We start from the raw sequence: 110,469 nt of genomic DNA, 5'->3' as shown, positions 1-110,469 counted from the left end.
CGCGTCGCCCGGCGTCGTAAACCCATACCACTGCGCATCCGTATTCACCCCATTCTCCTGCATCCACCGCATCGTTATACGATTCTGCACATCGCGGTCATAGGAGATGGCCTTCTCACCCCAGTTCTGCCGTATCTCCTGATTCCGGTCACTAGCGTCATAGAAGAACTCAGTCACATCAGTGCCACCGTTCCAGGTCGAGCCAAGGCGTGTGGTGTTGCCGTGGTCATCGTAGACCGGCACTTCCAGGTCTTTGTCGTCGCTGTAAATCAGGCGGTCGGCAAAGTCGTAGCAGTACGTCGTCGTACTGGTCGTACCGTTGAACGTATGACTCATGCTGGTACGGTTGGAGTTTTTGTGGGCGTTGGGATTGTAACTGCCCCAGCAGTTGGTAGGTGCGTCAAAGCCATAGGTGTAGCTATGCGCACCAATGGTTGCAGCGGTCAGGCGGCCGGCCTTGTCGTACGAGTAACTCTTGCTTTGGCCGTGTTCGGTACCGCCGGTAATCTGGCCGGATTGACTGCGGGTCACGCTATCGCTGACAGTGGTGGTGCCGTCGCCAAGCACGTAGTTTTGGCCTGTGGTGCGGCCGAGATCATCGCGCACAATGGCATTCAACTTCATTTGCCCAGCCGTTGGATAGTCAACGCTGCTCAGGCGGCCGAAGCTGTCGTAGTGCGGCACCGCAATCGTAACGTTATCCACCTTCTGCTCGATGAGCTTGTCGTAGTCGTCGTAGACGAAGGTTTCGGTGCCGAGTGTACCAGTGCGCTGCGTTAAGCGGCCTAGGGCATCGTAAGTCGACGTTGCTTCATTGGCCTGCACATCCTTGTAGTACGTAGTGCGGCCCAATAGGTCAGTGTTGGTTTGGATAGTGCCTTCATCATCACCACTCGTCACATGCAGCGGGTTGCCGTTGAGCGCCCAGTTGTTGGTGATAGTGCGGCCGGCCGCGCTGCCCCGTGCCGGCACAATGGTCACCGTGACGCGCCCACGGGTGTCGTACGTGGTACAGGTCCAGTTATCATTGTTGAAGCGCGTCGCGACGATATCGCCGCCCTCGTTGTAGATGGTCTGACTGGTGCGGCTCGTCTTGGGCCCACTGCCATCCGGATCAGTCTCCACCTTGCCCTTCAGGCGTCCCGCCTGCCGGAAGGTTTCAACGACATTCGTCGTGCATGGGTTATCGGCCGTCTCGGTAGCGCCATAGTGCTGGTAGGTCGTTACCGTGCCGCCGGGTAACGTCTTGCTGGTCTGGCGCAGGAAGCCGCTGTTCGGCGCCTCAAACTGGCTGGTGGTCTGGTAGTTCAAACCAGTCGCGTCAAGTGTCGATTTGGTCGCCAGGCCATATTCCGGCTTCGCATATTCAGTCGTCGAGACACTATCCCCAAGCTGCGCATCAAAGGCCTTCTGGCTCGTCGTCAGGTTGTACGCCGGCGTTATGTACTGTGCCACCTCCTTGCTGAAGGTATTGCTGCCTGGAGGCGCAATTTGCAACGAGAAGTCGGCGGTTTCAGTCGCACCCACATGGTAGTAGTCGATGCGGATACGCTTGAGCGCGTTCGCCGTGTTATTGAGCGTATACGCCGTGTGATAGCGGCCCGCGCCGTTGTTCCAGTCGTCAATCACCAGCTTGTCATCAATCCACATCCGCACGCCGTCGTCGGAGTAAATGCGGATCTGGTAGTTGCCCGTCTGCGGCAAACGCATCTTGCCCGTGGCGCGCATCCCCCAGTTGGCACTGTTCAGCGTCGAGACCGGCGGCGTCAGGTTGAACAGCTGGCTCACCTGACCCGGGTTGGCGCCGTTGTTAGTAAGGCCGGTAGCGTTGAGCTTGGGCGCGTTGGTCAGCGTCTTGCTGTTAGGGCCGTAGTCCATGAAGCTGACGGCCGGGCCGGTGATGCCTTCGTCGTAGCCGGTCTGGGTGTGCGGGACTTGCGAGTTGTAGGCCGTCAGTGGTTTGCGGTCGGTGCCAAACCAGGCGGCAGGTGCTGGGCCGTATGAATCAACCGGGCGGTCAGAATCGTCGTAGATGGTCGTGGCTTTCAAGCCAGTCGGGTCGGTACTGGAGAGTACCAGGTCCTTGATCGGATCCCATTCCGTCGTCGTGGTCAGGTTGGAAACGTCAGTCGAGGCAGTAGTACGGAAGGTACTATCGTAATCCACCTTCTGGCTGAAGCCGTTGGGCTCCGGCGCGTTGTTAATGTGCTTGAGCGTCGAACCAACACGATACTCGAAGGTGTGGCCCATGCGGTTGCCGTTCGCCACGGCTGCTGGCTGCGTAATGGTAGCTACGCGGCCCAGGGCGTCATAGGTAACTTCCGTCTTGGCGCTCGGGTCATTGGTGCGGATACCAGCAGCCAGGGCGTCATTGGCAATGCTATCGCGGAAGGCAATGATGCGCCCCAGCGAGTCGTACTGGAAGTCCTCAATCTCGCCGCCAGGCTTCTCCAGACGGGCAACGCGGCCCTGGACATACCAGATGCGCGTCAGGTCACCGTCGGAGGTCTTGACGGCACAGAGCATGTTAGCGGGCGCCTGGCCATCAAAGCCCCATGGCGTAGTGGCGTTACATTGGGTGTCGCCGCTGTAGTGCAGGGTGGCGTAGCGCTGATCAGTCACGCCGTCGACGATCTTGATCAGGCGGGCCGGGCCGCTGCTGACGCTGGCGTACTCGTAGCGCACGGCTGCAGGTTTACGGTCATCAAGCATGGTTGTCGAAGATCGCAAGGTGCCATCAACATTAAAGATGTAGGTGCGGCCATCATCGTCAATCAGCGTGTGCGTGCCGTCGCCGTTGCGGGCCAGGTGGCCGTCCTCGTTGACCGGTGGCTTGTAGCCGCCATCTTTCCAGGTGTATTCATGCGTCTGTCCGGTCGAGTCAGTCAGGACGGCGTTGTTGGAGTTGACGCGCATACGGTCGTAGCCCAGGTCGCCGTCGGGGTCAGCGCTGAGGTTCCAGCCGTCAGACAGTACGTGGGCTTTTGGCGAGAGCCAGGCGCTTTGCACCGTTTGCTCTGGTACTGCACCTTTCACCTTCAGCTGGGCCATGGCGGCACCGGTCGCTTCGTAATATTCCATCTTTATGGGGATCGATTGGCCTGCGGTGAGCGTAATCGATGACGTCGCCCAGTTCATGACTGAAGGCTGTGACACCCATTTATCTACCACCGGTGAGGCTGAGTTATTCACCCAAAGACGCGCGCCGTCATCCGTATATGTACCGAAGGTGTAGTTGCCTGCCACTGGTGCCGTAAAGTACCCCACCCACCGCACCAGGAAGTTATCGGTCTTGCCGCCAGGAATTGGCGAGGTGCCGGTCCAATCAAAGGAGACGATCTTATCGGTGCGAGTCAGGAATTTGCCACTGTCGTCGCTCGGGAACAGGCGATCATTGTCGTAATCATCGTAGTAGTGACCCACCAGGCCGGTAGATTGCGCCACGGCCCGCACGCCGGTCTGCAGCCATTCACGGGGCACCACACGCTCAGTGACCGCGCCCTTGACCTTCAGCTTGACGAAGGCGTTGCCTGCCCCCTCTTTGTACTCCACGCGGAACGGCACAGTCTGCCCGGCCGTCAGGCTGACGCCGGAACCGAAACAGCTGGCACCGCTACAGATGGTAGAGGTGTAAACGTTCTGGTTGTTAACGTAAACGCGCAGGTTATCGTCGTGGTCACCACCAAAGATAAAGGTGCCGGTGGAGGGTGCTGTGAAGTAACCGGTCCAGCGAGCGACGAAGCCGTCATTCTGCAAGCCAGCCGGACTGCCGGCGTTCCAGTTCTGGTCAATCGTGCCGTACACGCCGGTCATGGCCGGGGTGGTCGTTGGAATAACACCAGGGTCGGTCGGGTTGATGTTCCAGAACTCGCCCACCAGGCCGTTGCGCGAGCGCTGCGGCGAGTTGTAATCAAGCGATACGCCCAGCGAACCGCCCAAAGCGCTCATCGAGTGCGTGCTGGTGCTTGTTGCCAGGTTGCCGGTTGCCAGGTCGATGCTGGCCGGCCCGACCGTGTCATACGCCTGCGTACTGTCCTTGCCAGTGCGGAAGTCTACCTTGAAGCTATGTGTCCAATCGGGGCTGGTCACGACATCGCCATCGTACGTAGCGACATTCCAGTAATAAGTTGAGCCATCCTGCAAAATATCATCTGGCACCGTCCAGGTTGAAGCCGTCGACCAGTCGGAGGCCGCAACTATACCGCCGCCGCCCGTCGAGCTGACAGTGAACTTGTAGCGGATCTGCTGGCCGTCGGCGTCGTTGGCTGCCAGCTGGTTGACGCGGAGAGTGGGCTGCACATCCACTACCGTGCCGTTATTGGCCGGGCTGGGGTTTTCCGGGCCCTGGGCCATCGGCGTTGCCATCGGAGGCGGCGTCGTGTAGACCACGGTCAGCTGGATGTCGTTTGGTTCGAGCGCCTTATACGATTCGTACGCGCCTTCCTCGCCCCTGACATACAGTTTCTCGTGCGTCAGGTTGTTGTTCTTCATCCAGTTGACGGTATCAAAAACATTGATGTTACCGTATGTACCAACCGTGCCAAAACTTTCCGCAGAACCGGCACGACCGCAGTTGAAGCCGATGCACTCGGCTGCCTTGACCCAGAAATCACGCGTAGCAGTCGAGCCCCAATAGTATGCACGGTCAGTCATCGGTAGGTACAAGTTGGCCGCAAGGATTGTCTTGCCATGCGCTTGTGTGAACGGCAGATTCAATATGGAGCGCCAGCTCTTCCAGCCGTTGTCATCGATTTGGCCGACATTTGGAAAGCAGGTGGTCGAGCCACAGACGTAGCCATCGCTCTTTACCGACCAGTAATCATTGAAGTTGTTGACGATATTGGTAGTAACGCTCGGGTCAATGACAAGTGGAAAGTCTTCAGCCTGCCGAGCGGCGTACCACGCCTGATCCATCTGCACAGTCAACGTACCGTTATTAAACGACTGCGAGACCGCTTTTTCGCTCGTGATACCCTTCTTATTCACCAACATGCTCAGTGGCGAGAACATGAAGTGCGCAGGGTCGAGGCCCTCGATGGCAAACGCGCCCTCAACGCTAGGATGTGGCAGCAGGCTAGCGCCTTCGACCGTGAATTTAAAATTGTTGGTTAAGTTTTCCTTGTGGATGATGATATTTTCTTTGAGTGATTCGCCGCGCGTCTCATACTCAACATCCACGCCAGGCCAGGCGTTCTTATATGTGACGAGCTGCACGCCATTGCGGTCCGTGCGGGCGAATGGCTTGACGTTCTTGGCGCCGACAGGCTTCAGGGTAAGTGTCTTGCCGCCAATCTTTACTTCAGTGCCATCGGCGAAGGGACGGAAATGGATTGCCGTATTACCGGCTTTGATCTTGTAGGCCTGCGGGTCGGTCAGCTTGGGGGTGTCCTTGCCGACAATGCCCGTAACGGGTTCAATCGGCTTCTTTGAGGCGTAGGCAGTATCACCGAGCGCCTTATCATCAATCGGCTTGAACTTCTTGTCGGTCGGGTCAATGAAGTTCTTTTGCTCTTCAGAGACGACGAGACGCCTTGTGCCATCACCATTGTCGTAGGTCGTGCTGAAGGCCGTGCGCTCACTAGTAAGTTCACCGCCCTCAGGCTCTTGGGTAGGGTCGAGTGCAGCCGGGGTGGCGTCGAGGATGCCGCCCAGGTCGCCACCAGAGACATCCGAGTCTGTTGCTGGCTGCTGCTTAGCTTCAACCTGCTCCATGGCAGCCACACCACTAGTATCAATGACGCCCGAGTCCTTCTTGTCGAAGAGATTCAAGACATCCAGCGCTAATAGACTATTCGGCTCTGCCGCCGTAAACACAAGCAGCCCCGCCATAGCCAGCAGGACTGTTCGTTTCACCAGTTTGTGCTTTGTCCGTTTTACTGACGGCAGACCATAGTTCGCCGATTTTTCCCGCCTTGATACCAAACGCCGCAAAAGATTGCTTCGCATGCCCCACCCTTTTCTGTTAAGCCGTTACCTTAATCATACATGGGCGGCCAGCTGCTACAAGATTGATTAAATAAGGTTTAAGTATCTAGCAAGCGGCACGGTAAAGAGTGGGTAATCTGTCGGCAAAAAAGTAGCAATACCTTAAAGAATAAAAATAGCCTAGCCTCGGGTTATATACTTAACTAACCCGCTACCGTATTTGAAGATCCGGGTCCAAAACTTTCACATCCGTATCGTTATCCAAGCCGTACCATACGACTGCCTTGAAATCTTTTCCGCTTTTTACGGCCACAGAATCTTTCACTACATCTTTGACTGATGTCCAGATATCATCAGCCGATGGGCCTCGTAAACCCAATATTACTTCTTCCTCGGTAAACAAAAGGTCGTCGACGTATGCTCCCTCGGGCATATGTCGCTTGAGTTCCTCCGCCAGGTCGCAGGCGGCTTGCCGCTCAGCCTTCGTGCCAAGCCCATTGTCACCCGTAAACCTTCCGATGATACTGATATGATCTTCGGGAGGAATCTTGGCTTGTTCTTCCTTAGACAGTTTTACTGCCTCCAAGTAACTTTGAACGTCAGGTGCTTTTAGTATGTCCCGTACTTCATCAGACCAGGCAAAGGCGCAATCATCATGGGTCTTCATGTGCTCCAAAATCTGCTGCTTATGCATAAGTATAGACTCGGCGATACACTCACGCATGGAGCCAGGGTCTACCTCCCCATCATAGAACTGTTCGAACCACGTAATACCCTCGGTGCGAAGGTCGTCAACCCATACCGGAGCGCTCGTGATCATATTGGTTCCGCCTTCAGTATGAACCACGTCAGTCACCCACGAACTTGGCACCCTGCCATCAACGACCGTGAACGTATCGGCTACGTATACCATTTGGTCAGTCGTGTCATTGGCCATTCCGCAGCAGAAAAAGGCGGAAGATTCTCTGCTGGGCAGCCTGGGTTTGCGAAACGGCGCAGACCAACCGATACGCTGTTTGGACGTAGGAAACCAATCGATTACCCCGACATCCACTCTGATACCCGTGACGATGTAGAGCTCATCGGGATCAAGCATGTCGCATGCTTCAGAGCCACGGGCCAGCTGCGCTTCGCTAAGTTCTTCACGAGGGATTGGACGTACTAACATATACCTTTATCTTATCTATCTACAAGAGGTCAGTCGATAGCTTCAACCCTGAACGTCACATACTTGTTACGCGAACCATTATAGTCATCAAACTCAGCCGAGTTATCAGAGACCATAATGCGGTAGTCGTATATGCCCGCCGGCATAGTTGCCGCATCACGCGTTACTATCAGCTCGCCTTCTGTCACGGAAAGCATGCGCCACTGCGCACCGGGGCCTGCGTCGGTCAGCGTCTTGACCAGGCCGCCGTTATGGCCGTTGATAAGTTCTATGTCGAAGGTGAAACGGACACTGCCCGAGTTGAGCCGTGCCGCCTGTGGCGAGGTATTGCGGACTGCGAAGTCAGCAGGAGGCGTCACGATGACGGTCATGCTGCCACGGAGCAGCATCTTTTTGCCCTGCACTGACGCACTGACAACCATCGGCACGGTACAGCTACCGACGCTCGCATGCCGCTCGGCTTTGAAACGGTAGGACTTGCTGGTTGCCGTCTGACCGATGGCAGTGCCCAAGACACCTCCGCAGTAGAGGGAATCGCCAAAGTTGGCAGCCTTGCCGTCGGAGAGGCTTACCGTCACGACGCCGCCTGTGCCGCCTTTGGGGACAGGTGCGCTCGAGGGGCTGAAGACGATGCTCGGTATGGCCTGGTTGTTAGCGGCAGCGGGTGCGGGTGCCGCATTGCCAGCTATTGGCTTCGCACCTCGCTGTGCGGTCGATTCGCCTTCTGCTTGGACATTCAGAGCATCAGCTTTGTGCGGTTCATCTGCTTTTGCTGGAGTAATACCTTTGCCGCTCTTGGCTGGCTGGGCGGTGGCTTGCTGTGACTCTACAGACGAAGATGGGGCTATGCCAGAGACATCGGCGGTAGCGATAATAACGATTGCAAGAAAGGCGAGCAATGCTCCTATGCGGTACTTGGCTGCATCAGACAGATTAAAGGCAGTTTTGAGATGGGCTCGTGACATAAAGACTCCTATTACTATAATTATACCAAATTGTAATAGTTTTGTCAATGCTGACAGTTGATCGCTTTATTACAACTTTAAGACTTATCGATACCGCCATGTGCTTGAAGCACCAGCCGAAGCGGTCAGGAAATGATAGCTTAATCGCAGTCATTACCCAAACAAAAGCACGCCCCATCACTGAAGCGTGCTCTTATCGTACCGGTGATTCGTTACCGAATTACCAGCTACGCTGACGGAAGCTGCCACCGTTACCACCGCCATTGCGGTCGTAACCGCCGCCACCGTTAAAATCACGGCGTGGGCGGTCTTCGCGGGGACGAGCTTCGTTGACGACGATGTTGCGGCCGCCGATATCACTGTTGTTCAGTGCTTCGATGGCTTTCTTGGCTTCATCATCGTTGCCCATTTCTACGAAGCCAAAACCGCGTGAGCGGTTGGTCTCGCGGTCAGTCATGACGCGAGCTGAGTCAACGGTACCGTGCGCGCTAAAGAGCTCGCGCAGTTCGTCGTCAGTCGTAGAGAAAGGCAGGCTGCCTACAAAAAGTTTCACTATTGCTATCTACCTATCTAAAAATCTTTCTAAAATACAGTCGACCTACTAACTTTGTCCCGCCTGTTGCCTACTGGAACATGTCGAATTACAAACTAGCCTTGCACGATATATTGTACTCGATGTATACATAATTAGGAAACTTTTCATACGAGTTAATGAAAAAACAATTAATGTACGAAATTTCACAGCACATTTATCTTGCTTATGCTTGCGTAACGGCCTATCTTATTTTACTCTTGCCTTGAGCACCCGTGCTCATCTGTTCAAGCGAACCACTGCACGCCTGGCGGCTGTTTTTTAAACGAACCGACCTACGGAGTGATGTACATGACCGTGACCCTCGATACCGACGTCCTGGACGTCGCCCACAAGGCCCACGCCGATGCCGAACTGGACGAGGCCACCGCCGACCTCAGCCGCGCCAAGGCCGGCCTGCGCGGTGCCTACGCCTCATTCGCCGAGGCCTACCCCACCATCGCCCTCGAGCTGCTGGCACTGGCCGAGCGCCACTGCACCGAGCTCGACGGCGACCTGGCCGGCATCCTGGCCGAGACCCACGACGGCCTCGGCTCGCCAGCCACCGTCAAGCAGCACAACCGGGAGCTCCTCGAGCTGCTGGCCACCGCCGACTCCACCATCAACGTCGACGAGCTGCACGCGGAGTTCTGCCAGGAGGTGGACGCCGCGGCCACCGATGGCGGTTCCGAGACCCTCGCCGTCGCCAGCTGACACTCGCACCCCAGCAAGGAGCACGACCGCACGGCACTACCCTGCACTCGTACTATCGCTTGAACATCTATACCGCCCCGCCAGGCGTGCAGCAGGAATGCTCCGCCCATGCGGGGCATTTCTGCTTTTGTACCTCTGTAATTTGTGCCTTCTAATCTCTATGGATGCCACAAATATAGTTGTATACTTTAATCAAATATTTGTTTAGCGAGGTTTACTTCCACGATTTGTAGCATACGACTATTGTAATAATTTAAAAATATGTTACAGTTGTAATGTACGTACCCTCTGCACTATTGGAGAATCTCGTGGACGAATTGACCCGTCGCCTGCAGAAACGACAGAATCTGGAACTGGCCCGGCATGCCGAGATGGTTCAGTCCGATCGTGAAGCTGCAGCGCGCGCAAGCAAGGCTCGCGCCAACGCCCAGATGTTTATAACCGCCATGCGGCGCCACGGCGTACAGCCCCTTCAGCTAGCCTACGCCGTAGCGACACCTGAGACCAGAGGCATCTTCCGCAGGACCACGACTTACGTTCACCGCGGCGATTTCAGAACACTTCCCTTACACGGATGGTTGATCGCAGCAGCATGGTCCAACGACGAAGAGAGTAGCCCCGGCGCACTCGTTACCACCACAGGAGAGGGTTACGAGTGCCACTCGTCGAGTATGCAGCCAGTACCGGGCAAGTCGCATCTACCGCACCTGTGGGTTAGAGAGGATGCCAGGCCCGGGGACAACTGGCTGATGCCGTTGTATGACCTGGACAATGTCGCCTTCTTGACCGAGCGGCTCATCGCCGGCCACGTGTGACAGCGGCGTCCGAGCGCTCCTGCCGCTCCGATGCTCGCAGGCGCGTACGCTTCAACCGGCACCACATCCAGTGGTGCCGTTCTCTTTTCTTCGACCGACCAAATTCTTAAGTAGAAAAAAGCCCGACAAACCGTCAGGCACTTTTCTTGGTAGCGGGGGTAAGATTTGAACTTACGACCTCGTGGTTATGAGCCACGCGAGCTGACCAGACTGCTCCACCCCGCGATATATGGCGAGTCATGCAAGATTCTTAGCGAACCTGCACGCTCTATCTACTATTAAAGTAGCATATCTTTTCGCCGCAGTCAAAACCTGCCGAGGCGCACCCCGCAGCACCGCTATTTATTCTTGTTGCCAAAGAGGAAGTACAGCCACTGCTCCACGTTGCTGCGATCCTTGAGCGGCGGCTCGGCACTGGTGGGGGTCTCCACGCTAAGGTCGTCGTCGTGGGCCGTATCTTCTATGCCATTGTCCGGCAGGATGATCAGTGTCTCCCCAGGCGACCCCTTGTTCAGCAGTTCCCGGGCCTGCAGGTCCAGGTACTCATCGGTCTTATAATAGAGATTTTCAAACCGCTGCGTCTCCACCTCCAACTCCAGCAGCGCCACCTCCTGCGCCATGCTGTCCAGCCGGATCTGCTCGCGGAAGTTGTCCTGGATAGCCTGGACGGCGCCGGCTACCAGCATGCCCACCAGGGCGATCAGAACCAGCCCGATCAGGCCGCTGAGGCTCAGGCGCTTTTTGATGTGGTCGGTGAGTGAGGCGTGCATGGTGTTAGTTTTTTCGTATGTCGTACAGAGGTACTTATCCCCTCCTATTGTATGCACACCGCTGTTAAATTACAATGTTCTGGTACGCCCGGCAAGACTCAGGCATGGGGCCATAGCTCAGTGGTTAGAGCAGTCGGCTCATAACCGATTGGTCGCTGGTTCAAGTCCAGCTGGCCCCACCATAATTATTCTTTCTCTTGCTTTTTATTATTTTTATTGTATTATACCTACAGTCGTTCGACATCCACCCCGCCCTTCAAGGAGGCAGCGCAGTGCAGCGCATCGTGTTCGACTCGTGGTACATCCCCCTGCTCGTTCTGGGCATGCTCGGCCTGTTCATCAGCGTCTGGCTCGGGTCAAGGCTCACCAAGAAGTACTCGCAGCTCCCCGCCTTCATCGTCTGTCTGGTGGTGGGACTGGTCTGCCTGGGCTTCGTGGGCTGGCGTATCGTGGAGGTCATCAGCTCGGTCGGCGCCGACAACGATCGCGCCCGCACCGAGCTGACGGAGGCCACGCACGACATCTTCCACACCAAGATTGTCGACATGCTGGTCGACCTGGACAGCGACCCGCAACGGGCCGTCGTCGAGGTCGACAGTGAAGGCGGCTTCCCTGGCATGACCGTGCAGGCCGTCCGCAAGCCGGGCGGCCCCTGGGAGGTGTCCTGCACCACCAGCGACGGCCGACAGGTCAACCTCACCCAGGCCGATCCCCTGACGCTGGTGCCGCTGAACATCGGCACCTGTCCGGCGCCTGGCACGGTCAACCCGCCGCTGCCCCAGCAGGCCTCTGGATGGTGGCCCTGGTAGTACGCCCGCCCTTCCCCTCCGCAGTTTGGAGAGGGAAGGGCGGGTTTTTGCATGGGCGCCATTGTATTTTCGCGTGAAATATTGTATAAAAATAAATGTCAAGTCGCTTCAATTGTTCCCCGGAAGGGAGTCCTGCGTGAGTACCATATGGCTCGACCTGGCCGACCGCATCACAACCATGAACGTCTACGCCGTCCTGACTCTTGGCCTGGCGGCCATGGCCTTCTGCTTTATGAGGTGGGGGCCGGATGGGCGTTGGGTGTTTGCCAGCCTGTTCGCCGTGCTGGCGGTGGCGCTCGGCGTCGCCGCCGGCACCACCTGGTACGACATCCAGAGGCAGCAGGCGGACCCGGCCGCGTCCAGCGTCCGCTTGGCAGTGCTGGAATCGGCCGATGAGGCTGGCCTGACCGGCTTTTCCAAGCTCCAGCTGCTGCCCGGCAGTGAACCGCTGGCCGGCAGACTGCATACCCACGACCACCGCAGCTTCGATGCCGAGCGACGCCCTGACGGCAGCTGGGCCATCGGCTGCCGTTCGTCGCGGGATGGCATCGTCGTGCCCTTCGCGGAGGACCCCGGACTGACCGACACCGTCACTCGGGCCGGACACTGCCCCGCGTTCTACTGGGGGCCGATGCACTTCAGCGATTCACCCTGACACCCGCCCGTCCGGCCCATTCCCACTGCGGGGTGGCGCCGGGCGGGCGTTCGCATGTTTGACAAGCCCTCGCCAGATATGCGAACATAAAGCGTTTCCGTTTATCCGCGGAGTCACCAAAAAGGCAAGGAGCACTCATGGAGAGCCTTCTCGACGTTCAGACGTCGGGCTCCTGGATCATGTCCGTCCTGCGCTGGTGCCTTCAGACGCCCCTGGGGCGCTGGTGCGAGCAAGTGTACGTCTCTGAGCGTCGCTGGCAGCGGCTACAGAATGCCCTGCACGACAAGCAGACGCCGCGTGAGAAGATGCTCACCCTGCTCAAGACGTCGGATGACTTCGAGCACGAGGTCCTCGGCTGCCGGCTCATCCACTTCGATGAACCGCGCCTCGACATCTTCCTCGGTGATGATCGCCGGCTCTACATGGTCGGCACCATCGGCCAGCGGCACTTCCCGCTCGTCCGGCGGCATCACATCGAGCAGCTCAGCGACGAGCAGTTCACGAGGGTACTCACGAGCATCGGCAGCGCCTAGGTGACGGGAGGCGGCCGGGACATCCCCGAGCCGCCTCCCGCCTGTAACTACTGCTCCTTATCGAGCGAAAGCGCCATATAGACGCCGTTCGTCCAGCCGAACCCATCCTGCAGCTCGTATTCGCCGCCGCCGCCAAGGTTGTGCGGCTCATACACATTGTATTTTTCAACGAATTTTGATTCGGCATTATAGACGGTATTACAGGCGTCAAGCCAGCGCTCTTTGACCTCGTTTGCCAGCTGGTTCAGGCCATAGTTGCGCAGCCCGGCAATGGCGATGTACTGCAGCGGCGCCCAGCCGTTAGGTGAATCCCATTGCTGCGGCGTGTGGGCCAGGGTGGTAGCCAGGCCGCCGGGCTTAAGGAAATCGGCTTCAAGCTTGTCGGCCACGCGCACGGCCTGGCTGGAACTGGGCATGCGGAAGAACAGCGGAAAGACCCCTGCCAGCGTTTCGGCGTCGGTCTGCTGGCCGGCCACGAAATCGTAGTCATAGTAGTAGCCGCGGGCGTCGTTCCAGCAGTAGCGTTGCAAGGCTTCGGCGCGGGCGGCCGCCTTGCGTTCAAAGCGGCGGGCCAACAAACTCTGCTTGAGGATACCGTACGCGGTAGCGATGGTCTGCTCCAGGCCGTAGAGCAGGCTGTTGAGGTCGACCGGGATGATATCGGTGGTGTGGATGGTCGAGATGTCCTGCGGGTCGCGGAACCAGCGGGATGAGAAATCCCAGCCGCTCTCCGCACCAGCCCGCAGGTCGAGGTAGACCTGGCTGGGGGTGCGGCCTTCGGCGCGCATGGCGGTCTCGACATCTTCTTTGTAGCTTTCCGGGCGCGGTGTCTGCTTCTTGTCGTAATAACGGTTGAGGATGCTGCCGTCCGGCATGCGCACTACGCGGTTGACGGCGTGGGCACCGGCCCGCACATCCTTGATACCCTTCATCCAGAAGCGATATTCGGCCAGCATGTACGGCAGGTACTGCACATACACCCGGCGCCCCTTGGCGGCCGCCAGCAGGCGCACCATCTGGGCAAAGAACGGCGGCTGTGAGCGCGTCAGGAAGTAGGTGCGGTTGGCGGTGGGAATGTAGCCGATCTTGCGGATCATGTAGGCGTAGTTCTTCATCATGTCGTCGATCATCTCGTAGTGACCGCCAGCCGCCAGGCCGATCATGATGAAATAGGTGTCCCAATAGAATTGCTCCAGAAAACGGCCGCCCGGCACCACATAGGGGTACGGCAGCGGCATCAGTGAACCGCGCGGACGGTAGGTTTGGCGCGTCAGCATAGGCCAAAGCTTTTCTATATGCTCTTTGGCGGGACGGTCGGCGGACGCCTGGTAGCTGCCGGCATCAAACGTGTATCCCTTGAAATGCTCCTCGACGAACTTATGCAGGTCGAACCCGGGCTGCAGTTTTGCCTTCCGGTATGACTTGGCGATCTGGCGCAAACGCCGCTCCGAGACCAGGTCGACGAACGTCTTGCCATCGGAATGGATACGCCGGAGCTGGACATCGGAAAACAATTCACCGAGCAGTTCGTCCGGTGCTTTTTCCGCCGGAATCAATCCGGTGATGTTGGTAATGCCAGCTTTAATCTTCTTTTCTAACATGGGCCACCCTGGCTGATCTGGTTATATTTGATAATCAAAAGGTCTGCGGTTGTTGGTTTTATTGGCTGTCGCTCAACTCTACTTATTCCAGCCTAGCAAACAGCCCCACCGTCCCGCAAGCGGTAGAGAGAATAATGCAACAGAGTGGCGGATCAGGGCCCCAAAAAAACAAAAGTTCGGGCTACTCACCCGAAGGCAAACAGCCCGAAACGTTTTGCTTGAAGCGCTGTTTGTTTGCTCTGATTGTAGCACCAACATAAGCACTATTGCAAACATTTTTTATTCAGTTTTCCACAATTACAGGGGTGGCCGTAGGGTCAAAAAAACTTCCCCACCCATGTTGGTACAGTCAGGTAGGGAAGTTTTGAATACAATCTGTGTGCAAAATCTGCGGGAAGTGCTATTTCTTCTTCTTGATAGTGAGGAAGCCGTTGCGTGGGTTCTCGGTTACTTCGTAACCAGCTGGCAGGTCGGTCGGGTCACCCTTGGCGCCTTTTTCGTCCTTGCAGAAAAAGTAGATGGTCTGGCTTTTACCGCCGCGTAGAGTCACATCCTTCTTGTGCAGGTGATACGTTACCCCTTTTGAGTTCGTGTGTGCGTAAGCTGCCGTAGTAGCCATAGTTGGTTTGTCCTCCTTTTACAGGCTTTACGAATCTAACCTTATATCGTCGGTGTTACCTCTGTCAATAGGTTTATGCTACAGAGGTAGGATATTGCGGCGTCAGCAAACAGCAAAAAACGGCTGCAACAGGTTAGGAATCGTGCCGTCGCACCATAAGCACAAAGAACAGCTCAATGCCGAACCTGACCGCGATGATGAACCACAACACCAGCGCCGCCAGCAGGGTCATGCCGGCCGCATCAGGCGACCAACTGGGGCTGATAAAAGAATATTGGTAGCGGTACGGCTGCGGCAGGTCGGCCTGCAACAATGGATCCTGCCCCGATGCGACCTCGCCCACCCGGCTGGAGACACATTGGGCGTAGGCCGGGAACGAGGCCGTCCGGCGCAGCTCATCACGGCAGGCCAGTTCGGCCTCCTGGTATTTGGCATCATTGGTGGAGCCGCTGTGCGTCACTTTGGCGACGGCGGCCTGGTAATCGCGCTGATAGGTCTTCTCGAGGCTGATGCGGTCGAGCTGGGTGTTCATGTGCCGCGAAACATAGCCATGCAGGCGTTTCAGGGCTTTCTGTGTCTCGGCGTCGTTAAGGGCCGCATCGGCCGCTTTGACGTCATTGAAGAGCTTGATGGCTTCGATGCTGTTCGCCCGCAACAAGGCCACGCTGGATACTGTGAAGAAGATGGCGATCAGCGTCAGCTGCCACAGCCGGATACCGCGGATGATGCGTATCCGGTGATGGATATGCCGCCGAACCCCCACCTGTGCTGCATGTCCCTTCATATAGCTTCAGTATACTCCCGTTGTGGCGTACCGTTAATGTGACCGTTTGTAGATGGGGAACCCATGGGCTGCAATCAACAGCGTCATCAGCGCCGCCATGACGTATTGCACCTGGAAGCCGACGACTTCGCTGTTGGTGATGGCGATACAGGCCATGGCGATGAGCAGCAGCATGATACCACCCAACGAGGCAACGATGTCAGAAACAGCCAGGTACGTGACCCTGAACTCCTCGTCCCTGTCGGCCGTGTCGTACAAGCCTTTCATATACGGCATATAGTAGCCGGTCGTCATTACCTCGTTGATGATGTTGAAGGCCACGGCCGCCAGTGGTGTGCCAATCAGGAAACGCACCAGGTGCAGGCTGCTGTTGCCGATGACAGAATAGGCGAGCAGCTGCTTGCCCCGCCGCTTATCAATCAGCGTGCCATAGATCTTGGCGATGATCAGCGAAGCGAAGATGGTGACCGAAGCAATACCACCGATCTGCGCATACACCTCGTCGGAACCACTGGTAAAGACCACCAGCACCAGGAACAGCGGCCAGATGATACTGGAAGCGATGACATCCGCGCCGATACCGACCTGTGACAGCAGCGGCCGTTTGTACTCACGCCACGGGAAGTGGCGCAGATGCACCCGCCGGTGCGTCTCTACCGGCTCCGGCGTAAAGAACAATGGAATCGCCGCCACTACGAACAGGGCGAGGGCCACGATGATAGTGACCTGCGGCCCGAACGCTAGGGCGATAAGACCGCCGATCAGTGGACTGAGCGCCGTACCGATACGGTCCATTATCTGCATAAAGCCGATTTCCTTGCCGGCATGCTCGCCGTGCTTCACTTTGGAGAAGTCGACATTGTAGCTGATGTTGAACAGCGCATTACCAAACGCCTGCGGCACCAGATAGACCAGCAGCATGACACTTCCCAGTTCGGGAATAAGATACAGGGCGATGAACGACGGCAGGAACATGATATTGCTCAGCAGCGTCGCATGCTTGGGGCCGATATAGCCGATGATGTATGCCGCCGGCACACAGCTGAGCGCCCGCACCAGGTAGTAGACCGCAAAGAAGCCCAGGATGAACATGATGGAATAACCATTGCGGAACAGATAGACCGCCACGAAGATGCCGATCATGTTGATGGCGACCGAACGCAGCATGCGCAGCGCGTACAACTCGGCGAGCTCACTGAAACCGATATGACGCCAAAAATGTTGGCGCCACAACAGCCGGTGCAGGATGTGGGTGAATAACGGTTTCATTTGCTTATTGAGGTGTTTGCTCTTGACTGGATGCTATCCCTTAGTATAGCGCATATCCGACAGCCTGAACACAGGGGCGCCGCCGCTTGCCCGCGGCGGCACAGTATCGCATAATGCCCTGTATGAGGATTTACTTTTCTGGCCTGGGCGGCGTCGGTATCGGCCCGTTGGCCGAGATCGCGGCCGATGCCGGCTACCTGGTGGTCGGGTCGGACCTGTCCGAAAGCCCGGTGACACAACAGTTGCGGCAACGCGGCGTCACCGTCCATATCGGCCAGGATGGCAGCGCTCTGCAGGCCGAGCACGACAGCCAGCCGATTGATTGGTTCGTCTATACTTCCGCCCTGCCCGCCGACCACCCCGAACTGGTGCTGGCCGGTACGCTTGGCATCCGCACCAGTAAACGCGATGAGTTGCTGGCCGAAATTATCCGTATCCGCAACCTGCAGCTCATTGCCGTAGCCGGCACCCACGGCAAAACCACCACCACCGCCATGGTCACCTGGCTGTTTCAGCGGTTTGAGCAGCCGGTCAGCTACTCTGTCGGTGCGCCGGTCAGTTTTGGCCCGAGCGGCCTGTTCAATGCGGCCAGCCGGTATTTTGTTTACGAGTGTGATGAGTTCGACCGCAATTTCCTGCACTACCACCCTCGCATCGCCGGCATCGTCTCCGTCGATTACGACCATGTCGACACCTACCCCACGCGTGAAGACTACAAACAGGCCTTCCGCGATTTCATCACCAGATCCGATACTACCTATCTTTGGGAAGCTGATGCCGCTTATTTTGCAGCCGCCGGCCTGCCGGGCGTACGGCCGCTCGGCAAGGATCCGCTGCTGGATGACATACGCCTGCCGGGCGAGCACTACCGCCGCAATGCCATGATCGCCATTTCTATCGTCAACCAGGCAACGGGCATCAGCCTGGAGGCCCTCAAGGCCGCCATCGCCGACTTTCCAGGCTCCAGCCGGCGGTTTGAGCGCTTGGCCGAGAATCTCTACACCGATTACGGCCACCACCCCGTCGAAATCACCGCCGTCATGCAGATGGCCGCCGAATTGAACGAGCATGTCGTCCTGGTGTACCAGCCGCACCAGAACCGCCGCCAGCATGAGCTGCGCGCAGAGTACGCCGACTGCATGATGAAAGCCGAGCGCATCTACTGGCTGCCGACGTATCTGAGCCGGGAGGATCCTGCTCTGCCGGTGCTAAGCCCTGCCGAGTTGATTGCAGGTCTGCAGAACCGTGCCGCCGCCGTGCCGGCCGAGATGGACGACGCACTCTGGCAGGAGATCAGCCAGGCCCGCGCCGCCGGCAAACTGGTGATCGTCATGGGCGCAGGCAACGTTGACGGTTGGGTGCGGCAAAAGGCCGCCGGGCTTACCGCAGGCGCTTAAGCGAGCCGTCGGACAGGAGCGTATAGAGCTGGGACGGGGGCGTGTCGGGGGCGACCGTTCCACCGTCCAGGTAAAAATCAACTGAGTCGCCGAAGTAGGCGTGCGCCTCTTCGATAGTGCGGGCCGGCGGGTGGCCGCCAGGATTGGCGCTCGGCGCCAACAGCGGCCCCGTCACTTCCAGCAGCTCACGCAGCCAGATGGGTGCCGGGATGCGGTATGCCAGCGTGTTGTCAATCAGCGGCAACCAGACTGGTGAACGGCGGGCTGGCAGTGCTACGCTGACCGGACCAGGCCAAAGCTGGCGCAGGGACTGCCGGGTAATGTCTGGCAGCGGGTCATACAGGTGGCCTTCGTCGGCGGCCAGCACGATATACGCCTTGCCTGGCTCGCGCGAGCGGACATCGTGAATGCGGCGCACCGCCTGCTCATCATCGGCCCGTGCGACGATACCATAAATAGTATCGGTCCGAAGGATGCCGATCTGGCCTTTGCGTAGTAACTGGGCAGCCTTCTGCCATTCTTCCTGGGGCAATTTCATATGTGTCCTATTGTAGCCTATCTGTAAATTCACGGTATACTATAAGGAAATGAACGAAACCGTCAACCAGACCATGGATGTTTTAGCTTTGAGCGACATTGCCTCGTGGGTCCTTCGGCATGGCCCGCTTATCCTGACCGTGCTGCTTCTGACCGCCCTGGTCACGCATTTCATCGGCAAACTGATCGAAGTCGCCGTCCGCAATCTCATCCACTCCAGCCGCTTCACCCACCGTGGCATGAACGAGGAAGACCTGACCAAGCGGCAGAACACCCTCATCAGCCTGTTCACCGCCATTGCCCACTCTGTGCTGTGGGTCATCGCTGTGCTGATTATCGTCAAATCCATCTTCAAGGAGCTTGACCTAACGCCGCTACTGGCCAGTGCCAGCGTCATCGGCGTGGTCGTCGGCCTGGGCGCACAATCGGTCATCAAAGATCTGCTGACCGGCATTATTATCATTTCTGAGAATCAGTACCGGGTGGGTGACGTGATCGACATCGATACCGGCTCCGGCGCCTCGGGCACCGTGGAGCGTATTTCCATCCGCTCGACCGTCCTGCGTGACGATGACGGCAATGTCCACTACGTGCCCAACGGCACCATCGCCCATGTCGTCAACAAGACCATGGGCTACAGCCGCGTCAACCTGGACATCAATGTCATGCCCGATACCAACATCGACAAGCTTGCCAAGGTCATCGACGAGACCGGCCAGAAACTAAGTGACAGCGAAGGTTGGAAGGATAAGATTCTTGAGGCGCCGAAGTTCACGACCATCGGTACGTTCAGCGACACTGCGCTTGAGGTAAGCGTTACCGGCAAGACCCTGCCTTCACAACAGTGGTCAGTTGCCGGCGAACTGCGCCGCCGCCTGCTGACGGCGTTCCGCAAGCACGGCATTGAGCTGGCGCCGAAGTAAGCTACTGGTTCTGCTGAAGCAGCGCGCCTTCGTCTGCGCCGCCGATACCGATAGCACTGTCGTCAAGCACCGGTGAATCAAAGCCGCCGATTCTTCGCAGCTCTTCCTGTCGGACCCGTAGTTCGTCAATCTGCTCACGGATGGCCTCCGCCGTGATTGGACTGGTCGTGTCGATCTGCTCCTGGCCGCCTTCGGCCTGTGACGGCCGGAGGTCTTTGCGGATATCGGCGTACTTGGGCTTACTGAGGTCGATACGGGAGAGGTTACTGCGCAGATAGAGCACCATGTTGATGCCGGTAAGGATGACCGCCACACCGATACAGAGACCCAGGGCCAACGGCAACCCCATACGGCGCGTCTTGCGGCTGCCGTGCTCCTCGCGGCCGCCCGGCCGGTCATGCGGCGGGTGATGTATTCTGCCAGGTTCCATATCTTATTGCCCCTCCCCGGTGGGTTCCGGCAGGTTGATGACCGGTGTATAGCGCTGCTCCAACTTTTCCAGCTCGGCGATGTATTCGCTGATCAGCGCGTCACTACGCCTGATGGTCTCGGCCAGGGTGGCACGGTCGATACGGGCTTTGTCGAGCCAGTCGTGCAACAGCTCGGGGTTCGCTTTGCAATCGGAGTGTACGGCGCCATTAAGGTCATCCGAGTAGATGCTGAACTGGCTGCCGAACTGACTGCGGCCAACCAGCTCCTGCAGCTCGGCGGCGATACGGATCAGCTCGGGAGCATCAACGTTATTGCCGGCCACGCGGCTGTTAAAGGCTGAGATATAGGGCAGCAGGTTCTGGTCGTACGCACGTCCGCGGCGGATGCGGTCGGCCGCCTCGTTCTTGATGATGACATCGAGCCGTGTCTTGATGACGTTGCAGCGCTCACGGAGCAGCTGCAGGCGCTCCGGCGTCGGCTCGGCAGCCTGTACAGGCTGCACAAGCGTGACGGCCGTCGTCAGTGCGGCCAGCGCCAACAACAAACCCGCACCCGCGTAGGGCGCACATACCGAGCGCACGACATGCGCCATCCGACTGACCGACTTTTGCATACGGACTATTATGATACTTGGCCGCTCCCTGTCAAACTAATCATGGTACCGTGGCGCTCAACCATGCCCTCGGCCAGGAGCGCAGACAAGGCTGGGTCGAAGCGTTCGCCGGCGGCGGCGTACGTGTCGTTGATTGTCTGGCGCAGCGACTCTTCGGGCATAGCACCGCCAGCCAACTCACGCACGATGGCACCGCGCACCTGCCGCAACGACCCTTCAAAACGGCTTTGCTTCTTATAGTGCCGGCTTTGCGCCAGGTTGCTCGGCCTGGTGGCCTTGAGGTGAGTGCCGTAATCCATCAGGGCCCAATACCATTCGCGCGGATGCGTCTCATCAAGCGTCTGCTCCAGCAGGTGACGGATGGCTGCGTCGGCCACGGCGGATTCATCACTGAGGAAATGGTGGATATAGACAGTGCGTATGTTAGTTTCAATGAAGACGACCGGCCGGTTGTAGGCATAGGCCATGATCGCGCCCGCAGTGTTACTGCCGATACCCGGCAGCGACTGCAGTCCCGCTGAGTCAGTCGGGAACTCGCCGCCATACGCCTCGATGACCATGGCGGCCGCCTGGTGCAGGAAACGCGCCCGGCGGTTATAGCCCAGGCCGACCCAGGCGGCCACGACATCGGCCAGTGGCGCCCCGGCCAAGGCAGTCACATCAGGGAACCGCTGTATAAACTGTTCGTACTTTGGAATGACGCGTGCCACCTGGGTCTGTTGCAGCATGATCTCACTCACCATGATGCGGTACGGATCGGCAGTGTGACGCCAGGGCATATCACGGCGATGTGTCGAGAAATAGCCAGTCACAACCGCTCGGAAATCGGCCACCTCATGGGGCTGAAGGGTTACGGCGGGGGTAGTGATGGTCTTACGCGGAGTCTGCGGCATCTTCTGATTGTAGCAAAGACACAAGCGGCAATGAGAAGTGCGGTTGCGGCAGTAATTGCCGGCGCCGCACCGCCCACCGCAGACTGGTGTCCGTTCGCCAGCAGGGTGAGTACATCCGGTCTGTCGGCGCGGGAGCGGACATGTTGTTTACGGACAGTGCCATCGGGCGGATGAGCCTGTTCGTGCGTAGCTGCGTCTGTGGGTTGCCCGGACAGCACGTGCTCAGACCCGGCGGCAGGCGCCGGCGCCGTCGTTGCAGCAAGGACGGGATGACGCAGGTGCTGCACGCCCTGCAACCGCTCTGCCTGCGACGCATCCGGCCCAGGCATCACATTCGCCACCAGCACGGTCGGGCTGGCAACCGGCACGCCCGCATCTCCTCCCGCGATTATCGGCGTGACCGTCACGGTAAGGCTGCCGGCCGGTACGTCGGTGACGACCAGGGTGCGCTCGGATGTCACGGCCACCAGTTGCCGCTGACCAGTCTGCTGCCGGTCCGCCTCAACCAGATAGCGCACAGCCTCATGCTCGCTATGGCCAGCCGCCCGCCAGGAAAGACTGACAGCGCCAGCCCCATCCGGCTCGGCCCGCACCTCAGCGATTGCCGGCGGCACGGCAACCGGCTCGCCTGCCGGCCTGACGTTGATAGCCAACGCTGCCGTATAGCTGTCATACGCCATCCTCCCCTCGGCAACACCCGCCGCCACCCGCACCCTGGCAAATCCCTGACACTGGCGCGGCCGCTTGAAGCGCAGCGGAGCGGCACCCTCGGCCTCACTGCCGCCACTGATCTCGAACAGGCCGTCGCAGTCCAAATCCCATTCGTAGTACACTCCGCCGGCCTGCCTGGCGGCCCCAATGCGCCCCTCGGACAGATCGGTCGTCTGCAGCCACAGCTGGTCTTTTGTCGTACCGGCCAGCGGCGTAGCCCGGAATTCCGGCCGATGGGCAAAAGTGCCCGCCAGGCGCCAGTAGCAGTACCGTGAACAGCCGTATGTCACATGTCTGCCGCCCAACAGATCACCCAGGGCATCGAGCGCCGGTTGCTCGGTGCCTGCATATGCCCGGGATTCACGGCCGGTCATCGCTCCGAGTCCGTAGCGGAAATCAATGTTCTGCCCGGCATACCGTTTGGCCACCTGGCGCAGCGCCGCGCCATCAGCGAAGTTCTCGTACAGCGGCCGCCCGTCCTGCCAATCATTCCAGCCTGCCGGCTGGCTGTGCGCATGCACCACCACGACCCGCTGGGCATCCGTCCGCCAATCCATCTCTGCCGCCCGCAGCAGACCTTCCAACATGGCTGATTGGCGCAGCGTCACATACTCACGGTGGCCTTCGGCATATCGCGCCACCCTGCCGGCAAAGACGGCTGCATCATCCGTAAAATCACTCAACACTACGGGCGGGACGGCAGGCTCTGCGGCATAGAAGCCGACGGCCGCCACCCGGCTGTCGCAAGCGCCAGCCAACATACTGCGTGCCTCTGCGCCCATGACCTGCTCGGCCAGAAAACCGCTGCTCCGTACCGCTTCGCTCAGTTCGACCGCCAGCACAACATCCTGCCGCGAAGGTGCGCAGCCAGGCAGCGGCACCGTCCCGTCGCTCGCCAGCTGTTGCTGCATACGCCTCCCCGCCTCCCGGCCAGCCAGTGCCACTTCGCGCTCCAGATACCTGCCATGCTCGCCAAAGAACAGCGTCCCGCTGCAGATACCATCCTGATCCCGGCACCAGCTCCCCACCTTTTCCGCCAGCGACGGCGGCACATAGGGCGAGCGCGCCCCCAGGATGCCTCGCACGCTGCTGTCCGCCGAGCCGCGGTACCAACTGCCGGCCGGCCGTGCCTGGGCAGCATCGGCATATGTCAACCGGGGGTCCCCGAACAGCTGCACCGAGAGGATGGCCGCATCATACCGCCGCATCCGTTCATCGCTCAGCGCCTCACCGATGACCTGCGCGCCTTGCGAATACCCCGCCATCACGAACCGCGTGCCGGCACAGATCACCGCCCGGTTTTCTTCGGAGCGCAAAAATTCAAACAATAATTCCTTACCCTCCAGTACGCTCCGCTCGTACTCCCCGATCTTCAGCCACGACACCGAGAACTTCGCCCCGATGGCATTGACCGCCTGCGGCGCCCAGATCCGCGCGTCCTGGTTCAGCCGGACATCAACGCCCGCCGCCGGATAATTACCATATGTACCAGGCATCAAGCGGCCCAATTCCACATACCCCACCTTATCCGTCAGCCCCGTCACCCCCTGTACCGCCTGCCTGAAGCGCTGCTCCTCCATGGCACCGGCCGGCTGCCCGGAACCGCGGGCATATATCACCATGATACTCTTACAGCTTTGCTCGCCGGCCACCGCCGGACGCCCTGTCATGCCCCACCAGGCGATGCACGCACCCGTCATCAGCACCGCCGCCATTCCCTTTATCATCAGTGTCTGTTTCATGCCGGCATGGTAGCAGTCATACTGCTGTTACAAAAAACAACTATTAATTATTAAACGCACCATCCCCGGTACATGCTGCGATTTTTAATGAACCGTCGCCTTTTACACCTCATCAGTATTGCTACAATGAGTCCATGCATTTCGTGATTTCCGACGCCCAGGCCCGCATTGCTGCCGCTCATCTTAGCCGGCATGACACCTGTTTGGCGCCGGTCATCCGCCAGACCGGCCCCTGCACCATCCGTCCGCACACCGATTATTACCACGAGCTCGTCCGCTCCATTATCGGCCAGCAGCTCAGCGTCAAAGCGGCCGCCACCATCACCGACCGCTTCACCGCCATTTTCGCCGGAGCATTTCCGGCGCCACAGGCCATCATCAACTGCCCGGACGACACGCTCCGCGCCGCCGGGCTCAGCCGCTCCAAAGTCGCCTATGTCAAAGATCTGGCCCGGCACGTGCTTGACGGCCGTATCGACTTCGCCGATATCGAACACCGCTCCAACGAACAGATCATCATAGAGCTGACCGCCGTCAAAGGCATCGGCGAGTGGACCGCCCACATGTTCCTGATGTGGGCCATGGGCCGCCTCGATGTGCTTCCTACTGGCGACCTGGGCGTCCGTATGGGCATGCAGAAACTCTATGGTCTGCCCACCATCCCCGCACCTGCCGAGATGATCGTCATCGCCGAACAGCATCACTGGCACCCTTTTGAGTCCGTTGCCAGCTGGTACGTCTGGCAGTATCTTGATAACGCGCCAGGCACTCCCAGAACGTAAGCTTTTTAATTGACTTTTTATAAGATTTGTGATATAATGTAATAGCTCGAAATAGAGCGCTCCATGCACCTCCGATCGAAGAGGATCTCCTCATGAACACCCCGCTTCCGCACGTGCAGCTCGTCCACTACGGCAACCCCTACACACTGTTGGACGACCCCGACCTGCGTACCCTCCTCACCGAGGCCGCCAAGTCCGCCTTGCAGGACCCAGTGCCCCACGGCATCCTGCGGAACTCTCCGCTGGAGCCCCGGGCGCTCGTCCTGCTGGACCCGACCGACCGCTACTCGCGTTCCGAGGACGCCCTGCTGTTGGTCGTCACCACCGGCAACGGCACGCACCACGCCCGGACCATGGCCCACCAGGCCGCCGGTCTGCTGCGCGACTTCGGCGACCTGCAACACCGCTACGCCGGCAACCCGCCGGCCCACCTGATGCCGCACCCGCACGAGAACACCGGTGCCGCAGACATCAACGGTGCCTACGTCGGCTGCCACGGCTTCGGCTACTGCAGCCAGCAGGTGGCCACCGACCTGGGGCACGCCTTCGCACAGCTGCTGGCCAAGACGCACGCCAACCGAACCTCGTACGCCGACCCAGCCACCATCGCCATGCCGTCCTACGCCGCCATCCACGGCGGTGAACAGCCGGCGCGCGTGCCCCGGACGTGGAACTTCCCGATCTGACCCTGCACGGAGCAACCCCGCCCCCGCATCAGCGGTGGGCGGGGCGGTCTCCCAGCTTATAAGCTATCGATTGTAAGTTGAGACATCGCCCCAACCTTTAAGCCACTACGGCCCGAGCCGGTTGATATCCCGCGGGAACAACGTCGCTTCCTTGACGTTGTTCAGCCCGATCAGCTTCTGCGTCAGCCGCTCCAGCCCAAGGCCGAAGCCGCCGTGCGGCGGCATGCCGTAGCGCATGGCCGTCAGCAGTGGTGTGAAGCCAGGATCTTCAGGATCACCACCTGCCAAGTCCTTCAGTTGCTGCACCACCTTCTCATACACGTGCTCGCGCATGCTGCCGGTAGTAATCTCGACGCCGCGGAACAACAGGTCCACGCGGTCAGCGATCTCCGGCGTCTCATCGTTGGCCTTGTGATAGAACTTCATTTCGCTGGCCGGCCATTCGGATACGAAGACAGCTTCCGATCCCAGGTTCTTCTTAGCATACTCACAGATCCAACGCTCCTCATCCGGCCGCAGGTCCTTCTCACCCACAGAGTTCTCACCTGTCGCCTTGGAGTACTTCTCGTGAATCTCAGACATGGCAATGGTCGGAATCTCGGCAGTCAGTACCGGCTTGGTAGCGTTCCAGCGCTTCAGTTCGGTCTCATGGCGTGCCCAGACATCATCGACCACACGGTTCAGCAGCCCGCTCAAGAACTGCTTCAGGTCTTCAAGCGTAATGAAGCCCATTTCACCGTCAACAGAGGTGTATTCGGACATGTGGCGGGTCGTCGCGCTTGGCTCAGCCCGGTACACCGGCGCGATCTCATACGCCCGCTCAAACACACCCACCATCATCTGCTTGTAGAACTGCGGGCTCTGGGCCAGCGTCGCCACCTTACCGAAGTAATCAAGCGTAAAGACCTCGGCGCCGCCTTCGGTCGCCTCGGCCAGCAGCTTGGGCGTGTGCATCTCCGTAAAGCCGTGCTCGTCAAAATGGGCGCGCATGCTCCGGGTAATGGTCGCCTGCACCTCAAAGATTGCCCGCTCCTGCAGGTTGCGCAGACCGATGACGCGGTTATCGAACAAGGTGTCCAGGTTGTCGGGCTTGTGGCCCAGCGGTTTATCAATCTCAATCGGCGGCTCGTCGGTCACCGGCACCAGGACGTCCAGCGTCACATCGTGCAGCTCGGCGCCACCAGGTGCCCGCGGCTCTTCCTTGGCCGTACCGGTTACCGCCAGCACGGTACCCACCTGCAGTCCGCGCAGCTTCTCCACTTCGTCCTTGTCCTTGATGACTACCTGTACCAGCCCGCTGCGGTCGCGCAGGTTGATGAACGTCAGGCCGCCCAGCAGGCGCTTCTTGTGCAGCCAGCCTCTTACGGTAATCTCTTTGCCGACATGTTCAGCCACGGCACTGTTCAAAATTCGTTCCATAGTAAATATCTCCAATGATCACTTTTCAGTATACGGTATGGCCTGGGAGAGGGGTCGTAAGCGAATAAAGCAGCCGGTTTATTCACCGACCCCGTCATTCATATTGGTATCACTTACGAAACATGTCATTGCGATTTACTATACCACATTACACATCTTTGCGCTGCTTGGGTACGTTGTTGTGGCGCGGATTCTTCTCGGCCACCGCCCGCAGATCATGATGCTGGTCGAACTCATCGACGATGCGCCGGCCCAGCAAAGCCTCTATCACGTCCTCCAGACTGAGCAGCCCCACCGTCTCGCGATACTGGTTCACCACGATGAACAGATGGTGATGCGTCCGCAGGAAGGCTGCCAGCGCATGCTCCAGACTATGGTCCTGCCGGATGTAAAAGATATCGTGGCGCGTGGCATCCTGCACTGTCTTGAACTTCGGGTTCAGTGGCACCAGGTCATGCGTGTAAAGCATGCCGGTCATGTGGTCGATATCCTCTCCATAGACCGGGAAACGGCTATGGCCGCTCTTGTGCAGCCGGTCCAGCAGCACCGGCCCCAGCGTGTCGGTCTCGCGGATCGCCTCGATGACCGTCCGCGGCGTCATAACGTCTTCGACCGTCTTGGCACCGAAGGCCAAGCCATGCTTCAGCAGGCTCATCTCGTGCTCGTCCAGTACCGTGGTGGTGGCCAGCCTGTCCAGCAGCTCCTGCTTGGTGTAGACGAACTGGCCTTTGTTCAGCGGCGTTTCGCCGCGCAGACGCTGCAGCACCGGCCGGCAACGCTCGACGATCTCCAGGATTGCCAGCTCATGCTGCGCGTACAGCCGCTCGGCCTGGGCGATGACCCACTTGGAGCGGACAGTCGCCTCAATCTGCAGCAGCACCACGAACATGATCGGAATCGCCCACCAGGGACCGGCCAGCACCACCGTCAGTACGATGACCAGCACGAACAACAGCAATTCCACCAGATATTTCAGCTCACGCAGCTCCGGCAGCAGCTCGTCGCGGCGCCGGGTCTCAATGGCCACTTCGTCGCCCGCCTTGATGCGGCGGTCCAGTTCGTAATCGGAGACACTGCTGCGGTGCAGCCGGACGGCACGCAGTGCAATTAACAGCAGCCATAAGAGAACGTCGACAACCAGCAGCAAGATAGAGATGAACATCGTACCCCGATTGTACCACGGCCGACCCCTGCTGTAATTTTGCGCCGTATCTCATGTCATCCTCAGCCAATTGCGCTATATTAGTACTAGTACTGTTTTATCCGAAAGAGAGGGAGATCTGCATGGACAAATGGAAATGGCTTATTTTTGCCGGGCTTGGCGTACTGACGATCGCGCTGCTGGTCATTACCAAACCACAAACCGCTAAGTTCGAGGGCGATCCTGCCAAGATCGTCGCCGACGACCGCGTCTACGGCAACGCCGACGCCAAAGTCGTCTTCATCGAGTACGCCGACTTTCAGTGCCCCGGCTGCGGCGCCCTGTTCTCGCCGCTGACCCAGGCCAAGGAGCTCTATAAGGATAAGGTCGCCTTCGTCTTCCGCCACCTGCCGCTGACCTCTATCCACCCCAACGCCAAGGCCGCTGCCGCTGCTGCCGAAGCCGCCGGGCAGCAGGGTAAGTTCTGGGAAATGCACGACCTGCTCTTTGGCAATCAGAGTGAGTGGTCCGAGGTATCGGCCGACGCCCGTGGCAGCTTCTTCGAGAAATACGCCAAGCAGCTGAGCCTGGACATTCCCAAGTTTCAGACCGCCGTCGCCAGCAAAGAGGTGGCCGACCGTATCAACCGCGACCTGGGTGCCGCCCAAAAGGCCGGCATCCAGCTCAGCACGCCGACCGTCGTCATCAACGGCAAGACCATCGACAACAGCAGCATGTCTGAAGAGATCAACGGCCAGAATATCTTCACGGCCGCCAAGATCAGCAGCCTGCTCGATGCCAAGCTGAAGGAAGTCGGCGAAACACCGCCGACCCCCGACCCGGCTGCCCAGCCCGCACAGCCGACCGGCGAAGCCAGCCAGTAGGCTGCAGCCTATCAAAAAGACGCTGCAATCACGCAGCGTCTTTTATATATGCGTCAGTTTTTGTAAACTAAAACGCCCGCCCCGGTGCCGTACTCAGGCACCCCAAAGGCGGACGCGACGTGTATAGCCATACATCGCTCAGGCGGTTATATAACTAATGCTCGATATATTCTAACCAAGATGGCGCAACGTCTACCGGTATCCGCTTGCTCCTGGAAGGAACTATGCGGATGGTGATAGGCATAGACTACTCCTCGTTTATTGGTATATGCACCTTGAGGCATGACTCCGTCTTGCCCTGGCGGGCAGTCACGTGGAGCCAGCGTTTTCTACACTCGCAGTTTCGGCTTAGTCCGTGAGCGGACCGTATCGCCTAGTAGAAAAGGCAACCCCAGGAAATGTGTCCTTTGATGACCTTGCAAAAAACACAAAAAGTAGTATAGCAATAAGCTGCTTCCATGTCAAGACCACAACGAAGCGCGAGCGTTTTATCTGCCCGCTTTCATCCCTGTTATGGCGTCGTCATTTAAATGATGCGGCGCCTCCTGGCAAGTGTCAGAAGAATGACCGTCACAATGACCGTGATGCCGATAACCATGAAGTAGCCGCGCAGGTCGCCGGTGCCGCCGTTGGTCTGCATCGGTAGGTCGATGTTCATGCCATACATACCAAAGAAGACGTTCGGCAGCGCGATGGCCACCGTCGCCGCCGTCAGCCATTTCATCGAGCGGTTCAGGTTGTTGCTGGCAATGGTGGAGTAGGCGTCGCGGATACTGGCCACCGTCTTGATGTTGCTGCGGCAGGCCTCGATGGACTGTTCGTTATTGAGCAGCAGGTCCTCGACGATATCCTGGTCCTCATGGAACAGCGGTATGTGACGGCCCAGCAGCAGGCGGCGCAGGATGGCCGTGGTCGGCAGCAGCGCCGAGAGGAACTCGTTAAGCTCGTCCTCGATCATCACGAAGTTGACGAAATCATCATTATTGATATCGTGCTGCTTCAGCTGGACGCGCATGTATTTGATCTGCCGGCCGACGTTATTAATGAAGTTTTCATATTGGTCGGCGATCTGCGCCATGATCTGCAGTACCAGTTTGGTGCGCTGGGTGGTAGCAAAATCAATTTTGCCGTTCACAAAACGCTGCAGACGCGGCAGCGGCTGGGTCGAGATGGTGATGAAGGTGTTAGGCCCGACCACGAACAGCAGTGGCGCCGTGGTTATCTCGATGTCCTCAGTCGTGAAGGCATAGCGCACAAAGATGTAGTTGGTGTCGCCTTCTTTTTCCAGGCGCGGCATCTCATCGGCGTCGAGCGCATCCTTGATGTGGCCGGCATCGAGCTTGAACTCGCGCACCAGCATGTCGATTTCCTGTTCGCTGGGGCCTTCAACGTAGACCCAGGCGCCCGCCTGGTATTCCTGCAGTTCACTGACCTGCTTGGAGCGGAGGTTTTTGTAGAAATATCGGATCATTTTTTTCGCCCCATCCAGGCGGCACGCGTTATACTTAAGCTTAGTATACGCGCACAATAGACATAAGCGCTAGACAAAACGAGAAAATCATCAATGAATAGCCCTAAACTCCGCCTGGTGATGCGCCAGCGCCGCCGTCAGGTAGCCTTGCCTTTTGGCGCACAGCGTTTCCTTTCGGTGCTCGAAGGCGTCGAGGGCGGCTTTGCTGTCGGATCGGGCGTCATCGCCGGCTTGAGTTTTGCCAGCATCACCAATCTGCGCACCCTGGTCATCACCGCCGCCATCAGCATCCTGCTGAACGGCTTCAATGCCGCGGCGCTCAAATACACCAGCGAGCACTACGAGGATGAGCTGGACGGACATGTCAAACAGCACCGCTTCCAGGCCTATTTCATTCCGGCGGCCATCGAGTTCGCCGCCTACTTCCTCATCTGCGGCCTGACGCTGATTCCGCTCGCCATCTTCCCCCACCACCTCGAGGCTGTCATTTGGAACTGCGCCCTGACCTGCATTGTGCTGTTCGCAGCCGGCATGTGGAAAGGCTACTTATTGCACACGCGAAAGCCTCTGCACGACGGCATCGAGCTGGCCCTGCTTGGCCTGCTGATCATCGGCGGCGGTGCCGGTGCCGGCTATCTCCTGAACGCCCTGTGATATACTGGGGATGACACGGGAGGGGTAAAACACAAACATGCACGGCAACGTCTTCGCCGAACTAAGTCTGGTCATCGCGCTGGCGACAGCCATCAGTTTGATTATGCGCTGGTTGAAGCAGCCCCTGCTCGTCGGCTACATCCTCACCGGCATCCTGGCCGGCCCGTCGGTGCTGCATCTGATAGAGAACGGCCCGGCCTTCGAAAGCTTCAGCGAAATCGGCATCGCCCTGCTGCTGTTCATCATCGGCCTCGAGTTGCGCCTGAGCGTTATTAAGACACTGGGCCGCACCGTGGTGCTGACGGCGGCGGCTACCATCGGCGGCATGGCCCTGGTGGGGCTGGTCATCTGTCTGGCCATGGGCTTCACGCTCCCCGCCTCACTGCTGATAGCCACCGCCCTGACCTTCTCATCGACCATCATCATCGTCAAAGTTTTCAACGACCGCAAAGAAAGCAGCCGCCTCTACGCACAGATCGCCATCGGTGTCCTGCTGATCGAAGATATCCTGGCCACCTTCGCCCTTCTGTTTGTCAACTCCGGCGATAGCGGCACCACATTGCTGGCGCCGCTGGCCAGCATCCCGGCCCTCCAGGATACCGAGCGGGAAATCCATAACTTCCTGATCAGCACCGACACCCTGGCTATCTTCAACCTCACCACCAAGGGCATACTGCTGGCACTGCTCCTGTGGCTCGCCAGCAGCAAACTGCTGCCGCGCGTCGCCCACCACATCGCCAAGTCGCAGGAGCTGCTGTTCCTGAGCGCCATCGCCTGGGGCTTCGGCGTGGCGACTATCTTCCAGCTGGCCGGCTTCTCCATCGAAATCGGCGCCCTGTTCGCCGGTATCGCCCTGTCGTCGCTGCCGTACACCCAGGAAATCGGCGCCCGCCTGAAGCCCCTGCGTGATTTCTTCATCGTGCTGTTCTTCGTCGTATTAGGCGAGCGGCTGGAGCTGCACAACCTGCTGGGGGCGCTCGGCCCGGCCCTGATCCTCTCGGCCGCCGTCCTCATCTTCAAGCCGGTGCTGGTCATGGCCGCCCTCGGCCTGATGGGCTACACCCGGCGCACCAGCTTCAAAGCGGCCGTACCGCTGTCGCAGATCAGTGAGTTCTCTATCATCCTGGTGGTGCTGGGGGCTAATGCCGGCATCGTCGGCAATGATGTCGCTGCCGTCATCACACTGGTGGCCGTTATCACCATCGGCGCCTCGGCCTACCTGCTGCAGTACGACAGCCTGCTATACGCCAAGCTGCAAGGCAACCTGCAGCTGTTTGAGCGGCGCGTCATCAAGGAGCACGCCCACCGGCCCAATACGTACCCCCTGGTGCTATTCGGGTACAAGAAAGGCGGTCACGAGTTCCTCAAGGCTTTCCAGAGCATGCACAAGCGCTACGTCATCGTTGATTACAACCCCGAGGTCATCGAAACCCTGGAGCGCCAGCGCCACACCGTGCTTTACGGCGACGCCACCGACACCGAACTGCTGGACGAGCTGAACCTGCCCAAGATCAAGCTGGCCGTCAGCACCATCTCCGACCATGCCACCAACCAGTGGCTGATCAAGCGCCTGCTCAGCCACAACAAAGAAGCTGTCTTCATCTGCACGGCCGAAAATTACAATGACGCCGCCGAGCTCTACCGCCTTGGCGCCACCTATGTCATGATTCCGCACTATATCGGTTCGGAGCGCATCAGCAGCTTCATCAAGCGCAACGGCATGAGCAAGAACCAGTTTGACCGCTACCGCGAAAAGCATCTGCTTTCCATCGGCCGGGCGGCCATCTCCAAAGATAAGTAACCGCCGTTACGCTGCCTGCCTGGCCGCCTCTGCCTTGTCCCTCTGATACGCCCGGCGACGGCGCAGCCGTTCCGCTTCCCGCCGTTCGGCCTTGGCCCGGCCTTCAGCCCGCATTTCCTCCAGTATTGCCAGTAGCGATATGACCTGGCCGCCCAAGGCCTGCTCGCCGCTGCCGCCACCTTCCTTATGGTCGATAATCTTGCCACCCCGTGCTTCCCGCTGGCAAGCCGGGCAGTAGATGCCGCCGTGGGCCGTCCGCTTGGCGTCAACCGTCTTGCCACAGCCTGGCAGCGGGCATTTCACGCATTTCAGGCTATCACTGTGCATGCCCATGGCCTCGGCCTGTTGAGCAGATGATTCATTCGGTGTCGGGCAGTCACCGCTATAGTCGCCGCTGGCCTGCTGCTCGGCCACCGCCTCGTCCTGCAGCGACGTCACCGTCTTGCCGTGCAGCCGGGCATCAATCGCCGCCGCCAGCCGCTGCCGCAGGCCTTCCAGCTGCCGGTTGCGCTGCGACACGTCCCGCACCGTTGCCATGACCCGGCTGATGGCCTGCATGTGCTGGTCGCCAAGGTCCGTATGACCTTGTACATAACTAAGGGCATCTGACTTATTGGCAAAACGGCTACCGGCGAACCATTGGCCACCAAGACGCTTGGTCAGTACGGCATCATAGCTTTCACGTACCAGGCCGGGCAGCCACTCTGCCTCCTCCGGCGTTGCCGTGAATACAAAACGCTGGGCCAGTACCTGCTCAGACGTCTGCCCGTCGGGGATCCGGCCGCCAAAGGCCGCCGCCACCGCCTGCAATCCCTCGTAATCAGATTGGTCAAGCGAGATGGTGGTGCTGTGCACCGTCGTGCCCTCCACGTGGTACAGACGTACCATGGCCCGCATACGCTCGCGGTTATAGCCGCCAAGGCTGGTCGAGCCGTCGCGTACCGCATCGGGCAGCGGCGAGACTACCATCAGGCCATTGCCGTCCAGTTCACCGCGCGCCAACTGCTCCACCATCAGCATCTCCTCCGTTTCCAAGCGGGCGCGCTCGGCTTGGAAGGCGTTCTCGGGGTGGATGGCGGCTTCGGCCTGGGCCGCCTTGTAGCCATTCTCAATCACCGTCACAAACCGGTCGCCCAGTGACGAATAGACGTAGCCGTCCTCGTCCAGTTTAAAATCGATCGTCGTTTCCACCGGCAGGCTGAGCCGCTCGGAAATATCAGTCATCTCCTCAAAGCGGAGATAGTTCTCATAATCAAGTTGTTCGTGGCGGCGGCGCATGGCTGCGGGGCGCAGCGGCCGCTCGGCGGTGTCTGTCTTCATACTTCCTGCTCGGGAATCGCTTGGGCGAGGCACACCGTGTCGGACTTTGACCGTTGCGGCACAGCGCATGACTTTCACATGCTTCCGGTATGCTCTAGCGTTATTTTGTTAAGTATTAGCAGTATATAACGCTATGGGTGGGGTGTATATAGTAAAAAGCACACTAGCTGTAGCGTACACTAGCGCTAGTGCCACTTTTACATATAGACACACTATGTATGACAAGTTATACTTGTAAGTCGTACTAGTCATAAAATCAAAGGAGTAGCCATGCAACCCCACTCCAGCTCCCTCTACGGCGTCGCCACGGTCGGCGCCAAGGGCCAGGTCGTCATTCCGGCCGATGCCCGCGAGCAGATGAATATCAAACCGGGCGATAAGCTGATCGTCTTTGGCAAGCAGACCCCCAATGGTTACGGGATGATCTGCCTCAGCCCCTTGGAGAGCGCCGAGCAGTTCGTGGCCGAGCTGACCAGCCAGATCACCCGCACCAAAGCAGTCATCGATGACGCCCGCGCCAGTGACAACACTCCCGGCAGCGATGATATGCCCGAGGACCACGACTGATATGCTACAAGCCATTCCCCACCGCCAGAAAATCACCGTCCTAATCGCCGTCATGAGCGGCCTGTTCCTGGCGGCACTCGACCAGACCATCATCGGCACCGCCCTGGGCCGCATCGTCGAGGAGTTCAACAGCTTTGAATCGCTCAGCTGGATCGTCACCGCCTACCTGGTCACCAGCACTATCACCGTCCCCATCAGCGGCAAGCTTTCAGACATGTACGGCCGCCGCAACCTGCTGCTGGCCGGCGTGGCTGTCTTTACGCTTGCCTCGTTCCTGGGCGGCATCGCCGGCAACGTCGAAGCCTTGATCGCCGCCCGCGCCCTGCAGGGCGTCGGTGGCGGTATCCTGTTCAGCAGCGCCTTCAGCATCATCGGCGACCTGTTCACGCCCAAGGAGCGTGGCAAGTGGCAGGGTGTCTTTGGTGCGGTCTTCGGCCTGTCCTCCGTGGTCGGCCCGCTGCTGGGCGGCTTCCTGACTGATAACCACGTCGTCTTCGGCCTGACTACCGACTGGCGCTGGACCTTCCTTATCAACGTCCCTATCGGCTTGGCCGTCTTTGCTCTGATCGCCGTCACCTGCCCCAATTTCAAACACGAGACAAAGCACAAGATCGACTTCCTCGGCGCCGGCCTGCTCACTATAGCCCTGACCGCCCTGATCTTTGCCTGCGAGAACGCCGACAACATCTTTGGCAGCTTCCTGGACGCCACCGGCCTGACCGGTACCGCCCTGCGCGTCATCTTCGGTGTCATCGCCGCCATCTTTACCGTCCTCTTCCTGATGGCCGAGCGGCGGGCCGCTTCACCTATTTTGCCGCTCCACCTCTTTCGGCTGCCGGTCTTCAGCCTGACTATGCCTATCGTGCTGCTGTTCGGTGCCGCCTTCATGGGCGCCATCATCTACCTCACCCAGTACCTGCAACAGGTCCTGGGCGCCTCCGCCACCGACTCCGGCCTGATGCTGATGCCGATGATCTTCGCCCTGGCCGGCACCAGCGCCATCACCGGCCGCCTGATGAGCAGCGGCGTGCGTTACAAGCCGCTGTTGATCGGCGGCATCGTACTCTTGCTCTTTGGTATGATTTCCTTCGCCACCCTGACCGCCGACAGCACCTTCTTTGATGTCGCCTGGCGCATGGTACTGGCCGGCATCGGCATCGGCGCCAGCATGCCCACCTTCAACCTGATAGTGCAGAATGAGGCGCAGCAGAAGGACATCGGCGTGGCGACTTCATCAGTGCAGCTCTCGCGCAGCCTGGGCTCGACCGTCGGCACCGCCCTGCTGGGTGGCCTGCTGACCGCCGGCGTGGCCGCCAGCCTGGGCGATATCAACCGCGACGCCTTCGTCACCAGCCTCAAGCAAAACCCGCAGGCCGCCAGCATGCTCGGCGCCGGCGGCACCGTCACGGCCGATACTGCCCTGCAGCTGAACTCACCGGATGTACAGAAGAAGATTGAGGCCGGCATCCGCAGTGGCATCGAGCAGTCAGCGCTGCCCGCCGCCGCCAAGCCCGCCGCCATCGACAAAGCATTGCAGCAGCAAAAGGACTTCTCCCATAAAGTGCGCGAAGCCTTTGCCGCCAGTCTGCAGAAAGTCTTCGTCTGGGCGGCCGTGCTGGTGGCGCTGGCCCTGGCGCTAAGCTTCTTCCTCAAGGAGATTCCGCTGCGCGACCGCGGGACGACTGAGGTGGCGCCGGGTCATTAGCCCTGACGCACAGTCCGATACACGCGCCGGGCAGCACTCCACATCCCCTCATCCCCCTGCGAACGACGGAGGTACCACCACTCAAGGCCCCACAGATAGACTGGGGCCTTATCAATTCTGCAGGCAAAGCCGACATTATACCCGAGCCGCTCAGGATTCATCGAAATCGCCTGCTGCTCCGGCGTCATCCGCGGAATCGGCCGGTCACCCCACGGCTCTGCCTGCAGTTCATGCAGGATGACCGGGCGGCGGGTCACCAGCCTGATGACGTTGGCGCGGAAACGGTGCCACCACCAGGCAAACTTCGTCGCCTCGTACTGGCGGCGCTTATTCATGACCATCGTATACACCGAAAAACCGAAGATATCCGGCCACGGACGCCGCCACGGAAAGCCCCAGTTATCACTGAGCGTCATGATGACCGGGTGCATGGGATCAAGCCTTTTGACGGTGGCCAGCTCCTTGCGCAGCCGGGCGTGGCTGAAGTCTTTGTCCGGGCAATGCCCGAACGAGCGCAACAGCGCCTCATTTTCCAGCTGCCAGCTCTCCAGTGCCGGATGGTCACGGTAGCGCTCTACCACCGTCCGTATAAAGGCGTAAAGGTGCTCATACCACTCCGCTTTATCCAGCTTGTGCGCCCAGTCCGGCATATGGCACTCCGGCCATCGCGGCTGCCGTTTGCCCAGACAGAGGCTGACCCGTGCACCGTACTCTGCCGCCATATCCATCTGCCAATCCAGCTCGGCAAAATCATAGCTGCCGGGCTGCTTCTCATGCTCGTTCCAGTAGCTCATCAGGCGGAGACGGCGCACGCCCAGGTCGCCCAGTATGGCGCGCAGGCAGGCTTTGGGCTCCACCGTAAGCTCGCGGCAATACTTCACAGAAAAGCTGCCGCCCAGGTATGGCGTGGGCGCAAGCAGGTGGCGGCGTCGGGGCATGGCTCTTTCCTTCCCTGTCATTAGGTGATTTTCATCAAGTATACCGACTGTACATGAAATAACTATGAAAAAGACCCCTCTCAGGGTCTTTTTCTATAGCAAGGTACATGGCTTACAGCGAGCGGATCAACCGGTCGATGCGCCGAAAGTGTGAGCTTTTGGCACTGGTAAACTCGTATTCAAGTTCGCGGCGTTTGTTGCGTGACATGGGGTGTGTTTCCTTTTCTTTGTTGGTGTTATGGTATGTTTACGGTTGGTATGGTTTTGTTTTTCTGATCATCAAAACATTTACTATTATACATAAGTTTGTTAATTTGTCAATAAGCTTGTGCTTAAATCATTATAAAACTGCCGCACCACCTCTGTAAAAATCATCACTCAAAAAAGACCACCCTCATATAGAAGGTGGTCTTTTGGCATGGTGTTGATCTTACTTGCGCAGGCGGCGGCCGGCAATGACGGCACCGTAAGCGGCCAGGCTGCTAGCCAGGGCGCCCAGGACGGTCGATTCAGGACCGGTGGAAGGCAGCGTCTGCGGAGTGGCCGGAGCGGCGGGCTTGGCTGGGGTGACTGGAGTGACCGGAGTCACAGGCGTAACGGGTACCGGCGGGACACTTACCTTGACGGTAGCGTTGTCGCAGCCGCGCTGCGGGGCATCATTGACTTCGCTGTCGCCGGTAAAGCAGGCTTTGTTGTCGATCAGGTCGCCATCACGGCTGGATACTACCTTGACAGTGAACTCACGGCTGGTGCGCTCGCCCGGCTTGATGCGGCCCAGGTCGTAGCTGACGCTGCGCTGGGTGCTGTCGCCGATCAGCTCAACACCGGCAGGCAACTGGTCGAAGATCGTCGTGCCGACCATGTCGTTGTGGCCCTGGGCGTTTTCTTCGCCGTCATTGTAGACGGTAATGACATATTTGAGCGTGTCGCCAGGCTTGGCGCTGACAGCTTGGGCTGCGTCGTTCGCATCGACGATCTGGCCGCCGGCAGTAACATTCTGCACTTCTTTGACGATGCCGCCCTTAGGATGCCAGGCCTGGACAGGGGCTGCGATGCTGAAGGCAAGCGCAAGGCTGGTAATACCGACGCCGAAAGTAGTAGTGATACGGTTCATTGTGACTCCTTTGCTTAAGCACAGTCCGCGCCCCATCAAATGACAGGGGTAGTAGCGGGTAACTCTCACTCACTGTGATAATATAATTATAGCAAAAATGCAAGCAAAAGTCAATAGCTATATCATTATTTACAGTTTTGTCTATAGGGTTATGCTTAGCGGCCAGAGCGCTTTTGCCCACTAAAAAACCGGGCCGAAGCCCGGTTCAAAAGCGCCAAGTATACCTTAGTACGACTTATTGACGGATGAGACAACGATATAGCCGATGACATCATGCGTGTCACCTTCGGCCGGCGTCATCAGCGTGCCAGTCACCACCAAGCCCTTGCCATCGCCGTAACTCTCTGGCGAGGCGGCGTTGCGCAGACCGTAGTAGCCATTATTCACCTTGATGCCATAGACACATTCCTGGGTCTGCGGACCGGTCTTGTCCTTCTTTGGCAGGCACTCCAGGCTGCCCGACACCGTGACGATGGCCTTCTGCGGTGCCGGCGTGCTTGCCGAGCCCATCTGAGTGGTGCCAAAGTACAGCGACAGGCCAAGGATAGCCAGGCCGGCAATCACCACGATGGCGAACAGCGTGATGGCCCGTTGCTTGCGCGATACGGCTATCTGCGCCTCGGACGCAGCGCGGCTGGCCTTGGCCGGGGCGCGGCTGGCCTTGGTTACTTTTGTGGTTGGTTTTTTCGCAGGAGATTTTTGATTTTGCTTTGTCATATTGCCACTAGTATGCATGATGCTTATGTTCTTTGTAAAGTTCTTGGCCTAAAAATAAGGCAAAAACAAAGCGCCGGCACCCTATTGTAGGCTACCGGCACCCATTAAGCCTTTTCGCAGCTAGGCTTAATACGCTTCAAGCAAAATTTCATCAGATGTCATGCGCTTGCGTTCGTACTTCTTACGCAGTTTCATACCGCTTACTAAGATCCGTGCATGCTTCGTTCGTGACATATACTCTTCCTGTTTAATTCCCTATTCGTTAGTTAGTTGCGTACCCAAGGCAGATGCTCATAGCTCATGAGTTCGTCGGCGTCGCTGGCGCGGAAGCCGCGTGGCTTCAGAATCCATTTTGCTACCTTGTCACCGAGCCGGTCACGGCTTTTACCTTGCAGAAACGAATGGATTTTTTCATCAATTTGTTCTTGGCTAGGTTGATACATCTTCCCCTCCAGTACTTTAATTGTCGTATCCCTCTATATTGTTAACGCCGTTTGGTGTTCCGTAAGCGTTATCACTATAATACGGTGCCACCTCTTTACGTCGTGTAAATTATTTCACAAAACAATAATTAAAATGTTTATACAATACGGAGTGTTACAATTAAAGTACTGACTATGATAGATTACCTCGACCAACTACTTCCGATTTCAACCCAGCGGCTGATTAAAAAGAGTGCCATCCTGATTTACCAAGGTGAGGTACCGCGCCAAGCGTACGTCCTGCTTGAAGGTGTCGTCAAAGTCTACCGGCTTGATAAGTTCGGCAACGAACAGATTATTAACTTCCACGTCGCCGGCGACGTCTTCCCGGCCACCTGGGTCTTTGGCAAGACCTCGAGCGCCCTCTTTTACTATGAGGCCCTGGAAGACGCTAAGATCCTGACCATCGAGCGCTCGCGCTTCATGGAAATCGCCGAGCGCGACCCCAAGATCCACAACTACCTGTTTGACAGCTTCATCAGCAACTACACTGCCCTGCTGTTGCAAATCAACGCCCTGGAGCAGTCCCGTGCCACCGAAAAGATTGCCATGATGCTCTACTACCTGATGTTCCGCTTCGGCAAAGAGGGTAAGCCAGGCGAGTTCACCATCGACTTCAAGCTGACGCACACCACCTTGGGCAACCTGGTGGGCCTGACTCGTGAGACGACCAACGTGGAGCTGACCAAGCTGCGCAAGAAGGACATCGTCAGCTACGAAAACTCCAACTTCACCATTTACCGGCAGCCGCTGGAGCAGTTCCTGGGGAGCGAGAGCTTCTTGGATTTGGGGCTGAAACGGTAGCCAACAGGCGCGCCGGGCAGCGGATGCCCGGCATGGAAAAACCGGCACCAGGCCGGTTTTTTAGACACAGGTGCTACCGTGGTTACACTTTTTCGGTTTCGAGTGTCGAGCCGACCAGGTCGAGGATTTCTTTTGGCGAAGCCCAGGCCTTGAGAATGTAGCGGTCGGCACCAAGTTTGTAGGCCTCGTCGATTTCGGCCTGCATATCGTAATTGCTGAAGACGATGACTTTGACGTCGGGGTGCTTGTTGAGCAGCTGGTATTCGCGCAAAAAATCGATGCCGGTCATCACGGGCATGCGCAGGTCAAGCAGAATAAGGTCCGGCTCGTACGCTTCGGTCTTATCCAAGGCGTCCTGGCCGTTGCTGGCGACTTTCACGTCGTAACCGGCTTGGTCGAGGAGCGTGTAGTATGCTTCGGAAAGGACAGTTTCGTCTTCAACTATAAGGATGGTTTTGGGGGGAGTCTTCTTCATCATCGTCGATAGTACCGTATAGGCTTGATAGTAACTATGAGATATCTTACAGATAGCTCACGCGTGAATTATTTGTTCCGTGGAACTTGGACTGTAAAAGTCGAGCCTTGGCCGACTTTCGAATCCAACGCAATACTACCATCATGCAGTACTGTCAGGTGTTTTGCAAGGTATAGCCCGACACCGGTGCCGGTTACCTGCTGGCTGCGCTCGTTGGGAATGCGCGAGAACTGCCTGAATAGCTGGCCGTGCATACTGCCGTCGATGCCGACGCCGGTGTCAGTAAAGGCGATGCGATATTCGCCGTCCTTGCCGCGCGCAGTAGTGATGGTGACGGTGCCGCCGGGGTTGGTGTATTTGATGGCGTTGTTGAGCAGGTTTTCAAAGACCATCCGCAGCATGTGCTCATCGGCGCAGATGGGCGCCTTGCGCAGGCCGCGGTATTTGACGGTGACGTCGCCCTGTTTGGCGGTGGATTGTTGCTCGTCAATGACGCCGCGCAGCATCGGGACCATATCGAACTCCGTCTTGGCCAGGACGATGCGGCCCGACTCGATCTTGGCCAGGTAGAGGATGTCGTTGATGACATGCAGCTGGCGCTCGTTACTGTCGTACGCCCGGGCCAGCATCTTCTTCTGCTGGGGCGATATCTTGCCGGCGAAGCCCTGCAGCACCATGCCCAAGTACTGCTTGACGCCGGTCGCCGGCGTGCGGAGCTGGTGCGAGGCCAGCGATAGCAGCTCGTCCTGGGCCATCTTGATACCCCGCTCTTTTTCGAGCAGCACCCGGTGCTGGCGGGCGCGCAGCGAGAAGAGGGTCAGCAGGAACAGGACTGCTGATATGATCGTGCCGCCCAGACCGATAACCAGCGGTGCGTATGATTCGGTGCGGGAGACGAGGCTGGTCTCATCGTACGAGTAGACATAGGTAAAGGTCCGGCCGAACAGCGTCTCATGGTGTGTCAGTTTCGTGCCGCCGCCACTGCCCGGGGAGGTATATACCAGGTGTGCGTCATTGACCGTGCCGTCATATATCCGCAGTTGGAAATGCTCATATTCATTATCCTTCAGCACCTGGTCGAAGAACCGCTGCGAGAAGAAGGCCAGAAAGACATGGCGGCTGATGGTGGCTTGCCGTTCCTCGGGCGTGGCCGGGATGGCCGGGGTGTCGTAGACCGGGGCATACATGATGAAGGCGGCACGGGAGTCAGGCCTGAGTGATGCGGGGTCGGCCAAAAGTTCGAGCCGCTCGCTGAGGATGACCGCCCCCTCACGCGTCGACTGGTCGATGGCGTGCTGGCGGGCTGGGAAATTGTAGCCGTCAAAGCCGACGCCCTGCATAGCCAGCTCGGTCCGCGGCTCGATGTATTCGGTCGGGTTGACGCGCGGCCGGTCGCTGGCGGGATAAACATGGATCGGACGGCCATGCTCCTGTGACATAGCGGCTTCGAACGCCGGGATTGCTTCACGCGGCAGATTGCGCGTCGTGCCGAAGGCATAGATGGCCGGCAGATTGTTGTGCAGGTTGTAGTTGGCAACGAAGCTGCCCCAGCCATTAGCATCGACCGGCGCCGAATTGATGCGGCCGATACCGCCGTACAGCAGCTGGGCGTAGGTAGAAAGACGGTTGGCCACTTCGGCGCTGTCGTCTTTGACCCGCTGCTGGATGGTCTGCTGGCGCGCCCCGTTCAGGCTGGTCTGCGAGGTGATGGCGGCGACTGCGGTCAAGCCCAATACCGAAAGCATCAGTAGTGACGGAATCGGCAGCAGCTGGAACCAGGAATCCTGATCAGGCTGACCGCCGGGCCGCATCGTCAGCCAATGCTTAAAACGGTTCAGTATGCCCTGTAACATTGATTGCGATTCCAGCGATTCTGATAGTGTCCGGTCATTCCCCTCACTATAGGAGTAACGCTTGCAAGCGTCAAACCATCCTCCCCTGTTGCGTAGCATTTTTCACGCACCGGTTGGCGGCATTTCTGCTATACTAACAAGACATTAATGGCCATTTCTACACAAGCAAGAACTCAGCCCATTGGCCTGCCGGAGACTCAGGCTGCGGTCGCGAGCACCCTCCAGGCTTTCTTTGACTGTCACATCGCCCAGGCGGCACAGATCGATCCGGCCTATCAGGCGTTATGGCAGACGCTGGAGAAAGTCAGCTTTGATGGCGGCAAGCGCATGCGGCCATATCTGATGCTGCTGGCCTTCCAGGCGTTCAACCCGGGAACGGTGCGGCCCATCATCCCGATTGCCGCCAGCCTTGAACTGCTCCACATCTCTATGTTGATACACGACGACGTCATCGACCGGGACGACATACGCCACGGCCGGCCGAACGTTTCCGGCAGCTATCTCAGTCGCTACGCTGCCTTTGTGCCCGATGAGGCCAACCGCCGGCATTACGCCGATAGTGCCGCCATCCTGGCGGGCGACCTGGCCCTCTCCAGCGCCTATCTGCTGGCCGGCGAGGCCAAGGTGAGCGAGGCGCAGCGCCTGCTGGCACAGCGGCTGCTCGGCGAGGCCGTCTTCAACGTGGCCGGCGGTGAACTGATCGATACCGAAGCTTCTTTCCTGCATGATAGCGCCCCTGATCCCATGACTATATACCGCTACAAGACCGCCAGCTATTCATTCGTCTCGCCATTGACCGTCGGCGCCCGCCTGGCCGGAGCCGACGAGACCGCCGTCATGCAACTGCGGCAGTTCGGACTGCTGCTGGGTATCGCGTTCCAATTGACCGACGACCTGCTGGGCGTCTTTGGTAACGAGGCCGACACCGGCAAGTCAACCGTCGGTGATATCCGCGAAGGCAAACACACCTACCTGGCGGCACAGACCCGCCAGCTCTGCCCGGCCGCAGACCGGCAACAGTTCGATGCCCTCTACGGCAAGCAGGATCTGACCGAAGAGGAGGCTCGGCAGGTACGCACCATCATGGAGCGCAGCGGCGCCCGCGCCCGGACCGAAGCCGCTGCCGACGACCATGGCCGCCAGGCTGCAGAAATTCTGCGCGGCATCGCCATGGATGAAGCCATCCGGCCGCCGCTGGAAGAACTGATTGTCAGATGTACCCGGAGGAGCTACTAGATGGAACTTTACGATCGGGTGTCACAGGATATCGCCCGCCTCACCATGTTGCGCTATTCAACCTCGTTCGGCCTGAGCAGCCGCCTGTTTGATGCCGGCATGCGCGGCCATATCTTCAACGTCTACGGGCTGGTGCGCATCGCTGACGAAGTGGTCGATACCTACATGGGCGACGATGCACCCGGGCTGCTGACCGAGCTGGAAACGCAGACGTACGCCGCTCTGAAGTCCGGCTACAGCACCAACCCCATCGTCCACGCCTTCGCGCTGACGGCGCGTGAATACGGCATCGGCCGCGACCTCATCAAACCGTTCTTTGCCAGCATGCGCATGGATCTGACGCCACAGCACTACGACCACAAGCTGTACCGGCAGTACATCCATGGATCGGCCGAAGTCGTCGGGCTGATGTGCCTGAAGGTATTCGTCGGCGGCGACAAGGAGCAGTATGCCGAGCTGGCTCCCGGTGCCGCCCGCCTTGGCGCTGCCTTTCAAAAGGTTAATTTCCTGCGCGATCTGGCCGCCGACAGCCAGGACCTGGGCCGTTTTTATTTCCCGGGCTATACGCTGGCCACCTTTGACGAAGAGGCTAAGCTGGCCGTCATCGACGATATCCGCCAGGATTTTGCCGAAGCTGTGCCGGCCCTGCGCCGCCTGCCCCGCACTGTCCGCCGCGCCGTCGGGCTGAGCGCCACGTACTATCTGGAGCTATTGCACAAACTTGATAGTACGCCGATCGAGGTCATCAAGCAGTCCCGCCTGCGCGTCAAGCCGGGCCGCAAACTCGCCTTGATGGCCCAGGCGCTACTGAAGGAGCCGCGGCGATGACGCGCGGCGAGGTCCGTTCCGTAGCCATCATCGGTGCCGGCATCGGCGGGTTGGCCACCGCTGCCCTGTTGGCCAAAGCCGGCTTCTCGGTTGATATATACGAGCAGGGAAAGACGCCCGGGGGCCGCGCCGGCCTGCTGGAGGCTAATGGCTTCCGTTTTGATACCGGTCCGTCATGGTACCTGATGCCCGGGGTCTTTGAGCATTTCTACGAACTGATGGGCGAGGATATCAGCCACCATCTGCGCCTGCGCAAGCTTTCTCCCGCCTACACTGTCTTCTTTGAGCACGAACAGCCCGTCACCATCACCACCGACCAGGCCCGCGACGAAGCTACCTTTGAGGCCATCGAGGCCGGAGCCGGCGAGGCCCTGCGGCGCTATGTGGACCAAGGCGAGCAGACCTACCGGCTTGCCCTCAAACATTTCCTGTACAGCAACTTCTCCACCCCGCGTGATGTGATGAACAGGGAAGTGCTGCGCCACGGACCGGCCATGGCCCGGATGGCTGGCACGTCGATTGACCGCCACGTCGGCGGTTTCGTCCAGGACCGCCGCCTGCGCCAGATACTGGAATACCCGATGGTCTTTTTGGGCACCTCACCCTTCAGCGCCCCGGCCATCTACAGCCTGATGAGCGCCTTGGATTTCCGGGAGGGCGTCTACTATCCCGAGGGCGGTCTGTACGAAATTATCCGTAGTATCACCGCACTTGCCCAAAAAGCCGGCGCTCGTCTGCACTACGGCAAAGAGGCGACCGCCATCACCCACACGGGCAACAGGGCAGGGGGCATCACCTTCGCCGATGGCAGCCAAACGGCGGCCGACATCATCATCAGCAACGCCGACCTGCATCACACCGAGACCCGCCTGCTCGACCGCTCCGCTCAAAGCTACCCCGAAAAGTACTGGCAAAACCGTGAAGCCGGCCCCTCGGCTTTGCTGCTCTACCTGGGAATCAAAGGTAAGCTGCCCCAGCTCAGCCACCACAATCTGCTATTTGTCGATGCCTGGCGGCAGAACTTTGAGGCCATTTACCGCGACCGCACCTTCCCCGACCCGGCCTCCATCTATCTCTGCAAGCCAAGCGCCACCGACAAGACCGTCGCGCCCAAGGGCCATGAGAACGTCTTTGTGCTAGTTCCCTTGCCGCCCGGCCGCATCCCTTCGGACAAGGAGCAGCACCAGCTGGTTACCACGTATCTGCGACAGATTGCCAACATGACCGGGATTCCCGACCTGATGGAGCGCATCACGTACCAATCAGTCTTCGGCCCGGGCGACTTCAGCCGCGTCTTCCATGCCTGGCAATCCACCGCCCTCGGCCCTTCGCACCTGTTGCGCCAAAGCGCCATGTTCCGCACGCCTAACCGCAGCCGCAAACTGTCGAACCTGTACTATGTGGGTGCCGGTACGACACCCGGCGTCGGCCTGCCAATGTGCCTGATCGGCGCCGAGCTTATCTACAAGCGCCTGGCTGGCGACCACCGTGGCGGTCCCGTCGACGCCATCCGTCAGGTTGGCAGGGAAGGGGCATAGGCGGTAAGGACCATGGAACAGTTCTACTATCTTGGCAGCCTGCTCTTTTCCCTGGGCGGCCTTGCCTTGGCCGACTGGCGCTTCCGTCTGGCCTTCTTTGCTGACAGCCACCGCACTATCAAAGTCATCGGCATCGCCATGCTCATCTTCATCGCCTGGGACGCACTTGGTATCGTCGCCGGCATCTTCTTCCATGGTGATTCACCGTACGACCTGCCCTTCACCATCCTGCCTGAGTTCCCGTTGGAAGAACTGTTCTTCCTGTTCCTGCTGAATTATGTCACCTTATTGCTATACCTCATGGCGGAGCGGCGATGGCGACGTACCTCATAGCCAACCTGCTATTCATGGCGCTTGTGTTATTGCTGCTGCGTCCGCATCGCCATGGCCGGCCGCAGCTCGAGACCCTGATCATCATCCTGGTCATGACCGCCATATTCGATTCGTTGATCATATGGGCCGGCATCGTCGCCTATGACCCCGGTAAGATTTTGGGCGTGAACATCGGCCTCGCTCCAATAGAAGATTTCATGTATGCCATCCTGGCCGTCATCATAGTGCCAGCCTTATGGCACAGAATAGGGAAGAGTCATGTCTGACACCATTAAGCAGCTGTTCGTCATTTCGCGGCCCATCTCGTGGGTCAATACCGCCTACCCTTTTGCGGCCGGCTACTTAGCCAGCGGGGGCAGGGTAGACGCCCTGTTAATCATCGGGACGCTCTACTTCCTGATTCCCTACAACCTGCTGATGTACGGTGTCAATGACGTCTTCGATTATGAATCCGACATCAAGAACGACCGCAAAGGCGGATTGGAAGGGGCAGTGGCCGCCAAGCAGTCCCACCCCGTCATCCTGCGGGCCGCCCTGCTGCTGAACGTGCCGTTTCTTGCGGCACTGCTCTGGCTGGGCACTGCCCGCTCGGCCTTGGTGTTGGCGCTGGTTGTCTTCATGGTGGTGGCCTATAGCATCGCCGGCCTGCGCTTCAAGGAGCGGCCGTTCCTGGATTCCATCACGTCCAGCCTGCATTTTGTCGGCCCGCTGTTGTTCGCCCTGTCGCTGACTGGTTTTGGCACGGCAGTCTGGCCGTACGTCATCGCCTTTTTCTTGTGGGGCATGGCCAGCCATGCTTTCGGGGCCGTCCAGGACGTCATTCCCGACCGCCGTAGTGATATCGCCTCTATCGCCACCGTCATCGGCGCGCGCCGGACCGTCCGGCTGGCCTTTGGCCTGTACCTGCTCAGCGCCGCCCTGGTGGCGTCGCAGGGGATAGTGCCACTTGTCGTCGGTGTTGCAGGCCTGGCATACGCCGCCAACGTAGCGCCCTACCTGGCCATCACCGACAAGACGTCCGGACTGGCTAACGCCGGCTGGCGCCGCTTTATCTGGCTGAATTACGGCGTCGGATTCGTGGTGACCATGGCGCTGCTGTACAGCCTGCTGCGCTAGTGCCTACTTGGGCATCGTCACGACGAAGCGCGTCCCCTCGCCTATCTTGGAGAGCACATCCAGGCGGCCGCCATGCAGTTCGATGATTTCCTTGGACCAGTAGAGCCCCAGCCCGTTGCCGCCGACCGCCACTGATAACGGATTGGCGATACGCGAAAATTTCTTAAACAGTTTATCCAGATCCTTCTCGGCGATGCCTACGCCCTGGTCGGCAATCGTCACCCGCACCACACGCTCGCGCTCAAGGTCCTCGACAGTGATCTTGATAGTCTTTTTATCGTAGGAATATTTGCTGGCATTATCGATGATGTTGCCGATGGCCATTTCCATGTGCTCGGAATCGACGCTGACTTCCGGCTCGGCCTCAGGCAGCTCTACCTCGATCTTCTGATTGCGGTCCTCAATGACGCTATGCAGATCGTTCAATATATTACGGATCAGTACGCTGAACTTGAGCGGTTGTTTCTTAAACTCAATCTTTTTCAGATCGAGCCGCGACACCTTGAGGATATCGTTGACCGTCTTTATCTGCCGCTCGTTACTCTCATATGCCTTCTCCAAAAAGTTGCGCTGCTGGTCTTCCAGCGGCCCGACGAACCCCTGCAGCACCATACCTAGGTACTGCTTGACCGCCGTGGCCGGCGTCCGCAACTGGTGCGAGGTAAGCGCGATGAATTCCTCCTTGGAACGGTTTATCTCAAGCAGTTCGCGGATACGTTCAGTCTCAGTCTGCTTACGCTGGATGGAATAGCGCAGCACCCTGCCCAGCAGTTCGGCGTCAAAAGAGCCCTTCACCAGGTAATCCGCCACGCCGATACGCATCGCCCGGCGCTCGATCGCATCATCCCCCGCCCCGGTCAGTATGATGAACGGTTCTTCGCGGCGGGTCAGATTGAAAGGACTTAGCAGCTCCAGGCCGTTCAGGCCGCCCAGGCGATAATCAATCAGGTATGCGTCGTGCCGCTTGGCCCGGATCTCCGCCTGGGCATCCTCGGCCGTCGACACCCAGTGCAGCACGAACGGGCTGTGCGGCACTTTTTTGAGCATGCTTTTGATGATGAGGTAGTCCTCCTCATCATCGTCCACCAGCAGGATATCGAGTACTTCCTTACTTGCTTGGCTCATGAGCGCGTCCAGGCAACTCGACAATCTCGAACCAATACTTGCCGAGCGTCTGCATCACCTGGATAAGGTTATCGAACGTCACCGGTTTGGTGATGAACGAATTGACACCGAGCTTATACGTCCGGTAAATGTCTTCTTCAGCTTTTGATGTTGTAAATACAACCACAGGTATATCCTGCAGGTCAGGGTTGGATTTAATCTCTTTCAGCGCTTCACGGCCGTCTTTGCGCGGCATGTTCAGGTCGAGCAGAATGACCCCGGGGCGTCCGCAGGGGCTACCCCCTTCATACTTGCCGCGCTCCAGCAGGTAGTCAAGCAGTTCCTCGCCGTCCTTGACGCGGCACAGGGTATTGAGCAGCTTGCTCTGCTTCAAAGCTTTCTGGGTCAACAAGAAATCATCGTCATCGTCGTCGGCCATCAAAATCACAATACCGGCTTTCCCTGTCATATGCTTAACTCCTTATTTTCCAATGGTAACATAATAGTAAATTTCGAACCTTCACCGGGCACGCTGCTGGCAGTAATACATCCCCCATGCCGCTCCACAATCTTGCGGCAGACCGCCAGGCCGATACCCGTCCCTTCGTAAGCATCCCGGCCATGCAGGCGCTGGAAGACCGAGAAGATACGGTCCAGATACTTCTCTTCGAAGCCGATGCCGTTATCCGCCACCTCCAGCCGGATCATCTGCTGCCCCGTCCCGCCGTCCTGTTCCAGGCCGGCACTGACCTTTACCACTGGCGCTACGTCTTCACGGTGGAACTTCAAGGCGTTGCCGATCAGGTTTTGGAACAGCTGGCGCATCTGCAGCGGATCGGCCAGGATGGTCGGCAAGTCGCCCACCTCGACCACGCCCTCACAGCGCTCCACTCTGATCTGAAGGTCGTCCACCACCTCGTTCACCACGGTATTCAAGTCGACCTCCACCGGATCCTTAGCCTTGGTGGTCACGCGTGAGAAAGCCAGCAGATCCTCAATCAGCACGCTCATGCGGCCGGCCGCTTTTTTCATGCGGGTCAGGTAATCCCGGCCTTCGCCCAGCTTGTCGGCATATTCCTCGTCCAGCAGGTCGCCGAAGGCCTGGATCTTGCGCAGCGGCTCCTGCAGGTCGTGCGAGGCGACATAGGCGAAGTTTTCCAGCTCCTCGTTGCTGCGGCGCAGGCTGACATTGGCCTGGTTCAGCTGCTCGGTACGTTCCAATACCCGGGCTTCAAGTGTGTTGTTAATCTCGCGCAGCTGCTCCTCCAGCCGCCGCCGGTGCTCAATCTCCTTCTGGGCCTCGTTGTAGAGCTGGGCATTGGCGATGGCGAAGGAGATACGGCTGGCCAGCTCCTTGGCCATTTCAAAATCGCTATCAGTGTAGTGGCGGCGCAGCTCGGCGGAAATCAGCGAAACGGCGCCCGTCGCCTTGCCATTGACGATGATCGGCACTGTGATAGCCGAACTAAGGCCGAGACCGCGCAACAGTTCCCGCTCCTTGGCGTCCGGCGTACTGGCCTCGATCATCGCGTCGGTGATGACCGGGAAGATCTGTGCCGTACACTCACGCACCACCAGCGCCGTGCCGTTCGTCGGGTCGTCAAGCGGAATGGGCCCGCGCTGCTTGTTCAGCTCCTTGGCCCACTTTACCTTGGACGGATCGACGTGGGCGACCGCTACCTGCTCAAGCATGTTCTTATCATTCAGCATATGGACGGTCGCCCAGTCGGCGATGTTCGGCACCAGCAGCTTGGCAATGGTGTTAAGCGTCTTGCGGTATTCCAGGCTCGAAGACAGGGCCACGCTGGCCTGCGCCAGAAAAGTCAGGTTCTGCTCTGCCTGCTTGCGCTCGGTAATGTCTACCAGCGAGCCGGGGAAGCTGGATGGCTTGCCGTCGTAATCATACTCCACCTTGCCGCGGGCGATCACCCAGCGCACCGACCCGTCAGTGCTGATGGTGCGGTATTCGGTCTCGTACGGCTCGCCCGTCTTAATGGATTTCTGTATCAATTTGCCGACGCGTCCGCGGTCCGACCTGTGGATCGATTCCAAAAAGACCGGTATCGGCAAACCAGCTGCAGCCTTGTCCCGGCTGATACCGAACATGGCCGCCAGGTTGCGGTCGGCCACCACGACGTCGCTGGCGATGTCCCAGGACCAGGCACCGATCTTGCCCAGACTCAAGGCCTCGTCCAGTTGGCGTTGGGCCTCGGCCAGGCGCCGTGCATCGGTGATGTCCTCGGTGGCCTGGAAGACATAGAGCAGCTCCCCTGCCTCGCTGAAGACCGGGTAATGCGTCACGCCCCAGTACTTCGCCTTCATGACGCCGTGCTGGTCCTTCAGGTCGTAGCGCAGGTCGGGCATACTGTCCGGCTTGCCAGTGCTGACGACGCGGCGGATCGACTCAACCAGATCGCTGACGCCGGTTTTCAGGTACCGGTCAGAAGTATCAGGAAAAGCTTCCAGGAGCGGCCGGCCGATGACGTCCTCACGCTTGACCATGGCCACCTCGGCATGCGTCTCGCTTTCTTCGACAATCGTGAACAGCGGGTCATCATTGGCAAAGACAATGTAGCGGCCCGATAACGATTTGAACAAAGCTTGATAATTTTGCAGCGACATATCAGCCATGCGGCGGCACCCCTTGCGGTATTAGTAAATGTATCGTTATATATTGTACTCCTATTTATTGTGAGCCGAGGAAAATCCGCCTAGCGATATTCAACCGTGATTTTACGGGCAAGGCTGCGGGCCGGCCGGTGGTGGCCCTCCAGGGCTTCGATGGCCAGGATGATAGCTACCTCTATGAACAGCGCGGCATCAAACAGCTGCAGTTGGTAATTCATCGCCTGCACCAACGATGCACCCGCCAAGGCCACTGCTACAGCCAGCAGCAGGCTGCGCAGCCAGAGCGCCCTGGGCGGTTTGGTGCAGAGCAGCACTATCAGCATGGCGATGATGCCGCCGCGCAGACCGGCATACTCAGGTGCGGTACTCCCCAGCCACATCAAGGGGCTATCAGGGAAAAATACGCCGCTTATCAGCATGGCAGCCGTTATCACCAGGGTCAGCAGAATCATCAGTTGTTTCATAAATATTTCGTCTCCGTTTGCTACATAACAAACTTAACAGCACCGCAATTCGATGGTTGTGAACATTCTTACGCTGAAAGCATGGTGATTTCTACACGTACATTACCTCTGTATAACAGAGGGGCTTGTAACAGTTACGGATATAAGCATAAGTTAAATATCTTACAAGATAACTGTAAGCATCTTCATAGAACCTGCCCACAGGCTTGCTACGCTTAAAATGTCATTAATAAAAAGGAGGGGATGTACTTTTAAACCAACGCTAGCAATAACTGAGGAGGTGCTTATGGGAAGACATTTATTAAAGAAGACAAGCCTGATGAGCCTCGCCGCGTTCAGCAGCGCGCTGCTGCTCTCTGTCGGGACAGTATCGGCTACTTCGGGACTGAATTATAATCACTCGAAGTCATACAAGGTAGCCGACTACAAAGACCTTGGCAAGAAACACGGCATGCTGAAGCACGACTATCAGTGGAACAAGGATGACCACAAGGACAAGGAGAAGCACAACGACCACGACAAGAACTACGGCCACGACTATGGCAAGGTAGTCTCTTACGGTCACGGCGGCCACAGCGGCAATACCTATAACCATGCCAATAACTACGCTGATGTGGACGTTTACAACAAAGACCACGGCAAGCACTACGGCGGCGGCTGGGGCGGCTACGGCTATCTGCCTCATCTGCTCAGCTACGGCTCCAAGCGTGGTGGTATCGCCCTGACCGGCCCTGCCTCGTACAACCTGGTTGACAGCCGCGTCAGCAACAACTACTCCCTGTACAACCTCAACACCATCGGCATTTACAATAACAATGACCAGGTGGCGCGCAGCGGTAGTTCATCCAGCGACTTCAACACTATCGGTGGCGGTGGCGGCCGCACCGGTGATGCGGTCAACAAGGGCAGCAACGACGCCAATGTCTTCGTCAACAATGGCAGTGGCGGCAACAGCTTCCGGGCTTACAACAACGGTGCCGTATCGACTGGCGGCATCTTCCTGACCGGTCCGTTCTCGACCAACATCGTCCGTAACTCTGTCAGCAACGACTACCAGAAGACCAACGTCAATGTCGTCCGCGCCGACAACAGCAACAGCCAGACGGCAGCCAGCGGCAGCTCCAGCAGCGACTTCAACACCATCGGTGGCTTCGGCGGTCATGGCAATAGTGGCGGTAGCGGCTCTGGCGACACGGCCAACAAGGCCGACAACTCGGCCAACGTAGTCGTCGACAACAGTAGCAATAGCAACGGTTACTACCACGCGACCGGCAACACCGGCTACGGTGGAAGTGGCGGCTCTATCGGCATCACCGGCCCCGGCTCCTACAACGTCGTCTCCACTGATGTCCAGAACAACTACAGCGAGACCAACGCCAACATGATCGATCTCTCCAACCAGAACGATCAGTGGGCGCAAAGCGGCAACTCGTCCAGCGACGTCAACACCTTCGGTGGGTGGGGCGCTGGCGGTACCGGCGACGCCGTCAACAAGGCGGTCAACGACGCCAACGTCGTCGTGGCTAACTAGTCACTAGCACTACCGATTGCCAGTACCAGGCAGCAAGGAAAAGAGGGGTCCGCCACCCCTCTTTTCCCGTGTAAGCCCCCTGGTACTATTTCAGCGGATCATGCCCCCAGTTCATCAGCGAGTACCGCCAGCGCGACGTCTCCAGCACCTTCTTTTCCGGCCGCTGCGCAGTATGCCGCTTGATGTAGCCGCAGACCTTGCGCATCCGCGCCAGATCATCATCGTCCAGATCGGCCTCCGGCTTACCAAGCAGCGCAACGATTTCCCAGCCCATGGCGTGCCCCGTGGACTCACCGCCGGCCGGGCTGGTCTTTTTCTCATGCGTGGTGCCGATCTTGATTCCCACCGACTGCGATTCGTTAGTATCCAGCCAGGCTTCCATCTCGGCCACCGATAGGTTCACGAGCGTATGAAAGGTCTGGATGGTGTCATCCCGTCTGTCGTCCGTATTCGTCATGCCCTCCAGTATAACCTGTCGGCGGACATGCGACAGCGGGCTTATTCGTCTTCGCCGGTAGAAGTTTCTTCCGTGTCCGTATCAGCGTCGTCGGTGCCGCCGCCGTTCTGCGGCGCGTCACCAGTCGCGGTGCCGCTGCCGCTGTTGGCATCACTGGCCAGTTCGGCCAGACCGGCCACCAGTACCTTGGTGAAGGCAGTCATCTGCGGATAGCTGATGTGTTCAAGCGTGTCGTCAGTCGTGTGGTAACCAGGCGAGTCTTCATTACACTCCACCGCATAGGCCGACGGCATACTCTTATTCCAGAAGCTTATGGAATCGATGTCATCAGCGGAGTACGTGCCCATCTGCAAGGTCATATTGACACCGTATTTACTGTTCACTTCTTCCAGCTTGTCAGCCATGAACTTGTCGCGGTCGCTGTTGTAATTGTTGGCGATACATGGCTCGCCGCCTGCGGCGTAGCCCAGCATATCCATGTTATAGAGCCCTTTGAAGCCCTGGCTCTCGATATCATTGGCATAGACGACACTGCCTTCCATGCCCTCTTCCTCGTCATTGAAGCCGACGAAATCGATGTGCGACTTCAGGCACGATTGGTAGCTCTTAAGGACGCGGGCCGCCTCCATGACGATCACCACACCCGACCCGTCATCATCAGCCCCTGGCGCCACCGTTTCAGAGTCATCAGCAATCGAGTCGATGTGCGCCCCGGCCGTATACACCGTATTGCCGCTGCCCTGCAGCCGCCCGACCATATTATGAAGGTCGTAGCCGCCAGAAGAGAACGGCTGGTCAATGATGCTCAGCCCATAGCTGCTAAGTTGCTGCTTTGCCCAATCTACCTTCACCTGGTTCATCGGCGAGCTGATATGCCGTGAGCCCAACGAGTTCGGCGTCGGCTTGGAATCGTCCTGCACCAGCTTTTCCAGGTTGGCCTTGATCTTTGCCTCCGAGACACTGTCTACCAGCTGTTGAATCCTGGTCTGGCCGCAATCGCCCACCGGTCCGCCCGTGCCGGGATCGGGGGCGCTACCGCCACCAAAGACGATGGCCTTACTGCCGGATGCTCCGGGATCACTCGACGGCGTCAGGCCGTTTAGTGTCGCCTGCTCGGCCTCGCGGGCTATGCCGGCGCCAGCCGCCAGGGTCACCAGGATGGCGTAGGCCACGACCAGGAAGGACATCGAGAATGCCCCCGCCGTGATCAAGTTTCTCTGCTGGGCGGTCCGGACGGCAATCATAAGCTGCGGCCGTATCCGCCGATATTTTTACGGTTGTTTGTTGTTTGTGACATACCCCTCCCAGAGTTCCAAAATGTCTTGTCTTTTATACTACATCCAAACAAAACATAGCACAAGCACCATTCTCTCGCTATGAGCACTACAAGGTCAACGCCACAACAGTCATGCTACAGAGCTATCTATTGTAATTTATTCGTAAATATGCTATAATAGTATGATGCAGCAGTCATAGCTGCGCACCTCCCCCGACCTCCAAGGAAAGGACGTCCCATGACGCCCACGCCCGACACCCAGTCGACCCCTACCGGCAGCCTTCCCCACCGGGTGGCGCACCTGGTGGCTATCGGCGTAGCGACACTCCTGGCCATCGCGATCTTTTGGATCGCCCTCGGCCCCGATGCCGCACAGGAGCACGACGCCCACGCCGGCCACCAACCCACCCCGGCACCGTCCGCACCCCTGGCCGCGCAGGCCCCCACCCAGCCCAGTACCTGCACCGACAGCGAACGGGCATCCGCGGCCGGCACCGAGGCCGACCCACCCGGAGAGCTCTACCGCGAACTGCGCACCGAGCAGTTCGAGGAGCTCATCCTGCAGCCCGGTGGAAAGGGCGTCCTCCGCCTGCTCAACAACGACAGCCAGGGCCAGGCCTTCGGCGAGTTCGTCGCCCAGCTCAGCTACACCCACAAGCTGGACGGCGACGACACCGCGCTGGTCATCACGCTGGAAACCGCCCAGTACACCGCGGTGGCTCCAAACGGTCTCCGCCTGCCCAGCGATCCCCCCGAGGGCTTCGCCGGGCCGGCCTGCAGCCGCTGGTACCTGGTGTCCGACGCCAAGGGCCAGCCGGTGACCGAGGCCGTCGACGCCGAGCACCGCCAGAACAGCCTGCACGGCATGGTCTGGATCGAGTCGGCGTAGCCGGGCGGCCAAAAGGCCGCCGGTCGATGCCGGCGCGTCCGGGGAGGTGCAGTCCTGAGCGGCGGCCACGGCCGCGCCTCAGACGTGGAGCAGGGTTCGGCGCACATGCCGGCCCTGCTCCATGCCGCCCTCCAGTATTCTTCTACATATGGTTACTGCTTCGGCCACCAGGACGGTGGCTCTTTTAGTGGCTTTTGGTTGCGCTTCCGTACCTGCTGCAGCCAGCGGCGTACCCTGGGAAACCAATACGTCTTATAGATGAACCCGGCAAACAGGAAGAACAGGCTATAGAGGGCCAGTATACCGACCAGCGCTTCCAGCACGGCAAACTGTGCCACGGCGCAATAGGCCACCCTGGCCGCCACCGAAAGTCCCAGCACGACCAGCCAGCGGCGCCTGTCAGGCGTGCCATGCGTACCGCCCTTCTGCCATATCTCGTGCGACCACAAGAGCAGGATGATTGAAGCTATATTAAGAGCCATTGCCAACATACTGCAGCCTTCTCCTTTGCCCTGACGTTCTTCCTAATTCAACAATGCGACCGCGATGTTAAGACAGGTCGCAAAACACACCCACAGCAGGTACGGCACCAGCAGATAGGCTGCGTAGCGCCTGATCGGCCAGAACTCACGCATCGTCAGGATGATCATCACCAGCAGCGCAATGATGACCCCTACTCCCAGCCATGGCTGCTGCAGCCCGAAAAACACCAGGCTCCACAGCGCGTTCAGCGCCAGCTGGATCCCAAACGCCAGGTAGGCGTTGCGCTTGGAGTGCTTTGTCTTGGCCGACCAGACAAGATACAGGCTGATACCGATCAGCGTATAGAGCAGCGTCCAGACCGGCCCGAACACCCAGTTGGGCGGGCTGAAGAACGGTTTTTCCAACGCCTCATACCATGTGGGGATATTGGGGATGGTAGCCAGCGAACCGATGGCGGCGGCCGAAAATGCGACAGCCAGCGAGGCAATCAGCTTTGCCGGGTCGATGCGTCGCACCGAGGCTATTTCTTCTCCTTGTCAACGACTTTGATGAGCGCGGCAACGCCGGCCAGCAGAATGCCAAGACCTGCCAATAGGATGCCGGTTGCAGTCAGTGAAGCGCTTGTGTCCATAGTGTCTCCTTGTTGATGGTTGCTACTGTACAGTATAGCAGCCAGCTGACAGTTCGGCCTGCTTGAGCGGCCATTGCTTTATATATTCATATATTTTATAATTATCAAGTTCGATCAGACCGAAGACCGACAGACGACGGAAAGGACACCGCCATGAGCGGCTCTCCCAGTACAACCCTGACCCAGCAACAGCGATCGCGCCTCATCAATCAGGCCATGGGCCTGGTGGAGGGCACCCTCGGCGCCCACATGCGGGCGCACCAGCTGGGCGACCGCTGGCTGCTGCTGGCCCGCAGCTACGCCCGCAACCTGCTCACCGGCCGCAACGTCGCCGGCCGCATCCGGCTCGACAGCCAGTCACGGGACGTGGTGCGGAGGGCCGTGCACGAAGCCCGGATCCTGACCGACCTGCCACAGCCGGCCGGCTCCGCCAAGAAGCGCACGCCGCGGCGGACGAAGAAGCGGCGCAACTGACTCCGGTCGGCACTCCGGGTTCGCCACCCCGGTCCCTCATACAGGGGCCGGGGTTTTCCCTTTTCATGCCCGAAATTAAAAGCGCCCCTCCTGGCGCTTTTATCGCGTAAAAGCTGCCAGTCGGGGCCCGCGTCAGTAGCGCGGATGGGCCACAGGCCGGTTGCCCAGCATGTCACAGACGAAGCGCCACTGGCGCTGCGGCTGCAGGGCGAAGGAGATCTGGCATGCGGCAGACTGCCAGATGCCATCCTGCTTCTCGATGATGCAGTCCACCTGTACGTCCTCAAAGACGGCCGCCAGTCGCAGCGCCACCCTGACCGTCCGGGTCGTCTCGGTGGCGGATTGGGTCTGCACATCCACCCGCAACCAGCGGTTGCCTAGCTGTTCTCGGGTGGGCAGCGACGGATGTCGCAGACAGGCCTGCAGCACCGTCAGGATGAACAGGTCACTGTCGTCGATGGCGAAATCGGTCATGTCTCAACTCTCTTGTCATGGAGAAGGGGCGCCTGGCTGGCGCCCCGTGCTCACCTCTTGCCGGTTCTCTTACGATGGCGCCTGCGCGTGGGCCGGCCGGAACCGACCGGTGCCGCACCGCGCCCATCCAACACCGCCTGCCAGGCTTCTGGCAATTCGGCAGGACGCCGTCGTGCAGCAGCTGGTGCGGCCGTCTTGACTGTCGGTTGCAGCGTGGTCACCTCCTCGACATCCAGTTCCTGGAACTCACGATGGCCGATGACGATCGCCCTGGCCAGGATGAAGTAGCCGACCATGAACCCCGCCAGATAGACGAAGATATCGAACGGATCGATCTCCCCGCCCACAAACGGAATCGGCCCCACCCAGCGCGCCAGCAGCGGCGTGACAACCATCTCGTATACCAGACAGACCGTCAGTCCCACCAGCAGGCCGCTGCGCCAGGCGATGACCCGGCGGCTGAAGTTCTGCCGCATACCAGCCAGATTTTCACTGGGTCGCATACGGTGCAGCTTCACCCGCTGGTACAGCCAGGCGAACAGGATGGGGTACAGCAGATCGCCAGCGTGCCAACGTAGCCACTCCGGCCCCAGGCCGCTGTATTTCAGGCCGGCACCGATGGCGTAGGTGCTGGCCAGCATCGACAGGATGTAGAGCAGGCGGTAGCACTGCAGTACGTCCTTTCGCATCATCTCAAATGCGTCGGGCCGAATCAGGCACACCCACAGTCCAGCGAAGGACAGGAAGATGAACCAACGGATCTCGTCCACGGGGATCTCCTCGCAATTGATGGGAAGGTGGCAACTATACTATCCCACCTTCAACAAATATCGTCAATAAGAAATGCCGCTGGTTACTGCGCGCCCAACGCGTACAACCCCTGCATCTCCCCATCGCTCAGCGCTCGGTTGTAGATGCGGATATCGTCAAGCCGGCCGTCCAGCCAGTTGCCGGTGTTGTCGGCGATGCCGCCGCCGCCCAGATTGAAATTGGAGCCGCCATTGCTGTGGGCGCCGCCGCTGGCACTGGCGCAGACCGCTCCATCCAGATATTGCTTGATGCCGGAGCTATCATAGACGAAGTACGACAGGTGCCAGCCGCTATACGGAATGACACACGAGACAATCGCGCCGGGAATGTACATATTAAGCTGGTTATTGGCCGTGAAGAACATCTCCACATCATCATTCTGCCCCACAAAGCCTGCCCGGTAGGCCTGGGCCGTGCTGATATAGACCCAGCCGCCAATCGAGAAGCTGCCCGTCGTATTGCTGATGGGCTGCCCCGTGCCGATATACGAATTAGTACCGTTGAAGCTGTAGGCGCCATTGGCCGCCCCATCCTGCCCCGCCACACCGGTGACGTTATTGAGTGTGCCATTGAAACTGCCAGCGCTGTCATTGCCGTTACCATTGAGCCGCCACTGCGCAATCAATCCGGCGGCAGTAGGACAAGCACCGGCGCGCTGCCTGCGGTCATCCGAGGTCACCAGGTACGAGGTGTTGCCACTGGTGGATGAAAGGCAGTATGTATCAGTCGTAGCGCTATACACGTAGTTGAAGCTGTTGCCCTCACTGGCCGTCACCCCCACCGACGCCAGGGTCGACGGGTACGAGTTGCCATCCTGTGCCTTCCTGGCCTCCACCTGCTTGACGGCCCGTGAGACGTCGCTCTGAACCGAGGCCGTGCGCGCCCGCTCCTGCGCCGAACGGAATGAAGTGAAGGCGATGACCGCCAGGATGCCGATGACCACGATGACGATCAGCAGTTCGACGATAGTGAAGCCCCGACGGAGGCGGAAGTGGGACGAACGAGACATTATACGTTGCATTATAAGTGAGAAGCATGAGCGCTACAACCGGGACGGGCGGGTAAAAACCGTGCGGACATGACGAACCCCGCCTTTGCACCTCAGGAGGGGGCATTGGCGGGGTCACATCACTGTTCACTGGGAAGGGCGAGCAGCAGCGCCCAGGCCTCGGTGGCGGCGCGGCTCAGGTAGAACTGCGTCGCCTGGTCGGCTCCGAAACGCTCCACGAACCGCCGCATGGCTCCGCAGTTGAAGCAGATCTCCTTGGCCTGGCGGCCGTAGAGCTGCCCGCGCAGCATGAGCTCGTAGTGGAGCTCAGCCAGCAGCAGACGCGGAAGAGCGGCGACGTGACTGCCCAGCTGGTCCGGGTGGAAAGCCGTGGCGCCAGGACGGACCTGGTCGCGCCAGCAGATGACGCTGCCGTCGACGATCGGCTCGTACGCCGGAGTGGCCTGCGACTCCTCGCCGATGGCCAGCTGGCCCGGCTTGGGGCACAGCATGAAGCGGTCGGTGAGGTAGTAGTCGCGGCCAGTGATGACGTCGCGGCCGAGGATCTGGACGGGGGCAGTGGTGTTCATGTACAGGCTCTTTCAGCAGGAAAAGCGGCGATGTGTATATATAATTATAGCACAAGAGCTTCAAAATGTCAATATAGCACAAGCGCAATAGGCGCTCCCCAACCCTGTCAACCGACACGCTACAGGTAATTTGCCACGCGCACCGGCGCGCCCGCAGCAACCATGCCGGCAAAATCCATGGCGCTCATATCTTCCGGCAGAATATGCTCTTTCTTCGGGTCGATGAAGCCGTACTGCGACACCTCTATGGCGCCATGCGTAGTGGCGGCCAGATCGATCTTTTCGTAATCATCAGCATTTTCAATGTGGAAGAAAAACTCCAGCTGCTCCTGCGTGCCATCCATGAACTGCTGCACATACAGCAGCCGCCCGATCTTCGGCGCCACACCCGTCTCCTCAATCATCTCGCGGCGCAGGCCGGCCAGCAGGTCCTCGCCGTCATCCAGACCGCCGCCCGGCGTGCACCAATAATCGCGCTCCCCTTCCCCATGTTTCAGCTTCTGCGCAAACAGCTTACCGTCCTTGATGATGATGCCGCGCACACAAATTCTCCGGTGATACATACCGTTTCTCCTTATATACATTGTAGTGATAGTGGCGCTAGTGGTCCGGCTCGTCTGGACGTGTGCGCGTAGAGGATCCGTTTTAGTGCGGGATCTTAGTAACGATAGTATAGCATGGAATTTTGCACTAGCATGCGGGCAACAGCTGTCGCATGCTACGATATGGGCAGTGAAACGAACACACAAAAAGATGCTGGCCCTGTTAATGGTCGGGCCGATCGCCATATTTCTTTTGAGTGGCGTGCTAGCCTGGGGCATAGCACGCGCGCAACCGTTCAACATAAACACGATATTCCATCCTATCTCGAACACCGACCGTCTACAGTCTGTCGCCAGTAGCCAGGCAGTACCAGAAGGCTGGGTACGCAACGATAACGCTGCCATGAAGCTACGAGTCACCCATCCCTCGGCATGGAAATTTAGCATCATAAGTTCGCCTACGCCTACGGGTGCCATACTACATCAGACCGTACTGAAAGACGGCACTCGCAGCAATAAACGGTTCGCTGCCATTCTAGGAGCTGGCCGCGACCTTACCAGGGCAACCGGAGACTTTGAGCAATCTCACACAGGAGATGACCATGTCATCTCGCCTAAACCTGGCAGCTATAAAGTAGCCATTACGAGCCGAGATGAGTTTTTCCTTGATGGCCAGAAAGCAGTTCGCTATACATATGAAACCCGGCTCTCGTACCTAACCGCGGTAACGCGTTACATAACGTATTTCATACCACTTAATCAAAAGTATTACCGAGTTGAGATATCCGCAGATAACTTACCAGTTGATGATCTGGCCCTCATACGCCACATATCATCCTTAAATTGATTTACTCAGTATCTTTTCAGCAAGACCTGCTACACTATCTGCATCACTAAGATCGGAGACCCCACATGCACTGCCCCAACGACAACACCCTCCTCGTAATGACCGAGCGCCAAGGCGTCGAGATTGATTATTGCCCACAATGCCGCGGCGTCTGGCTCGACCGTGGCGAGCTGGATAAGATCATTGAGCGCGGCCAGGGTGCCGGCACCAGCCAGCACGGCTTCGCACCACAGCCCGGCCACCACCAGCAACCATCGCACCGTCCCACCCAGCAGCGGCATTATGATGATGACGATGACGACCATCACCGCGATTACCGCACCTACGGCCACGATTCCGACGAGCACCACCGCCGCAAGCACAAAAAGGAAGGCTTTTTGGGCGACCTGTTCGACTTTTAAGCGCTATGCACAAAGTACTAAAAAGGCCGGGCGCGCAAGCCCGGCTTTATTAGTGTTTGCTACGATTACTCGCCGCCCTCACTCGGTACGATGTTGTTCCAGCGCTCAATCAGATCGGTAATCGGCTTGAAGATGCCTTCGATGAACGTCAGGATCGAATTCAGGAACCCGATGATAGCATTGAATATATCCATGAAGAATTGCAGTATATCCATGGTTGTAGTATAACAGGTTTTTCTGAAATGTTGCTGAAAGGGCTACTGCTGGGCAGCGGTGATGTTCACCATCCAGTTGACGCCGAACTTGTCGGTCAGCATGCCAAAGGTGTCGCCCCATGGCGCTTTGACCAGCGGTTCGTTGACACGGCCGCCTTCGGCCAGCTTGTCCCAGTAGCTGCGCAGCAGCGCTTCGTCGTCGCCGCTCAGGGTCAGGCTGACCTTGTCGGCGTTCGCCTCACCCATGCCCTGGGCGGTGTCGGCGGCCATCAGCTCGATGCCGTTGTCGCCAGTCAGGACAGCATGCATAATCTTGTCTTCGTCGCCTTCACTAACCGGCATGCTGCCGGCGTAGCTGCCGTAGGTGTCGCTCTGGACGTCGCCGCCAAAGATAGATTTGTAGAATTCCATGGCTTCACGGGTGGTGCCAGGGAAGTTGAGGTAGGTGTTGAGCTTTACTGCCATGATGAAATGTCCTCGCTTAGATGTTACTTCTTATTGTACGCGTTGCGGTGGATGCCGCAATGTTAGCGGGGGTCGTCGGATGTTGGAGGGGACGAAGGCGCTGGTGATTCCGGAGCAGGTGTTGGAGCAGGCGTTTCAACGGGCGGCGCGAATGGATTGGGTGCAACGACTGGCGCTACAGAAGGTTCACTGACGGGTGCCGGCACGGCAGGCTGCACAGGCGCGGCATTCACCGCTTCATCCTCCCGCAGATCCGGCCGCCGCACCGCAAATCCCAACACTATCTTGATGATGAACAGCGCGCCAAAGATGCTCAGGTACATCGGCACATACGAGAACAGACCCATGACACTCAGCCCCACCACCGCCAGGAAGGCCGCCAGCGTCAGCTGGTCTTCGACCTTATGGAAGAGCTGGATAACGAAGCCGGAGACCACCGTAAAAACCGCCAGCACGATGGCAAACAGCCAAAAATCGCCCAGGATCAGCGCCAGTGCAAGCGGGAACAGCAGGTGGACGGCCAGAAATATGGCGCGCTGCTTGGTGCTGGTCTGGTAATGACGGTTAGTGGCACTGGTGAAGTTAGCCACGGCGCCAGCGGCCACATCAAAGAACAGGATGCTGACGAGCAGCGCCTGCCAGATTTCCAAACCGGATTCAAACAGCACCAGTCCGGCCAGGACTGCAGCCAGGAGTCCGGCACCGTACGTGAGGCTGATGCCCAGGAGTGTGGCCGTCGGGCCGTGAAGAAAATGTAAGCGGGGTGGGAGGTGTATCTGTTGGTCCATATACCCTTATCATACCAAAGGTAAAGCCCCGCCATAAGCGGCAGGGCCCTACCTTGTAGTGGCGTCCTGCCGCCCGGACGGGGCGACGGCTTAAGGAGCCGAAAGATGCGGATGGCGGGACGGCGGCTCAGCCAGACGTCTCAGGCGCCACCACCTCCGCATCATCAGCCCGTTCGATGAACCGGACGCCGCCCCGCTCCGCGGCCCAGATGCCGAAGTAGCGGGCCTCCGCCGAACAGTCGTCGGCACCCGCTGGCACCAAAGCCAGCGTCAGGCCGCTGGCAATGGGGTCCGCCAGGCGTTCAGGGTGGGCGAAGATCACGCGCCAGCCGCCTTCGGTCTGCAGGGTCACGCTGCGGTCGAGCCAGCGCAGGACCCGCTGTCCGCCCGGAGTGTTGTTGCCTTGCAGCATCATGTCAAACGGCGCAGTGCCGTAGTCGCCCATGGGGTCGAAGCGGCCAGCCAGCAGGCCCTCGACGATGCGCGCCAGGACACTCTCCATGCCAGACGGCAGGGTCATGACATCTCCGTTTCATTCAGGCCGGCGTGTGGTTTCGTCGGCGGGTAGGCTTGCTATACCACGTTATTGACAGCTATCCGCTTTCATTCTACATTGTATACGTCTCATCCCTTGGCGTCCGCGCCATATAGCAAGGAGAAGCCCATGATGCTCGTCCAGATGCTGGCCAACACCAACAGGGTGTTCGGTAGTCCCAGCGCCTGCGAGAAATTCCTGGATGGACTGCGCATCATCCTGGCCGAATCCCTGGCCCACACCCTGCCGGACGGCGACACGTACGCGCCCGACCCCCAGGAGGACATCGCCATCCTCGTCGTCAACACCGACCCGGACGTGCGGGGCCAGAGTCCGGTGGACATCGTCCTGATCATCCATTGCCCCGGCTCCTTCGAGCTCCAACTCAAGCGCATGGAACTGGCGCGCGAAATCCGGCTCCGGACCGAGGTCCTGCCGGACGGTCACGTCGTCGGCGTACAGCTCCTGCCCGTGCAGGCGGGGTGGTCGTCGCCGGGCAAGGACTGAGCATCACCCGCCCCACACTGGGGCATCCACCCCCGACGGCCCCTGGCCCGCTCGGGGGTTCGTCATGTCCGCAGTATGGCGGGTTGTATTGACAAAAACTTATATTCATTCTAATCTATACATGTCCTATCCGCTGGCGCAGTGCGCTGCGTCATGAACGAAGGAGCGGCTCATGCCTCTCGCCCAGGTCATCTGCGACCCGTACACGGCCCTCGGTGGCAGCCGGGGGGCCGCGCAGTTCATCAAGGATGTGCGGCCCCTCATCGCCGAGGCGCTGAGCTGCGTCACCAATGACGGCAGCAACGGCACGCTCGACCCGACGACCGACATCGAGGCCTACATCCTCCAGATCGACGAGGGCATCAGGGGCCAGAGCGAGTTCGACCTGGTGCTCAGCATCGAGTGCTACGCCTACCCCGACCGCGAGGTCAACAAGGACGACCGCACCCGCAACCTGCGGCTCGCCATCGAGCGGCTGCTGCCGGGCAAGAAGATCGGCATCTGGCTCAAGCTGTTGAACGCGTCGTGGTCGTCGGCGAACGACAACTGACGGCCACGTCCCCGTCTGGCCGCCCTGTCCGCAGTACGCGGGCAGGGCGGCCGTCACCCCTGGGCACCAATCATTTCTACCCCCGACGGCCCCTGGCCCGCTCGGGGGTTCGTCATGTCTGACGGCGGTATCAGTATTGACAAAACAGATATTTTATTTATAATAGTGTAGTCTCTGCACACCCCACTAGCAAGGAGTGCCCATGGCATCGTACCTCGTCGCCTTCATGAGTGACGCCGCGCAGCCGCCCCGCATCGACAACTGCGTCGTCGAGCTGCCCGACGGGCCACTTGACGAGCAGACGATGGTGGAGCTGACCGCGAAGATCATCAGCAGCACCAACACAAGCAGCGCACCGCTGCTCGGCCTTGACCGGTTGCTGGGCTCCAGTGAACATCCCAGCGGCAGACAACACTTCTGCTACTACCTGACGTTCGCCACCCTGACCACCCTCAACGCCGGCACCATCAACATCAGCTACACAAGCAAGAGCCTCATCCGCGACCGTCCCATCGTCACCCTCGATGACGTCCGCGAAATCGAAGCACTGCTACTGAGCGAGACCAGCGGCGATGCACTGCGCCTGCTCGGCTGCAAGCCCCTGCAACGCCCCACCCCGGGCTGCTCGCCGGCTTCCGCCAGGCAGTCGCCAGGACACACGGCACACAACGGGTACGGAGAATCCGCGCAATCTGCGGGCGGCCGTAGCCACTCTACACCCCCGACGGCCCCTGGCCCGCTCGGGGGTTCGTCATGTCTGGGGATAGTACTTGTGTGCCCAGTGCGTCTCGTAGAAATCCGTTCGGCCCGGGTCGCTGCCGTGCGGCCCGCGCTCGATGGCATAGTGAAACTGCTGCAACGTTTCGCCGATATCATGAATGACGTGCTCATGCTCCGGCGTAGTGGCAATAATGCCGACCGGCTCGCCGTATGGCTCCACTTCCCCGCCTTTGACTGTGCGGACGGAGAGCATGACGGCTTCGGTGACTGCGCAGTGGGGCTGGGCCAACCGTTCCAGCTCCTGCATGGGCACGACGTCGCCGTCGTCGTAGCCGGCGCGGCGGCGGCCCATCATGGTGTGGAGGGCGCCGCGTGGGATGATGTCATGTTCCAAAGATTTTGCGCCCAGTGTCTTGCCGAGGCTTTCTGCGGCCGCTTCGCACTCGGCTGTCGTTGCCTCAAAGTAGCCAGGGCGGGTTTCGGGCCATTTCAGCAAGGTGAGCGATGCGGGGCGAAGAATATAATAGCCGACGATTGCGGCGCCGGTTTGTTTTGAGTAGGCGTTCAGTATCCGCTGAAGCGCGTCGGGACTGTGAATATGGTTAAGAATAAGCCGGGCTGACCAAAGTTCTGAGGTGGCAATAATGTTTTGCGTCGTTTGTGCGATAGGTAAAATCTCCCGTAGTACTGGTTGTGACTGTCACTTGTTTCCGCCTTCAGTATAGGCCCGTTGTGACGATGTGCGCTATATTTAGCATATGCAGAAACATCGTGTCCCGCGCCGTGCGCAAGCGATCTTAGCGGTAAGCGCCGTGGCTCTATTCTTAATTGTCATGTTTGTTGCGTCACAAGCAAAACCAATTCTTCCAGTAATCCGTGATGGCGCACAGCCAACAAAGAATGAATTTCAAGATGAGCCAGCTTTTAATTCTCGGACCCCGCCCAACATACGGGCAGTTGATGAAATTCAAAGCATAACCACAGATGCTACGGCTCTAGCTGGCTGGGAAGCTTACAAAGATACGGCATATGGCGTGCAGCTTGCCTATCCTACTGAATGGACACTGGCCGCAGATTACTCCGCTCCACACTCCGGCCCAGACTCAGGCAAAACATATAATATTGTCTTCAAAAAAGGAATCCACGTACAACGATGCTGCACACTCCAGATTGAGCAAAAGAACTTTGAGACCGCGATAAATGCGTTCGAGGCAAACGACGATGAGGATGACGGCAAGGTAACTTCCGATCCGTATCAAGCATTTTCAGACATAAAAGAAAAAGATGAGTTTTTATTTAACGGCATGCAAGCCGTCAGGTTTAAAGTATTTAATAGACTTTCGAATGAACCAAGTGGAATCTATCGATATGATTACTTCATCAAAGGCAATGATGATCTCCTGTACTTCTACTCAACCGTCATCTTAACCCCCGAAGACGAAGCGCTAGGCGAGAAAATCCTCCGACACATCGTATTGCAGTCCTAGCCGTAGACAGCGAAGCGGTAGATAATAGAGTCATGACACCACATAACCCCGCATCCCCCATCCAACCCTGGAAAGAACTCTCCCGCACCCAAGTATTCAAGAAATACTCCCGCAGCATCGACGAAGTCACCTTCGAGCTGCCCGGCGGCTCCATAGAAAAATACTACATCAAGAACGAAGGCCACACCTGCGCCACCCTCGGCCTGACCGACGCCGGCGAGGTGATTCTGGCGCGCCAGTTCCGCCCCGGCCCCAAAGCAATCTTGCTGGAGATACCCGGCGGCTTCATCGGCGAGGATGAACGGCAACTGGAGACGGCGCAGCGGGAATTCACCGAGGAAACTGGCTACACCGGCGAGCTGGAGTATGTGGGCAGCTGTATTGATGATGCGTATTCTACCGTGCGGCGGCATTGTTTTGTGGCCAGGCATTGCCAGAAAGTCAGTGAGCCGGAGCAGACCGCCACGGAGCACACGGAAGTGGTATTGCTGAGCGTGAAGGAGTTCCGTGCACTGCTCCGCTCTGGGGAGCTGACGGATGTGGAGGTGGGGTATCGGTGTTTGGATTATTTGGGGTTGCTGTAGGCTGGCGTGAAGATACTACTACCATTCGTCATTGCGTCTTAGCCTGAGGAGGTATGCTCCCAATAGCACACTTACAAATGCTGCCACGACATACAATATCTGCATAATGCCCGGCACTACAATCGAACGGTACAGAGCGTCCTGGTCAGTGCCGGCTCCGATGATATATCGGAATGTGGCGGCACCTCCTGTGCACAGTACACTTATTGCGATCCACGCCGTTGTCGCCAGCACCGCATACTTTAAACATTGACGCATTACATTGGCCTGATATTCACTCGTTGACAGCCAGGCCGCAATAAGAAAATAGAATAACGGCACAAGAACCAACCCTCTAAATAGTACTTCCCGCGTTGCTGTGTATGCAGGATACTCCCACAGCAACACTGCCAGATTGGCGAATATAAAACATACGAGGCCCATATATGGCACGACTATAGCGGTCAGTGGCAATGTAGCATATTTAGAAAATTGGGAAGATTGGTTTTGCAAAACATGTGTTCGAGCCCTGGAATGCCTTCTGCTGCCAGCACGAGCGGTCTTACCATAGCGAAGCCTTACATAAGCAGCGACAGCTAGTACAAGAACCAGGGCAAGGATTGAAAAGTTGAACAAGCCATAAGGAGTGCACTGAGGGCCTCCACCATAGCTACCTGAACTTCCAAAACCAATAGATCCTAAGTAGCGACAGCTTGGAGGAAGCGAAGTAGAGTCGGTACCGCTAGGGCCTGGACTTAAGTCTGATGCCGATATCGCGAACATGCCTTAAGCATAACAGAAAAGCACAGGGCCACCTTTCGGCAGCCCCGCACTTCAATATTCGATAGGCTAAGCCTGCCGGCTACCGCCCACCAACAGAATAGTGATAATGCCCATGATCCGGACACTTCTCATAGTTCCGCGCGATGCCATACCGCCCGGCAGCATTGTCCCCGTGCTGGATGTTGGGGTCGTAACAACCGATATCAACGGCCTGTCCCTTGTGGTGCATCGAGCCCGCGCCGGAGTGGCACTGGCCGAACAAGGTGGTGATGTCATAGTGCCCGCGCGATGCGTAGTCGACCAGGAAGCGCAGGAACATCGGGTCGGGCCCGATGGCCGATGGCAGCTGGTTGGCATACCAGCAGCGGGTGGACAGCCGGGCGTTACCGCCGTCAGCGATGTCCTGCAGCTGCAGGCTGGCCAGCGAACGGTCAGCGCGGTCACTCGTGGGGTTGTCAGTGTAATCGAGGATGCGGATACGGTTACTGTTTTGGAAGCCCAGAATCTGCTTGGCCGAGGTCTGCTGCGTCACGTGGTTGTACATCGTGAACTCCTGACGGCCGTCACCGTTGGTGTCGACGGCCAGCGGCAGTTCATCAACGTTGGCGTTCTGGAACGGGAAGCCCCAGTAGGTGCCGTTGTCGTTACGGACGGTGACGCGGCCATCGCGGTACACTGCCAACTCCTGGCCGAATTGACCATTGAAGTTAATGGCAAACGGCAGATCCGCGGCATTGGCGCCGGCAAAGTCGACGCCCCAGGTCGTACCGTCACCACGCAGGAAGGTGAAGCGGCCATTGCGGTAGACGCCGAATTCCTGCTGACCGTCGCCGTTAGTGTCAACCGCCAGCGGCAAATCCATCCGCCCGGCGCCCGGCAGCGTGACGCCGCCGTAGGTGCCGTTGTCGTTCAGCCAGGTAAAGCGTCCCTGGTAGTAGACGGCAAACTGCTGGGCGCGCTTGAACGGCGTGTCATTGCCGACGCGCATGTCGACCGCCAGCGGCACTTCGCCAAGGCCGCCGCCATAGAAGTTAAAACCCCAGAGCGATGCGTCGTCGCGACGGATGGTCATGCGGCCGTTGTAATAGACTGCCAGTTCCTGCTTGCCGTTGCCGTCGGTATCGATGGCGAACGGTGTCTCACCCAGGCCCGCGCCCGGGAAGGTCACGCCCCAGTACGTACCGTCATCTTTAAGGAAGGTAAAGCGGCCACCAGAACCGGCATCCACCTCGCGGTTGGTTACTGCCCCACCAATAAAAACGGCGGCCATAATGACCACCACCATGCCTGCTATCCGTACTGATTTTGCCGACTTGAGCCAGCTTGCGAAACTCTTCATCACACCCTTTTGATGATTTGTCACTTGTGCCTTTCTAATGTACTTGTGTACCTATTACGGTTAGGCTTTAAGTATAGCAGTTATGCTTAAATCTGGAAGTGCGCCGGAATCCTTACGATGTAAACTGCCACCGTACTTCACACGCATCCAAAATCCACTGTATAGTATCTGGAGTCCCCAGTTTTCGCCATTCTTCCACGTCAATATGCATACCCGTAGCTTTACGTATTTGTTTCTTATCTGGAGCCATTAGTGGCATATCATAGGTGGCATTATTCAAATAGGCTGCGAGCTTCCTCACTAAGCCAGCATGTTTCATTGCCTCTATGAGTACTTCGATGTCTGCGACTTCTTCTGTTGTTTCAGATGCCTGCGAGGCATGTATCCTAAACTGTTGAGTGGCAATTGGGCGCTCAAGTCCTTTATCAAAGCTTCTTTCGATGCCAAAGTAAGCATATTCCCTTGCCAACATATCTGTGACGTTATTGAGTAATGCCGTAGCAACGATATAAAAAAGAGGCAGGGCTGCATCATTGGCTATCGTCTGAGCATCTCCTAAGACAATCTGGCACTCTGCACTTGTAAAATCATTGCTTTTTGCCGGGTACAAGATCAATGGATCTTCGTGTCCATCTGTTTGATTGACAATTGAATCGTTGGCCACACTGTGTCGCCACACTATTTTGTCAATCTGCTTCAATACCCGTATCACTTTTTGCTCGTCAGCTTCGGCGTAGCACTGCTTCTCGGCCAGTATTTCAATCAATGCCATGCTCACCGAATCACCACTAAAGTCAGGCAAAACACTCGTTAGCTGCAAGGCCAATGCCTCCGCCTCTGGAGTAAACAGGAATGTATCGAGCTGGATTAAGCCATTGGCATAGGTTTTGGCATCATAGTGATAGTCAACGTAGGTATATAACTTGTGCGATAGAAAAAAATAATCTAAGGCATAGCAATAGAGGTGCTCGTAAAGATGTGCGGTATTTTGGGTGGTGGTGTTTTTGTAGATGGATAGGCGCTGCATAGATTATTACGGAACTCGTTGCGACAAAGGAGACCTATAGCTCGTACCGGAATAATTGATAGCAATCAACAGACCCAAGCTCAAAGCCATCTATCTTCTGGGGCACATGCTCAGCTGTAAAACTTTCAGGGCGTGTTATTGGCTTTATCTTCATAACATAGTTCGTAAATTTCGCACAGAACGGCGCACTTGTTGTGATATCCAACTTGCCATCAAGCCAGGCAAGCCGCACCGAATACCCGACAGTCCTTACATTTTCGGCTTTTGAGTATGTTGCAATCATTACGGGTATGAGCGGGCCATACAATTTCTGTAGATAACGACGGAGCCTTACAATAGCGTCTTCTGTCGCCGCTTCAGCCGCATCGGTATCCCGTACACCAATGTACCGCTTGGCAACCTCGCGCAGTTCATCCCATATTTTACGATCGTCCGCCGCAAAATAATCGGGTTTGAATGCATCCGAGTCTAAACTGTCGCGCCATGGCAAGCCGCGCAGATCCTGCTCCAGCGTTATCATTGCTTCGTCAAAATCACCAAAAATTTGCTCATCAATCGATTGTCTTGCCGTTGACATTTCTTCGTCAGATACGTACATCTCGTCTTCTTCATCGTTGCCAACGCGGTCTTGGATGGCACTCATGTATGTGGTCCAGTTGTCATAGTTCTCGTACACGAGATTATCGAGTATGTCAGACGTATCCCGCAGGAACTGGCTATCCTGTAGCTCCTGGCCTTTTTCAATCAATCTCAGCAAGGCGCGCAGGGAGTGGCGGTAGATGGGATGGCGGGGTTCGAGGGGTGGAGGCATGGTCTCAGTATAACTTAAAGGCTTCTGGCCCCACGGGTAGTTACCAAATTAGGAGCACTTTACTCCCGCCCGCCACTACATCTCTTGCACAGCAGGCTCCATACTGAATTTAACCGAAAGCATGTCCAAGGCGCTCGCTATACTTTCTCTTGTAACATTACGCGACCAGTACGATGTACCGACAAAAATGCCTCCATACTCCAGCATGTTATGTTGCCCGGCAAGCATTCCTTGGTCATGGGCAGTAGATGTGGCAATATTGATTATTCGCTCCGCAGTCTCGGGCGTACGCAGTAAGCGTAAGACCTCGTCTGTTACCTCGCCTTCGCTGGAAAGTTTGGTATTCTGCCGCTTGTCCATCCTGTACCAATTTACTAATTGAAGGTGTTTATTTTTTTCCTGCCAAGCGTCATCCATGCTATAGCAACAGGAAGTCATGGCAATATCTTCCTGTAACGTGTGGTGAATGATTTTCGATAAGATAATCGCCAGAGGGAATGATATATCCGAGCCATCCGCAGCATTCTTGATTGCCACTTCTTGCCGTATTACATTGAAACCGTTGTCATCCCTCGGTTCAAGACTTATTATTTCTTGCATCTGATACAAAAACCCTTTAATCAGCCCCTCGCTTGTGGCGCTTACCCACCGCGCTTCGTTAAGCGCAGCCACACCGGCCAAAAATCCTTCTTGATCCACTTCAGCAACATTGGCGAGTTTTTCGGCCATTATCTGCAGTAGTGCCATATTAATGTGGTCTTCACTTAATGGTGTTCGATGCGAAAGTATTTTGGGTGCAAAGGCCATGGCCTTGTCAGAAAATAACGAAATTTCAAACCATAGTATGCCTTTATGGTATGTTTTTGCATCGAGTAGGTAGTCGAGGTACCCCAGCAGACCCTCTTGGCGAAGTTCAGCAGCAAGAGACATGGCAAACATATGCTCATACACGTGTGCTAGCTCGGGGTTGGGGGCGGACTTGGCAAATACTAAATGCTTGGTCATATCATCTACTAGTATAGCAACTAAGGTGAAGGCACCCCGGCCACGTTGCGCGGCCGGGGTGCGGAGTGCTTGGATCCAATGAAGCCAAGGCGCTCAGGTCAGCCGCGGCGCCTGCCGCCGCCGTTGCCCTGGCCTCTCTTGAGGGAGTCGTGGTGCGTCTTCTTGGTCTGCTTCTTGGCGGGCGTGAACAGCTGCTCGAGCGGCCCCTTCTTCTTGCCGGACTTCTTGTTGCCGAAAGAGATGAAGTTGGGCTTCTTCTTGGGCACCAGGTGCTCCCTGCAGAGTTGGGCAACCTAAGGGTCGCGAGTCGCCCGGCGGAATGCCGAGTCATAGTATTTTACTATATTATAAAAATATGTCAAATATCACCTAAGTAGTTTGTGTAGTACAAAGGAAGACTTCGCCGAGCGCATTACCACTCCTTCTGTTGCCGCTTTCTCAACAGATAAGAATATAACCCGCCACTGGCTGCTATCGCCCAGCAATAGGCCCATTCCCATCTCGTCACTATGCGCTGGGCTTCAAAGCCAAGTAAGTTTATACAAAGTATAAGCCCGGCGATAACCAACAGCACCGAAACAAATGAATAGACCAGACTTTTGAAGAGTACCGTATGCATGCTATACACGCCAGTAGACAGTAAAAACGCCAAGAAAAAGAATACGACCGGGAGAATAAATAGTCCTCCCACAGTCGTTAGTTCCAGGAGACCCACCGGACTAAGCAGCTTTGCCATATCCCACTGAAGTAGTCCGTAGATAAGCATTCCCGCGTAAGATATCGTCACAAGATAAAATAGCACCGATTTAAATACAGGCTCAGGGTACGGCCGCTTTGGTCGCTTGCGGCCATTTTTGCTATTTCTATATCTCAAAACAGCAGCGCTCACGAGAATTGCCAGGAGCACGACCCATAAGATATTGATGAGGCTAAAGACAGAGCATTCCAATGGTCCGTGATGTGAACTTGGATTAATTCCCATCAACTCTCCGTACCAACAGCCTACTGGCAGGGTATCTGACGCGAGAGGTTCCCATATGTTCATATAGCTACCACTTCCCTTCTTTCCTCATCAACCAAATATACCCACCCAGCATCAGCGCTACGACAACCGCAGTCACATACACCGCCTCAACATTCTGCAAAAGTGACCCGGATCCACGAGTGAGCGACCGTGTTTCTTCCATCGCCACAAACCACAGCATAACTATCTGCACAACTACTCCCGCAAGTGTATACCCCAGCGACACAACAAGCATCCTTGATGTGTGGTACACACCAGTCGACAACAGCACCGCCAGCATATAGTACATGAGCGGCATTAGTATGATTCCCCAGTTCGCAACAGTCCACCACATATCAGCGTCGCTCCTTGGCGCATACATAAGCGTCCTCACCAGAAGTAACGCCAGTAAGCTGGTATAAGCTACAGCCACCAACGAAAATAAGCCCACCTCAGCGAGCTTCCCGCCTGGCAATAGCGGCTTTTCTTTGCGCCGCAATGACTTACGTTTTTTAGATTTCATGATGTCTTTTATTTTGATAAAGACTGCCGCCGCCAGTATCACAATCAGCAAGATGTAGGACATGCCGTAAAAGCTCAGCACCGTGCACTGCTCGCCGTACTCCGGCCCGTAGTAACCATCGATTGTCCTGCGCTGCACAGTGGCATCCTTCACGACGACGCTGCACCCGGGCGGCAAAGGGCCATAGGTGTTTGCGAGGGTGTGGAGGGGTAGACTCATAGCATAAGCATATCATTGGGGCTGCAAAGGGAGACACCTTCACATGCTTTGTGCGACACACCAGGTAACAACCACCAGCAAGGCAATAAGAAAAGCATCAACAGCCCATTTCCCATACATGTCCCAGAACCGCGGCGGCACCTCTCCAAAGTAATCAAGGATGTATTTCCATTCTTTTCCCTTGGGTTGGCGCGTCAAATTAATCATATCTTCGACTTGGGTAAGTAATTTACGCTTTACCTGCTCAACATCCTTGTCGGTATAGCCATGCTTTTCTTTAAAGCCCTTTTCATGCAAGCTCCGTTCAGCCATATATTCAAGCAGACCGTTGTCGGCAGGCTCGTACAATAGGTGGGCATAGGACTGTCTACCGTCCCTGCCGGCTCGGCCAATCTGCTGCACATAATCAGTAATGCTTTGCGCGGGCATAAGATGAATCACATGACGTATGTCTGGGATATCAATTCCCATGCCAAATGCGGAAGTGCTAATGAGCACTCGCAGCCCTGGCTTTTGTATGCCTGTAAACCTATTCTGAATTTGCATTTTTACTTTAGGCTCTAGCTTGCTGTGGTAAAATTCTACCTCCAGTCCCCTGAAACGCAATTCGCTGAGCAATTCGTCTCCGCGCTTTACTGTCGGTACGAAAATTATAATCTTATGATCAGGGTTGCCAGTAATTGTTTGGTAGATATATTCAAGCTTTCCAATGTTTCTATTATGTAAGAAATTCCGTTCATGCGCCCGATGCACTAAAATTTCAATGTTCTTTTTTTCGAAGCCAGTGACGATTACTTTTGGCCGCTTCATGTTGAGAGAGGTAGTGATGTTCTTTTGTGTTTCTTTGGATGCCGTTGCCGTTAGCGCGATTACCGGCGGGTCACCTAACGTGCGCCGGATTTCGCCCAGTTTTCGATATGACGGACGAAACGCCATGCCCCACATATCAATCGCGTGCGCCTCATCGACAACGAGGTGTGAATAGTGAGTGTATAGATTTGAAGTAAGCGGATCTTTAGAGTCAAACCGCTCAGGCGCAACAAATATAAACTTATAGAGGTGCTGCCGAATAAACGAGTATCGTTTTCTCTTTTCTTCTGGAGAAAGCTCGCTATTTATGTAGGTAGTTGGAATTTTTTTGGACCAAATGCTTTCCATTTGATCTTTCATTAGTGCATTGAGTGGTGAGATTACCAACGAGGCACTTCCTCCCAACAGGCCTGGCATTTGATAACACACTGACTTGCCAGAGCCTGTAGGCGTAACAAATAGAACATCCCGCCCCGATAGTGCGGCTCGAATGGCAGTAAGCTGTCCCGGCCTGAAACTGTACTGTTTAGTCAAAAAGTAGAGATATGGACGTAAATCATACCCATCATCTACGCCCATCGCTCTTCTAATTTTAGAGAGGGCAGTTTTAGTCAGTCGGTTCATTTTTAGCAAAACACTCTGACTGTCAGGATAGAATGCATGGAATTCTGCATGCATACTTTTATGATGTATGTCACAAAGCGTGATAAGATTATCCGGCTCTTCCTTGCCTCCAAATTGTTCAGGCAAGATGTGGTGCAAGTTAATCACGTCACCGTTAAGACGCGACAAATCACAGCCACTCCATTGGCAAGTTTCATTATCACGTACATAACAGATAGCACGTACTGAGGTGGGTATCGTCCGTTTTGTCATTTAGCGCCACAGTGCCAATGCTTGAAATGTAATTTAACTTAAGCACTAATGCCATCGTTAAGTCTACTTCAATTTGGCCATGCAGCCTATCTCAAATCACGGAGTAGCTCGACTTTGTGACCAAAACATGAAGATATAACGGAATGCCCAGTAGTTGGCCCGCTTCACGAAATCTTCTGGTCATAGCTCGATCCGCGTTGCTGGGCTCTAAACTTCCCTCCGGATGATTATGAGCAATAACAATTTCGGCGGCGTTATCAACAATTGCGCTATAGAACACATCTCTTGGGTGGACGAGCGTAGCGTTGAGTGTTCCAATGCTTACAGTGTGCTTCTTGATAATTTCTCTTTGGCTACTAAGACTAAACGACATAAGATGCTCCTGACGACTTACTCGCTCCTCGCTAAGTCTCGCCAGAACCTCCTCAACTACACTAATTTTGTTTTTTCGCATGAACTAACCTCTTACGAGACTAGTCTATGACACTAAAACCATCCACCCCAATATTTGGTAGTTTTGTTTCATGAAATGATAATAATTGCTGCTTAAAGTACTCTCTCGTCTCCTCGTCGACCGAGTAGATAAAGCAACCCTTCATACCACGAGTCATGAGCGTACGATACGTATTCTTGATAATCGCATCAGCAATTGCATAAGCTTCCTCGGGATTTTCTTTATGCATGCCTTTATACCCCCAAAGTGCCCTATCTTGCGATGCACGTTTCAATGCATTAGTAACGACTTTTCCATCACGCACCACTAAATCTTCGCCTAAGATAACACCGACATAATCAAGCTCAAGCCCTTGGCAGGTGTAGATGCAGCCCACCTCATTCACCGAGTTCGGCTTAATAAGCCACGCTTGACCATCAACCTTTAAGTTCCAGCGCGCCGTAAAATCACCAATTTCAATATCGTGCAGCAGTGGATTCTTAGCGCTTTTCCAGTCCCAACAGTATCCTGCCACCAAGCGGGACTTATTATTGAGCTCATTCTTTTCGTGTATGTCTACAAGTAAGTCGTGCGGCGAGTCATATACGCGAAACTCATAATCAATGCCGTCCAGGTTTGTGTTTGCAGTTTCGCGCACTTCAAGCACATCATCAAGCCACGCCAGATATCCATCAGAGCCGTTGCAGCGGAATTGTGACGGCAACTCCAACTCAGTAACAGTTGCACCAAGCACCCTCGCCCATTTTCGAATCTCGTCTTTGCTGCCAATATCCTTCAATGTCACCTTTTGATCTTCATCAATAAAGAAGACTGAGAATTTGGCGGCATTGATAATTTCTTTTACTTCGTTCTCGCCAAGATTGCCGTAGACGCCTGACTTTTCCGTAAGGCGATGAGCTTCATCAACGATAAGTGTATCGAATTCATTGGCAGCAGCATCAACATAGCCAAAAGCAGATCGAAATAAATGTGATGCTTGTGACCTGAGACTACTGCCTGAAAGCTTAGCTTCAAACACTACGCGAGGTGCCGCATTACGCGTTACGTATTGAGATACTAAACCCTTTTGAATGAGATTTACCAAGAGGTTGACGGCCACCACAGACTTGCCCGTACCTGGGCCACCTTCCACGATTAGCACATTCTTCACCTCATCACTGGAATGTCGAGCCAAACTCAATGCAGTCTCGTAGACTACCTTCTGCTCATCAATTAGTATGAATTCCTGATTACCCTCTAGCATCGACCGGAGGCTATCGGCAAGCTGCTTTGATGGTCGCAACTGGCCGCGCTCGATGTTATAAAGCACGCCGTTTTCGTCACCACACTTAACGTACTGCTTGATAAAGTTTTGCAGCTTTTCGGCATCGGGCAGCAAAAAGACTGGCGCTTTGCTTGTATATTCCGCATAGCGCTCACTGTTTATAACGTCGTCGGGCTCATAGTTGTGAAGATAAGCGCACGGCTTTAAGATGATTTCATCTTGCTGTACGGTAGAGTTGTAGTTCTCAAGCATGGCCGCGTATGACCAGACTTGATATGACGGATGTGGCTCATCTCGATATTGCTTAGCTACAAAAGTATTAACCACGCCGTCTTTATCAGTCGCCGTAGCAGTTGACCACTGCTTAAGCTCTACAAGAATAGCCGTGTCGCGCCCATGCTCGTTCTGGCCCGTCAGAATAAAATCTACGCGCTTGGACGAGAGTGGCAGTCTATATTCAATGGCAACACCCGCGTTATCTGGGATATCGCTGCTAGACACCACCTTGTCCATGTACATCAAAGAGTTGTGCCACGAGCGAATTTCGGCCTCGCTCACTGGCAATTTGCCTGATGTCGAACCCGTAGCGCGCACAAATGATGCCAGAACTTTTTGCTCGATATTATTGGCGAGAATGTCGTGAGAGAACTGCTTTTTTGTGGCTGAGTAGATGATCATTCGGAAAGTTCGGTGTATTTCTTATGGCTACCCTTTGCTTTGGCAACAGGGTACTTCTTTTCGTTCTTGGCCATCTTGTCGTTGAAGGCTTCGACCAAATTAATGTCGAGCTTGTTGGCGAGTAGCAGCACCCAATAGAATACGTCCGCCAGTTCTTCACCGACATCACCCTTGTGCTTCTTGATGTGCTCGGCCATTTCTTCGGCGTTTTTCCATTGGAAGTGCTCCATGACCTCAGTAGCTTCAAGCGCAAGTGAGATGGAAAGGTCTTTGGGGTTATGGAATTGGTCCCAGTCGCGGGCGTCGCAGAATTGGCGGATTTGTTGCTGAAGATTTTTAAGTGAGGGTGTGCGTGAAATCATACTATTTAATACTTTCATCTGACCCTATTTTACTCGTCAGATTTTCAAATTCACCATAACTACTAATGAGCACCTCTCTCGGTCGCGATCCATCCGAAGGAGCAACAATTCCTTTTTGTTCCATCTCTTCAATAATTCTTGCCGCCCGAGAATAGCCGATGCGCAGCCTTCTTTGAAGCAGACTAGTTGAGGCCCTTCCTAGTTCAATAACAGTTCTTACGGCCTCCTCATATACATCATCTTGTTGAGTATATGGCCGATAAGCCTCAGGTGCTTTTGCAACTTGGTCGTCGCTAAACATGACGTTCTCGCTTGGCTGGGCAAGTAGAAATGAAACACTAGCTTCACGCATGGGGTGGTCTGCAAGCCACCTCCTTCCCATTTCTTGCCATAATAGAAACTTTAACGTGCGGTTATTTGCTAAGTAAGTTGCAATTTGTTTCAATGCCTGCGGATCCGCAAGTCGCAGAGCGCCATAATCTTTTGGTCGTTTTGCATCCGCAATGCCGTTACCATAGTTCTTCCAGTCCTTTATGTCATGGTCATTCCATCTGGAAATGATGGCGCAGTATTCTCTGTCTTCCTCGTCTTCCCCGCTAACAAGAAGGCCGTACAAATCTTGCGATACTTGCTGCAAGCTTCTAGTAACAGCAAAGAAACCAACCGGGATGGTGGCCTTCTCGACACTTGAATTTTTTAGTTTATATATTGCGCTGTCGGTGATAAGCCTGTTGATAAAACGAATGATCGCACGAGGGTTATAGTGACAAGTTTGGCTTATTATAGAATTTACCGAATGCAATTCATTGCGGGTAATTTCATTTTCAATACTGCTAATAATTTCATCAGTAAAGGTATCTATGCGTGAAGCATGCGGGGGAATGTCAAATGTTAGCTGGATCATTTTGTCCAGATAAGCACGGCCGTTGAAATGCTGAATCCCAAATTGTTTTTCATATTTTGACTGCAGGTACTCTTCAATAACAATTCTTGATGCCCCCAGCGCAAAAATGAAGCCAGGTTGAGAAAGAATCAGCTTTATACTCTCAAGTAGTCGCACCGCGTTTTCGGGAAAACAGCGATCAAGGTCATCAATAAGTACTAAAATTGTAATGTTTTTGGGAACAACATTGTCACTGATCTTGTGAAGCGCGTCGAATATTTGCTCATATGAATCTTGGTTTTCCGGAACTGATTCGCGGCCACTTCTATGCTCTTTATACGCCGCGTACGCAACACTGGGATCTACCTCGACCTCCGCGCCTCCACCTGGAAGGCTTAGTTGTCCTTTTATTTTTGATGCTTTAATTAGTGCCTTGAGCGCGTCCAAGAGTGTTTTACTTGAAGCCGCGATACTATCGTCACTCTGCTGCCTTAGTTCAATCGCCTCAATAATACTTTTTATTAATGGAATGATTGGATACTGAACACGTTCAAACATCCATGCGTTGAACCATACGGGGACTATCACTTGATCACTTCCTTCAAAGTTGTCGCTTATTAACTGTTGAGCGATTAATCTCATCAAGCTAGTTTTACCCATCCCCCATTCGCCAAATACGCCTATGGTAAAAGGTCCGCGTGTTCCACGAACAATACGAGCTATGACACTTGCGTAAGATATAAATTCTAGTGCGTCACTACGGCTATCTTCGGACTCGGCAACCGCCAAATCAGGGACAAGTTGTATGGGCATTTCAAATGACGATTGGCTATCCATATACTCTATACTAGCAATAATATTTACTGTTTTTCTTTAAGAAACTGCAAAACCTTAATAATTACCCATTTAGCCGTGACCTCCTGCTGTCGGTCTTCCATCTTATTAGCCATCTCGTTGTAGTATTCGGTGCTTATGCGTCCGTCCAAGCGGTCATCATACAAGCGTTGAAGTTTAGTAGTGATGCCGTAGCATTTAGCCCGTAGCGCTGGATAGCGGTAGTGAAGAAGTCTTGCACACGATACAGCGAGTCTGTTCGCTAGTCTTGTTGCTGTTGCGTATTCTAGTCATAGCGATATCGTACTTTATGACACTACAGCACATCGGAATTGATTGAGCTATAATGGCCCTACAAAATAAAGGAGTAGTATGTACGATAAACCATTTGAATATGACCGTGACGGCAAACGCTGGAGTGCTCAGCTTAAAGGATCACTTAAAGACTTAACAAGTCGTAAGCAGACACCGTTCGTAGTCAGCGAAGTCTATGAGAATGATGACGGCACTCTGACCGTTCACGTTACCAAGCGTGGCGACGATCTGCCTCATGGCGAGAATCCCATCACCGTCACACCGATTAAGTGATCCTGACGCCCTACCACGGACAATCCAAAGTCTCCGTCCCCTCCTCCACCTCCTGCCTCCCCCACGCCAACGCATACCCCCTCCAAAACTTCCGACTCTCCGGCAATTAATTCACATCCCCCGGAAACGGCGGCGCAACCCCACCCACCCACGCAGTAATCAGCTCATACACGCCGTCTATCTCTTTCACAAATATCGTCACGACAGAAGACGGCTGCGGCCCCTTCGATTTATTAAACAGCGTATACTCACTACGATTCTTACGCTTGGCATACACAATCACGTCACCCTCTTCATTCACCACCAAGTCAGTAGTGCCGATGATGCGGCCTAGGTCCGTCTCAAATATCATCTGCGGCCCATCCAGCACCGTCCCGGCCAGTATCTCCTGCACCAGCCCCTTCAACTGCGGCGTATCCGCAAAATGTGTCGCTGCGTGCGAACCCATGGGATCATAAAAGACAGGAAGGCCATTAGCTGAGGTGGCAAGCAGTTCTTTGTGCATGGCAACCAGTATAAGTATTGTGCTGCAAAAGAAAAACACCCCCTCCCAACCCGCTTCGCAGCAGGCCAGGAGAGGGCACACCTCACCCCCTGTCGGAGTCGTCGGGCTCAACCCCGTCCCCGTCGTCACTCCCCTCCCGCAACAGCGGCATCTCCTCCCTAGCGATGATCCGCTTCGCGATGATCTCCATCAGCAGCACCGCCACGAGGTGGTTGCCGGCCTCATCGAGGCCGCGCACCGCGCCGCGGAGGATGAGGTCGCCGTAGGTGAGCATGACGGCGCCGCCCTCCGGGATGTCGCCCCATGGGGGCATGTCCTCGGTGGGAGCGGGCTCGACGGCGTCGAAGAACTGGGTCGGGTCGACCATGCGCAGCTCCAGCGTGCTGCGAGCCATTTCGCGCAGGAGTGGCCGCAGGAGGCAGGCCGCCTCGGCGATGCGCCGCTTGTGCGAGACGCCCCAGCCGCCGGCGAACCAGACGAACCGCTCCGGGTGGTCCCAGTTGTTGGTGTCGGTGAGGTACTCGCCGTTGACGATCGGCGACGTCATCACAAAGCCGATGCTGTAGCCGGCGTTGATGGCGCCCGCGCTGATGATGCCGCCATCCAGCAGTGCCTGGACGACCGGCCGGGTCTCCACCAACAGCGCGGCCAGGTCCAGGCTGGTGCCGTCCCAGCACTGGAATGTCTGGGCGGTCGGGAAGGTGCCGGGGTTTACCGGTTCTGGTGTCATGGGTACTCCTTGGGAGTCGGTGCTGCAGGGTAGGACCGTGCGGCGGTGGTACACATACTACATCATTGTAGGGGCATGTCAATGCTTTTTAACGTAACAGGACTCACAATTGGTACTTGCCCATTCCCCATTCTTCACATATCTCACCTCTACCTTGTCGCCGGCATGAATATCCTTAATATCACTGATATGTTCCCGCGCACCACCATTGAGGGCCCCTCCGCCCGTTGAGATAATAAGCCCGTCAACTGATACGGCATTGCCGCCATCACAGATACCGATAGTCAATTGGTACTCATCGTACCCCGGCAGCCTTTCGCCGCCGCAGCTGGTCTGTTTCTCGACGACCGTTCCGCGTATGACATGTTTTTCTTTACTTGCCTCGACGATTTGATCGGTATGCATGAGAGTACGTTTATCTTCCTCGGCCTGCCAGGCACCGCCGGCTACTTTGGCAATAAGCAATACGACGACAACTAAAATTACCCCTGCAGCTGCCGCCAATACGCCAACCACGAGATGTTGCCGTTTCAGCCCGTCCGTCTTGCTGCCATTTTTACTGATTATTTTCTTCTGTGTCATATGACACTAGTATACCCCGACAAAAAGAACACCCCCTCCCGACCCCGCCACCAGGCAGAATCGGGAGAGGGCTTGAGGCCTCAGCGCTCGGCGCCGTCCCCGCCGTACTCGGCGTAGGCGGCGCTGCCGGCGTCGATCTTCTCGATGCCGGCAGCGGGCGTGGCGGCATCGGCAGCCGCCGCTCGCTTGGCCTCCACCGCCTCCTTCAGCCGGATCATCGCCGTGTTCTCCGGCAACAGGCCGTCACCGGCCGCCATCGGCTCGTAGAACAGGTGCAGCAGCAGCGCAGTGACGGTGTGGTCCCCGAGCTCGCTGAAGACGCTGATGGCGCCGCCCAGCTCGAGGTCGTCGAAGAACAGGCGCAGCGCACCGGCCCAGCCGAAGTCGCCCCAGGGGAACTCGTCGTTCTCGTCGACCGACGGGACGAGGTTCTCGAAAGTGAAGTTGGCGGGGTCAAGCCGCATCTCCAGCGTGCTGTCGACCTGCTCGCGCAGCATGCCCCGCAGCTTGCGGACCGCGTTGGCGATGAGCGCGTGCAGCCGCTTCTCGTCGCCCCAACCACCGGCGAACCAGACGTAGGTCGACGGGTCGTCGGGGTCGATCTTGCTGCGGTTGTCGTGACCGACTACCGCCGGCTCCAGCATGACGAAGCCCATGGCGTCGGTCTGCTTGAGGAAGCCGGCCTCCATCATGGCCTCGATGACCGGCCGGGCGCGCTTCACCAGCTCGACCATGTCGATGGTGGAGCCGTCCTTACAGGTGTAGACCCGCGTGAGCGGCAGGGTAGTGACGTCCAACGTACCCAGTGTCACAGAAGACTCCTGAGAGGTAAGTGCCGCAGGGTATGACCGTACGGCGACGGAGGCTATAATACAATATTATCTAAAAATCAGCAATGACGAGCTTATGCATCTCCATCATTTTGGCAAAGGCGCCCGGACGGCTCATCAGCTCTTCCATGTTCTCCGGCACCACCTGCCAGCTGACGCCGAACTGGTCCTTGCACCAGCCGCACTGCTCGGCTTCTGGTACGGTGGAGAGTTTTTCCCAGAAATAATCAATCTCGGCCTGGTCGCGGCAGCTGATCGACAGCGAGATACCCTCGTTGAAGTTGAACTGGTGCTCCACGCCACTGTCCATGACGGCAAACCACTGCTCACCCACGGCGAATTCACCATACATCAGCGAGCCGGCCTTGGCGGGACCGGTGTCGTCGGGGTAGCGGGCCAAGGTGCCGGCTTTGGCGTCTTTAAAGATTGAGACGTAGTGGTTCAGCGCTTCTTCGGCCCGGTTGTTGTTATCACCGATGAACATCAGCGCCGGCACGATGAACGGCCGCGGCTCACCCGCCGGGTCGGTCAGCATCAACTGCCAACTGATGTTAAAGCGGTCCTGTACCCAGCCGTAGTGCTGGCTGAAGTCATACGTGTCCAGTGGCATCAGCACCTGGCCACCCTCGCTCAGCTTAGCCCAGAGCTCATCCAGGTGTTCGCGGGCCTGCTCATCACGCGAGGGGTCAAAGTTTACCATAAAGGAAATGGAGGGGTTGGGCGTAAACGCCGGGCCGGCATTGATGGCGGTGAAATGCATGCCACCCAACTCAAACTCGATGCTGAGTTCTTTGCCAGCCAGGTCCTGCTGGAAGTCGGCCAGGCCCTCCTCGGCGCTTTCCGGATAGTTGGCTACGGAGAGAATCTTGCCGTCAGGAAAGGCTGAAACGTAGAAATCAACTGCCTCGCGTGCGCCGTCGAACCAAAGGTTGGGGGTGATTTTTTGCATGGTGGCCTCCTGATTAAGATACCTCCATCATACCACCAGGGGAAGGTTCGACCACATATACCCTGTTATTCAGACTGTTTTTCGACGATTTTCGTGCCGTCCAGCAGCGCCTGGAACATTTCGTTGTTCCTGGTATTATCGCTGGAGGTTGACGAAAGCCGGTACGAGTAATTACCGCTTTTCACCACATAAACTCTGATCGGCTGCACATAGGAATAGCCGTCCGCCGTCACAAGCCAGGCCATTTGGCCGGCGATGGTGGTCTCTTGTATGAGTATGCCGTCGCGGTTGGCTTCGCGCAGGTTGGCGGCGACTGCTTCGGCGTCCTGCTCGGGTGTCAGTTGGTTGGTGCCGTGCTCAATCGCCACATATTCGTATCTGTCGTCGCTGATGATGCCGGCCTCGTTGATACGGCCTATCTTCAGTTCGGCACCCGGCACGCCGCCCCGGTTGCCATCCACATTGACGATGATCTTATATGGATGTGGCAACGTGATGGTCAGGCCGGCGGTGGTGTAGGTGGTGGGCCCCTTCGCCGTTGCTTCTTTTTGGGCAGCGGTGCCATTGGCCTGCTTGAGCGTCTTAACCTCTGCTTGGAGCGCGCGGTGCATACTGGCAGCTTCGCTCTGCTGCCATACATACACCCCATACGCTGCAGCGCCAACCAGCATCAGGACGCCCAACGCTGACATAAGTTTTTTGAATGCTCGGTGATCGCGCCGTGGTGCTGGTTGCGGTGCGCCTAGGCTCGGGTAGATGTCCATACGGGTTTTGATAGTTCCTTTACTATAAGCATAACAAATCACGTTGCAATGATCACAATGGCTGATGCAAAAAACTTAAATGCAAAGCCTTTTACCAAACGGAAAGATGGCGCACCAAATTGTCCAGAAAGTCAATGTCTCCGAAGTGGTCCAAGGAGGATAGAGTTGCCGCCTACAGTATTGGCGAGGTTAATAACGTTGCCGTTGGCGTCCACCTTTCACACACCCCTGTCGCAGCCGACAATTAGCATAGTGGAGGTGAGGACGGACCACCAGCGGGCGTCTGAGGTGCTGTTTCTTTCATAGTTTTATCTGATTGGCATTATTTGCTACCCCTCATCCGTCCCGGCCGAGCGTATCCACTTAATCCGTAAAATTAAGATGGTTAATTACTGAGTCAATGGTTTTCTCATCAAGCTCCGGTGTCACATTGCAGCGGTAGCTATATGAACCTTTAAGACTTTCAAAGTAATACTGAATTTCTTTGGAGGTTGTCGCTTGGCTTACTGGTCGCGTGACCTGCACATACCGTATCGCTTTTCGATCATTGAGGATAAACTCATCCTTTTGCTTGATGTCTGTAATATGCTTGCTTCGGATGTCCTTAACAACTCCATCGTCATCTTGGTCTTGCGCCTCAAACCTAGCGGTCGCCTCTAAATACGAAAGACTTGAATGACCTATCGAGCAAGGCAGGATAGTCTTAGTATCCAGTCTGCTAATCATAATATAGCGGGATGGTTCTGAATGAGTGAGCTTTTCCACGTATATCGCAACGTTCCAATTACCAGGATGTGCAAAGTTCAATTTTTCTTCTTTATCTGAAAACTCTTGCCAGTCGGGAGGAGGAGTGGAGGCTGTAATGGCTTGCAGCGTGTCTACAAGTGCTATATGCGTCTTAGCACCACTAGATCCGGCTTGATTGCCCTGGGACACCGCCCCCTCCTTTGCCGGCTGCCTGACCGACTCATCGCGCGCGAGGATGAAGCTGTAAAGTAGTACCGCAAGGCCTAGTGCCATACACAGCATTATAAGGACTATGATGAACTTTGAGCGCGGAGTTAGCGTTTGCCATAACTTCATAATAATATGTCCTTCTATTTACAGGTTATTGAGCAAGGTAAATTATCATCGTACGCATCAAATACGTTATCACCAGTTAAGTCATACCGCTTGCTCTTATTGGCGAAGTCACTCATGCCAACAAGAATAGCCAGGTGATCATTATGGGTAATAAACTCATTACTGTTTGCAAAACTAAGCTCTGGCGCGGCCGTTCCATTATTAAGTGCATGCGTATAATTCATTATACTATAGTAGCCAAAGTGTATTTCATCATCCCAAAACGGGTCTTCTTCACTTATGTCGATCCCTGAGTAAATACACTGTTCCGATTGTGCCTCATATTGTTTCTCATCAGCCAGGCACAAGCTATGGCCAAGCTCATGTAGGATGGTCTTGGATATGGCAGCGTCAAAACTATTACTGCCAACCAAATCAAGTATTGACTGGTGTGCAATCGCTATATCATCATCACCAGACCAAGCCTGCCCTCTTAATGTGGGGTGCACAATGCTATAGTCTGGCGAGCTAGGAGTGTTTGACTTTGCTAACTTTTCCGCTGAAATCATATACCTCCATACCCCTTCTCTGTACAGCGTGGCAAAATGAGAAGGCTCTGTCGTGTTGGTTGCATCCTTGCTGACCGACCCTAATTTGTAGTATAAAATATCTTCCTTCCCGGGCACAGACGGCACATTAAAATGAAATATTTCTTCATCTCTCGATATTTCATCACCACCCCCATAGTCACCTACCTCATCACCACTTGACACTAGGCTGTTATTGCCCGTTGTCTGCCCAATGTCAAAGTGAGCTTTAATGCCCAGTGCATCAAAAGCTTGGATCACTGGCACGATTTGATTGGGGGTGATCTGTGTGGACGGCCCATTCGTTTGCTTCACCCAGTCAATCTGAACATACACATCCTTAACCAATGGATTTGGGACTGCGCAGTCTTCCTCATAGTCTACAGGGTTCGGCTTACAGTAGGTTTCAATTAGATAACCATACCATTGAGACTCCTTGTAGTCGTTGATTCCATCATTGTCTAAGTCGTAATCGTAATCATTTGTGCCTTGAATATTTTCCCGCCCCATATTCAAGCCATCCTTATCAATATCCAGTGTTGAGTAGTTGTAACTGGACAGAGGCTCCGAACGTGGATATCGGTCGCCAATAGCGTTAACCAAATCTACGACTGTCACGAAAGTATTATTCGTTGTCCCACAAAAATTAGCGTACCATTCTAACTTACACGACATAAAGTATGCCTTGCCGCTCTGCAGATCGACTTTCGTCCCCGCCCCGAACTTATCCTGGCCGTTCGGATCCATAGTGTAATCGTCGGACGAAGCGTAGACAATCGAACTATTGCCGCTCGTGTCAACTTTGCGCACCACTACATAGCGATCGGAATTACTGTACTGCGTCACATCGGCCGTCGATACCAGGATGGCTACGCCGTTGTTGTCAACAGCTGGCTGGCTGGTCATGCGCACGGTCGCGAAGCCCTCGTTACTCAGGTTGTTGAGGTTCTTGTTGTAGACGACCGTGTCGCTGACTGAGTATTTCACCAGCATGTCGTCGTAGGCACCCGAGGTGCCAGGCTGGGCGCCAAGAACGATTACGCCGTTATCTGGTGAGATAGTCACGCTATCCGGTACGAAGCTGCAGGTGCTGACCGGCACGGTAGAACGTCCAGGATTAGTGCCACTGGCGGGCGTCGCCCGCACCAGCTCCACCGAGCCGGTGCATGTAGCATTCGGGTTGTTGGCGTCCGACTGGGTGCCGTTGGAGAGGATGGCGTAGACATAGCCCGCCCCGTTGCCGCTGGCGTGCAGGATGAACTGGCCGGAGGATTGGGCAAGGTTGAGCGCGGTGCCGGTGCCTTCCACTAGCTCGTCGTCGGTAATGTCACTCGCCGTATTGTTGGTGTCGAAGGCGGCGTAGCGGACGGTGGTGCCGTCAAGGAAGGCGACGCCGTTCTCACCCGGGAAGACGTGGTCGAACTGCTTGGGATGCCAGGAGCCGGAGAGGCTCGGGCCTTGCAGCGGCAGGCTGTCGATGACCTGGCCGTCCAAAGCGTCCAGCATGTAGAGGCGGTTGTCCGGGCTGCTGCAGCCGGCGGGCGCGTAGGCATAGACAAAGACGTACTTATTAAAGCCGATGGTCGGAAAGAAGAGTTCGCCCTGCTTGGCTTCGGGCGTGTTGGCGGAGGGGCAGGCCTCTGCCCGGAACGGCTCATGCCACATCTCGGCATTGGCGCGGTACGCCGACAGCCGCCGTTCGTAGTTGCCAAAAGCATCCTTGACCTCGTAAGCATAGACGGTGTCGTCCAGGCCGACGCCCATGCCGACGTTGTCGCAGTAGGGCGCCCACCAGTCGCTGCTGGCGTCACGTGTCACGGCATTAGTGACGGCATGGCTCGATGAGTAGGTCTTGCTGTAGGTCCAGGGCGTTGTGGTGCTGTTGCAGACGGAGGCATTGTAGCTGCCGTCTTTGTGTGCGGAGACGTTCTCGGGAATATACGACCCGGTAGCGGTGTGGACGGCTGCGGCTCCTGCCGTGGCAGGGCTGGTTATGTGCACTGCCGCCACGCCCGCGATTAACGCTGCCGCTACCATCCCGCGCTTGAAGATTGTCCCCACCGTTACTCCTTTGGTTATTCATCGCTACAAATTCTTGCCCTCTCTAGCTTGAGCGCCAGCCTGGGAACAAACAATATATTGCATATTATACAGCAATACGTTCCCGCTTATATCTTCGTATTTCAAATAATCGTCATCATGATGAAACCCCGCCAGGCGGCGAGGCTCATCACGGGGATGGCACTCACTGCCCGGGCGGGGCGGCACCCGGCTGGTCGTAGCCGGGCAGTTCCTCGTGGTCCAGTGCACGCAGTAGCGCGCACAGCGTCTCGAGGCTGCAGACTTCCAGCCGGTGCAGGATGGCCGGCAGTGTCACCCCGCCCTGCTGGACTGAGGCGAGGGCGTGCAGGTCGCCCAGCAGCTGGTCATCCAGGGTGGTGTCTGGCCGGGTCAGCAGCACATGCAGGCGCCGACGCATCACCTCGGTCAACCGTGCGACCAATGCCCGGCCGGCCGCACGCTGATCGTGGCGGCGGCGATCATCGGCCCGGCTGCGCAGCGCGGCTTCGATGACACTAGCCGCTGCCCGCTCCGACGAGTGCACCCCGTGTGGCCCGTAGCTGATGACGAAGTACTGTGCCTGCGCCGAGGTGAAGTCCTCCCCCGCCGGCACGTAGGCCATGGTCATGCCACCACCCCAATCTGCCAGGTAGGCGTAATCGGCGTAGACCACACCGTACCGGCCGTCCGTCAGAGTGCGAACGCGCCGGTCCAGGAAAGCTAGGGCGGCATCTGCGTCGCCTTGGCCATTAAATGTCAGGCCCTGGTGATACGGTGCGGTGCCGTAGTCGACCTTGCGGCTGAGCGTACCGGCCACCAGGTCGTCGGCGATGAGCGACAGGGCGTTGGTGAGGCCGAGGCGGAGGGGCATGTGGGCTCCTTGATTAACTGAGGTGCTGCGAGCGGATCCCGCGGGCACACCACGTATTCTTCACCACATCACCTCTGTTATCCAGGGTAAGTATGTACCCTTGACACTCCCCGTTCCCCGTGGCATTCTATTGACTTTTCAGTAAATTTGTGATACAATAGTAGTATTCGGCTTACTGCCGAACCCGTCGAACATTGGAGCCCCAATGCCCACCATGGCACCCACCGCCATCGACCAGGACCACCTCACCCAGGGTGCCCGCAGGCTCCTCGTGGAGCGGCTGGGCATGTTGGTCCCGGACAGCGAGGCGCCGACGCTCACCTACGTGGAGCGCTGGCGCCAGTGCTTCGTGGCTGGTGGCGAATGCGCCCACCACTACTCCGGCAGCCGCGGCGGCACGCGCCGTGACTGTGACATGATGATCACGCTGTACAATCTGCGGGCCGACTTCGGTCCGCTCACCGAGGTGCGCGGCTGGGCCTACGCCTACACGGTGCCCCAGCAGTACCCTGGTGACCAGGGCTTCTGGTCGGAGCCGTACGCCGAGTACGACATCTGGAGCCACTTCAGGCGTGACGCCCAGGTTCTCCGGGTGGCCCGCCGCATCCAGAACGGTAAGATCACCATGGCCCGGCGGGACACCTTCAACTGGACCGTCCCGACCATCCTGGGCTTCACCGGCCACCCCAAGCGCTACACCGCTGTTCACCACAGTGATCCGTGGCGGTGACGCCGCCCCAAGAGTAAGACGGACCTCCTGTCGCTATCTTCACCAAGCGTCAGGAGGGTTCCCCAGCGCAGTTCAAGCTTTGGACTTCGATGGAGAACCCTTGCGCACACCCGCGTCCCTATACAGCGAATGCTCCGATATCTTCCCCACCACCTCATGCGCCCCCGTCATGACGATGTATGACGTCGGGTCGACCGCCCGGATGGCCGCCTTCACCTTCTGCTCCTCCAGCCGCGTGATGACGACGAGCATGATACCGTGCGGCTCGCGAGCCTTGGCATCGGCCTCACGGATATAGGTCACCGGCTCCCGGATCAACTCGTTGATGACCTTGCCGATGGGACGCACGTGCATACTGACCACCCAGACACAACGTGATTCATCAAGCCCCTCAACCGTCACATTGATGGCCTTGTGCGCCACGAAATACGCAACCAGTGAGTACATGGCCTGCTCCCAGCCAAAGACAAAGCCGGCGATGAGGATGATGACGCCGTTAATGGCCATGATGGCCTCGCTGACAGAAAAGATCGTTTCACGGTCGATAAGCACGGCGATCGTATCGGCGCCGTCGATGATGCCGCCATACCGCACGACGATACCGACACCGATGCCGACGATCATGCCGCCAAAGACCGCCGCCAGGATCGGCACGTCGGTGAAACCATGCTCCACATGCACAAAGGTCAATAATGCCAGCGTCGTGATGCCAAGGATCGAATAGCAGGCAAAGGCCCGCCCAAACTTCTTGTAGCCCAGAAAGACGAACGGCGCATTGAGCAGCACCAGAAACAGGCCTAATGGCAGCCCCGACAGTTTGGCCGACAGGATAGACAGGCCCGTCACGCCACCGTCAAGCATATGGTTAGGCAGCAGGAAGAATTGCAGCCCGGCCGCCGTCACAGCCGCGCCGAAGATGACGACTGCGATGCGCTGGATGATGTTGGCCCGGATATATCTCATTCGCTGCGCTGCGTCAGTTTGCGGGCGCCGGCAAGAGTCGTAGCGATGTCTTGGGCGGATAGGTTTTTATATTCCCGGAAGCGGACCAGGGGGAGGTCGGCTTCTTCGAAGATGCGTTCTACTTCTTTATCGCGCTTCACCCGGTCGGGACGGTCGTGTGAAGGATCGTCGAGTTCGATGGCGTAGACGGGGCGGAGGGTCCGCTTGTCGCAGAGGACGTAGTCGACGGATTTGCCGTTGATGTGCCACAGGGCATACTTCCACTCCTGCCCTTTCACCCGATGGTCGAGCAGGGATGATAAGTGCATCTGCGGAAAAATGAAGTATCTGTTTTGCACTACCGCCTGGAGCCTCCAAAAGAACTCAGCTTCGCTGGGTGACATGACCGATGGTTTGGGCACATATGCATAGGCATCATTTTTGAAAACTTTACGGCGGGCACTCTCATGCCCATGGGTGATTCGTGCCAGGATGACGACGGCGACAATAAGCACGCCGATGATGATAAACAGTTCCATCTTCCTATCCTATCAGAGCGTTGCCCGGGAAGACGTATATGTCTTCCCGGCCCGTTTCGCCGCGGCAGCTGCCGCATCCCTCATGGCCACCAGCCCGTGAGCGGCCCGGCGACACCCCGTAGCGCCAGCATGTTCCACGCAGCTGCTATGAGGTTGAACACCAGCAGCAACAACCCGAGCGCCGTCAGGAACAGCGCAATCAGCGTCCGCAGGCAGCAGGAGTCGGGCAGGATCTTTCCCAGCACGATGAAGCAGATGCAGCCCATCAGGAAGGCCAGTGTGATGATGGCTGCGAACGACTCAGTCAAGGACGTGGCTGACGCCAGGATGGCGAGCAGGACGATACCGCCGACGATCATGGTCGGGCTCCTTTGCGGTGGAGGGTGGGAGGTGCGAAACGGTTGTATTATGAAACTGGTTATGGGGAGAGGTCAATACCAATCAATCACTAACCTTATGACATTATAGTGAAGACTCTAGCTTCAACTCAGCCTTTATAATCATCCAATTCCTCGTAGTAGTACGATTGATCAATGCCCTTCATAAATACTTCACGGTCATCAATCTTGTCAGTCAACGCCATCCTCAACAACTCTCGCAGTTCCAGACTATTGACATGGCTGCGTATCATAGCCTCAAAATAGTCATTCTTATCAATGGAAGCCCAATTGATGCATGTGCCTAAGCGCTTCTTTAAGATGAGGTCCAGCCAGATACGTGCGCTACGGCCATTGCCCTCCATGAACGGATGAGCAATGTTCATTTCGGCATATTTTTCAATGATCTCCTCAAAGGTAGTCTCGGGCATCTCCTCAATACGGCGCAAAGCATCTTTTAGATACAATGAGTTGGCGAATCGGAAACCGTCTTTGCTGATGTTCTTTGTACGGATCTCTCCTGCAAAGTCATATAAGTCACCGAAAAGATACTGATGAATCTGCTGCAAGCCTTTCGTCGTGCCAATTTCAAAGGACGACAGCTCAGGGCTGCCAAAAAGCGCCTTAGCTCGTTTCTTGCTTTGTTCATCAATGGTTTGCATAGCTATAGTATAGCAAAATACAGTCTGCTTCCGTAATCACGACCCCTGTTATTTCTGCGGCGCTGATTGAACCGCTAGCGTACATACCTTATACTTTGCCTATGAAGACGAACCAAAGCGGTTTTACAATCGTAGAGCTGCTCATCGTAATAGTCGTTGTCGGCATACTGACACTCATCGCGGTTACTTCGTTTGGAACCGCACAGTGGCGGGCGAGCAACGCGTCTATCATTGAAGAAGGGGTGGCCTGGAGCAAAACCATCAAGGCGTATCATGCCGCTTACGGCAGCTTCCCCAATGTCACACAGAACTATTATTGCCTGGGTACCGGTTTCCCCGTCGGCTTTGGCGGCGTTCCCCGGTGCAGGGACTACAAAGAAAGCGTGTCGGGCATACCGGAATCAGACAATGCCTTCCTGATGACGGAGCTGGCAAAAGCCGGCAAAGTCTCGCAAGGACCCAAGACTGCCGTCGGCGATTACGTCGGGCCATTCATCTATTACTTCGGTAACCAAACGCTCGATCTTATCATCGTCCTAAAAGGAACGAGCATCGCCGAGTGCCCGAAAGGCTGGGACGTCTGGTGGACCGACAGCACCTCGGTGGTATTCTGCAGGCAATATATCGCCTTCTAGCGTCAAGAGGATTTGTACGCTATCTCGTGGTAGCTTTGCTTATGCGAGCCAAAGAACAGCTTGATGTATAGGCGCATGATGCTGACGCCCATGATCAGATAGACGAAGCAGAAGAGCGCTATCTGCAAGACGTGATCGGCAGGAATGTAACTCAGCAGAATCTCCTGCCCTAAGAATGAAGGGCTTATGGGAAACGCCATAAACAATAAACATACGACGAAGAATATGTGCCCAAGCTTTTTAAACTGATATATTTCCCCGTTGAACTCTCCCAGCCTTAGCGACTGGCTGCTCTTTGCCACCATATAGCGCAGACAGGCAAGCCCGGCCAGATACGCCGCCACCAGCCCGGCTCCGTACATGACCAGATACTGCCAGCCGCCGGCGGAGGCGACGCCCAAAAAGAGCGCCCCGTATAGGTGCCCGATCATGATGAGGTTCCAGCAGCTACTGGCAGAACCTTTGGTGGCATACGCCCGGATATAGAAGATGATGCTTATCAGAGCTGCGCAACTCGAAACTACCAGCGTGATGGTTGCAGATGGCGCCATGGGTGCGGCGATGTACGCCACCACACCAAAGAGAGCGACGGCCATCATCTGCAGAAGATTGTTGTCCAGGAACTTCACCGCACGCCCGATGGTCTTGAGCGGCTTCCAGAAGTAATGGGTCACCGCGCTGTTCATATCCCATTCCTTGATGCCCAAGACGTAAAGAGTAACCCGAAGCCTGCCCGGCAGACCGCCGGTGATCCTATGCGCCGGGGGCACGAAATTGTAAAACTGATCGTGCACGAGATAACTGACAGCCGACGGTGAGATGAGCAGCTGGTAGGTTCTGAGCGATGCGTTGCAGGCAAAATGAATGAGCGCCAGCCAAGGCAGTCCAAGTGCCACCTCGATGAACATGATGCCGATCTGCGTGATGGAGGCGTACGCTATCTGCGTCTTGACCGATGACTGTACGCGGGCAATTGACGTGGCTACGACGGCCGTCACCAGGCCGACGACACCAATTGCAATCCGTACCCAGAGACTGTCCTCCCAAAGCGGATAGGTGCGCAGCAGCAGGAACAAGCCCATATGGACGGATAATGCGCCGTAAAAGATAGCGCTGGAAGTAGTCGGACCTTCCATGGCGCGCGGCAACCAGTACGAGAACGGGAACTGCGCCGATTTGATAAGGGCCACTACGAGTAAGAAAAAACCGAGCAGCGCCAGCTCATCACCGTTTTGCGCGACTATATTAGAAAAGTCTGAAAAATCCACGCTCCCGCTGAAGATGTGGTGGGCATACCAGATCGCAACCAGCAAAAAGGCGTCGGCGATGCGGTACACCGAAAAGACCTTCAACGCGTTTCTCGCGGGCAAGAAACGGTCCCGGTAGAATGCGATGAGCAGCACCGAGCTGATGCCGATGAATTCCCAGCCAAGCAACAGGACTTCAAAATTACCGGCAAGAATAATCAACGACAAGCCCTCAAAGAACAGCAGCACCGTATAAAAGAACCGTTTGAAGCCCGGCTCACGGTGCATATAGAATCGGCTGAAGGCAAAGACAAGGCTGGTCATGATTGCGGCCACGCCCATGAATACCGCGCCGATCCAATCGAAATAGAAGTTGAGCGAGAAATTATAATGAGCGCTGCTGAACAGCGAGCCAAAGCTGTGCGTCACCGGAAACGCGCCTGCAGCGAGCCACTGGTGCGCAAGCAGAAAGAACACCGCGATTTCCAGAATCATTGCCGCAAACGCTATATAAAAGATGGGGCGCTCCCAGGTCTTGGGCATCACAAAGACACCGGCCAGGCTGGCGAGCGGAATCAGGACGAGGGCGGCAAGCAGTTCTGACATGGTGTTACTTCCGCCTCATTATGTGTACTGGCAGGTTTTCCCGGGTGGCATCGAGGATGTGGTTCGTCTTCATCTTGGGCGTGGTCTCAAAAAGTTTTGATACATCATCGGCTGTGGGCAGCGTCTTGGTGAGCGGCGTATATGGCACGAATCCACCGGCTTCAAATACGAAGAGGCGTTTCTTTTTTGGATCGAGTGCGACCAGGTGGATCCATTCATTGGCGAACCATTCGTACAGGCTGGGATTTGATTGGATTACCTTTTTGATCACCTCCGGATCATGCTCGACTATCATCATCAGCCGCACGGGGTCGTGCACCTCGACCATCTGCAGGGGCAGGCCCGGGCGCAGGTCGCCGTCGGTGCTGTTGGCCACGCCGACGAGCCCCATGACGTTATGCGGCAGCTTGGTGCCCGCACCCAGCTTATAGTTGTCCATGCGTGAAAAGAAGTATTCAAGATTGATACCGCCACACACCACGCCAAGCGGCGCAAGCACATTGCCCAGCAGTGCACCTTCTGGATCGGTGGTGTAATCGTAGGAATTCAAGAAGGCACGCCGGTCAAGGAACAGCGACTTGGTCATGCTCCGCCTGCCCACCACGCACAGCGCGTTAGTACCATGCCCCAGCTCGGGCCGCGGCTCGTAATAAGAAACCGAGCGCTTCTTGATGTCTTTTCTGATGCTTCCCAGCTGCTGCCTGGTGTCTATCGACTTGAACCGGCGCGATCGCTCTTTGGCGTTCAGGTCCAAGGCGTCCTCAAAGAGCTGTTTGTGCTTATTGTGGAGCCGGCTATGCTCCGGCGTCAGGGCGTCTTCGTCGTAGAATGCAATCTCATCCGACGCCGTATCGTGCATCCCACCGACAAACTGCGTACCGACAGGAATGGCCAGGCCACGCTCAGCAAGCAAAGTCCTGACCGGCGCAAGGTTTGCCATGAAGGACACCACCCGGGCATTGACGAGGCCCGGACGCCCGCTGCAAGCGCCGCAGTCGTGCGCTCCATGATGGGGATTGTTCGCGCTGCTCGAACCATGGCCGATGACATAGACGAGCGGTGCGAAGTTGCCGATCAGGCCGATGTTTCGCAGGAACCGCTCGACACGGTCGGCCATCTCAGGCACCGTAAACCCGACCTGCAGTCCATCTTCCGTCTTCTGCCCGTCCTCGTGGACGATTGTCAGTTTGGCCGCAGGGTCCATATGGGCGAAGGCGTTGGCGATCGCCGGACTTTCGCTCGGCTGTATCAGGTTGCCGGCAAGCCTGCCAAGGGCTGGCATGCCCAGCAGATACGAGTAGAAGAAGCCCCGGGCCAGCGTGTGCGACCGCTTGGTATACATGATTTCCTGCGAGTGCTTACGACCATCTCCGTCGGCGATTTCTTTGATCAGATAGTGAGGGGTGACCGGTGCGGGACAAAGCTTGTCATTGAACTTGGCGTGGGCCGGGCGAAAGTAGAATTCGACGCCAAAGAAGCCTGGCGCGCCGAATGTTTCGCAGCGGCTGTCCAGTTGCTCTATGTGGGTGCGCAGTGAATATTCCCGTTCATCAATGCAAAAGATAGCTTGGAAGCTTTTGGGGGCTTTTGCTGCATCCGCGGCCGCTTTTGCAGCCTTGCCGTCGTGCTGTGTCAGGAGCAGTCCGGAGAGTACCGTATCATAATAGCTCCATTCAAACGCGTCGTGCCAGATGTGGAGCACCTCTTGCAGCTCGCTTGTGGGCTGGTCGGCAAACATGTCGATGGGCGGTTGGGTGATGCCGTTGCCAAGCGGCTTCCAGTCTGTGCCGAGCCGGCTGGTCAGTGCGTCGATTTCGAGCAGAAGCTCCAGGATGATCATATCCTGCAGTGAAATCTTCTTTTGGTACAGCAGAGATTCCGGCTTGCTTTCCAGGCTGGCTACCATACCTGCCCATCCCCGATGACCAAACTGCTGGTCAAGGATGTACTGCTCAAAATACGCTTCTTTGCCGACGACTATTTTGAGGAGGTCAGTCATCGTGCAGCTGTCGTTCATCAGCAGATCACGGGCCCGCTGCGTCTCAAAGAAGCTGGCTGCGCTGTAACGCTCCAGCTGACGCAGTGCATACAACAACCCCTTGTCTTCGAATGGAAAGGACGTGACAGCAACGCCCTGGTCGATATAACTGCAAAGAATCCGGAACAGAATCGGCTGTACCGCATTGTCCAGATCGATTGGATATAACCGCTTCCATTCTTCCCTTAATCTTCCGACGCGGGGTTCTGCATGTGAGTCGTATTCCTTGTGTAGAACATTGGCCTGCCACTCTTTCAGGCCGGCAGCACCTTTTCTCGCTTTGATTGACCGGTCCAGAATTTCAGGAGTGATCCGCTTGATCTTATATAGTTCTCGGTACTCGTCGAGCGAAAAGGTAGTTTGGAAGCCAAAAATTACCGATGCCTTAAAGATGGCGTCATAAAAGTTCATGTCCTGAAAGGCATGGAGCGTGTTGTGGTGGACGAAATCCTTAAGCGGGCCCTGTGTGGGTAAATAGTGCTTCAGCTCCTGCAGAAGCTGTTGTTCGTCGAAGTGATGATTATTCTTTTGAGACATATATAAAATGGGCTTAAAAGCCAAATGTGCCGTGTCGAGAAGAGCTCCAAGCCCTGGTCTGTGCGATAACTACATTAGTATAGGAGCAAAATCGCGATGTCGCAATGATACGATGCACACAAACAAAATAAGTGCCGCTGGTGCGGTACTGCAACAGTATCGTCTAATATCCCAGGTCAATGTTGCTTGTTTCGATTTCAGACAGACCTATGCTACGCAAATACTCGAAAGTTTCGTCATAAAAATCAGACTGACGCGAAGTGTCCGGTGGATAGTTGCCATGGGGTACAAATATTACCATACCTTGCCTGGCTCTGGTCAGCAGCACCCTATACGCATTCTTCAGATACTCTCGGTTGATCGGTTTGTTGACGTTTTGCCACTTTTTCCCGCGAAAATCATGGTAAGACCACTCGCCTTGCTGCAGCCGCAGATCGGCGTCCCAGCCAACCAGTGCCCAGTCGAGCTCAAGACCCTGTACTTGGAATTCGGTAGCAACCGCCTCTAGGAAGTAGGACGACCTGACGTCTTCTTCGGAATCCAGAAAATAGTGAATCGGCTTGGCATCTGACGCCACATCAATGGCAAATGGCTTAAGGCGCATGGCTTTTGATGAAGCAACCATGCCATAGCGCTCAGTACCTCTTGCCCGAGAACGCACCCACGACTTTGCTGCGGCCAGGTCACGCGTGACATAGATTGGGTATTTGCTAGACAGCTCAGCTTGCAAACCACGAGCGGCCGCTTTGTCTAAATCCAGCAAAGACTTTACAAAGTTCGACACCTTCTCCGCCCTGAACGAGCGCATGGAAACCGCCAGGTGGAGCTCGGTGGTTTTTGCAACCATGGGTGAACCGTCCAGCCACTCGTCAACAGACTCCGGCAGCGCATATTCCGAATCCTGCAGCCTGTCGGATATGGCCACATGCCAATCCGGGTAACTGCGTTTGACCGACTCAATCCATTCCGCGATACCGGCCTCGCCCTTATTAATTTCTTGTCCGCCGCCCACCAGGCAGACAATCACAGCCCAGTCCCTATGCCTGTCCATATACGAAATAAGATATTCAGACTCGGACCACTCAAACCCTGCGTGGCCTTTCTTGCGTTTCATAAAATCTACAGTGCTAGGCTTGTCCCACGCGCGTTGGGCTTCGTCAAATATCACCACATGTTCAGACGGCGGATTGTTATCGATGAGCGCCTGGTCCCGAAAATGGTGTATGTTCTGGATGAAGGCTTTGGTTCTGATTTTTGCGTCTGATTTGGTGACCCGGCGCCCCGACTCCCCGCCTCGCGACACTTCATCACGAGCCAGGGCTTCTTGCAAAACTTCTACCAGCGGACCGTTGCCTGACAAAAATACCGCATGGTCCAGCTTGTCCTCGCTGCGCTTCTGGTTGGCAATGTTCAGCCCGACGAGCGTCTTGCCCGCTCCCGGTACGCCAGTAACAAAAATGATAGTCTTTTTACTGTTGTTCATTGAGTCGGCAATGATGTCACTTACCATGCCAGACGTGACTTCGATGTTGCGGGAGCCGCCCTCACTACGCGTAATGTCGCGCACGCGCTGGTTGCCATACAGCGCCCGGGCCGCTTCGATAATCGTTGGCGTTGGTTGATACGGTGCACGCTCCCATTCGTCGGCATCTATAAAGCCATGCAGGTTGAGAGAATGTACGAGTGTCCGCAGGCCGTTCAGATTGACGCATGCCGGTTCCGCGACGCCGTCATCAGAGTACTTCAGATTTATTGCGGTATCACTCGCATTAGTCGCAATCAAAATCGGTATAACGCGGGCATCGTGGCTGCCCTTATGAAAATTTTTGAGCTCCAGGGCGTAATCGTAGACCTGGTTTATATCGGCCTTGTTGAAATGGGTGGCCCCAACCTTAAACTCCAGCACCAGTACATATGGAAAATTCGGTCCTAGCAGTAGTGCGTCAATCCTATGTCCCATGCGCGGGATGTCAAACTCCATAAATACGGAACTTTGCAGGTTATCAGGTATCACACTCTTTAGTATAGTTATCTCGTCGCGCCAGGCATTGTTCTGTTCAAGCTCGACGGCAAAGCCAGAGGATGTACTGCCCATTGAAAGTTTACCCAAAATCGAATCAACGGATTCAGCTAAAAAATCGGAAACGGTATTTTTGTACCATGAACGCACATATCAATACTAGCAGAGCATGTAGTATTGTGCTTATCGAGGCAATAACTCGCTTTGCAGGAACCGCCCTCCTGCTCAGCCCCTGCTGTCGAAACGAAGAAAAAGGGACAAACCGTAAGAGGCTTGTCCATTTTTCTTGGCTCCCCATACAGGTCACGGAACAATTACATGGGTGGCGGGACACAAAACAGGACAAATGAGACACGAAACGCCATATTCTGAGAGTGTCTTGTTTAGAGCCGTTTTCCGAACATAACCCGCACTTATGTATTATGGATTCAATGGATGATCTATCCTGCCATCCCTTAAAGGGAGTCGCTTGATGACTTATGATCATTAACTAGCCCGTTCTGCTAGTTCATCATTATGCTCGGGATTACGCCCAGCATCAGCTAACATATCGCGCCGCTTTTCCGTCTGTATCCAATGAGGTATGTCTACAACTCCTGCATCCTCAAGCAACAGCCCTTCAATAACCTCTTTCGCCTCAACCGCTGCTTTCTTGTTTAAACCTTTTATATTTAGCTCGTGTGCTGTGTTTTTACCAATGATGCGTAAGCCTCCAAAAATAGGAGTATTTACATAGACCACGCGCCCTATGTCTTTTACGGGCATAGTCTCCACATACGACACCAGGAATTCATTACGAATCACTGAAATGGTCTTTTCCTGGATAACTAACTCGTCAGGAAAAATATCTGCTATCCAATGAGCCTTAACTCTGAACAGTTCACGGTTACGGTTCTTGGTTGAAGGCAAACTGCGAGATTCAACCCTGCCAGTCTGTATCTGTGCAGGGTACGGCATATTGCGGCCTGTTTGAGTAACTCCGTTTGCCATAACAACCTCCCATACTTACTTACCTTTTACTGCTTTCTTTTCCTTTGAAGATTTAGCTGGTCGCAGACTCACTCCCTCTTTGCTGTCGTAAGCAAACGTGACAGTTGAGCCTTCGCTAACCTTACCGCCTAGTATTTCAGTAGCCAGCTTGTTCTCCACATCAGTCTTAATGCGCCGTTTCAGCTCACGAGCGCCGTATTCAGGCTGGTAGCCAGCGTCTGCCAGGTAATCAACCAGTGATGCATCAAATGAAAGTTCAATACCCTGGCCGCGAGCGGTTCTTTTAACCCGCTCAAGTTGCAGTTCTACTATCAGCTTGATCTGTTCTTTCGTTAATGAGTGGAAAACAATTACCTCATCAATACGATTTATGAATTCTGGTCTGAAATGACCACGCAGCACATCCATCAAGTCGTCTTTTAACTTGTCGTAAGACTTTATGTTTTTGCCGTTTTTAAGGTTGTTCTGTATCAGGTCTGAGCCAAGGTTAGAAGTTGCAATAATCAGCGTATTAGTAAAGTCTACGACACGGCTTTTGCCGTCTGTCAGACGACCATCATCAAAGACCTGCAATAACACGTTGTAGACATCGGGGTGAGCTTTTTCAATCTCGTCCAACAATAACACGCTGTATGGGCGTCGCCGTACCCTTTCAGTTAATTGCCCGCCTTCGTCGTAACCTACATAACCGGGCGGAGAACCAATTAATCTAGCAACACTGTGGCGCTCCATATATTCGCTCATATCAATGCGTGTAACAGCATCTTCATCACCAAAGACCACCCAGGCTAGAGCCTTAGCCAATTCGGTCTTACCGACGCCAGATGGACCAAGGAACAGGAACGTCGCAATCGGCTTACTGCCTTCGCTTAAACCTGCGCGGTTAAGCCGTACAGCGTTAGAGACGGCAGTAATAGCTTCTTCTTGACCGATAACCCGCTCGTGTAGACGCTCCTCCATCTTTAGTAGCTTTTCTTTTTCTTCTTGAGTTAGCTCGCTGACGGGTATACCTGTAATGTTAGCTACAATTTGGGCGACGTGTTCAACCAGCACCTCTCGTGATGTGACACCTTTCTTTTGCCGCCATTCTTGAGTTAGCTTATCTTTCTCAGATGATTTACCTTTAATTTGCTGTTCAAGGTTTTTAGCTTCTTCAAACTGCTTATGAGTAGTAGCATACTCTTGCTCACGCTTTAGTTTGGCAATATCAGCTTCTTTCTCCTTAATATCTTGCGAGTAGGTGTCTGCGCCGATGCGGACACGGGAAGCTGCTTGGTCTATGAGGTCAATCGCCTTATCGGGCAGAAACCTGTTGCTTACATAGCGGTCAGATAACTCTGCAGCTGCTACAATCGCCTCATCGCTAATCTTTATCTTGTGGTGAGCCTCATACTTGTCACGTAAGCCTCGTAAAATCTCTATGGTCTGCTCAACCGTTGGTTCGGGCACAAAGACAGGCTGGAAACGCCGCTCCAGCGCTGCATCTTTCTCAATATATTTCTGGTACTCATTCAAGGTGGTAGCACCGATAAGATGCAGCTCACCCCGCGCCAGAGCAGGTTTTAAAACGTTGGAAACATCCAGGCCGCCTTCGCCGCCGCCCTGGCCAGCCCCTACAATGGTATGCAATTCGTCTACAAAGACAATCAGCTCGTCCTTATGTTCCACGATTTCATCAACTACGGCCTTGATGCGCTCCTCAAACTCGCCACGGTACTTACTACCAGCCACCATAGCATTCAGATTCACCTCAACTACTCGCTTGTCTTTTAGGACCTCAGGTACTTTGCCGTTATGGATACGTTGAGCCAAACCCTCAACTATGGCCGTTTTACCAACACCAGGTTCTCCAATCAGGACTGGATTGTTTTTGGTGCGACGAGCCAGTATCTCTATGGTAGTCTCAATTTCTTTGGCTCGGCCAATAACAGGGTCCAGCTTGCCACTCCTGGCCAATTCGCTAAGGTCTCGTGAATACTTATCCAGTTGCGGCGTGGTTGATTTAGACTCCACACGGCCTTCTTTAGCACCCTTACCAACGACCTTAACGGTCTTTTGTCGTAACGCCTGGGACGTCAAGCCGTATTTACGCAGCACATCGCCAGCCATTCCCTCGTCTTCTTCAGCCAGGGCAATCAATAAATGCTCGGGTCCTATATAACCGTGTCCTAATTCGCGGGCAGTCTGAAAGGCATTTTCTAATACTGACTTAATGCGCGGGCTAACCGTAACTTCCACCTGACCTTCATCGGGCTCTTTCTCTGAGCCTTTTGGTGCGTTAGCTTCAATGTAGCCTTTTAAGTCCTCTTTAGTCAGCTTAAACTGCTTTAGAACTTCAGCGGTTACAACACTGTCGGCCAAGGCATACAGCAAGTGTTCTGTATCTACTTCACGGCGGCCAAATTTTACGGTAGTCTCGGCAGCCTGTTGGATAATCTCCTTAGCGTGATCGCTCAAGAAATCTTCCAGGTTAGTGGCTTCTCTATCACGAGGCAACGGGTAGCCCATATCAGAGCTTAAGCCACCAAAGTCACTAGGGAGATTATCAAACATATTGAATAGGCTGTTACCGCCAAATAACGAATCAAAAGGAGAGGAAGCCCCCTGGCTTCGAACACGGGTATAATCCTGACTGCATAGCTCCACTACCTCTCGTCGGCCATTACGGGTAGTCGTAACGGTATGAGAGGCTGGTCGCTGGTTGCAGATATCACATATTCCATTTGCCATAGCTCCCCTCCTTTTAATCATTAATTTATGAGCGTTTCTGGTTAGTCTTGAGTCGCTTTGTGCTTAGTAAATTAGTCTGAGCTACAAGCTCAAGTAACAGGTACGTAACTAAAGCGTAAACCAACATAGCGAACAAAGCAGTAAACTCAATCACAAAGCCTCCTTCAAGGGCCGGTACCGGGAAAGCACCCTTAAATGGTGCGAGTAACGGTGCCGTGACGTTGTAAACCCAGTTTACAAACGATGCGGCGGCATTAGCACCAAACAGCTTAAGGATTACTCTTAGTCCAAGCAACCCTTCAATGAGGCCAAACAAGAAGTTGATAAAGCCGGAAATAGCTATAGTCATTCTCATCATTTACCTCCTTTGACCCCACCTCAATAAGTTACATAGTCTCGGCACCAGCACTATGGCCAGTGCCGAGTTGCTAGAAACCTACTTAGTTTCCGACTTAGTATTAGTAAGCGAAGCCAGCCTAGCCTTGCCCTTATTTTTGGACGCAGCAATTTCAATCCGCTTAGCTTCTGGACGTATCACAGGCACTGTTACTTTAAGTAAGCCTTTGTCCAATTCTGCTGTTATGTTGTCAGCGTCGGCACCTTCAGGTAAGACTACCCGACGGGCAAAGCTGGCATTGCGTTCACGAACCATATAGCTTTTCTTACCATCTTTCTGCTCGTCCTTTTCAGCTTTCTCACCACGGACTTCCAAGACACCATTGCGGACATTTAACTCAATGTCCTCTGGGTCAAAACCTGGAGCTTGCATCTCTACAACCATATGTTTATCGTCTTGGCTATAAATGTCTACCGAGGGCAAGCTAAATGAACTGCTGGTCATTCCCACCGAACGCCAGAAGTTGTCTACTAGCTTGTCAATTTCTTCAAAGGTAGATAAGCCAAGTGCGTCGGTTGGACGACGAATTAAATCAAACATAGCTCGTCTCCTTTCCCGCTAAACCTGCTGGCTCGGTTAAAGGAGTGTTGCTCCGAGGGTATATTGGTTTTAATGCAACTCCCAACTCCAATACCCTGAGACAGCGGAGTAGCGACTGACATTAAATTGTTAATTGCGATGTGGTGGTTTTCCCACCAACTTCATTATAGAAAAATTAGCACTCTCGTGTCAAGAGTGCTAATTCAATCTGTTCTGCGGATCTTGCGCCCGCGACTGTCTTTCTGAACTTTCGGAATGTGTTTGCCGTCACCAAACTTAAAATCGTAGTTTCGAACAAATTTAGGCACGGAATTATCATTATCGCGCATGGGTATGAACACGCGCAGCAGCGGGTGCATTTCTCCACTTAGTACGGGCAGGCTGGTCGGCTTGACCTGTCCGCTTTTGAGGGTAATTTCAGCCGGTACACTGCCGAGCGTAAGCTTATCGAAATATACCTGTACGGATTCGCGCATATCCAGCTCCGGTTTAATACCTGGATCCTGCGTTTGTACTGGATTTGCTGGCGTGTCCGGAAACTTGCCGGATTTCATACGCTGCTCGACGAGCTTGCGAACCTCCTCTTCGCTTTCATACGCTCTTAGACTTCCTGTCAAAAATCCTAGCCTGTAACTTACGCCTGCGCTCATTACTCGCCAGTTGGTATCGATAAGTGCTTTATCGATTGCCTTATGAAGCGTCTTCCTGCTTTGATATTCTTCGCGGTCGTCCTTTGTGTCCAAGCAGCTGAATTCCAGTGATACTTCACGACCAATCTGAGGGTCGCCGAGTTTGAAGTCACTGTAGCCGTTTTTTGCGAAGATTGGCTCGAGCAGCTCCTTCAGCTGGGCAATCTTGAGCTTTTTAACCTGCTTTATGGCATCGAATATGTCGACATGCTCGGCTTTATCTTCGGCTTTGGCATGCAGTTTGGCTCTGCGGACCAAGTGCTTTAGTTTCTGCTCGTATTTGAACATCATGTCTTTATCAAAGACGAAGCGTTTACGGTCAAGTTCCAGGTATGGATCAATGGGTTCCGGCTCTGATCCGGAATCGCTAAGGTCGATAGTTTCGGTTTTAACATGCCTGCACTTTGTGCAGGTCTCCGTCCAAGTAATTACTTCGCCCTTTTTGGTGTGCTTTGAGACGGTTTCGCCGCCGCATTTTTCACACTCATGCTTTGCGCCTTCCCATTGGGTGCCGTCCTGCCACAAAGCCAGTCGTTTATTACAGTTATCGCACTCGAACATGATGAGGATATCGTCTTTCTTACCCTCACGGTGCATATAATCCTTGCTGATAACGCGCATGTCCTTGCCGCAGGAGCGGCAATATGTCCCGCCCGATACATGAGCATTGGCAAGACGCTTATCTTTCTTTTCATCTTCAGCCGTCCACTTGGCAATCGTTGCTTCACGATTTTCGGCACGTGCAGCGGCGGTGGATTCAACAAACCAGAAGTAGTACGTGCTGTAGTGCAGATACCAGCCGGGCAGTTTATCAGTCAGTTCTTTTTTGGTGAGCTTCTTTTCCATCATCTGGAAAGTTTTGTTGACGATTCGCTCACCGGAGCGGCATTTTTCTACAGTCGCATCATCGTAGCGGTCTTCATAATATTGGCGATCTTTGAGATATGTGTACACATCTCTATTTTACCGCTTAAATACTGCTAGAGATTAACCGTCCTTGGTATGGCTCCGTCGGCAGGGCCGATTAAGCCCTCAGTTTCGAGTTTTTCCAGTATCTCCACTGATTTTGCATAGCTTATTTTCAAATCCCTTTGCAGCAATCCGGCAGATGCCAGCTGCTTAAAGCCGATTAGTTCTTTTGCCCGGCGGTAGGTTTCGTCAAAAGTACATTTTGATTCGTCGTGACCGCAATTTTTACAGATATTACTCATAATTGAACTACTCCTTCATAAAACTAAGTATATTTTGCAGCGTCCGGTCGCGATCCTTTTCAAGTTCACACTCCCAGACTGTTAAAACTTTCCAGCCGTCGGCCTCAAGCTGCTGGCGGTTCCTTTGATCTCTCTCTACGTTGCCGCTGATTTTACTTTGCCAGAAGTCAGTATTGGACTTTGGAGTAACTGCATATTTACAGTTGTTATGGCCATGCCAGAAGCAGCCATTAATAAACAGAACTGAGTTATTCTTCCGTATTACAACATCCGGTTTGCCTGGAAGTTTTGCATGAAGCCGGTACCTGATGCCATGAGCATACAAATACTTACGAACCAGCATTTCAGGTGCGGTATCCTTACCGCGTATGCGTGACATGTTCCAGCTACGGTGCTCTTTGGTAATTCGGTCCATACTTATATTCTAATATCTAATCTGTCACAGGTATAATTACATCAGAGTAATTTTATGAGTACAGAGTTCAGATCACCAGATATCCCAAATGCGCCGCTGATTGTTGATGCTGTTTATAAAGCTGATGCAAGTTCAGCTGGCGGATTTGACTGTCTGCCGGAATTGCTCGGTTGCGGCAATCGCGGCGGTTTTCGCCGGGTAGGAAGCGCGGCAAAAGGCTACAAATTTGTGGTACTTTACTCATCCCTAGGTGACCCGGACTGGCCGGATTCGATAGATTACTACAACGGCATGGTGACCTACTACGGCGATAATAAAAATGCTGGTGCCGATCTGCACGGCACAGCTCTTGGTGGCAACCAGTTCTTGCGCGATATTTTTGACGCTCTGCACCAGCAACAGTACGAAAAGATACCTCCTGTATTTCTCTTCACAAAAGGTGCCAACGGACGCGATGTAATTTTCAGAGGTCTGCTTATTCCGGGCAAGGCCGGCGTAACCAGCACAGAAGATCTTGTAGCGGTGTGGAAGATGAAAAAAGGCCAGCGTTTCCAGAACTATCGTGCCATTTTTACAGTTCTGAATGAACCGGTTGTAACGCGTGAGTGGATTAGGGATCTGCACGATGAAAATACAGAATCTGTTAATGCGCCGAAGCACTGGCTTAAATGGCGACTGGGTCAGAAGGTGCCGCCACCTCTAACTGCCGAAAGAACTGTAGATAACCGTACTAAAGAGGAGCAATTGCCTCAAGAGCCGGCTGGTTTGGAAATTTTGAATAGAATACACGGAGCATTTACTGATGACAGCTACGGCTTTGAAAAATGTGCCGCAGAACTTGTCAAATTAATGGATAAAAATGTGGCAAGCTATGACCTGACGCGCAGAACGAGAGATGGTGGTCGTGACGCAACCGGTGAATATAAGATAGGCTTGGAGGATAATTCCATCAAAGTAGAGTTTGCTATTGAAGCCAAGTGCTACTCTATCCGTAGTTCAGTCGGTGTCAGGGAGACTTCCAGATTGATCTCCCGCTTAAGACACAGGCAGGTTGGCTTCCTTGTTACAACTTCTTATGTCAATGACCAGGCCTACAAGGAAATCATTGAAGATGGTCACCCCGTTGTGATTATATCCGGAGGCGATATCGTAAGGATACTTGAGGGTGCAGGCTATAATGATACAAAATCTGTAGAAAAATGGCTACGGAGCCTAAAAGAAGATTAAACTTTAGCAACTTTTAATTCGGATGATCTGGCCGGTGACATATCAATTTCCTGGAGTGTTTCCTGCCGACTTATGACTCGTGGTACTTGACTGACGACATCGTAAACTATGTCCGCGATTTGTGAGGCCAGCAGTGGCGGAACGGCGTTTCCCACCTGGTGGTACTGCTGTGTGCGCGGGCCGACGAAGTAATAGTTATCAGGGAATGATTGAAGTCGTGCGGCTTCGCGCACGGTCAAACTGCGACATTGAGATGCATCGTAGTGAATATTGTAGTGGCCATCTTTGGATATATGGCATGTGATGGTAGTCGCTGGTCGATCAGTCTGCTGGACCCGGAATCTGTCATCGAATGCACCTTTATCGAGTGATCTACCCACATTCTTATGCTTCGGCAATAACTGCGTAGGAAAGTCCTTCATGCGTGGTGACCTTCCGAATGCACTGGTATAAGCAGCAGCGAAGAAATACCGGTACAGGTCTTCCTTCATGTGTCCCCGCGCAATATGGTTAACGACACCTCCGATTTTCGGGTCATTGAACCAGTCGGACCTGTATGCCGACTTCACATCCGCCTCCGCAAACTCACTGCCGGTACTGAGGTCGCTGCGAATCGCTTTCAAACACTCATCCATTTTTACTTTGAGGGCTTTCGCATCTACGGGGCTACCGTTCTCAACAGCCGGTTTATACTGTTTGTACCATTCCTGTTTATTTATGTCCGCCAGGAAATCGTACCATTCCTCGGCACCGCCTGCCGGACGAGTAAATGAGCTTCTGAGCTTAGGCAGATCGGCAAGCAGACTTT

Annotated in this window: 112 protein-coding genes and 2 tRNA genes (1 of these 114 running past the window's edge); 36 read left to right on the top strand and 78 right to left on the bottom strand. The window is 55.9% G+C overall.

Going from position 1 to position 110,469, the window contains the following annotated elements; translation table 11 throughout:
- From JNJ66_07835 to JNJ66_07820, 4 genes are all read right to left on the bottom strand, one after another.
- A partial coding sequence (locus JNJ66_07835) for a hypothetical protein (protein MBL8160335.1) occupies positions 1-5,853 on the bottom strand: 5,853 nt, incomplete at its 3' end.
- 283 nt (positions 5,854-6,136) lie between these two features.
- Positions 6,137-7,093: a hypothetical protein gene (locus JNJ66_07830; GenBank protein ID MBL8160334.1), complete on the bottom strand. Its 957-nt coding sequence runs from the start codon at positions 7,091-7,093 to the stop codon at positions 6,137-6,139.
- Positions 7,094-7,122: 29 nt separating this feature from the next.
- Entirely contained in the window at positions 7,123-8,058 is a 936-nt protein-coding gene (locus JNJ66_07825; protein MBL8160333.1) for a hypothetical protein, read from the bottom strand.
- Between the two features lie 220 nt (positions 8,059-8,278).
- A complete protein-coding gene (locus JNJ66_07820; protein MBL8160332.1) occupies positions 8,279-8,611 on the bottom strand; it encodes an RNA-binding protein in 333 nt (110 codons plus the stop codon).
- Positions 8,612-8,941: 330 nt separating this feature from the next.
- Between JNJ66_07820 and JNJ66_07815 the strand changes: the two genes are divergently transcribed.
- The gene (locus JNJ66_07815; GenBank protein MBL8160331.1) at positions 8,942-9,343 is read left to right on the top strand and encodes a hypothetical protein; all 402 of its coding nucleotides are present in this window, start codon (positions 8,942-8,944) and stop codon (positions 9,341-9,343) included.
- Positions 9,344-9,651: 308 nt separating this feature from the next.
- Complete coding sequence (locus tag JNJ66_07810; protein ID MBL8160330.1) at positions 9,652-10,158, top strand: hypothetical protein; 507 nt, start codon at positions 9,652-9,654, stop codon at positions 10,156-10,158.
- A 147-nt stretch (positions 10,159-10,305) separates the two neighbouring features.
- Here the strand turns inward: JNJ66_07810 and JNJ66_07805 are convergent.
- Positions 10,306-10,383, bottom strand: a tRNA-Met gene (locus JNJ66_07805).
- Between the two features lie 113 nt (positions 10,384-10,496).
- Positions 10,497-10,928 carry a hypothetical protein gene (locus tag JNJ66_07800; protein ID MBL8160329.1) on the bottom strand — a complete coding sequence of 144 codons (432 nt, stop codon included), beginning with the start codon at positions 10,926-10,928 and terminating at the stop codon, positions 10,497-10,499.
- Positions 10,929-11,034: 106 nt separating this feature from the next.
- On the opposite strand from JNJ66_07800, the gene JNJ66_07795 reads away from it, so the two are divergent.
- From JNJ66_07795 to JNJ66_07780, 4 genes are all read left to right on the top strand, one after another.
- Positions 11,035-11,110 (top strand) — tRNA-Ile (locus tag JNJ66_07795).
- A gap of 90 nt (positions 11,111-11,200) precedes the next feature.
- The gene (locus tag JNJ66_07790; GenBank protein ID MBL8160328.1) at positions 11,201-11,737 is read left to right on the top strand and encodes a hypothetical protein; all 537 of its coding nucleotides are present in this window, start codon (positions 11,201-11,203) and stop codon (positions 11,735-11,737) included.
- Between the two features lie 136 nt (positions 11,738-11,873).
- Positions 11,874-12,392: a hypothetical protein gene (locus JNJ66_07785; protein MBL8160327.1), complete on the top strand. Its 519-nt coding sequence runs from the start codon at positions 11,874-11,876 to the stop codon at positions 12,390-12,392.
- A 233-nt stretch (positions 12,393-12,625) separates the two neighbouring features.
- Complete coding sequence (locus JNJ66_07780) at positions 12,626-12,925, top strand: hypothetical protein (protein ID MBL8160326.1); 300 nt, start codon at positions 12,626-12,628, stop codon at positions 12,923-12,925.
- A gap of 47 nt (positions 12,926-12,972) precedes the next feature.
- On the opposite strand, the gene treF is transcribed toward JNJ66_07780, so the two are convergent.
- The 4 genes from treF to JNJ66_07760 form a co-directional block, all read right to left on the bottom strand.
- Positions 12,973-14,526, bottom strand: coding sequence for an alpha,alpha-trehalase TreF (gene treF / locus JNJ66_07775; protein MBL8160325.1), 1,554 nt, complete (start codon positions 14,524-14,526; stop codon positions 12,973-12,975).
- Positions 14,527-14,926: 400 nt separating this feature from the next.
- Complete coding sequence (locus JNJ66_07770; protein ID MBL8160324.1) at positions 14,927-15,145, bottom strand: hypothetical protein; 219 nt, start codon at positions 15,143-15,145, stop codon at positions 14,927-14,929.
- A gap of 133 nt (positions 15,146-15,278) precedes the next feature.
- Complete coding sequence (locus JNJ66_07765; GenBank protein ID MBL8160323.1) at positions 15,279-15,929, bottom strand: hypothetical protein; 651 nt, start codon at positions 15,927-15,929, stop codon at positions 15,279-15,281.
- A 33-nt stretch (positions 15,930-15,962) separates the two neighbouring features.
- Complete coding sequence (locus JNJ66_07760) at positions 15,963-17,198, bottom strand: MFS transporter (protein ID MBL8160322.1); 1,236 nt, start codon at positions 17,196-17,198, stop codon at positions 15,963-15,965.
- A gap of 122 nt (positions 17,199-17,320) precedes the next feature.
- On the opposite strand from JNJ66_07760, the gene JNJ66_07755 reads away from it, so the two are divergent.
- The gene (locus JNJ66_07755) at positions 17,321-18,595 is read left to right on the top strand and encodes a hypothetical protein (GenBank protein MBL8160321.1); all 1,275 of its coding nucleotides are present in this window, start codon (positions 17,321-17,323) and stop codon (positions 18,593-18,595) included.
- Here JNJ66_07755 and JNJ66_07750 read toward each other — a convergent pair.
- The gene (locus JNJ66_07750; protein ID MBL8160320.1) at positions 18,579-19,133 is read right to left on the bottom strand and encodes an L-threonylcarbamoyladenylate synthase; all 555 of its coding nucleotides are present in this window, start codon (positions 19,131-19,133) and stop codon (positions 18,579-18,581) included. The two genes, JNJ66_07755 and JNJ66_07750, sit on opposite strands and share 17 nt — an antisense overlap.
- A gap of 49 nt (positions 19,134-19,182) precedes the next feature.
- On the opposite strand from JNJ66_07750, the gene JNJ66_07745 reads away from it, so the two are divergent.
- Positions 19,183-20,055 (top strand): mechanosensitive ion channel family protein, encoded by an 873-nt coding sequence (locus JNJ66_07745; protein MBL8160319.1) that lies wholly within the window; start codon positions 19,183-19,185, stop codon positions 20,053-20,055.
- 1 nt (position 20,056) lies between these two features.
- Here JNJ66_07745 and JNJ66_07740 read toward each other — a convergent pair whose 3' ends face one another.
- Genes JNJ66_07740 through JNJ66_07725 form a run of 4 tightly spaced genes read right to left on the bottom strand, consistent with a single transcriptional unit; the run spans position 20,057 to position 24,431 of the window.
- On the bottom strand, positions 20,057-20,485 hold the full coding sequence (locus JNJ66_07740) for a hypothetical protein (protein ID MBL8160318.1): 429 nt from the start codon (positions 20,483-20,485) through the stop codon (positions 20,057-20,059).
- 3 nt (positions 20,486-20,488) lie between these two features.
- Complete coding sequence (locus tag JNJ66_07735) at positions 20,489-21,100, bottom strand: hypothetical protein (protein MBL8160317.1); 612 nt, start codon at positions 21,098-21,100, stop codon at positions 20,489-20,491.
- A gap of 8 nt (positions 21,101-21,108) precedes the next feature.
- The gene (locus JNJ66_07730) at positions 21,109-21,993 is read right to left on the bottom strand and encodes an A/G-specific adenine glycosylase (protein ID MBL8160316.1); all 885 of its coding nucleotides are present in this window, start codon (positions 21,991-21,993) and stop codon (positions 21,109-21,111) included.
- A complete protein-coding gene (locus tag JNJ66_07725; GenBank protein MBL8160315.1) occupies positions 21,951-24,431 on the bottom strand; it encodes a cutinase family protein in 2,481 nt (826 codons plus the stop codon). Before JNJ66_07725 ends, JNJ66_07730 begins: the two co-directional genes overlap by 43 nt.
- A gap of 149 nt (positions 24,432-24,580) precedes the next feature.
- Here JNJ66_07725 and JNJ66_07720 point away from each other — a divergent pair, with 149 nt between their 5' ends.
- Positions 24,581-25,228: a DNA-3-methyladenine glycosylase 2 family protein gene (locus tag JNJ66_07720; protein ID MBL8160314.1), complete on the top strand. Its 648-nt coding sequence runs from the start codon at positions 24,581-24,583 to the stop codon at positions 25,226-25,228.
- Between the two features lie 92 nt (positions 25,229-25,320).
- Positions 25,321-25,914, top strand: coding sequence for a hypothetical protein (locus tag JNJ66_07715; GenBank protein MBL8160313.1), 594 nt, complete (start codon positions 25,321-25,323; stop codon positions 25,912-25,914).
- Positions 25,915-26,019: 105 nt separating this feature from the next.
- Here the strand turns inward: JNJ66_07715 and aspS are convergent, their stop codons facing one another.
- Positions 26,020-27,333, bottom strand: a complete 1,314-nt coding sequence (aspS, locus tag JNJ66_07710) for an aspartate--tRNA(Asn) ligase (protein ID MBL8160312.1) — start codon at positions 27,331-27,333, stop codon at positions 26,020-26,022.
- A 148-nt stretch (positions 27,334-27,481) separates the two neighbouring features.
- Positions 27,482-28,495 carry a CBS domain-containing protein gene (locus tag JNJ66_07705; protein MBL8160311.1) on the bottom strand — a complete coding sequence of 338 codons (1,014 nt, stop codon included), beginning with the start codon at positions 28,493-28,495 and terminating at the stop codon, positions 27,482-27,484.
- A 122-nt stretch (positions 28,496-28,617) separates the two neighbouring features.
- On the opposite strand from JNJ66_07705, the gene JNJ66_07700 reads away from it, so the two are divergent.
- Positions 28,618-29,358 (top strand): thioredoxin domain-containing protein, encoded by a 741-nt coding sequence (locus JNJ66_07700; GenBank protein ID MBL8160310.1) that lies wholly within the window; start codon positions 28,618-28,620, stop codon positions 29,356-29,358.
- A 526-nt stretch (positions 29,359-29,884) separates the two neighbouring features.
- Here the strand turns inward: JNJ66_07700 and JNJ66_07695 are convergent.
- Positions 29,885-30,829: a magnesium transporter CorA family protein gene (locus JNJ66_07695; protein MBL8160309.1), complete on the bottom strand. Its 945-nt coding sequence runs from the start codon at positions 30,827-30,829 to the stop codon at positions 29,885-29,887.
- 93 nt (positions 30,830-30,922) lie between these two features.
- Between JNJ66_07695 and JNJ66_07690 the strand changes: the two genes are divergently transcribed.
- Both JNJ66_07690 and JNJ66_07685 read left to right on the top strand, forming a co-directional pair.
- Entirely contained in the window at positions 30,923-31,483 is a 561-nt protein-coding gene (locus JNJ66_07690) for a VIT1/CCC1 transporter family protein (protein ID MBL8160308.1), read from the top strand.
- Between the two features lie 37 nt (positions 31,484-31,520).
- A complete protein-coding gene (locus tag JNJ66_07685) occupies positions 31,521-33,284 on the top strand; it encodes a cation:proton antiporter (GenBank protein ID MBL8160307.1) in 1,764 nt (587 codons plus the stop codon).
- A 6-nt stretch (positions 33,285-33,290) separates the two neighbouring features.
- On the opposite strand, the gene JNJ66_07680 is transcribed toward JNJ66_07685, so the two are convergent.
- Positions 33,291-34,604 carry a hypothetical protein gene (locus tag JNJ66_07680; protein MBL8160306.1) on the bottom strand — a complete coding sequence of 438 codons (1,314 nt, stop codon included), beginning with the start codon at positions 34,602-34,604 and terminating at the stop codon, positions 33,291-33,293.
- Positions 34,605-34,874: 270 nt separating this feature from the next.
- Between JNJ66_07680 and JNJ66_07675 the strand changes: the two genes are divergently transcribed.
- Positions 34,875-35,171, top strand: a complete 297-nt coding sequence (locus tag JNJ66_07675) for an AbrB/MazE/SpoVT family DNA-binding domain-containing protein (protein ID MBL8160305.1) — start codon at positions 34,875-34,877, stop codon at positions 35,169-35,171.
- Position 35,172: 1 nt separating this feature from the next.
- A complete protein-coding gene (locus JNJ66_07670) occupies positions 35,173-36,876 on the top strand; it encodes an MFS transporter (protein MBL8160304.1) in 1,704 nt (567 codons plus the stop codon).
- On the opposite strand, the gene JNJ66_07665 is transcribed toward JNJ66_07670, so the two are convergent.
- The 4 genes from JNJ66_07665 to JNJ66_07650 all read right to left on the bottom strand — a co-directional run bounded on the left by JNJ66_07665 (position 36,873) and on the right by JNJ66_07650 (position 40,088).
- A complete protein-coding gene (locus tag JNJ66_07665; GenBank protein ID MBL8160303.1) occupies positions 36,873-37,814 on the bottom strand; it encodes a beta-galactosidase in 942 nt (313 codons plus the stop codon). The two genes, JNJ66_07670 and JNJ66_07665, sit on opposite strands and share 4 nt — an antisense overlap.
- A gap of 430 nt (positions 37,815-38,244) precedes the next feature.
- Positions 38,245-38,928: a DUF11 domain-containing protein gene (locus JNJ66_07660; protein ID MBL8160302.1), complete on the bottom strand. Its 684-nt coding sequence runs from the start codon at positions 38,926-38,928 to the stop codon at positions 38,245-38,247.
- Between the two features lie 225 nt (positions 38,929-39,153).
- Complete coding sequence (locus JNJ66_07655; protein MBL8160301.1) at positions 39,154-39,645, bottom strand: hypothetical protein; 492 nt, start codon at positions 39,643-39,645, stop codon at positions 39,154-39,156.
- A gap of 266 nt (positions 39,646-39,911) precedes the next feature.
- Positions 39,912-40,088: a hypothetical protein gene (locus JNJ66_07650; GenBank protein MBL8160300.1), complete on the bottom strand. Its 177-nt coding sequence runs from the start codon at positions 40,086-40,088 to the stop codon at positions 39,912-39,914.
- Between the two features lie 174 nt (positions 40,089-40,262).
- On the opposite strand from JNJ66_07650, the gene JNJ66_07645 reads away from it, so the two are divergent.
- Positions 40,263-40,931, top strand: coding sequence for a Crp/Fnr family transcriptional regulator (locus JNJ66_07645; protein MBL8160299.1), 669 nt, complete (start codon positions 40,263-40,265; stop codon positions 40,929-40,931).
- An 82-nt stretch (positions 40,932-41,013) separates the two neighbouring features.
- Here the strand turns inward: JNJ66_07645 and JNJ66_07640 are convergent, their stop codons facing one another.
- Both JNJ66_07640 and JNJ66_07635 read right to left on the bottom strand, forming a co-directional pair.
- Positions 41,014-41,406: a response regulator gene (locus JNJ66_07640; protein MBL8160298.1), complete on the bottom strand. Its 393-nt coding sequence runs from the start codon at positions 41,404-41,406 to the stop codon at positions 41,014-41,016.
- A gap of 68 nt (positions 41,407-41,474) precedes the next feature.
- On the bottom strand, positions 41,475-43,259 hold the full coding sequence (locus tag JNJ66_07635; GenBank protein MBL8160297.1) for a CHASE domain-containing protein: 1,785 nt from the start codon (positions 43,257-43,259) through the stop codon (positions 41,475-41,477).
- A 147-nt stretch (positions 43,260-43,406) separates the two neighbouring features.
- Between JNJ66_07635 and JNJ66_07630 the strand changes: the two genes are divergently transcribed.
- The 6 genes from JNJ66_07630 to JNJ66_07605 are packed head-to-tail and all read left to right on the top strand — an operon-like array spanning position 43,407 to position 48,310.
- The gene (locus tag JNJ66_07630; GenBank protein MBL8160296.1) at positions 43,407-44,495 is read left to right on the top strand and encodes a polyprenyl synthetase family protein; all 1,089 of its coding nucleotides are present in this window, start codon (positions 43,407-43,409) and stop codon (positions 44,493-44,495) included.
- A complete protein-coding gene (locus tag JNJ66_07625; protein ID MBL8160295.1) occupies positions 44,496-45,323 on the top strand; it encodes a phytoene/squalene synthase family protein in 828 nt (275 codons plus the stop codon).
- Complete coding sequence (crtI, locus tag JNJ66_07620; protein MBL8160294.1) at positions 45,320-46,861, top strand: phytoene desaturase; 1,542 nt, start codon at positions 45,320-45,322, stop codon at positions 46,859-46,861. The genes JNJ66_07625 and crtI overlap by 4 nt, the downstream gene beginning before the upstream one ends.
- A gap of 12 nt (positions 46,862-46,873) precedes the next feature.
- Positions 46,874-47,194 carry a lycopene cyclase domain-containing protein gene (locus JNJ66_07615; GenBank protein MBL8160293.1) on the top strand — a complete coding sequence of 107 codons (321 nt, stop codon included), beginning with the start codon at positions 46,874-46,876 and terminating at the stop codon, positions 47,192-47,194.
- A complete protein-coding gene (locus JNJ66_07610; protein ID MBL8160292.1) occupies positions 47,176-47,460 on the top strand; it encodes a lycopene cyclase domain-containing protein in 285 nt (94 codons plus the stop codon). The genes JNJ66_07615 and JNJ66_07610 overlap by 19 nt, the downstream gene beginning before the upstream one ends.
- Positions 47,453-48,310 carry a prenyltransferase gene (locus JNJ66_07605; GenBank protein MBL8160291.1) on the top strand — a complete coding sequence of 286 codons (858 nt, stop codon included), beginning with the start codon at positions 47,453-47,455 and terminating at the stop codon, positions 48,308-48,310. Before JNJ66_07610 ends, JNJ66_07605 begins: the two co-directional genes overlap by 8 nt.
- Before the next feature lie 3 nt (positions 48,311-48,313).
- On the opposite strand, the gene JNJ66_07600 is transcribed toward JNJ66_07605, so the two are convergent.
- From JNJ66_07600 to JNJ66_07585, 4 genes are all read right to left on the bottom strand, one after another.
- Positions 48,314-49,435 (bottom strand): response regulator, encoded by a 1,122-nt coding sequence (locus JNJ66_07600; GenBank protein MBL8160290.1) that lies wholly within the window; start codon positions 49,433-49,435, stop codon positions 48,314-48,316.
- On the bottom strand, positions 49,419-49,883 hold the full coding sequence (locus tag JNJ66_07595) for a response regulator (protein MBL8160289.1): 465 nt from the start codon (positions 49,881-49,883) through the stop codon (positions 49,419-49,421). The genes JNJ66_07600 and JNJ66_07595 overlap by 17 nt, the downstream gene beginning before the upstream one ends.
- Positions 49,880-52,045: a PAS domain-containing protein gene (locus JNJ66_07590; protein MBL8160288.1), complete on the bottom strand. Its 2,166-nt coding sequence runs from the start codon at positions 52,043-52,045 to the stop codon at positions 49,880-49,882. Before JNJ66_07590 ends, JNJ66_07595 begins: the two co-directional genes overlap by 4 nt.
- Before the next feature lie 80 nt (positions 52,046-52,125).
- Positions 52,126-52,506: a hypothetical protein gene (locus JNJ66_07585; GenBank protein MBL8160287.1), complete on the bottom strand. Its 381-nt coding sequence runs from the start codon at positions 52,504-52,506 to the stop codon at positions 52,126-52,128.
- 319 nt (positions 52,507-52,825) lie between these two features.
- Between JNJ66_07585 and JNJ66_07580 the strand changes: the two genes are divergently transcribed.
- Positions 52,826-54,037 carry a hypothetical protein gene (locus JNJ66_07580; protein ID MBL8160286.1) on the top strand — a complete coding sequence of 404 codons (1,212 nt, stop codon included), beginning with the start codon at positions 52,826-52,828 and terminating at the stop codon, positions 54,035-54,037.
- Positions 54,038-54,122: 85 nt separating this feature from the next.
- Here JNJ66_07580 and JNJ66_07575 read toward each other — a convergent pair whose 3' ends face one another.
- Entirely contained in the window at positions 54,123-54,494 is a 372-nt protein-coding gene (locus JNJ66_07575) for a DUF3140 domain-containing protein (GenBank protein MBL8160285.1), read from the bottom strand.
- A 41-nt stretch (positions 54,495-54,535) separates the two neighbouring features.
- Positions 54,536-55,738 carry a M28 family peptidase gene (locus JNJ66_07570; protein ID MBL8160284.1) on the bottom strand — a complete coding sequence of 401 codons (1,203 nt, stop codon included), beginning with the start codon at positions 55,736-55,738 and terminating at the stop codon, positions 54,536-54,538.
- Between the two features lie 270 nt (positions 55,739-56,008).
- On the opposite strand from JNJ66_07570, the gene JNJ66_07565 reads away from it, so the two are divergent.
- On the top strand, positions 56,009-56,659 hold the full coding sequence (locus tag JNJ66_07565; protein ID MBL8160283.1) for a hypothetical protein: 651 nt from the start codon (positions 56,009-56,011) through the stop codon (positions 56,657-56,659).
- A 152-nt stretch (positions 56,660-56,811) separates the two neighbouring features.
- On the opposite strand, the gene JNJ66_07560 is transcribed toward JNJ66_07565, so the two are convergent.
- Together JNJ66_07560 and JNJ66_07555 are read right to left on the bottom strand one after the other, a co-directional pair.
- Positions 56,812-57,150, bottom strand: a complete 339-nt coding sequence (locus JNJ66_07560; GenBank protein ID MBL8160282.1) for a hypothetical protein — start codon at positions 57,148-57,150, stop codon at positions 56,812-56,814.
- A gap of 33 nt (positions 57,151-57,183) precedes the next feature.
- Entirely contained in the window at positions 57,184-57,657 is a 474-nt protein-coding gene (locus tag JNJ66_07555; GenBank protein ID MBL8160281.1) for a tryptophan-rich sensory protein, read from the bottom strand.
- Between the two features lie 269 nt (positions 57,658-57,926).
- Between JNJ66_07555 and JNJ66_07550 the strand changes: the two genes are divergently transcribed.
- The gene (locus JNJ66_07550) at positions 57,927-58,247 is read left to right on the top strand and encodes a hypothetical protein (GenBank protein ID MBL8160280.1); all 321 of its coding nucleotides are present in this window, start codon (positions 57,927-57,929) and stop codon (positions 58,245-58,247) included.
- Positions 58,248-58,379: 132 nt separating this feature from the next.
- Here JNJ66_07550 and JNJ66_07545 read toward each other — a convergent pair whose 3' ends face one another.
- The 5 genes from JNJ66_07545 to JNJ66_07525 all read right to left on the bottom strand — a co-directional run bounded on the left by JNJ66_07545 (position 58,380) and on the right by JNJ66_07525 (position 61,672).
- Positions 58,380-58,721, bottom strand: coding sequence for a hypothetical protein (locus JNJ66_07545; protein ID MBL8160279.1), 342 nt, complete (start codon positions 58,719-58,721; stop codon positions 58,380-58,382).
- Between the two features lie 50 nt (positions 58,722-58,771).
- On the bottom strand, positions 58,772-59,491 hold the full coding sequence (locus tag JNJ66_07540; GenBank protein MBL8160278.1) for a hypothetical protein: 720 nt from the start codon (positions 59,489-59,491) through the stop codon (positions 58,772-58,774).
- Between the two features lie 83 nt (positions 59,492-59,574).
- Positions 59,575-60,540: a prepilin-type N-terminal cleavage/methylation domain-containing protein gene (locus JNJ66_07535; GenBank protein MBL8160277.1), complete on the bottom strand. Its 966-nt coding sequence runs from the start codon at positions 60,538-60,540 to the stop codon at positions 59,575-59,577.
- A gap of 119 nt (positions 60,541-60,659) precedes the next feature.
- The gene (locus JNJ66_07530) at positions 60,660-61,109 is read right to left on the bottom strand and encodes a hypothetical protein (protein MBL8160276.1); all 450 of its coding nucleotides are present in this window, start codon (positions 61,107-61,109) and stop codon (positions 60,660-60,662) included.
- Positions 61,110-61,228: 119 nt separating this feature from the next.
- On the bottom strand, positions 61,229-61,672 hold the full coding sequence (locus JNJ66_07525) for an NUDIX domain-containing protein (GenBank protein MBL8160275.1): 444 nt from the start codon (positions 61,670-61,672) through the stop codon (positions 61,229-61,231).
- 169 nt (positions 61,673-61,841) lie between these two features.
- Here JNJ66_07525 and JNJ66_07520 point away from each other — a divergent pair, with 169 nt between their 5' ends.
- Entirely contained in the window at positions 61,842-62,498 is a 657-nt protein-coding gene (locus tag JNJ66_07520) for a hypothetical protein (protein MBL8160274.1), read from the top strand.
- A 65-nt stretch (positions 62,499-62,563) separates the two neighbouring features.
- The gene (locus tag JNJ66_07515) at positions 62,564-62,899 is read left to right on the top strand and encodes a zf-TFIIB domain-containing protein (protein ID MBL8160273.1); all 336 of its coding nucleotides are present in this window, start codon (positions 62,564-62,566) and stop codon (positions 62,897-62,899) included.
- Between the two features lie 65 nt (positions 62,900-62,964).
- Here JNJ66_07515 and JNJ66_07510 read toward each other — a convergent pair whose 3' ends face one another.
- The 4 genes from JNJ66_07510 to JNJ66_07495 form a co-directional block, all read right to left on the bottom strand.
- A complete protein-coding gene (locus JNJ66_07510) occupies positions 62,965-63,114 on the bottom strand; it encodes a hypothetical protein (protein MBL8160272.1) in 150 nt (49 codons plus the stop codon).
- A 42-nt stretch (positions 63,115-63,156) separates the two neighbouring features.
- Complete coding sequence (locus JNJ66_07505; protein ID MBL8160271.1) at positions 63,157-63,579, bottom strand: VOC family protein; 423 nt, start codon at positions 63,577-63,579, stop codon at positions 63,157-63,159.
- A 62-nt stretch (positions 63,580-63,641) separates the two neighbouring features.
- Positions 63,642-64,367: a hypothetical protein gene (locus JNJ66_07500; protein MBL8160270.1), complete on the bottom strand. Its 726-nt coding sequence runs from the start codon at positions 64,365-64,367 to the stop codon at positions 63,642-63,644.
- Between the two features lie 127 nt (positions 64,368-64,494).
- A complete protein-coding gene (locus tag JNJ66_07495) occupies positions 64,495-64,887 on the bottom strand; it encodes a hypothetical protein (protein ID MBL8160269.1) in 393 nt (130 codons plus the stop codon).
- A 66-nt stretch (positions 64,888-64,953) separates the two neighbouring features.
- Here JNJ66_07495 and JNJ66_07490 point away from each other — a divergent pair, with 66 nt between their 5' ends.
- From JNJ66_07490 to JNJ66_07470, 5 genes are all read left to right on the top strand, one after another.
- Positions 64,954-65,409, top strand: a complete 456-nt coding sequence (locus JNJ66_07490) for a hypothetical protein (GenBank protein ID MBL8160268.1) — start codon at positions 64,954-64,956, stop codon at positions 65,407-65,409.
- A gap of 172 nt (positions 65,410-65,581) precedes the next feature.
- Positions 65,582-65,959 (top strand): hypothetical protein, encoded by a 378-nt coding sequence (locus tag JNJ66_07485; GenBank protein ID MBL8160267.1) that lies wholly within the window; start codon positions 65,582-65,584, stop codon positions 65,957-65,959.
- 202 nt (positions 65,960-66,161) lie between these two features.
- Entirely contained in the window at positions 66,162-67,235 is a 1,074-nt protein-coding gene (locus tag JNJ66_07480; GenBank protein MBL8160266.1) for a hypothetical protein, read from the top strand.
- 202 nt (positions 67,236-67,437) lie between these two features.
- Positions 67,438-68,166 carry a hypothetical protein gene (locus JNJ66_07475; GenBank protein MBL8160265.1) on the top strand — a complete coding sequence of 243 codons (729 nt, stop codon included), beginning with the start codon at positions 67,438-67,440 and terminating at the stop codon, positions 68,164-68,166.
- A 32-nt stretch (positions 68,167-68,198) separates the two neighbouring features.
- On the top strand, positions 68,199-68,750 hold the full coding sequence (locus JNJ66_07470; protein MBL8160264.1) for an NUDIX hydrolase: 552 nt from the start codon (positions 68,199-68,201) through the stop codon (positions 68,748-68,750).
- A gap of 841 nt (positions 68,751-69,591) precedes the next feature.
- Here JNJ66_07470 and JNJ66_07465 read toward each other — a convergent pair.
- The 12 genes from JNJ66_07465 to JNJ66_07410 all read right to left on the bottom strand — a co-directional run bounded on the left by JNJ66_07465 (position 69,592) and on the right by JNJ66_07410 (position 81,603).
- Positions 69,592-70,851: a hypothetical protein gene (locus JNJ66_07465; GenBank protein ID MBL8160263.1), complete on the bottom strand. Its 1,260-nt coding sequence runs from the start codon at positions 70,849-70,851 to the stop codon at positions 69,592-69,594.
- 112 nt (positions 70,852-70,963) lie between these two features.
- Positions 70,964-71,878: a hypothetical protein gene (locus tag JNJ66_07460; protein ID MBL8160262.1), complete on the bottom strand. Its 915-nt coding sequence runs from the start codon at positions 71,876-71,878 to the stop codon at positions 70,964-70,966.
- A gap of 34 nt (positions 71,879-71,912) precedes the next feature.
- Complete coding sequence (locus JNJ66_07455; protein MBL8160261.1) at positions 71,913-72,689, bottom strand: hypothetical protein; 777 nt, start codon at positions 72,687-72,689, stop codon at positions 71,913-71,915.
- A gap of 75 nt (positions 72,690-72,764) precedes the next feature.
- On the bottom strand, positions 72,765-73,694 hold the full coding sequence (locus tag JNJ66_07450) for a hypothetical protein (GenBank protein MBL8160260.1): 930 nt from the start codon (positions 73,692-73,694) through the stop codon (positions 72,765-72,767).
- 98 nt (positions 73,695-73,792) lie between these two features.
- On the bottom strand, positions 73,793-73,960 hold the full coding sequence (locus tag JNJ66_07445; protein ID MBL8160259.1) for a hypothetical protein: 168 nt from the start codon (positions 73,958-73,960) through the stop codon (positions 73,793-73,795).
- A 146-nt stretch (positions 73,961-74,106) separates the two neighbouring features.
- A complete protein-coding gene (locus JNJ66_07440) occupies positions 74,107-74,676 on the bottom strand; it encodes a hypothetical protein (GenBank protein MBL8160258.1) in 570 nt (189 codons plus the stop codon).
- 67 nt (positions 74,677-74,743) lie between these two features.
- Entirely contained in the window at positions 74,744-75,358 is a 615-nt protein-coding gene (locus JNJ66_07435) for a hypothetical protein (GenBank protein MBL8160257.1), read from the bottom strand.
- Between the two features lie 120 nt (positions 75,359-75,478).
- Positions 75,479-77,041: a RecQ family ATP-dependent DNA helicase gene (locus JNJ66_07430; protein ID MBL8160256.1), complete on the bottom strand. Its 1,563-nt coding sequence runs from the start codon at positions 77,039-77,041 to the stop codon at positions 75,479-75,481.
- Between the two features lie 175 nt (positions 77,042-77,216).
- Positions 77,217-77,579 carry a JAB domain-containing protein gene (locus JNJ66_07425; GenBank protein ID MBL8160255.1) on the bottom strand — a complete coding sequence of 121 codons (363 nt, stop codon included), beginning with the start codon at positions 77,577-77,579 and terminating at the stop codon, positions 77,217-77,219.
- Between the two features lie 19 nt (positions 77,580-77,598).
- A complete protein-coding gene (locus JNJ66_07420) occupies positions 77,599-79,521 on the bottom strand; it encodes a DUF2075 domain-containing protein (protein MBL8160254.1) in 1,923 nt (640 codons plus the stop codon).
- Positions 79,518-79,883: a nucleotide pyrophosphohydrolase gene (locus tag JNJ66_07415; GenBank protein ID MBL8160253.1), complete on the bottom strand. Its 366-nt coding sequence runs from the start codon at positions 79,881-79,883 to the stop codon at positions 79,518-79,520. Before JNJ66_07415 ends, JNJ66_07420 begins: the two co-directional genes overlap by 4 nt.
- Before the next feature lies 1 nt (position 79,884).
- Positions 79,885-81,603, bottom strand: coding sequence for a hypothetical protein (locus JNJ66_07410; GenBank protein ID MBL8160252.1), 1,719 nt, complete (start codon positions 81,601-81,603; stop codon positions 79,885-79,887).
- 369 nt (positions 81,604-81,972) lie between these two features.
- Between JNJ66_07410 and JNJ66_07405 the strand changes: the two genes are divergently transcribed.
- Positions 81,973-82,188 (top strand): hypothetical protein, encoded by a 216-nt coding sequence (locus JNJ66_07405; GenBank protein MBL8160251.1) that lies wholly within the window; start codon positions 81,973-81,975, stop codon positions 82,186-82,188.
- A 106-nt stretch (positions 82,189-82,294) separates the two neighbouring features.
- Here the strand turns inward: JNJ66_07405 and JNJ66_07400 are convergent, their stop codons facing one another.
- The 9 genes from JNJ66_07400 to JNJ66_07360 form a co-directional block, all read right to left on the bottom strand.
- Positions 82,295-82,693, bottom strand: a complete 399-nt coding sequence (locus tag JNJ66_07400; protein ID MBL8160250.1) for a hypothetical protein — start codon at positions 82,691-82,693, stop codon at positions 82,295-82,297.
- Positions 82,694-82,775: 82 nt separating this feature from the next.
- Positions 82,776-83,423 carry a hypothetical protein gene (locus tag JNJ66_07395; GenBank protein MBL8160249.1) on the bottom strand — a complete coding sequence of 216 codons (648 nt, stop codon included), beginning with the start codon at positions 83,421-83,423 and terminating at the stop codon, positions 82,776-82,778.
- A gap of 78 nt (positions 83,424-83,501) precedes the next feature.
- Positions 83,502-84,005, bottom strand: a complete 504-nt coding sequence (locus JNJ66_07390; GenBank protein ID MBL8160248.1) for a hypothetical protein — start codon at positions 84,003-84,005, stop codon at positions 83,502-83,504.
- Between the two features lie 80 nt (positions 84,006-84,085).
- Positions 84,086-84,802, bottom strand: a complete 717-nt coding sequence (locus tag JNJ66_07385) for a hypothetical protein (GenBank protein MBL8160247.1) — start codon at positions 84,800-84,802, stop codon at positions 84,086-84,088.
- Between the two features lie 85 nt (positions 84,803-84,887).
- On the bottom strand, positions 84,888-85,784 hold the full coding sequence (locus tag JNJ66_07380) for a VOC family protein (GenBank protein MBL8160246.1): 897 nt from the start codon (positions 85,782-85,784) through the stop codon (positions 84,888-84,890).
- Positions 85,785-85,849: 65 nt separating this feature from the next.
- Positions 85,850-86,548 (bottom strand): hypothetical protein, encoded by a 699-nt coding sequence (locus JNJ66_07375; GenBank protein MBL8160245.1) that lies wholly within the window; start codon positions 86,546-86,548, stop codon positions 85,850-85,852.
- 363 nt (positions 86,549-86,911) lie between these two features.
- On the bottom strand, positions 86,912-87,631 hold the full coding sequence (locus JNJ66_07370; GenBank protein MBL8160244.1) for a hypothetical protein: 720 nt from the start codon (positions 87,629-87,631) through the stop codon (positions 86,912-86,914).
- Positions 87,632-87,645: 14 nt separating this feature from the next.
- Complete coding sequence (locus tag JNJ66_07365; GenBank protein MBL8160243.1) at positions 87,646-90,258, bottom strand: hypothetical protein; 2,613 nt, start codon at positions 90,256-90,258, stop codon at positions 87,646-87,648.
- A gap of 184 nt (positions 90,259-90,442) precedes the next feature.
- Positions 90,443-91,129 carry a hypothetical protein gene (locus JNJ66_07360; protein MBL8160242.1) on the bottom strand — a complete coding sequence of 229 codons (687 nt, stop codon included), beginning with the start codon at positions 91,127-91,129 and terminating at the stop codon, positions 90,443-90,445.
- 205 nt (positions 91,130-91,334) lie between these two features.
- Here JNJ66_07360 and JNJ66_07355 point away from each other — a divergent pair, with 205 nt between their 5' ends.
- Positions 91,335-91,859 carry a hypothetical protein gene (locus tag JNJ66_07355; protein ID MBL8160241.1) on the top strand — a complete coding sequence of 175 codons (525 nt, stop codon included), beginning with the start codon at positions 91,335-91,337 and terminating at the stop codon, positions 91,857-91,859.
- A gap of 72 nt (positions 91,860-91,931) precedes the next feature.
- On the opposite strand, the gene JNJ66_07350 is transcribed toward JNJ66_07355, so the two are convergent.
- The 4 genes from JNJ66_07350 to JNJ66_07335 form a co-directional block, all read right to left on the bottom strand.
- A complete protein-coding gene (locus JNJ66_07350) occupies positions 91,932-92,822 on the bottom strand; it encodes a YitT family protein (GenBank protein MBL8160240.1) in 891 nt (296 codons plus the stop codon).
- Positions 92,819-93,340, bottom strand: a complete 522-nt coding sequence (locus JNJ66_07345) for a DUF2726 domain-containing protein (protein MBL8160239.1) — start codon at positions 93,338-93,340, stop codon at positions 92,819-92,821. The genes JNJ66_07350 and JNJ66_07345 overlap by 4 nt, the downstream gene beginning before the upstream one ends.
- A gap of 80 nt (positions 93,341-93,420) precedes the next feature.
- Positions 93,421-93,699 carry a hypothetical protein gene (locus JNJ66_07340; protein ID MBL8160238.1) on the bottom strand — a complete coding sequence of 93 codons (279 nt, stop codon included), beginning with the start codon at positions 93,697-93,699 and terminating at the stop codon, positions 93,421-93,423.
- Between the two features lie 128 nt (positions 93,700-93,827).
- Positions 93,828-94,379, bottom strand: a complete 552-nt coding sequence (locus JNJ66_07335) for a Fic family protein (GenBank protein MBL8160237.1) — start codon at positions 94,377-94,379, stop codon at positions 93,828-93,830.
- A 101-nt stretch (positions 94,380-94,480) separates the two neighbouring features.
- Between JNJ66_07335 and JNJ66_07330 the strand changes: the two genes are divergently transcribed.
- Positions 94,481-95,014, top strand: a complete 534-nt coding sequence (locus tag JNJ66_07330) for a prepilin-type N-terminal cleavage/methylation domain-containing protein (protein ID MBL8160236.1) — start codon at positions 94,481-94,483, stop codon at positions 95,012-95,014.
- Positions 95,015-95,016: 2 nt separating this feature from the next.
- Here the strand turns inward: JNJ66_07330 and JNJ66_07325 are convergent, their stop codons facing one another.
- From JNJ66_07325 to vsr, 10 genes are all read right to left on the bottom strand, one after another.
- On the bottom strand, positions 95,017-96,867 hold the full coding sequence (locus tag JNJ66_07325; GenBank protein MBL8160235.1) for a hypothetical protein: 1,851 nt from the start codon (positions 96,865-96,867) through the stop codon (positions 95,017-95,019).
- A gap of 4 nt (positions 96,868-96,871) precedes the next feature.
- Entirely contained in the window at positions 96,872-99,442 is a 2,571-nt protein-coding gene (locus JNJ66_07320; protein ID MBL8160234.1) for a DUF2309 domain-containing protein, read from the bottom strand.
- Between the two features lie 163 nt (positions 99,443-99,605).
- Positions 99,606-101,537, bottom strand: a complete 1,932-nt coding sequence (locus JNJ66_07315) for a DUF2075 domain-containing protein (protein MBL8160233.1) — start codon at positions 101,535-101,537, stop codon at positions 99,606-99,608.
- Positions 101,538-101,948: 411 nt separating this feature from the next.
- Positions 101,949-102,452, bottom strand: coding sequence for a hypothetical protein (locus tag JNJ66_07310; GenBank protein MBL8160232.1), 504 nt, complete (start codon positions 102,450-102,452; stop codon positions 101,949-101,951).
- 15 nt (positions 102,453-102,467) lie between these two features.
- Complete coding sequence (locus tag JNJ66_07305) at positions 102,468-105,182, bottom strand: ATP-dependent Clp protease ATP-binding subunit (GenBank protein ID MBL8160231.1); 2,715 nt, start codon at positions 105,180-105,182, stop codon at positions 102,468-102,470.
- A 25-nt stretch (positions 105,183-105,207) separates the two neighbouring features.
- Positions 105,208-105,540 (bottom strand): YggT family protein, encoded by a 333-nt coding sequence (locus JNJ66_07300; protein MBL8160230.1) that lies wholly within the window; start codon positions 105,538-105,540, stop codon positions 105,208-105,210.
- A gap of 78 nt (positions 105,541-105,618) precedes the next feature.
- The gene (locus tag JNJ66_07295) at positions 105,619-106,119 is read right to left on the bottom strand and encodes an Hsp20/alpha crystallin family protein (protein ID MBL8160229.1); all 501 of its coding nucleotides are present in this window, start codon (positions 106,117-106,119) and stop codon (positions 105,619-105,621) included.
- Positions 106,120-106,322: 203 nt separating this feature from the next.
- Positions 106,323-107,762 (bottom strand): hypothetical protein, encoded by a 1,440-nt coding sequence (locus JNJ66_07290; GenBank protein MBL8160228.1) that lies wholly within the window; start codon positions 107,760-107,762, stop codon positions 106,323-106,325.
- Positions 107,763-107,788: 26 nt separating this feature from the next.
- On the bottom strand, positions 107,789-108,019 hold the full coding sequence (locus JNJ66_07285) for a hypothetical protein (GenBank protein ID MBL8160227.1): 231 nt from the start codon (positions 108,017-108,019) through the stop codon (positions 107,789-107,791).
- A gap of 7 nt (positions 108,020-108,026) precedes the next feature.
- On the bottom strand, positions 108,027-108,434 hold the full coding sequence (vsr, locus tag JNJ66_07280; GenBank protein ID MBL8160226.1) for a DNA mismatch endonuclease Vsr: 408 nt from the start codon (positions 108,432-108,434) through the stop codon (positions 108,027-108,029).
- A gap of 54 nt (positions 108,435-108,488) precedes the next feature.
- On the opposite strand from vsr, the gene JNJ66_07275 reads away from it, so the two are divergent.
- On the top strand, positions 108,489-109,661 hold the full coding sequence (locus JNJ66_07275; GenBank protein MBL8160225.1) for a restriction endonuclease: 1,173 nt from the start codon (positions 108,489-108,491) through the stop codon (positions 109,659-109,661).
- Here JNJ66_07275 and JNJ66_07270 read toward each other — a convergent pair.
- Positions 109,658-110,469, bottom strand: the end of a protein-coding gene (locus JNJ66_07270) for a DNA cytosine methyltransferase (protein ID MBL8160224.1). 868 nt of this gene lie beyond the right edge of the window; the window shows 812 of its 1,680 coding nt (coding positions 869-1,680); its start codon lies off the right edge, out of view; it ends in the stop codon at positions 109,658-109,660. The genes JNJ66_07275 and JNJ66_07270 overlap by 4 nt on opposite strands.

This window comes from Candidatus Saccharibacteria bacterium, from assembly GCA_016789455.1.
GTDB lineage: Bacteria > Patescibacteriota > Saccharimonadia > Saccharimonadales > Saccharimonadaceae > CAIJKY01.
Note: the sequence above shows the minus strand (reverse complement) of the source record. Positions and strands in the feature narration are given on the sequence as shown.

Coding starts and splice junctions, on each gene's coding strand:
- JNJ66_07830 (MBL8160334.1), bottom strand. CDS start 7,093: ATGTTAGTACGTCCAATCCCTCGTGAAGAACTTAGCGAAGCGCAGCTG.
- JNJ66_07825 (MBL8160333.1), bottom strand. CDS start 8,058: ATGTCACGAGCCCATCTCAAAACTGCCTTTAATCTGTCTGATGCAGCC.
- JNJ66_07815 (MBL8160331.1), top strand. CDS start 8,942: ATGACCGTGACCCTCGATACCGACGTCCTGGACGTCGCCCACAAGGCC.
- JNJ66_07800 (MBL8160329.1), bottom strand. CDS start 10,928: ATGCACGCCTCACTCACCGACCACATCAAAAAGCGCCTGAGCCTCAGC.
- treF (MBL8160325.1), bottom strand. CDS start 14,526: ATGTTAGAAAAGAAGATTAAAGCTGGCATTACCAACATCACCGGATTG.
- JNJ66_07770 (MBL8160324.1), bottom strand. CDS start 15,145: ATGGCTACTACGGCAGCTTACGCACACACGAACTCAAAAGGGGTAACG.
- JNJ66_07765 (MBL8160323.1), bottom strand. CDS start 15,929: ATGAAGGGACATGCAGCACAGGTGGGGGTTCGGCGGCATATCCATCAC.
- JNJ66_07760 (MBL8160322.1), bottom strand. CDS start 17,198: ATGAAACCGTTATTCACCCACATCCTGCACCGGCTGTTGTGGCGCCAA.
- JNJ66_07755 (MBL8160321.1), top strand. CDS start 17,321: ATGAGGATTTACTTTTCTGGCCTGGGCGGCGTCGGTATCGGCCCGTTG.
- JNJ66_07750 (MBL8160320.1), bottom strand. CDS start 19,133: ATGAAATTGCCCCAGGAAGAATGGCAGAAGGCTGCCCAGTTACTACGC.
- JNJ66_07745 (MBL8160319.1), top strand. CDS start 19,183: ATGAACGAAACCGTCAACCAGACCATGGATGTTTTAGCTTTGAGCGAC.
- JNJ66_07740 (MBL8160318.1), bottom strand. CDS start 20,485: ATGGAACCTGGCAGAATACATCACCCGCCGCATGACCGGCCGGGCGGC.
- JNJ66_07735 (MBL8160317.1), bottom strand. CDS start 21,100: ATGCAAAAGTCGGTCAGTCGGATGGCGCATGTCGTGCGCTCGGTATGT.
- JNJ66_07730 (MBL8160316.1), bottom strand. CDS start 21,993: ATGCCGCAGACTCCGCGTAAGACCATCACTACCCCCGCCGTAACCCTT.
- JNJ66_07725 (MBL8160315.1), bottom strand. CDS start 24,431: ATGATAAAGGGAATGGCGGCGGTGCTGATGACGGGTGCGTGCATCGCC.
- JNJ66_07720 (MBL8160314.1), top strand. CDS start 24,581: ATGCATTTCGTGATTTCCGACGCCCAGGCCCGCATTGCTGCCGCTCAT.
- JNJ66_07715 (MBL8160313.1), top strand. CDS start 25,321: ATGAACACCCCGCTTCCGCACGTGCAGCTCGTCCACTACGGCAACCCC.
- aspS (MBL8160312.1), bottom strand. CDS start 27,333: ATGGAACGAATTTTGAACAGTGCCGTGGCTGAACATGTCGGCAAAGAG.
- JNJ66_07705 (MBL8160311.1), bottom strand. CDS start 28,495: ATGTTCATCTCTATCTTGCTGCTGGTTGTCGACGTTCTCTTATGGCTG.
- JNJ66_07700 (MBL8160310.1), top strand. CDS start 28,618: ATGGACAAATGGAAATGGCTTATTTTTGCCGGGCTTGGCGTACTGACG.
- JNJ66_07695 (MBL8160309.1), bottom strand. CDS start 30,829: ATGATCCGATATTTCTACAAAAACCTCCGCTCCAAGCAGGTCAGTGAA.
- JNJ66_07690 (MBL8160308.1), top strand. CDS start 30,923: ATGAATAGCCCTAAACTCCGCCTGGTGATGCGCCAGCGCCGCCGTCAG.
- JNJ66_07685 (MBL8160307.1), top strand. CDS start 31,521: ATGCACGGCAACGTCTTCGCCGAACTAAGTCTGGTCATCGCGCTGGCG.
- JNJ66_07680 (MBL8160306.1), bottom strand. CDS start 34,604: ATGAAGACAGACACCGCCGAGCGGCCGCTGCGCCCCGCAGCCATGCGC.
- JNJ66_07675 (MBL8160305.1), top strand. CDS start 34,875: ATGCAACCCCACTCCAGCTCCCTCTACGGCGTCGCCACGGTCGGCGCC.
- JNJ66_07670 (MBL8160304.1), top strand. CDS start 35,173: ATGCTACAAGCCATTCCCCACCGCCAGAAAATCACCGTCCTAATCGCC.
- JNJ66_07665 (MBL8160303.1), bottom strand. CDS start 37,814: ATGCCCCGACGCCGCCACCTGCTTGCGCCCACGCCATACCTGGGCGGC.
- JNJ66_07660 (MBL8160302.1), bottom strand. CDS start 38,928: ATGAACCGTATCACTACTACTTTCGGCGTCGGTATTACCAGCCTTGCG.
- JNJ66_07655 (MBL8160301.1), bottom strand. CDS start 39,645: ATGACAAAGCAAAATCAAAAATCTCCTGCGAAAAAACCAACCACAAAA.
- JNJ66_07650 (MBL8160300.1), bottom strand. CDS start 40,088: ATGTATCAACCTAGCCAAGAACAAATTGATGAAAAAATCCATTCGTTT.
- JNJ66_07645 (MBL8160299.1), top strand. CDS start 40,263: ATGATAGATTACCTCGACCAACTACTTCCGATTTCAACCCAGCGGCTG.
- JNJ66_07640 (MBL8160298.1), bottom strand. CDS start 41,406: ATGAAGAAGACTCCCCCCAAAACCATCCTTATAGTTGAAGACGAAACT.
- JNJ66_07635 (MBL8160297.1), bottom strand. CDS start 43,259: ATGTTACAGGGCATACTGAACCGTTTTAAGCATTGGCTGACGATGCGG.
- JNJ66_07630 (MBL8160296.1), top strand. CDS start 43,407: ATGGCCATTTCTACACAAGCAAGAACTCAGCCCATTGGCCTGCCGGAG.
- JNJ66_07625 (MBL8160295.1), top strand. CDS start 44,496: ATGGAACTTTACGATCGGGTGTCACAGGATATCGCCCGCCTCACCATG.
- crtI (MBL8160294.1), top strand. CDS start 45,320: ATGACGCGCGGCGAGGTCCGTTCCGTAGCCATCATCGGTGCCGGCATC.
- JNJ66_07615 (MBL8160293.1), top strand. CDS start 46,874: ATGGAACAGTTCTACTATCTTGGCAGCCTGCTCTTTTCCCTGGGCGGC.
- JNJ66_07610 (MBL8160292.1), top strand. CDS start 47,176: ATGGCGACGTACCTCATAGCCAACCTGCTATTCATGGCGCTTGTGTTA.
- JNJ66_07605 (MBL8160291.1), top strand. CDS start 47,453: ATGTCTGACACCATTAAGCAGCTGTTCGTCATTTCGCGGCCCATCTCG.
- JNJ66_07600 (MBL8160290.1), bottom strand. CDS start 49,435: ATGAGCCAAGCAAGTAAGGAAGTACTCGATATCCTGCTGGTGGACGAT.
- JNJ66_07595 (MBL8160289.1), bottom strand. CDS start 49,883: ATGACAGGGAAAGCCGGTATTGTGATTTTGATGGCCGACGACGATGAC.
- JNJ66_07590 (MBL8160288.1), bottom strand. CDS start 52,045: ATGGCTGATATGTCGCTGCAAAATTATCAAGCTTTGTTCAAATCGTTA.
- JNJ66_07585 (MBL8160287.1), bottom strand. CDS start 52,506: ATGAAACAACTGATGATTCTGCTGACCCTGGTGATAACGGCTGCCATG.
- JNJ66_07580 (MBL8160286.1), top strand. CDS start 52,826: ATGAGCCTCGCCGCGTTCAGCAGCGCGCTGCTGCTCTCTGTCGGGACA.
- JNJ66_07575 (MBL8160285.1), bottom strand. CDS start 54,494: ATGACGAATACGGACGACAGACGGGATGACACCATCCAGACCTTTCAT.
- JNJ66_07570 (MBL8160284.1), bottom strand. CDS start 55,738: ATGATTGCCGTCCGGACCGCCCAGCAGAGAAACTTGATCACGGCGGGG.
- JNJ66_07565 (MBL8160283.1), top strand. CDS start 56,009: ATGACGCCCACGCCCGACACCCAGTCGACCCCTACCGGCAGCCTTCCC.
- JNJ66_07560 (MBL8160282.1), bottom strand. CDS start 57,150: ATGTTGGCAATGGCTCTTAATATAGCTTCAATCATCCTGCTCTTGTGG.
- JNJ66_07550 (MBL8160280.1), top strand. CDS start 57,927: ATGAGCGGCTCTCCCAGTACAACCCTGACCCAGCAACAGCGATCGCGC.
- JNJ66_07545 (MBL8160279.1), bottom strand. CDS start 58,721: ATGACCGATTTCGCCATCGACGACAGTGACCTGTTCATCCTGACGGTG.
- JNJ66_07535 (MBL8160277.1), bottom strand. CDS start 60,540: ATGTCTCGTTCGTCCCACTTCCGCCTCCGTCGGGGCTTCACTATCGTC.
- JNJ66_07530 (MBL8160276.1), bottom strand. CDS start 61,109: ATGAACACCACTGCCCCCGTCCAGATCCTCGGCCGCGACGTCATCACT.
- JNJ66_07525 (MBL8160275.1), bottom strand. CDS start 61,672: ATGTATCACCGGAGAATTTGTGTGCGCGGCATCATCATCAAGGACGGT.
- JNJ66_07515 (MBL8160273.1), top strand. CDS start 62,564: ATGCACTGCCCCAACGACAACACCCTCCTCGTAATGACCGAGCGCCAA.
- JNJ66_07510 (MBL8160272.1), bottom strand. CDS start 63,114: ATGGATATACTGCAATTCTTCATGGATATATTCAATGCTATCATCGGG.
- JNJ66_07505 (MBL8160271.1), bottom strand. CDS start 63,579: ATGGCAGTAAAGCTCAACACCTACCTCAACTTCCCTGGCACCACCCGT.
- JNJ66_07500 (MBL8160270.1), bottom strand. CDS start 64,367: ATGGACCAACAGATACACCTCCCACCCCGCTTACATTTTCTTCACGGC.
- JNJ66_07495 (MBL8160269.1), bottom strand. CDS start 64,887: ATGACCCTGCCGTCTGGCATGGAGAGTGTCCTGGCGCGCATCGTCGAG.
- JNJ66_07485 (MBL8160267.1), top strand. CDS start 65,582: ATGCCTCTCGCCCAGGTCATCTGCGACCCGTACACGGCCCTCGGTGGC.
- JNJ66_07480 (MBL8160266.1), top strand. CDS start 66,162: ATGGCATCGTACCTCGTCGCCTTCATGAGTGACGCCGCGCAGCCGCCC.
- JNJ66_07475 (MBL8160265.1), top strand. CDS start 67,438: ATGCAGAAACATCGTGTCCCGCGCCGTGCGCAAGCGATCTTAGCGGTA.
- JNJ66_07470 (MBL8160264.1), top strand. CDS start 68,199: ATGACACCACATAACCCCGCATCCCCCATCCAACCCTGGAAAGAACTC.
- JNJ66_07465 (MBL8160263.1), bottom strand. CDS start 70,851: ATGAAGAGTTTCGCAAGCTGGCTCAAGTCGGCAAAATCAGTACGGATA.
- JNJ66_07460 (MBL8160262.1), bottom strand. CDS start 71,878: ATGCAGCGCCTATCCATCTACAAAAACACCACCACCCAAAATACCGCA.
- JNJ66_07455 (MBL8160261.1), bottom strand. CDS start 72,689: ATGCCTCCACCCCTCGAACCCCGCCATCCCATCTACCGCCACTCCCTG.
- JNJ66_07450 (MBL8160260.1), bottom strand. CDS start 73,694: ATGACCAAGCATTTAGTATTTGCCAAGTCCGCCCCCAACCCCGAGCTA.
- JNJ66_07440 (MBL8160258.1), bottom strand. CDS start 74,676: ATGGGAATTAATCCAAGTTCACATCACGGACCATTGGAATGCTCTGTC.
- JNJ66_07425 (MBL8160255.1), bottom strand. CDS start 77,579: ATGCGAAAAAACAAAATTAGTGTAGTTGAGGAGGTTCTGGCGAGACTT.
- JNJ66_07420 (MBL8160254.1), bottom strand. CDS start 79,521: ATGATCATCTACTCAGCCACAAAAAAGCAGTTCTCTCACGACATTCTC.
- JNJ66_07415 (MBL8160253.1), bottom strand. CDS start 79,883: ATGATTTCACGCACACCCTCACTTAAAAATCTTCAGCAACAAATCCGC.
- JNJ66_07410 (MBL8160252.1), bottom strand. CDS start 81,603: ATGGATAGCCAATCGTCATTTGAAATGCCCATACAACTTGTCCCTGAT.
- JNJ66_07405 (MBL8160251.1), top strand. CDS start 81,973: ATGTACGATAAACCATTTGAATATGACCGTGACGGCAAACGCTGGAGT.
- JNJ66_07400 (MBL8160250.1), bottom strand. CDS start 82,693: ATGCACAAAGAACTGCTTGCCACCTCAGCTAATGGCCTTCCTGTCTTT.
- JNJ66_07395 (MBL8160249.1), bottom strand. CDS start 83,423: ATGACACCAGAACCGGTAAACCCCGGCACCTTCCCGACCGCCCAGACA.
- JNJ66_07390 (MBL8160248.1), bottom strand. CDS start 84,005: ATGACACAGAAGAAAATAATCAGTAAAAATGGCAGCAAGACGGACGGG.
- JNJ66_07380 (MBL8160246.1), bottom strand. CDS start 85,784: ATGCAAAAAATCACCCCCAACCTTTGGTTCGACGGCGCACGCGAGGCA.
- JNJ66_07375 (MBL8160245.1), bottom strand. CDS start 86,548: ATGGACATCTACCCGAGCCTAGGCGCACCGCAACCAGCACCACGGCGC.
- JNJ66_07370 (MBL8160244.1), bottom strand. CDS start 87,631: ATGAAGTTATGGCAAACGCTAACTCCGCGCTCAAAGTTCATCATAGTC.
- JNJ66_07360 (MBL8160242.1), bottom strand. CDS start 91,129: ATGCCCCTCCGCCTCGGCCTCACCAACGCCCTGTCGCTCATCGCCGAC.
- JNJ66_07355 (MBL8160241.1), top strand. CDS start 91,335: ATGCCCACCATGGCACCCACCGCCATCGACCAGGACCACCTCACCCAG.
- JNJ66_07350 (MBL8160240.1), bottom strand. CDS start 92,822: ATGAGATATATCCGGGCCAACATCATCCAGCGCATCGCAGTCGTCATC.
- JNJ66_07345 (MBL8160239.1), bottom strand. CDS start 93,340: ATGGAACTGTTTATCATCATCGGCGTGCTTATTGTCGCCGTCGTCATC.
- JNJ66_07340 (MBL8160238.1), bottom strand. CDS start 93,699: ATGATCGTCGGCGGTATCGTCCTGCTCGCCATCCTGGCGTCAGCCACG.
- JNJ66_07335 (MBL8160237.1), bottom strand. CDS start 94,379: ATGCAAACCATTGATGAACAAAGCAAGAAACGAGCTAAGGCGCTTTTT.
- JNJ66_07330 (MBL8160236.1), top strand. CDS start 94,481: ATGAAGACGAACCAAAGCGGTTTTACAATCGTAGAGCTGCTCATCGTA.
- JNJ66_07325 (MBL8160235.1), bottom strand. CDS start 96,867: ATGTCAGAACTGCTTGCCGCCCTCGTCCTGATTCCGCTCGCCAGCCTG.
- JNJ66_07320 (MBL8160234.1), bottom strand. CDS start 99,442: ATGTCTCAAAAGAATAATCATCACTTCGACGAACAACAGCTTCTGCAG.
- JNJ66_07315 (MBL8160233.1), bottom strand. CDS start 101,537: ATGGGCAGTACATCCTCTGGCTTTGCCGTCGAGCTTGAACAGAACAAT.
- JNJ66_07310 (MBL8160232.1), bottom strand. CDS start 102,452: ATGGCAAACGGAGTTACTCAAACAGGCCGCAATATGCCGTACCCTGCA.
- JNJ66_07305 (MBL8160231.1), bottom strand. CDS start 105,182: ATGGCAAATGGAATATGTGATATCTGCAACCAGCGACCAGCCTCTCAT.
- JNJ66_07300 (MBL8160230.1), bottom strand. CDS start 105,540: ATGATGAGAATGACTATAGCTATTTCCGGCTTTATCAACTTCTTGTTT.
- JNJ66_07295 (MBL8160229.1), bottom strand. CDS start 106,119: ATGTTTGATTTAATTCGTCGTCCAACCGACGCACTTGGCTTATCTACC.
- JNJ66_07285 (MBL8160227.1), bottom strand. CDS start 108,019: ATGAGTAATATCTGTAAAAATTGCGGTCACGACGAATCAAAATGTACT.
- vsr (MBL8160226.1), bottom strand. CDS start 108,434: ATGGACCGAATTACCAAAGAGCACCGTAGCTGGAACATGTCACGCATA.
- JNJ66_07275 (MBL8160225.1), top strand. CDS start 108,489: ATGAGTACAGAGTTCAGATCACCAGATATCCCAAATGCGCCGCTGATT.